Annotated in this window: 110 protein-coding genes and 2 pseudogenes (2 of these 112 running past the window's edge); 48 read left to right on the top strand and 64 right to left on the bottom strand. The window is 57.1% G+C overall.

Annotated features, from left to right (window positions below):
* From ACZ25R_RS05570 to ACZ25R_RS05605, 8 genes are all read left to right on the top strand, one after another.
* Window positions 1-130 carry the end of a hypothetical protein gene (locus ACZ25R_RS05570; protein WP_472460344.1) on the top strand. The gene continues 239 nt to the left of window position 1, outside the view, so the window shows 130 of its 369 coding nt (coding positions 240-369); the start codon falls outside the window, past its left edge; its stop codon occupies window positions 128-130.
* A 106-nt stretch (window positions 131-236) separates the two neighbouring features.
* Window positions 237-1115, top strand: a complete 879-nt coding sequence (locus ACZ25R_RS05575; RefSeq protein WP_472460345.1) for a hypothetical protein — start codon at window positions 237-239, stop codon at window positions 1113-1115.
* A gap of 152 nt (window positions 1116-1267) precedes the next feature.
* Window positions 1268-1654 (top strand): c-type cytochrome, encoded by a 387-nt coding sequence (locus tag ACZ25R_RS05580; protein ID WP_472460346.1) that lies wholly within the window; start codon window positions 1268-1270, stop codon window positions 1652-1654.
* 179 nt (window positions 1655-1833) lie between these two features.
* Window positions 1834-2652, top strand: coding sequence for a cytochrome c oxidase subunit II (locus tag ACZ25R_RS05585; protein WP_472460347.1), 819 nt, complete (start codon window positions 1834-1836; stop codon window positions 2650-2652).
* 50 nt (window positions 2653-2702) lie between these two features.
* A complete protein-coding gene (gene ctaD, locus ACZ25R_RS05590) occupies window positions 2703-4481 on the top strand; it encodes a cytochrome c oxidase subunit I (protein ID WP_464663683.1) in 1779 nt (592 codons plus the stop codon).
* Window positions 4478-5182 (top strand): cytochrome c oxidase subunit 3, encoded by a 705-nt coding sequence (locus ACZ25R_RS05595; protein ID WP_472460348.1) that lies wholly within the window; start codon window positions 4478-4480, stop codon window positions 5180-5182. The genes ctaD and ACZ25R_RS05595 overlap by 4 nt, the downstream gene beginning before the upstream one ends.
* A 12-nt stretch (window positions 5183-5194) precedes the next feature.
* Window positions 5195-5920 carry a heme-copper oxidase subunit III family protein gene (locus ACZ25R_RS05600; RefSeq protein ID WP_472460349.1) on the top strand — a complete coding sequence of 242 codons (726 nt, stop codon included), beginning with the start codon at window positions 5195-5197 and terminating at the stop codon, window positions 5918-5920.
* Window positions 5921-5925: 5 nt separating this feature from the next.
* Window positions 5926-6285: a cytochrome C oxidase subunit IV family protein gene (locus tag ACZ25R_RS05605; RefSeq protein ID WP_472460350.1), complete on the top strand. Its 360-nt coding sequence runs from the start codon at window positions 5926-5928 to the stop codon at window positions 6283-6285.
* Between the two features lie 48 nt (window positions 6286-6333).
* On the opposite strand, the gene ACZ25R_RS05610 is transcribed toward ACZ25R_RS05605, so the two are convergent.
* Together ACZ25R_RS05610 and ACZ25R_RS05615 are read right to left on the bottom strand one after the other, a co-directional pair.
* Entirely contained in the window at window positions 6334-7170 is an 837-nt protein-coding gene (locus tag ACZ25R_RS05610) for a DUF2189 domain-containing protein (protein ID WP_472460351.1), read from the bottom strand.
* Window positions 7171-7385: 215 nt separating this feature from the next.
* Entirely contained in the window at window positions 7386-8108 is a 723-nt protein-coding gene (locus ACZ25R_RS05615; RefSeq protein ID WP_472460524.1) for an alpha/beta fold hydrolase, read from the bottom strand.
* Window positions 8109-8293: 185 nt separating this feature from the next.
* Here ACZ25R_RS05615 and ACZ25R_RS05620 point away from each other — a divergent pair, with 185 nt between their 5' ends.
* The gene (locus ACZ25R_RS05620; protein WP_464663674.1) at window positions 8294-8737 is read left to right on the top strand and encodes a MarR family winged helix-turn-helix transcriptional regulator; all 444 of its coding nucleotides are present in this window, start codon (window positions 8294-8296) and stop codon (window positions 8735-8737) included.
* Window positions 8738-8844: 107 nt separating this feature from the next.
* Here ACZ25R_RS05620 and ACZ25R_RS05625 read toward each other — a convergent pair whose 3' ends face one another.
* Genes ACZ25R_RS05625 through ACZ25R_RS05655 form a run of 7 tightly spaced genes read right to left on the bottom strand, consistent with a single transcriptional unit; the run spans window position 8845 to window position 15445 of the window.
* Window positions 8845-9840: a Gfo/Idh/MocA family protein gene (locus ACZ25R_RS05625; protein WP_472460352.1), complete on the bottom strand. Its 996-nt coding sequence runs from the start codon at window positions 9838-9840 to the stop codon at window positions 8845-8847.
* Entirely contained in the window at window positions 9837-10718 is an 882-nt protein-coding gene (locus ACZ25R_RS05630; RefSeq protein WP_319025566.1) for a sugar phosphate isomerase/epimerase family protein, read from the bottom strand. Before ACZ25R_RS05630 ends, ACZ25R_RS05625 begins: the two co-directional genes overlap by 4 nt.
* A gap of 26 nt (window positions 10719-10744) precedes the next feature.
* Window positions 10745-11578, bottom strand: coding sequence for a carbohydrate ABC transporter permease (locus tag ACZ25R_RS05635; RefSeq protein ID WP_472460353.1), 834 nt, complete (start codon window positions 11576-11578; stop codon window positions 10745-10747).
* Window positions 11575-12498, bottom strand: coding sequence for a carbohydrate ABC transporter permease (locus ACZ25R_RS05640; protein WP_472460354.1), 924 nt, complete (start codon window positions 12496-12498; stop codon window positions 11575-11577). Before ACZ25R_RS05640 ends, ACZ25R_RS05635 begins: the two co-directional genes overlap by 4 nt.
* A 43-nt stretch (window positions 12499-12541) precedes the next feature.
* Window positions 12542-13744 carry an ABC transporter substrate-binding protein gene (locus tag ACZ25R_RS05645; RefSeq protein ID WP_472460355.1) on the bottom strand — a complete coding sequence of 401 codons (1203 nt, stop codon included), beginning with the start codon at window positions 13742-13744 and terminating at the stop codon, window positions 12542-12544.
* A 25-nt stretch (window positions 13745-13769) separates the two neighbouring features.
* Window positions 13770-14756, bottom strand: a complete 987-nt coding sequence (locus ACZ25R_RS05650) for an alpha/beta hydrolase (protein WP_472460356.1) — start codon at window positions 14754-14756, stop codon at window positions 13770-13772.
* Window positions 14753-15445, bottom strand: coding sequence for a GntR family transcriptional regulator (locus tag ACZ25R_RS05655; RefSeq protein WP_472460357.1), 693 nt, complete (start codon window positions 15443-15445; stop codon window positions 14753-14755). Before ACZ25R_RS05655 ends, ACZ25R_RS05650 begins: the two co-directional genes overlap by 4 nt.
* A gap of 101 nt (window positions 15446-15546) precedes the next feature.
* Between ACZ25R_RS05655 and ACZ25R_RS05660 the strand changes: the two genes are divergently transcribed.
* The 3 genes from ACZ25R_RS05660 to ACZ25R_RS05670 all read left to right on the top strand — a co-directional run bounded on the left by ACZ25R_RS05660 (window position 15547) and on the right by ACZ25R_RS05670 (window position 20566).
* Entirely contained in the window at window positions 15547-16629 is a 1083-nt protein-coding gene (locus ACZ25R_RS05660; RefSeq protein WP_472460358.1) for an ABC transporter ATP-binding protein, read from the top strand.
* Between the two features lie 167 nt (window positions 16630-16796).
* Window positions 16797-18671, top strand: coding sequence for an ABC transporter ATP-binding protein (locus ACZ25R_RS05665; RefSeq protein WP_472460359.1), 1875 nt, complete (start codon window positions 16797-16799; stop codon window positions 18669-18671).
* On the top strand, window positions 18668-20566 hold the full coding sequence (locus ACZ25R_RS05670) for an ABC transporter ATP-binding protein (protein ID WP_472460360.1): 1899 nt from the start codon (window positions 18668-18670) through the stop codon (window positions 20564-20566). The genes ACZ25R_RS05665 and ACZ25R_RS05670 overlap by 4 nt, the downstream gene beginning before the upstream one ends.
* 33 nt (window positions 20567-20599) lie before the next feature.
* On the opposite strand, the gene ACZ25R_RS05675 is transcribed toward ACZ25R_RS05670, so the two are convergent.
* The 6 genes and pseudogenes from ACZ25R_RS05675 to ACZ25R_RS05700 all read right to left on the bottom strand — a co-directional run bounded on the left by ACZ25R_RS05675 (window position 20600) and on the right by ACZ25R_RS05700 (window position 26460).
* The gene (locus ACZ25R_RS05675) at window positions 20600-21703 is read right to left on the bottom strand and encodes a S53 family peptidase (protein WP_472460525.1); all 1104 of its coding nucleotides are present in this window, start codon (window positions 21701-21703) and stop codon (window positions 20600-20602) included.
* A 189-nt stretch (window positions 21704-21892) separates the two neighbouring features.
* A pseudogene (locus ACZ25R_RS05680) lies at window positions 21893-23440 on the bottom strand (S10 family peptidase); the annotation flags it as partial.
* A 217-nt stretch (window positions 23441-23657) separates the two neighbouring features.
* Complete coding sequence (locus ACZ25R_RS05685) at window positions 23658-24122, bottom strand: SRPBCC domain-containing protein (RefSeq protein WP_288193008.1); 465 nt, start codon at window positions 24120-24122, stop codon at window positions 23658-23660.
* Window positions 24119-24472, bottom strand: a complete 354-nt coding sequence (locus tag ACZ25R_RS05690; RefSeq protein ID WP_472460361.1) for an ArsR/SmtB family transcription factor — start codon at window positions 24470-24472, stop codon at window positions 24119-24121. The genes ACZ25R_RS05685 and ACZ25R_RS05690 overlap by 4 nt, the downstream gene beginning before the upstream one ends.
* Before the next feature lie 87 nt (window positions 24473-24559).
* A complete protein-coding gene (locus ACZ25R_RS05695) occupies window positions 24560-25477 on the bottom strand; it encodes a cation diffusion facilitator family transporter (RefSeq protein ID WP_472460362.1) in 918 nt (305 codons plus the stop codon).
* A 176-nt stretch (window positions 25478-25653) separates the two neighbouring features.
* Window positions 25654-26460 (bottom strand): helix-turn-helix transcriptional regulator, encoded by an 807-nt coding sequence (locus tag ACZ25R_RS05700; RefSeq protein WP_463012533.1) that lies wholly within the window; start codon window positions 26458-26460, stop codon window positions 25654-25656.
* A 184-nt stretch (window positions 26461-26644) separates the two neighbouring features.
* Here ACZ25R_RS05700 and ACZ25R_RS05705 point away from each other — a divergent pair, with 184 nt between their 5' ends.
* The 9 genes from ACZ25R_RS05705 (at window position 26645) to ACZ25R_RS05745 (ending at window position 37309) form a co-directional block, all read left to right on the top strand.
* Entirely contained in the window at window positions 26645-27733 is a 1089-nt protein-coding gene (locus ACZ25R_RS05705) for an ABC transporter ATP-binding protein (protein WP_288193012.1), read from the top strand.
* 26 nt (window positions 27734-27759) lie between these two features.
* Window positions 27760-28920 (top strand): polyamine ABC transporter substrate-binding protein, encoded by a 1161-nt coding sequence (locus tag ACZ25R_RS05710; RefSeq protein ID WP_472460363.1) that lies wholly within the window; start codon window positions 27760-27762, stop codon window positions 28918-28920.
* 76 nt (window positions 28921-28996) lie between these two features.
* Entirely contained in the window at window positions 28997-29863 is an 867-nt protein-coding gene (locus ACZ25R_RS05715) for an ABC transporter permease (RefSeq protein ID WP_472460364.1), read from the top strand.
* Window positions 29863-30675, top strand: coding sequence for an ABC transporter permease (locus ACZ25R_RS05720; protein WP_472460365.1), 813 nt, complete (start codon window positions 29863-29865; stop codon window positions 30673-30675). The genes ACZ25R_RS05715 and ACZ25R_RS05720 overlap by 1 nt, the downstream gene beginning before the upstream one ends.
* A 15-nt stretch (window positions 30676-30690) precedes the next feature.
* Window positions 30691-31452 (top strand): SDR family NAD(P)-dependent oxidoreductase, encoded by a 762-nt coding sequence (locus ACZ25R_RS05725; protein ID WP_472460366.1) that lies wholly within the window; start codon window positions 30691-30693, stop codon window positions 31450-31452.
* A 315-nt stretch (window positions 31453-31767) separates the two neighbouring features.
* Window positions 31768-35037 carry an adenylate/guanylate cyclase domain-containing protein gene (locus ACZ25R_RS05730; RefSeq protein WP_472460526.1) on the top strand — a complete coding sequence of 1090 codons (3270 nt, stop codon included), beginning with the start codon at window positions 31768-31770 and terminating at the stop codon, window positions 35035-35037.
* 23 nt (window positions 35038-35060) lie between these two features.
* The gene (locus tag ACZ25R_RS05735) at window positions 35061-35741 is read left to right on the top strand and encodes a peroxiredoxin-like family protein (RefSeq protein WP_472460367.1); all 681 of its coding nucleotides are present in this window, start codon (window positions 35061-35063) and stop codon (window positions 35739-35741) included.
* A gap of 102 nt (window positions 35742-35843) precedes the next feature.
* Window positions 35844-36479 carry a DUF1326 domain-containing protein gene (locus ACZ25R_RS05740; protein ID WP_472460368.1) on the top strand — a complete coding sequence of 212 codons (636 nt, stop codon included), beginning with the start codon at window positions 35844-35846 and terminating at the stop codon, window positions 36477-36479.
* Entirely contained in the window at window positions 36476-37309 is an 834-nt protein-coding gene (locus ACZ25R_RS05745) for a DUF2182 domain-containing protein (protein ID WP_472460369.1), read from the top strand. The genes ACZ25R_RS05740 and ACZ25R_RS05745 overlap by 4 nt, the downstream gene beginning before the upstream one ends.
* A 53-nt stretch (window positions 37310-37362) precedes the next feature.
* On the opposite strand, the gene ACZ25R_RS05750 is transcribed toward ACZ25R_RS05745, so the two are convergent.
* The gene (locus tag ACZ25R_RS05750; RefSeq protein ID WP_472460370.1) at window positions 37363-38226 is read right to left on the bottom strand and encodes a protein-L-isoaspartate O-methyltransferase family protein; all 864 of its coding nucleotides are present in this window, start codon (window positions 38224-38226) and stop codon (window positions 37363-37365) included.
* Between the two features lie 252 nt (window positions 38227-38478).
* Between ACZ25R_RS05750 and ACZ25R_RS05755 the strand changes: the two genes are divergently transcribed.
* The 6 genes from ACZ25R_RS05755 to ACZ25R_RS05780 all read left to right on the top strand — a co-directional run bounded on the left by ACZ25R_RS05755 (window position 38479) and on the right by ACZ25R_RS05780 (window position 45635).
* A complete protein-coding gene (locus ACZ25R_RS05755; protein ID WP_472460371.1) occupies window positions 38479-40110 on the top strand; it encodes an amidohydrolase in 1632 nt (543 codons plus the stop codon).
* 44 nt (window positions 40111-40154) lie between these two features.
* Window positions 40155-41756, top strand: coding sequence for an ABC transporter substrate-binding protein (locus ACZ25R_RS05760; protein ID WP_223614426.1), 1602 nt, complete (start codon window positions 40155-40157; stop codon window positions 41754-41756).
* A gap of 178 nt (window positions 41757-41934) precedes the next feature.
* Complete coding sequence (locus tag ACZ25R_RS05765; RefSeq protein WP_472460527.1) at window positions 41935-42870, top strand: ABC transporter permease; 936 nt, start codon at window positions 41935-41937, stop codon at window positions 42868-42870.
* A 5-nt stretch (window positions 42871-42875) separates the two neighbouring features.
* Complete coding sequence (locus ACZ25R_RS05770) at window positions 42876-43697, top strand: ABC transporter permease (protein WP_223614428.1); 822 nt, start codon at window positions 42876-42878, stop codon at window positions 43695-43697.
* Window positions 43694-44674 carry an ABC transporter ATP-binding protein gene (locus tag ACZ25R_RS05775; RefSeq protein WP_472460372.1) on the top strand — a complete coding sequence of 327 codons (981 nt, stop codon included), beginning with the start codon at window positions 43694-43696 and terminating at the stop codon, window positions 44672-44674. Before ACZ25R_RS05770 ends, ACZ25R_RS05775 begins: the two co-directional genes overlap by 4 nt.
* Complete coding sequence (locus ACZ25R_RS05780) at window positions 44667-45635, top strand: ATP-binding cassette domain-containing protein (protein WP_472460373.1); 969 nt, start codon at window positions 44667-44669, stop codon at window positions 45633-45635. Before ACZ25R_RS05775 ends, ACZ25R_RS05780 begins: the two co-directional genes overlap by 8 nt.
* On the opposite strand, the gene ACZ25R_RS05785 is transcribed toward ACZ25R_RS05780, so the two are convergent.
* From ACZ25R_RS05785 to ACZ25R_RS05795, 3 genes are read right to left on the bottom strand one after another with little or no spacing between them, the layout of a single operon-like run.
* A complete protein-coding gene (locus ACZ25R_RS05785) occupies window positions 45608-45823 on the bottom strand; it encodes a hypothetical protein (protein WP_472460374.1) in 216 nt (71 codons plus the stop codon). The genes ACZ25R_RS05780 and ACZ25R_RS05785 overlap by 28 nt on opposite strands.
* Complete coding sequence (gene ssuE / locus ACZ25R_RS05790; protein ID WP_472460375.1) at window positions 45792-46373, bottom strand: NADPH-dependent FMN reductase; 582 nt, start codon at window positions 46371-46373, stop codon at window positions 45792-45794. Before ssuE ends, ACZ25R_RS05785 begins: the two co-directional genes overlap by 32 nt.
* Entirely contained in the window at window positions 46370-47764 is a 1395-nt protein-coding gene (locus tag ACZ25R_RS05795; protein ID WP_472460376.1) for an LLM class flavin-dependent oxidoreductase, read from the bottom strand. Before ACZ25R_RS05795 ends, ssuE begins: the two co-directional genes overlap by 4 nt.
* A 156-nt stretch (window positions 47765-47920) precedes the next feature.
* Between ACZ25R_RS05795 and ACZ25R_RS05800 the strand changes: the two genes are divergently transcribed.
* Window positions 47921-48865 (top strand): LysR substrate-binding domain-containing protein, encoded by a 945-nt coding sequence (locus ACZ25R_RS05800; protein ID WP_472460377.1) that lies wholly within the window; start codon window positions 47921-47923, stop codon window positions 48863-48865.
* Window positions 48866-48891: 26 nt separating this feature from the next.
* Here ACZ25R_RS05800 and ACZ25R_RS05805 read toward each other — a convergent pair whose 3' ends face one another.
* The 15 genes from ACZ25R_RS05805 to ACZ25R_RS05875 all read right to left on the bottom strand — a co-directional run bounded on the left by ACZ25R_RS05805 (window position 48892) and on the right by ACZ25R_RS05875 (window position 63662).
* Window positions 48892-50370, bottom strand: a complete 1479-nt coding sequence (locus ACZ25R_RS05805) for an HAL/PAL/TAL family ammonia-lyase (protein ID WP_472460378.1) — start codon at window positions 50368-50370, stop codon at window positions 48892-48894.
* Window positions 50367-51368 carry an ornithine cyclodeaminase family protein gene (locus ACZ25R_RS05810; protein ID WP_472460379.1) on the bottom strand — a complete coding sequence of 334 codons (1002 nt, stop codon included), beginning with the start codon at window positions 51366-51368 and terminating at the stop codon, window positions 50367-50369. The genes ACZ25R_RS05805 and ACZ25R_RS05810 overlap by 4 nt, the downstream gene beginning before the upstream one ends.
* A gap of 14 nt (window positions 51369-51382) precedes the next feature.
* On the bottom strand, window positions 51383-52705 hold the full coding sequence (locus tag ACZ25R_RS05815) for an LLM class flavin-dependent oxidoreductase (RefSeq protein ID WP_472460380.1): 1323 nt from the start codon (window positions 52703-52705) through the stop codon (window positions 51383-51385).
* Window positions 52702-53679, bottom strand: coding sequence for an LLM class flavin-dependent oxidoreductase (locus ACZ25R_RS05820; protein WP_472460381.1), 978 nt, complete (start codon window positions 53677-53679; stop codon window positions 52702-52704). Before ACZ25R_RS05820 ends, ACZ25R_RS05815 begins: the two co-directional genes overlap by 4 nt.
* Window positions 53676-54416, bottom strand: coding sequence for a DUF427 domain-containing protein (locus ACZ25R_RS05825; protein ID WP_472460382.1), 741 nt, complete (start codon window positions 54414-54416; stop codon window positions 53676-53678). Before ACZ25R_RS05825 ends, ACZ25R_RS05820 begins: the two co-directional genes overlap by 4 nt.
* 54 nt (window positions 54417-54470) lie before the next feature.
* Window positions 54471-55403 carry an ABC transporter ATP-binding protein gene (locus ACZ25R_RS05830; RefSeq protein WP_472460383.1) on the bottom strand — a complete coding sequence of 311 codons (933 nt, stop codon included), beginning with the start codon at window positions 55401-55403 and terminating at the stop codon, window positions 54471-54473.
* Window positions 55400-56041 carry an ABC transporter permease gene (locus ACZ25R_RS05835; protein ID WP_223614445.1) on the bottom strand — a complete coding sequence of 214 codons (642 nt, stop codon included), beginning with the start codon at window positions 56039-56041 and terminating at the stop codon, window positions 55400-55402. The genes ACZ25R_RS05830 and ACZ25R_RS05835 overlap by 4 nt, the downstream gene beginning before the upstream one ends.
* Before the next feature lie 9 nt (window positions 56042-56050).
* Window positions 56051-56668 carry an ABC transporter permease gene (locus ACZ25R_RS05840; protein ID WP_472460384.1) on the bottom strand — a complete coding sequence of 206 codons (618 nt, stop codon included), beginning with the start codon at window positions 56666-56668 and terminating at the stop codon, window positions 56051-56053.
* 100 nt (window positions 56669-56768) lie between these two features.
* Entirely contained in the window at window positions 56769-57650 is an 882-nt protein-coding gene (locus ACZ25R_RS05845; RefSeq protein WP_472460385.1) for a glycine betaine ABC transporter substrate-binding protein, read from the bottom strand.
* A 308-nt stretch (window positions 57651-57958) separates the two neighbouring features.
* Window positions 57959-58735 (bottom strand): anti-sigma factor family protein, encoded by a 777-nt coding sequence (locus ACZ25R_RS05850; RefSeq protein ID WP_472460386.1) that lies wholly within the window; start codon window positions 58733-58735, stop codon window positions 57959-57961.
* On the bottom strand, window positions 58732-59262 hold the full coding sequence (locus ACZ25R_RS05855) for an RNA polymerase sigma factor (protein WP_472460387.1): 531 nt from the start codon (window positions 59260-59262) through the stop codon (window positions 58732-58734). The genes ACZ25R_RS05850 and ACZ25R_RS05855 overlap by 4 nt, the downstream gene beginning before the upstream one ends.
* A gap of 145 nt (window positions 59263-59407) precedes the next feature.
* Window positions 59408-60871, bottom strand: a complete 1464-nt coding sequence (locus ACZ25R_RS05860) for a YncE family protein (RefSeq protein ID WP_472460388.1) — start codon at window positions 60869-60871, stop codon at window positions 59408-59410.
* Between the two features lie 10 nt (window positions 60872-60881).
* Window positions 60882-61394: a DUF305 domain-containing protein gene (locus ACZ25R_RS05865; RefSeq protein ID WP_472460528.1), complete on the bottom strand. Its 513-nt coding sequence runs from the start codon at window positions 61392-61394 to the stop codon at window positions 60882-60884.
* A 381-nt stretch (window positions 61395-61775) separates the two neighbouring features.
* Window positions 61776-62597: a PfkB family carbohydrate kinase gene (locus ACZ25R_RS05870; RefSeq protein ID WP_472460389.1), complete on the bottom strand. Its 822-nt coding sequence runs from the start codon at window positions 62595-62597 to the stop codon at window positions 61776-61778.
* A 51-nt stretch (window positions 62598-62648) separates the two neighbouring features.
* Window positions 62649-63662, bottom strand: a complete 1014-nt coding sequence (locus tag ACZ25R_RS05875) for an SIS domain-containing protein (protein ID WP_472460390.1) — start codon at window positions 63660-63662, stop codon at window positions 62649-62651.
* Window positions 63663-63858: 196 nt separating this feature from the next.
* On the opposite strand from ACZ25R_RS05875, the gene ACZ25R_RS05880 reads away from it, so the two are divergent.
* Window positions 63859-64590 carry a GntR family transcriptional regulator gene (locus ACZ25R_RS05880; protein WP_464663598.1) on the top strand — a complete coding sequence of 244 codons (732 nt, stop codon included), beginning with the start codon at window positions 63859-63861 and terminating at the stop codon, window positions 64588-64590.
* A 45-nt stretch (window positions 64591-64635) separates the two neighbouring features.
* Here the strand turns inward: ACZ25R_RS05880 and ACZ25R_RS05885 are convergent, their stop codons facing one another.
* The 8 genes from ACZ25R_RS05885 to minC form a co-directional block, all read right to left on the bottom strand.
* Window positions 64636-65388 (bottom strand): amino acid ABC transporter ATP-binding protein, encoded by a 753-nt coding sequence (locus ACZ25R_RS05885; RefSeq protein WP_472460391.1) that lies wholly within the window; start codon window positions 65386-65388, stop codon window positions 64636-64638.
* Between the two features lie 22 nt (window positions 65389-65410).
* Complete coding sequence (locus ACZ25R_RS05890) at window positions 65411-66382, bottom strand: amino acid ABC transporter permease (RefSeq protein WP_472460392.1); 972 nt, start codon at window positions 66380-66382, stop codon at window positions 65411-65413.
* Window positions 66383-66396: 14 nt separating this feature from the next.
* A complete protein-coding gene (locus tag ACZ25R_RS05895; RefSeq protein ID WP_472460393.1) occupies window positions 66397-67680 on the bottom strand; it encodes an NAD(P)/FAD-dependent oxidoreductase in 1284 nt (427 codons plus the stop codon).
* 93 nt (window positions 67681-67773) lie between these two features.
* Window positions 67774-68601, bottom strand: coding sequence for a transporter substrate-binding domain-containing protein (locus tag ACZ25R_RS05900; protein WP_464663592.1), 828 nt, complete (start codon window positions 68599-68601; stop codon window positions 67774-67776).
* A gap of 357 nt (window positions 68602-68958) precedes the next feature.
* A complete protein-coding gene (locus ACZ25R_RS05905; RefSeq protein WP_346308133.1) occupies window positions 68959-69141 on the bottom strand; it encodes a hypothetical protein in 183 nt (60 codons plus the stop codon).
* 57 nt (window positions 69142-69198) lie between these two features.
* Window positions 69199-69462: a cell division topological specificity factor MinE gene (minE, locus tag ACZ25R_RS05910; protein WP_464663590.1), complete on the bottom strand. Its 264-nt coding sequence runs from the start codon at window positions 69460-69462 to the stop codon at window positions 69199-69201.
* On the bottom strand, window positions 69459-70274 hold the full coding sequence (gene minD / locus ACZ25R_RS05915; protein WP_223614465.1) for a septum site-determining protein MinD: 816 nt from the start codon (window positions 70272-70274) through the stop codon (window positions 69459-69461). Before minD ends, minE begins: the two co-directional genes overlap by 4 nt.
* Window positions 70275-70303: 29 nt before the next feature.
* Window positions 70304-71056, bottom strand: a complete 753-nt coding sequence (minC, locus tag ACZ25R_RS05920; protein WP_472460394.1) for a septum site-determining protein MinC — start codon at window positions 71054-71056, stop codon at window positions 70304-70306.
* A gap of 368 nt (window positions 71057-71424) precedes the next feature.
* Between minC and ACZ25R_RS05925 the strand changes: the two genes are divergently transcribed.
* From ACZ25R_RS05925 to ACZ25R_RS05935, 3 genes are read left to right on the top strand one after another with little or no spacing between them, the layout of a single operon-like run.
* Window positions 71425-74250, top strand: coding sequence for a xanthine dehydrogenase family protein molybdopterin-binding subunit (locus tag ACZ25R_RS05925; RefSeq protein WP_472460395.1), 2826 nt, complete (start codon window positions 71425-71427; stop codon window positions 74248-74250).
* Window positions 74247-74792 (top strand): (2Fe-2S)-binding protein, encoded by a 546-nt coding sequence (locus tag ACZ25R_RS05930; protein ID WP_463012558.1) that lies wholly within the window; start codon window positions 74247-74249, stop codon window positions 74790-74792. Before ACZ25R_RS05925 ends, ACZ25R_RS05930 begins: the two co-directional genes overlap by 4 nt.
* An 11-nt stretch (window positions 74793-74803) precedes the next feature.
* Window positions 74804-76096 carry a c-type cytochrome gene (locus tag ACZ25R_RS05935; protein ID WP_472460396.1) on the top strand — a complete coding sequence of 431 codons (1293 nt, stop codon included), beginning with the start codon at window positions 74804-74806 and terminating at the stop codon, window positions 76094-76096.
* Between the two features lie 190 nt (window positions 76097-76286).
* Here the strand turns inward: ACZ25R_RS05935 and ACZ25R_RS05940 are convergent, their stop codons facing one another.
* A complete protein-coding gene (locus tag ACZ25R_RS05940) occupies window positions 76287-76637 on the bottom strand; it encodes a YciI family protein (RefSeq protein ID WP_472460397.1) in 351 nt (116 codons plus the stop codon).
* 329 nt (window positions 76638-76966) lie between these two features.
* Between ACZ25R_RS05940 and ACZ25R_RS05945 the strand changes: the two genes are divergently transcribed.
* The 3 genes from ACZ25R_RS05945 (at window position 76967) to ACZ25R_RS05955 (ending at window position 80062) form a co-directional block, all read left to right on the top strand.
* Complete coding sequence (locus ACZ25R_RS05945; RefSeq protein ID WP_472460398.1) at window positions 76967-77941, top strand: DUF2971 domain-containing protein; 975 nt, start codon at window positions 76967-76969, stop codon at window positions 77939-77941.
* Between the two features lie 189 nt (window positions 77942-78130).
* Window positions 78131-79153, top strand: a complete 1023-nt coding sequence (locus ACZ25R_RS05950) for an LLM class flavin-dependent oxidoreductase (protein WP_472460399.1) — start codon at window positions 78131-78133, stop codon at window positions 79151-79153.
* 177 nt (window positions 79154-79330) lie between these two features.
* Window positions 79331-80062: a response regulator transcription factor gene (locus ACZ25R_RS05955; protein ID WP_464663577.1), complete on the top strand. Its 732-nt coding sequence runs from the start codon at window positions 79331-79333 to the stop codon at window positions 80060-80062.
* A gap of 140 nt (window positions 80063-80202) precedes the next feature.
* Here ACZ25R_RS05955 and ACZ25R_RS05960 read toward each other — a convergent pair whose 3' ends face one another.
* The 10 genes from ACZ25R_RS05960 to ACZ25R_RS06005 form a co-directional block, all read right to left on the bottom strand.
* The gene (locus ACZ25R_RS05960; RefSeq protein ID WP_472460400.1) at window positions 80203-81642 is read right to left on the bottom strand and encodes an HlyD family type I secretion periplasmic adaptor subunit; all 1440 of its coding nucleotides are present in this window, start codon (window positions 81640-81642) and stop codon (window positions 80203-80205) included.
* A gap of 11 nt (window positions 81643-81653) precedes the next feature.
* Entirely contained in the window at window positions 81654-83369 is a 1716-nt protein-coding gene (locus tag ACZ25R_RS05965) for a type I secretion system permease/ATPase (RefSeq protein WP_472460529.1), read from the bottom strand.
* Between the two features lie 97 nt (window positions 83370-83466).
* Window positions 83467-84045, bottom strand: coding sequence for a PE-PGRS family protein (locus tag ACZ25R_RS05970; protein WP_464663572.1), 579 nt, complete (start codon window positions 84043-84045; stop codon window positions 83467-83469).
* 327 nt (window positions 84046-84372) lie between these two features.
* Window positions 84373-85452, bottom strand: coding sequence for a hypothetical protein (locus ACZ25R_RS05975; RefSeq protein WP_472460530.1), 1080 nt, complete (start codon window positions 85450-85452; stop codon window positions 84373-84375).
* Window positions 85453-85739: 287 nt separating this feature from the next.
* Entirely contained in the window at window positions 85740-87050 is a 1311-nt protein-coding gene (locus ACZ25R_RS05980) for an MGH1-like glycoside hydrolase domain-containing protein (RefSeq protein ID WP_472460401.1), read from the bottom strand.
* Between the two features lie 22 nt (window positions 87051-87072).
* Complete coding sequence (locus ACZ25R_RS05985; RefSeq protein ID WP_464663567.1) at window positions 87073-88131, bottom strand: ABC transporter ATP-binding protein; 1059 nt, start codon at window positions 88129-88131, stop codon at window positions 87073-87075.
* A gap of 13 nt (window positions 88132-88144) precedes the next feature.
* A complete protein-coding gene (locus ACZ25R_RS05990; RefSeq protein WP_472460402.1) occupies window positions 88145-88978 on the bottom strand; it encodes a carbohydrate ABC transporter permease in 834 nt (277 codons plus the stop codon).
* A complete protein-coding gene (locus tag ACZ25R_RS05995) occupies window positions 88975-89826 on the bottom strand; it encodes a carbohydrate ABC transporter permease (RefSeq protein WP_472460403.1) in 852 nt (283 codons plus the stop codon). The genes ACZ25R_RS05990 and ACZ25R_RS05995 overlap by 4 nt, the downstream gene beginning before the upstream one ends.
* Before the next feature lie 36 nt (window positions 89827-89862).
* The gene (locus ACZ25R_RS06000) at window positions 89863-91140 is read right to left on the bottom strand and encodes an ABC transporter substrate-binding protein (protein ID WP_472460404.1); all 1278 of its coding nucleotides are present in this window, start codon (window positions 91138-91140) and stop codon (window positions 89863-89865) included.
* Between the two features lie 16 nt (window positions 91141-91156).
* Entirely contained in the window at window positions 91157-92191 is a 1035-nt protein-coding gene (locus tag ACZ25R_RS06005; protein WP_472460405.1) for a LacI family DNA-binding transcriptional regulator, read from the bottom strand.
* A gap of 340 nt (window positions 92192-92531) precedes the next feature.
* Between ACZ25R_RS06005 and ACZ25R_RS06010 the strand changes: the two genes are divergently transcribed.
* From ACZ25R_RS06010 to ACZ25R_RS06030, 5 genes are all read left to right on the top strand, one after another.
* The gene (locus ACZ25R_RS06010) at window positions 92532-93140 is read left to right on the top strand and encodes a CDP-alcohol phosphatidyltransferase family protein (protein ID WP_472460406.1); all 609 of its coding nucleotides are present in this window, start codon (window positions 92532-92534) and stop codon (window positions 93138-93140) included.
* A 28-nt stretch (window positions 93141-93168) separates the two neighbouring features.
* Window positions 93169-94947, top strand: a complete 1779-nt coding sequence (locus tag ACZ25R_RS06015; protein ID WP_472460407.1) for a bifunctional alpha/beta hydrolase/class I SAM-dependent methyltransferase — start codon at window positions 93169-93171, stop codon at window positions 94945-94947.
* Window positions 94944-96287 carry a phosphatase PAP2/dual specificity phosphatase family protein gene (locus tag ACZ25R_RS06020; RefSeq protein WP_472460408.1) on the top strand — a complete coding sequence of 448 codons (1344 nt, stop codon included), beginning with the start codon at window positions 94944-94946 and terminating at the stop codon, window positions 96285-96287. The genes ACZ25R_RS06015 and ACZ25R_RS06020 overlap by 4 nt, the downstream gene beginning before the upstream one ends.
* A gap of 159 nt (window positions 96288-96446) precedes the next feature.
* The gene (locus ACZ25R_RS06025; RefSeq protein WP_472460409.1) at window positions 96447-97103 is read left to right on the top strand and encodes a lysophospholipid acyltransferase family protein; all 657 of its coding nucleotides are present in this window, start codon (window positions 96447-96449) and stop codon (window positions 97101-97103) included.
* Window positions 97096-98037, top strand: a complete 942-nt coding sequence (locus tag ACZ25R_RS06030; protein ID WP_472460410.1) for a phosphatidate cytidylyltransferase — start codon at window positions 97096-97098, stop codon at window positions 98035-98037. The genes ACZ25R_RS06025 and ACZ25R_RS06030 overlap by 8 nt, the downstream gene beginning before the upstream one ends.
* An 87-nt stretch (window positions 98038-98124) precedes the next feature.
* On the opposite strand, the gene ACZ25R_RS06035 is transcribed toward ACZ25R_RS06030, so the two are convergent.
* The 4 genes from ACZ25R_RS06035 to ACZ25R_RS06050 form a co-directional block, all read right to left on the bottom strand.
* Window positions 98125-98982 (bottom strand): sigma-70 family RNA polymerase sigma factor, encoded by an 858-nt coding sequence (locus ACZ25R_RS06035; protein WP_472460411.1) that lies wholly within the window; start codon window positions 98980-98982, stop codon window positions 98125-98127.
* Between the two features lie 66 nt (window positions 98983-99048).
* Window positions 99049-99363, bottom strand: coding sequence for an EthD family reductase (locus ACZ25R_RS06040; protein WP_223614489.1), 315 nt, complete (start codon window positions 99361-99363; stop codon window positions 99049-99051).
* 52 nt (window positions 99364-99415) lie between these two features.
* Window positions 99416-99721 carry a putative quinol monooxygenase gene (locus ACZ25R_RS06045; protein WP_472460412.1) on the bottom strand — a complete coding sequence of 102 codons (306 nt, stop codon included), beginning with the start codon at window positions 99719-99721 and terminating at the stop codon, window positions 99416-99418.
* Between the two features lie 398 nt (window positions 99722-100119).
* The gene (locus ACZ25R_RS06050; protein ID WP_472460413.1) at window positions 100120-101808 is read right to left on the bottom strand and encodes an FAD-dependent oxidoreductase; all 1689 of its coding nucleotides are present in this window, start codon (window positions 101806-101808) and stop codon (window positions 100120-100122) included.
* Between the two features lie 68 nt (window positions 101809-101876).
* On the opposite strand from ACZ25R_RS06050, the gene ACZ25R_RS06055 reads away from it, so the two are divergent.
* On the top strand, window positions 101877-102389 hold the full coding sequence (locus ACZ25R_RS06055; RefSeq protein WP_472460414.1) for a LysR substrate-binding domain-containing protein: 513 nt from the start codon (window positions 101877-101879) through the stop codon (window positions 102387-102389).
* Window positions 102390-102447: 58 nt separating this feature from the next.
* Here the strand turns inward: ACZ25R_RS06055 and ACZ25R_RS06060 are convergent, their stop codons facing one another.
* Window positions 102448-103080 carry a LysE family translocator gene (locus tag ACZ25R_RS06060; protein WP_472460415.1) on the bottom strand — a complete coding sequence of 211 codons (633 nt, stop codon included), beginning with the start codon at window positions 103078-103080 and terminating at the stop codon, window positions 102448-102450.
* A gap of 227 nt (window positions 103081-103307) precedes the next feature.
* On the opposite strand from ACZ25R_RS06060, the gene ACZ25R_RS06065 reads away from it, so the two are divergent.
* Window positions 103308-104297, top strand: coding sequence for a cupin domain-containing protein (locus ACZ25R_RS06065; RefSeq protein ID WP_472460416.1), 990 nt, complete (start codon window positions 103308-103310; stop codon window positions 104295-104297).
* A gap of 59 nt (window positions 104298-104356) precedes the next feature.
* Window positions 104357-105565, top strand: coding sequence for an MFS transporter (locus ACZ25R_RS06070; RefSeq protein WP_472460417.1), 1209 nt, complete (start codon window positions 104357-104359; stop codon window positions 105563-105565).
* Window positions 105566-105713: 148 nt separating this feature from the next.
* On the opposite strand, the gene ACZ25R_RS06075 is transcribed toward ACZ25R_RS06070, so the two are convergent.
* From ACZ25R_RS06075 to ACZ25R_RS06100, 6 genes and pseudogenes are all read right to left on the bottom strand, one after another.
* On the bottom strand, window positions 105714-106529 hold the full coding sequence (locus tag ACZ25R_RS06075; protein WP_472460418.1) for an SDR family NAD(P)-dependent oxidoreductase: 816 nt from the start codon (window positions 106527-106529) through the stop codon (window positions 105714-105716).
* A complete protein-coding gene (locus ACZ25R_RS06080) occupies window positions 106516-106998 on the bottom strand; it encodes a MarR family winged helix-turn-helix transcriptional regulator (RefSeq protein ID WP_472460419.1) in 483 nt (160 codons plus the stop codon). Before ACZ25R_RS06080 ends, ACZ25R_RS06075 begins: the two co-directional genes overlap by 14 nt.
* Window positions 106999-107134: 136 nt before the next feature.
* Window positions 107135-107218, bottom strand: coding sequence for a hypothetical protein (locus tag ACZ25R_RS06085; protein WP_472460531.1), 84 nt, complete (start codon window positions 107216-107218; stop codon window positions 107135-107137).
* The gene (locus ACZ25R_RS06090) at window positions 107208-107408 is read right to left on the bottom strand and encodes a hypothetical protein (protein ID WP_472460420.1); all 201 of its coding nucleotides are present in this window, start codon (window positions 107406-107408) and stop codon (window positions 107208-107210) included. The genes ACZ25R_RS06085 and ACZ25R_RS06090 overlap by 11 nt, the downstream gene beginning before the upstream one ends.
* A gap of 40 nt (window positions 107409-107448) precedes the next feature.
* Window positions 107449-107610, bottom strand: a pseudogene (locus ACZ25R_RS06095) (amino acid ABC transporter substrate-binding protein); the annotation flags it as partial.
* A gap of 493 nt (window positions 107611-108103) precedes the next feature.
* Window positions 108104-109150 (bottom strand): LacI family DNA-binding transcriptional regulator, encoded by a 1047-nt coding sequence (locus tag ACZ25R_RS06100; RefSeq protein ID WP_472460421.1) that lies wholly within the window; start codon window positions 109148-109150, stop codon window positions 108104-108106.
* Between the two features lie 201 nt (window positions 109151-109351).
* On the opposite strand from ACZ25R_RS06100, the gene ACZ25R_RS06105 reads away from it, so the two are divergent.
* The 5 genes from ACZ25R_RS06105 to ACZ25R_RS06125 all read left to right on the top strand — a co-directional run.
* On the top strand, window positions 109352-110377 hold the full coding sequence (locus ACZ25R_RS06105; protein WP_472460422.1) for an ABC transporter permease: 1026 nt from the start codon (window positions 109352-109354) through the stop codon (window positions 110375-110377).
* A gap of 30 nt (window positions 110378-110407) precedes the next feature.
* Complete coding sequence (locus tag ACZ25R_RS06110; protein ID WP_464663524.1) at window positions 110408-111418, top strand: substrate-binding domain-containing protein; 1011 nt, start codon at window positions 110408-110410, stop codon at window positions 111416-111418.
* A 268-nt stretch (window positions 111419-111686) separates the two neighbouring features.
* Complete coding sequence (locus ACZ25R_RS06115) at window positions 111687-113252, top strand: sugar ABC transporter ATP-binding protein (protein ID WP_472460423.1); 1566 nt, start codon at window positions 111687-111689, stop codon at window positions 113250-113252.
* On the top strand, window positions 113249-114274 hold the full coding sequence (locus ACZ25R_RS06120; RefSeq protein ID WP_472460424.1) for an ABC transporter permease: 1026 nt from the start codon (window positions 113249-113251) through the stop codon (window positions 114272-114274). The genes ACZ25R_RS06115 and ACZ25R_RS06120 overlap by 4 nt, the downstream gene beginning before the upstream one ends.
* Window positions 114275-114297: 23 nt before the next feature.
* Window positions 114298-114693: the 5' portion of a dihydroxyacetone kinase subunit DhaK gene (locus ACZ25R_RS06125; protein ID WP_472460425.1), read on the top strand. The gene runs 606 nt beyond the window's last position; the window shows 396 of its 1002 coding nt (coding positions 1-396); it begins with the start codon at window positions 114298-114300; its stop codon lies off the right edge, out of view.

Raw genomic sequence — 114693 nt, forward strand, 5'->3', positions numbered from 1 at the left:
CATTGCAGCTTGCTGGCTCGCCTATCTTCCGCTTCGCCGGCATCATGGACTTATCCGAATTGTCACAACTGCCTTCTGTCTTTTGATCGCTATATCCGTCGTTCTCATCGTGTTCATTGATTGGGGTTAAAAATCAAGTTGCAAACGGACGGACCGTCCGTGTTATGGCTCGCGCTTCGGACGTGGCGCTGCTAAAACGCTCACGCTCATTGATTGACAACCGTAGGGGCACTGGAATGAATTCAATGCGTCGCGGTGTGCTCGCGTTTTTGGGTGGCCTCATGATGGGCAAGCCTTCTCTCAGCACGGCGTCCAGCAAGCTTCCGGCATTCGCAGCATCGCGTTCCAGCTACACGCCGCGCCATGTGCTTTGTTTTCTTGGCGGTGAGCATGGCCTTCCGGCCCTGGTCGAAAATGCCCGCGCCGCCATAGAGAAACTGGCGGATGGTTTTACCGCCGATGAAGATGGCTCCCGGAATGAACCTGATGACCGGATGGAGCGATCGTTCGACGTCTGCTGGGATCGCGTCGATCCCGAGGCCTATCAGGACACTGACGAAAAAGCCGTCGCCGGGCACGGGTCTGTCCTCTACGTGCTCGGCCCGTCGATGACGGCGGAAACAACCGTAACGACATCCGCAAAAGCCTTGCAGCTTGTGCAATACATGCTTGATCACGGGGCCATTGCCGTGAAGGGTGAAAGCGCAGGGGTTGCCCATGGCGTGCGGCGATGGAAGGAACTGGCTGAACAGGCCCGCAACGCATCGGCTTCCGGTGATGTCATGGCACTCGCAAGAACCTGCCGTCTGGCCTTTGCGCGCCGGCCCATCGGTGACGACGTCGATGGCATGGCCAGCGTCGGGTTCCATTTGGTTGGGTTGCCCGATGTCCTGGTAACCACCGTTCGTCCGGCAGAGCAACGGCCGTCAACCAACGCCGAGCAGCTCAAGATTGCGGCTCTGATCGACGATATCGCCGACGAAATGACCCGGGACGGCGTTGAAACCGCCGTAACGGATCGTCGTGCCGCTCTATCCAGCGACAGCCGTTACGAGGAAGACGAGTACAAATTCAATCCGTTCGGGGTTGTGCATATTCAAGTGAACAAGCTTTAGCGAAGCGATATTTGTGAGCCGCCATCGGCACGACCTGATCAACTTCGCCCGGTTGACGGGACATGAGCCTACATCTTTAACGGGAAATTCTTTGCCGGACTGATTGACTTATCACCTGTGCAGGATGACTATTTCAGCCAGGAGGGGGTTTCATGAAATATTGTGTCCTTCTTATCGGCTTTTCAGTCGCTGTCCTTTCCGCTGGCGGAGCGCACTCCCAGGAGGGGGACGCCACGGCGGGCGCAGCCGTTTTCAAAAAATGCGGCATCTGCCATGTGGCGGAAACAGATACGAACAAAGTGGGGCCTTCGTTGAATGGTCTGTTCGGCAGAACAGCCGGAACACATGCAGGCTTCAGTTATTCACCGTCGATGACGGATGCAGGCAAAGCTGGTCTTGTGTGGAATGAGACCTCGCTGCGAGACTATCTGCATGACCCCAAGGCCAAGGTAAAAGGCACGAAAATGGCCTTCCCCGGATTGAAGGACGATGGCGATATCTCCAATCTGATCGCCTATCTGAAACAGTTTTCCAAGTAATTCTTCCTCCCGTTGAGAATGAACGGGTATGAATATCTGGTGAACACTTGAGGAAACACAGCTTATGCACGCGTCTTTTCTGGCCTGATTGCCTGTCTTATCCGTTCATGAGATAATAGATTTGTCTTTCCCAAGATGCGACCCATGTCCACACCCAGTAAAGGCCGGGAGGGCGGAAAATGGCAGTCGTGGTAATTCTGATCGTCATAGCCGTCGGCTCGGTATTGTTTCACCTGCTGAGCCCATGGTGGTGGACGCCTATAGCGTCGAACTGGGACTATATCGACAACACCATTATCATAACGTTCTGGATCACCGGGGTCGTTTTCGTCGCCGTGGTTCTGTTCATCGCATTTTGCGTCTACCGTTTCCGGCACAATCCCGGTAAACGCGCCGCATACGAGCCGGAAAACAGGATACTGGAGTTCTGGCTGGCGACCGTGACTGCCATTGGTGTCGCTGCGATGCTGGCGCCGGGCCTGTTTGTCTGGAACCAATTCATTACGGTCCCGAACGATGCCACGGAAGTTGAAGTCGTTGGGCAGCAGTGGTTGTGGAGCTTTCGACTTCCGGGAAAAGATGGGCGGCTGGGAACTTCCGAGACCAGCGATGTCAGTTCGGATAACCCTTTGGGGATCAATAAAAGGGACCCCGCGAGCCTTGATGATATCATCATACAAGGCGGTGAATTGCATCTGCCCGTCGGCAAACCCGTCAAGATGTTGCTGCGCTCCCTCGATGTGGTGCACGATTTTTACGTCCCCGAGTTCCGGGCCAAGATGGATATGATCCCGGGATCAGTCAGCTATTACTGGTTTATCCCGACACGAACGGGAACTTTTGAGGTTCTTTGCGCCGAACTCTGCGGCGTTGGTCACCCGCAGATGCGCGGGACAGTCGTCGTTGACACCGAGGCAGACTATCAGACGTGGCTGCAGCAGCAGCAGACTTTTTCCCAGATGATGGCATCGGCAGGAGACGGGCAGACGGCAAAATGAGAATGGTCGCCCTGCGGGAGAAGGGGCATTAAAGGTCGGGAGTATAGGGAATGGTCAATATTCCAGCTGGTATCGATGACACGGTTCCGTTAGCGGAAGTCGCCGATGTCGAACTTTACCACCCGAAGAGCTGGTGGACGACCTATGTCTTCAGTCAGGACGCCAAGGTCATCGCCATCCAGTACTCCATAACCGCCATATCGATCGGTTTCGTGGCCCTGGTCCTGTCATGGCTCATGCGGATACAACTCGCCTTTCCCGGCGCGCTTTCCTTCATCGATGCGGAACACTACTACCAGTTCATCACGATGCACGGCATGATCATGGTGATCTATCTCTTGACCGCATTGTTTCTCGGCGGCTTCGGCAATTACCTCATCCCGCTGATGCTGGGTGCCCGGGACATGGTGTTCCCCTATGCAAACATGTTGAGCTACTGGCTTTACCTGCTCGCTGTGCTCGTGCTTGTGGCTGGCTTCTTTGTGCCCGGCGGGCCGACGGGCGCGGGATGGACGCTTTATCCGCCCCAATCCATTCTTTCCGGCACCCCCGGGGGAAAAGACTGGGGCATCATCCTGATGCTGACCTCGCTCATCCTCTTCATCATTGGCTTCACGATGGGCGGGCTGAATTATGTGGTCACAGTCTTGCAGGGGCGCGCAAGAGGCATGACCCTGATGCGCATGCCTCTGACAATCTGGGGCATATTCACCGCAACCGTGATGGCCTTGCTGGCGTTTCCGGCGCTCTTCGTTGCCTCGGTCATGATGTTGTTCGACCGGGTTCTTGGAACCAGCTTCTTCATGCCGGCCATCGTCGAAATGGGTGAGCATCTGAAAAATGGCGGCGGCAGCCCCATCCTCTTCCAGCACCTGTTCTGGTTTTTCGGTCACCCGGAAGTCTACATCGTCGCTCTGCCGGCCTTCGGCATCGTATCGGACCTCATCAGCACGCATGCGCGCAAGAATATATTCGGCTATCGCATGATGGTGTGGGCAATCGTGGGGATCGGTGCGCTCAGTTTCGTGGTTTGGGCACACCACATGTATGTCAGCGGGATGAACCCCAAATTCGGGTTCTTCTTCGCTACGACCACGCTGATTATTGCCGTGCCCACCGCTATCAAGGTCTATAACTGGGTGCTTACTTTATGGCGGGGTGACATCCATCTGACCTTGCCAATGCTGTTCGCTCTCGGGTTCATGGTCACATTCGTCAATGGCGGATTGACGGGACTTTTTCTTGGCAATGTCGTCGTCGATGTTCCGCTGGCCAAGACACTGTTTGTGGTTGCGCATTTTCACATGGTCATGGGCGTTGCCCCCATCATGGTGGTCTTCGGGGCGATCTATCATTGGTATCCCAAGGTCACCGGCCGAATGCTCGACGAGACACTGGGCAGAGTGCACTTTTTTGTCACCTTCCTTGGGGCCTACGCTATCTTCTTTCCCATGCATTATCTCGGACTGCTGGGCGTGCCACGCCGCTATTCCGAATTGGGCGATACGGCATTCATTCCGCCATCCGTGCAGGCCCTGAATGAATTCATCACGATCATGGCGCTGATCGTCGGGGCAGCACAGATCCTCTTCCTGTTCAACCTGGCCTGGAGTGTGCGAAGGGGCAAGGAGGCTGGCGGCAATCCCTGGCGGGCAACGACGCTCGAATGGCAGACGCCGCAGACACCACCGGCTCATGGCAATTGGGGCAAGGAACTGCCCGTGGTCTATCGCTGGGCCTATGATTACAGTGTTCCAGGCGCAGCCCAGGATTTCATTCCGCAGAACCAGCCCAATGGCGACCGAATTTCCAGGGAGCCCGCATCGTGAGCACCATTCTGGTTTTCCTGGCCGGGCTCGCCGTCATCATCACGTGGTGGATGGCGCAGCAGCGCCTGACGTCCAAACCTTGGCTTGAAGTCAATGCAACCAGTGATATTCCCGCGTGGACCAAGTCTGCCATCGCCACCGAGAAAATCGGTCTGGGCGTATTCCTGGCCGTTGTCGGTGCCTTGTTCACTCTGTTCATCAGCGCTTACTTCATGCGGATGGGACTGCAGGATTGGTGGGCTATCCCGCTTCCGCGGATACTTTGGCTCAACACGGGCATACTGGTGATAAGCAGCGTCGCACTGCAACGGGCAAAGGCTGAAGCCGCACGCAGCAACGACAGTGCCTTGAGGCTTGCCCTTGTGACGGCTCTTGCCGCCACCACCGGATTTCTGATCGGCCAGTTGTTCGCATGGAAGGAGCTCGTCACCGCCGGCTACGTCATAGCAGACAATCCCGCGAACAGTTTTTTCTACCTGATTACCGGAATGCATGGCCTGCATATTCTTGGCGGACTCTTCGTGCTCAGCCGCACGACGTCCCGGGTATGGCAGGGCGCTCCGCTCCCCAAGGTGCGGCTGAGCATCGAGCTATGCACCATGTACTGGCATTTCATGCTGGTGGTGTGGCTGGTTCTGTTTGCCCTGTTTGCCGGTTGGGCCAATGATTTCATCGCCATCTGCCGCCAAGTGCTCAACTAGGACGTTTGACCCATGTCTCAATCCTCCGCACAAGCAAAACCCGAGATCACCCTTCCCCGGCCTGCCGGCCTGCGCGGCTTCGCATCTGACTGGGCCTCCGATCAGCGCGCGTTTAAAAACGTCTCCTGGGGCAAGGCCATGATGTGGATCTTTCTGCTCAGCGACACGTTCATCTTCGGGTGTTTTCTGGTTGCCTATATGACGGCACGGGTGTCCACGGCCATTGCTTGGCCAAACCCCAGCACGGTCTTCGCGCTCAATATCGGCGGCAAGGAAATCCCGCTGATCCTGATCGCCATCATGACCTTTGTCCTCATCAGCAGTTCAGGGACAATGGCTATGGCCGTCAATTATGGTTATCGGCGTGATCGCCGCAAAGCTGCCATCCTTATGCTGATCACAGCATTGTTCGGTGCGATCTTCGTCGGCATGCAGGCTTTCGAATGGACCAAACTGATTACCGAGGGCGTCCGCCCATGGGGAAATCCGTGGGGCGCGGCGCAGTTCGGGTCGACGTTTTTCATGATCACCGGCTTTCACGGCACACACGTCAGCATCGGCGTCATTTTCCTTATCATAATCGCGCGCAAGGTCTGGCGGGGCGATTTTGATACGGAAAGACGCGGCTTTTTCACCAGCCGCAAAGGCAATTACGAGATCGTCGAAATCATGGGCCTGTACTGGCACTTCGTCGATCTCGTCTGGGTTTTTATCTTCGCATTTTTCTATTTGTGGTGAGGATCATGGAACAACCGGTGACACATTCGCAAACACAGGCGCTGACGCACACCGACCATCAGCAGCATCCCATCAAGCTTTATCTCGTCGTCTGGGGATTGCTGTTTTTTCTGAGCGTCTGTTCCTACATGGTCGACTATCTCGGGTTCCAGCACTACCTGCGCTGGGGCCTGATCCTGCTTTTCATGATTTTGAAAGCCGGATTGATCGTCGCCATCTTCATGCATATGGCATGGGAAAGACTGGCCCTCGTCTATGCCGTGATACTTCCACCGATACTGGTGCTTGTCTTTGTCGCCCTGATGACATCGGAAGCGCATTACACCTTGTTCACACGCATGACGTTCTTTGGCATTGCGCAATAGAACACGGTTTGCGTGGGTGCATCGCGCTTCACGATGCTGCGAGAAAACTTACCGGCGGACCGGACGCTTCTTCGCCTCTGCAAGGATGGGCTGGGGTTCCACCACCTTGCGGTAGAGGTGCCAGGTGGCATGGCCGAGCACCGGTATAATGATCGCCAGACCAACAAAGAGCGTCAAAAAGCCGACCACCAGCAATGCCGCAACGATCAATCCCCACAATGCCATCGTCACTGGATTGACAGCGACTGCCTTTATCGAGGTCACAACGGCTGCGAATGCGCCGACATCCCGGTCAAGCAGGAGCGGGAACGTCACGACGCTCGTGCACAGCACAACCACGGCAAAGACAAAACCGATCGCATTGCCAAGAAGGATCATTCGCTGGCCTTCCGGCGTGTTGAAAACCTGATCGAGAAATGCGCGCATGGAGACTGGTGCTTCGGAACCGAAAAGGCTGGTGTAGAGAGATTGCGCCGTCAGCAGCCAGGCAATGAAAATTGCAAACAGCATGACGCCGACGGCAATGATGGACGGAATGGCCGGCGAATGCCGGACCTCAAATGCGTGACGCCAGGACGTATCGAGATTGAGTTCGCGCCTGCGGCTGATCTCGTAGAGACCCAAAGCGGCAAGGGGACCGATCAGCGCAAAGCCGGACATCAGCGGAAAGACAAGCGGTAACGTGTTGGCGCCCGAGGACCATCGCATGAGGACCACACCGACAATCGGATAGATCAGGCAGAGAAAAACATAATGGGATGGTTTGTCCCAAAAATCATCCAACCCCTCGCGGAGAGCCGCAACGATATCGGATACGCCAATTCGGCGAACATGGGGGTAGACAGGGACCTCGTTTGCACCAGCAATCACATGAAATTGCGCCATGACCAGTTCTCCCAATTCAGTTATGGGCGGCAACGATATACCGATAAGCCTGGCATTGGCGGGGCTACCGGATCGAACCTGAACCCTCGTTCAATATACGCCCATCAACCTCGTTTTGCCAGAGTCCGATCTTTACCCGGTCCGGCCACGACAGATGAAAGACGCGGATAACCGGGGCGCCTGGGACGCCCCGGTTATCCGGCGAACGTGGATGCTTACTTGGCGGCGGCTGCCTGTTCGATGAGAGCAGCGACGGCTTCGGGCTTGGAAACATAGACGGCATGGCTGCCGGCCGTTTCGACAACGGTGGCATTCGCGCGCTTGGCCATCATGCGCTGGGCCGGCGGCGGGATCATGTGATCGTCCGAGGCAACCAGGTAGAAGCTCGGCTTGCTCTTCCAGGCCGGTTCGGTCACGGCACCGGCCAGGGCTTCGACACCCCAGGGAACCTGCGAGTCAGCCATGAATGCAGCCGTTCCCGCATCGACATCGGCAGCGAAGGCGGCGGCAAACTTGGCCTTGTCAAGGAACAGGTAGCCATCAACGGGCGGCAGGATCGGCGGCACGGGAGCGCCAGCAGGCGGATTGGCGATCAGGGACGAGACGGACTCGCCTTTGTCGGGTGCAAACGCTGCGATATAAACGACGGCCTTCACCTTTTCATCCGTACCGGCTTCGCTGACAACGACGCCGCCATAGGAATGGCCGACCAGGATTACGGGACCGTCCTGTTGCGCGATGACCCGCTTGGTCACGGCCACGTCATCGGCCAGCGAGGAGGTCGGGTTCTGCACGATGCTGACGGTGTAACCATCCTTTTTCAGGATGTTGTAGACGCCCTGCCAACCGGAGCCATCGACGAAGCCGCCGTGGACAAGGACGATGTTCTTGGCACCGGCGGGTGCGGCGTGAACGGGGTTCAAAGTGGTTGCGGCCATGGCGAGGGTGGCGGCTGCGGTCAGGATCTTGCTCATGTGCGTATCTCCTTTTGTTTGGTTCGCAATAATCATTATCGCGATAATTAATATATAATCGACAATCCAAACCTTGTAAAGCATTTTCTTTATCGCGATATCATTATTGTGATAAAGGTTATAAACACCTTCGAATCAAGGAGACCACAATGGACAACGCACCCACCCTGCCGCTTGACAGCCAGCTCTGCTTTTCAATCTATTCGGCGTCGATCGCCATCCACCGGGTCTACAAGCCGATGCTCGATGAGCTTGGGGTTACCTATACGCAGTATCTTGTCCTGAGCACCTTGTGGGAACAGGACGGACTGACCATCAGCGCCATTGGCGATCGGCTGGCGCTGGAGCCAAGTACGATCACGCCCGCCGTCAAGCGGCTGGAAAGCGCCGGCTTTCTCGCACGCCGCCGCAGCGTTATCGATGAGCGTCAGGTTGAGGTGCATCTCAGCCCCAAAGGTACCGACCTTCACGCCAGGACAGGTTGCCTCACGGAGACGCTGTTGCGCCGCTCCGGCTTCACCATACCGGAGATGATCGATCTCAACCGCAAGGTCCAGTTGTTGCGCGACGGAATGACAAAGGCATCGGTCTAATGGCCGCATTTGTTGAACGGGAGTGGCTGGATTGTCCGCGAGTTGATCAACCCGGTTGACGCCGGTAATGCCACAGACACTGCGGCACCACCGGGCATCCGCCGGTTCTACAAGGAAAGTTCACGCCGCAACGCTTCAAGCCATTCCATCGCAGTCACTCCGTCGTGAATCGTCGGAGCGGGTGTCGAAGCGCCGCCAAGCGCCGATACGGCGTCGGCGAGGAGTGAGTGATAGCCTTTCGGATCCTCGTTCGCCGCTGCGGTGAAATTTGGCTTCCATGTCAGCGTATCCAGGTCGTCGGCGAGCGTCGCATGGGGATCATCGACCTTGAACGGGGGATTGCGGTTCCAGCGCACTTCGATCACGTCATCCACCTCCAGCCGCTGATGATCACTCATCAGTTCGATGCGTTCGACCGGTGTGCCACGCGACTGGATCGTCCCCATCGCAATATTGCCGATGGCTCCGCATTCGAACTCGAAACCCACATGAAAGAGTACCCTGCCCGGCGTCTTTTCCACCTTCCGGGCGGAAATCATCCGTATCGGCGACACAAAGAACGATACAAGATCCATGTAGTGCACACAGTGGTGCAAGAAGAAGCCGGTATAGTCGACATTCCCGGTGAAATAGCCCGGGGCTGTCATGTAATACCCCGTAAGGCCGAGCACGGGCCCGAAACGTCCGGACTGGATGATGTTGTGGGCAATCTTGTTGCCGACTGAATAGCGCTTCATGAAGCCGACCAGCAGCGGCTTTCCGGAGCGTTCGGACGCTGCACGCAATTCACGCGCGCCCTGCGCCGTGCCTGAGGGCGGCTTTTCCATGAACACAGGCAATCCTCGCTCGAGAGCCATTTTGCCGAAGTGCAGGTGCTGCTCAGGGCCCACAGCCATGCCGACGGCATCGATGCCGGACGTGCGGATCAACTCCTCGGCATCGCTGGTCAGGCGGGACACGCCGAATTGCCGCCCTGCATCCGCCAGGCGTTTGCCATCAATATCGCACAGTGCAACGATCTCGACATCGTGACGAACAAGTTGCGGAAGAAGCATCTGGGTTGCGTGAATACCGCAACCGATCCAGCCGATTTTCAATGTCATCGCCGATATTCCGTTAGTGTGAGGTGGGATTTGATAAAGGCTGCACTCGCCGCCAGACGCTCGCTTTCATCCTCATGGGGCGGGCGCCACTGCGCGAAAGGAACGCCGAAACGGTCGTCATTGCGCCGGAACGGTTCCAACGATACCGGCCCGTTATAACCGATCTCGTGCAGCGCCCGACCGACGGAAACCCAGTCTGTCGATCCGGTCCCCGGAAACCCGCGATGGTTTTCGTTCGCCTGGAAATGCACGAGGTGTGCTCCGCCCAGCCGGATGGCTTCGGCAATCGAGGCTTCTTCCATATGCATATGGAAGGTATCGAGCATCAGCTTGATGGCTGGATGATCGACCGCTTCAAGAAGTTCGATGGCCTGCTGTGTCGTGCACAGCACATCGCTTTCAAACCGGTTGAGCGGTTCAATAGCAAGCAGGACACCTGCACTTGCAGCATGGTTGCCCGCTTCCACCAGACCTTTGACACAGCGCTCCTTGCGCGCCAGGCGCTCATCTTCCGGCACGGGCAGAGGAGCGCGTCCGGCAAAGACCAGCGGATTGCCTGTCAACGGCCCGCCGACCACGCGCGCACCGAGCGCGGCCGCGCAGTCTGCCGTGTAGCGCAGATAATCGATCCCGGCACGATGCGCTTTCTGATCGTCTGACGAGAGGTTGCGCTGAAGATTGACGCGCGCTGCAAGCACGACATCGAGCCCTGCATCGTCCAGCGCCCGCCTAGCCTCGGCAAGATCGATTTCGCCCGGTTCAGGTACGAGCAGTTCGACGAAGTCGAAGCCGAGGTCGCGCATCTTCTTGAACAGGGGAAAATGCGCGGCGGTAAACGGCCTTGCATATTGCATGGAGATCAATCCGATAGGATTCATCATAGGTCCTCTTTGATAAGCATGGGTCATCCCTTCACCGCACCTTGGGTAAGGCCACCGATGAGACGGCGTTGGACGAGAAGGAAAAGGAGGGTGGCAGGCAGCGCACCGACAACGCCACCTGCTGCAAGCAAACCCCACTCGATCTGGTACTCGCCGATCAGGGTCTGGATCGCTACGGTAACCGGCCGGACACTGCGGCCTCCCAGCGTCAAGGCATAGAGGTACTCGTTCCAGGCGGTGATGAAGATGTAGATACCGGTCGAAATGATGCCGGGCATCGCCAGGGGCAGAACGATGCGCCGCAGGGCCTGAAGCCGCGAACAGCCATCGATCATGGCCGCCTCGTCGAGGCTGCGCGGAATGGCACCGACATAGCTGGTCAGCATCCAGACGGCAAAGGGAATGGCAACCGTCGAATTGGCAAGGATCAGCCCGATATGGGTATCGAGAATACCGATCTTCCGCATAAGGACGAAGAGCGGCAGGATCAGGAGCACGATCGGGAACATGTTGACCAGCAGGAACTGCAGCATGATCAGCTTGCGTCCGGCAAACCGGAAGCGCGACAGTGCATAGGCTGCGGTAACCGAAACGACGAGCCCGAGGACAACGGTGCCGCCGGCGATGATCAGGCTGTCCAGCATGTTGTGAAGAAATGAAGTTTGCCGGAGAAGCCGGGCATAATTGTCGATGCTCCATCCCGATGGTGACAAGGATACACCGGACGCAGACAGCTGCGCGGTCGGCGTGAGCGAAGTCAGGATCATCCAGACAAATGGCCCTATGGCGAGAAGGATGATCAGGACAACGGGAATGTCGGTTGTGAGAATGCGCCGGAGTGTCGAGGGCTTGTTCATCTTTCCACCTCGCGCAGCGTGCGGACGATATAGACCGCAACGATCGCCCCGAGCAGAAGTGTGAAGGTCACGGCGATCGCTGTCCCGTAACCGAAGTCGAGATTTTGACGCGCCTTGATGAAGGCGTAGAGCGGCAGCGTGTGCGTTGCATAGCCCGGGCCGCCGCCGGTCATTACAAAAATCACGTCCATGGAATTGGCAACCCAGATGATGCGCAACAATCCTGCGGTTGCCAGCACGGGCGCAATTCCCGGCAGCGTTATATGGACGAACTGCCGCCAAGGGCTGGCGCCGTCGATAGAGGCGGCTTCATACTGACTTTGCGGAATGCCTTGCAGGCCAGCCAGGATCATCACTGCGAAAAACGGAAAACCCTGCCAGGTCAGCGTCGCGATTACCGCATAGAGCGCGAGGTGGGGATCGGCGAGCCAGGGCACCGTCGAATGAATGATGGAGAGATAGAGCAGGATATCGTTGAGCACCCCTGTGGTCGGGTCATAAATCCAGCGCCACATCAAAGCGATGACCACACTTGGCAATGCCCAGGGAATGATGACCAGCGCCCGCGCCAGGCCACGCCAGGGAAATTCCCGGTTGAGCAGAAGTGCCGTGACAAGACCAAGCCCCATCTGCAACGGAACCGTCAGACCGATCCAGATCGCCGTGTGGCCAAGCGACGTCCAGAACACCGGATCACGCAGAAGTTTGACATAGTTGCCAAAGCCAACGAAGCGATTGGCGTTCGGCTTCCACAGGATGACATCATAGAAGCTGGTGACAACCGCCTGGACCATCGGAAAAAACACGATGAACAATGTCACCAGCACAGCAGGCGCCAGCAAAGCATAGGGCATCAGCCTGCTGCGGAGCGGGCGCGCCTGCGTGAAATCGTCCGGTGCTGATGGTGCGAGCGTGGACATGGGCTGACTTTCTGGCGGTGCCAATGACGGGAACCTGCACGCGCTATTGCGCGAACAGATTCTCGAGTTGCTCCATCATCTGCTGCGAGGTGATCTGGCCGGTCAGCGCCTGCTGCATTGACGTCTGCCACGCGGTGTTGACGAACTCTGCCGTAGCGGTGCTTTGCGGCAAGACGTGTGCAAAGGGCAAGGACTGGACCGTGGCGTCAACAAACCGGCGTTCGTGCAGGGTCCAATGTTCAGCTCCGCTCTTGGTCACGGTCATCTGCCCGGTTGCCTTGTTGAAGGCCACGTTGTTTTCAGCTTCCGCCAGGAAGGAAATCCACTTCCACGCAGCGTCCTTTACCTGTGACGACGAAAAGATCGCCAGGGATTCGTCGCCATAGGAGGTCCACTGCTTGCCGCCGCATTTGGGGACGGGAACTGCGGATACCTTGTCGCCGAGCGCTTTGACCAGGTCATTCGACGAGCCGATATGGTGAATGGTCATGGCTGTCTTGCCGGCCTTGAATGCCGCGACAATTTCCTGGAAGCCGTCATTGGGGGCCGATGGCGGGATGACTTTGTCCTTTTGGAACAGATCAATCAACCACTGGTTGGCGGCAATAGCCGCTGGCGTGGTCAAACCACCCGGCTTGAGTTCCGCCCCTTGCGAAAAGACAAATGCTCCCCACTGATCCCAGCCGCCCTTGCCGCCACGCAGGCCAAAGCCATAGGTGTCAGGTGCCTTGGTCAGCTTTTGCGCTGCCGTGCGAAACTCCTCGCAGGTGGCGGGTGGATTGAGGTTCGCGTCCTTGAACAGATCGGCACGATAGTAGAGATAAAGCACGACATACTGGATCGGCAGATAGTATTGCTGCCCGTCCGGTCCCTTGTTCAACTCCAGCAGATTGTCCAGCAGGTCGGCTTTACCTGACCATGCATTGATACGGTCGCCGAGTGGCTCGAGTGCACCCATTTCCGCCAGTCTTGGCTGCGCGAAAAGCTTGACCATTCCGGCGTCCGGCGCGTTGCCGCCGACCAGCGACGTGTAGAGATTATCGTAATAACTGTTCCATGGAACGTTCTCAGCGTCGATCTTGATATCCGGGTTCTTGGCCTGGAATTTTGCCACAAGATCCGACATCGGATTTTCCGGATTGTCGAAATGATACCAGAATCGTACCGTTTCAGCCGCGTTGGCCGTGCTGATCGCCAAGCCGGTCAGGAATGCGCAGCTGATACCCAGCTTCTTGAGAATGCTCATTGTTTCCTCCACGTTTATTATGCATTTATCGATTGCCGCCGATCATTCCCCGGGCAGCTTCACCAGCCGCCTTAAGCACCTCCCGCGCTGCCGCCAGTTCGTTGGTGTTTTGCAGAAATCCATGCGTGACCCCCGGCACCACCAACAGGGGATCATCGCGGCCGACCGCCTTCAGCCGTTCGGCCAGACGAAGCGTATCGGACAGCAACGGGTCGACCCCGGCAGCCATGAGATAGAGCGGCGGCAGGGCGCGCAGCGCGTCATCATCGGCCTGAAGCGGAGCAGCCAATGGATTGCGCCGCGCCTGATGATCCGCGCAGTACCAGTCCCAGTAACGTTGCATTTTACCAAGCGTCAGCCCCGGACCATCGGCAAAGCGCCGATAGGACTCCGTATTGAAATCGGCATCAAACGTGCCGTAAAATAGCAGTGCGCCCGATGGCAGCGGCCGTCCCGCCTTCTGTTCGTGCATGATCGCTGCGAGCGCGAGATTTGCACCGGCTGAATCCCCCGAGATGATCAGCGGCCCCGCCGATACGCCTGCGGGAGATGTTGCAGTGAATGCAGCACGCAGGCAGGCGATAACGTCGTGCAAACCCGCTGGAAACGGATGTTCCGGAGCAAGACGGTAATCGGGAACGAGCACGGGCATCCTGGTCTCATTGGCTAGAACGCGGGCACACCGCTCATGCGTCTCGGGGCTGCAAAAGGCAAAGCCGCCGCCATGAACAAAGAGGACGGCACCGGCACCCGCCCCGTGCGGAACAAGAACGCGCAGGCGGCAGGCCGAGGAGCCAAGCTCTGCGTCAGCGGCAACAACGACTTCCGTTGCCCCGGCAAGCGGCGGCAGATCGACGTTGTTCCGCTCATTCGCGCGTTCGGATTGTGCCCTGCCCTCGGCGGGCGTCAGCAACGTAGGATCGGATTGCGGTCCCAACGCGCGTTCCGCGCGAAGCAGCACCTCACGCATATCCGCCGAAAGCTCATCGCTGAAACCGGGCGCGACGCTCATTGATCCGCGTCCGGCAATACGGTCGGCCCGAAGTCAACGATTGTCACGATATGGTGACGCAAGGTTTGCGTCGCAACCGAAATATCGCCCTGCTCGATGGCCTCTATTATGACGCGATGCCGCAACGCCGTGGCCATAAGATCGCGGGAACCGATACTTCTCGATATCTTGAACCGGTGATTGTGAACGAGGCAGCGATGAAGGATCGGATCGAGCGCTGGAAGATCGGCATCGCGAAAGATTCTGCGATGAAAATCCCGGTCAAATGCCGCCAGTTGCAGCTCGTCATCGACCTTCGCCGCGTCGACCATATCGTTTGCGATTTCGTTCAGGTCGGCGATCAGCGTGCGGCTCTTGTGGCGCAGAACCCGGATGATGCCGTTGCACTCGATCTGCTGCCTCACCCGGAACATCTCGACCGCTTCATCGACGGTGCAGGCTGACACCAGCGTACCGCGGTGCCCCTGACGCCACACGAGCCCCTCTTCCTGCAATTGCAACAGCGCCTCCCGAACCTTGCCCTGGCTGCACTGGAAGCGGGCTGCAAGGTCGAGTTCCGTCAGCGGCTCTCCGGCACGCAATTCACCAAGCATGATATCGCGCTTGAGCGAGTCGAACACGGCGGATGCCTTGGAGACGGCCGGATTGCGCGACGGACGGATTGGCCGCGAAGCGATGGGGTCGGACACTGCTGGCTCTCCTGTCAAGTTGCGGACTGCACGAATTATCATTATTGATATTGATATCGATAATGGAAGTCAATAACGTATTGGCGGAGGAGGAACAACACATGACAGCGATCAGTCTGAAGCAGATCAAAAAGCTCTATGGCACGGTTCCCGTGATCCACGGTGTCGACATTGACATTGCGAGCGGCGAATTTCTGGTTCTCGTTGGTCCATCCGGTTGTGGAAAATCCACCCTGCTGCGCATGATTGCCGGACTGGAGGAAATCAGTTCAGGCGAATTGAAGATTGGTGACACGACGGTCAACACACTGCCGCCATCGGATCGTGACATAGCCATGGTCTTTCAGGATTACGCGCTCTATCCGCATATGAGCGTTGAGGAGAACATGGCATTTGGACTGAAGATGCGCAGTGAACCCGCCACCGAAATTGACAAGCGCGTCGCAGGCGCCGCAGACATCCTCAAACTTCAGGATTATCTCGAACGGCGTCCAGCACAACTTTCGGGCGGACAGCGCCAGCGTGTCGCCATGGGGCGCGCTATCGTCCGCCGGCCAAAGGCCTTCCTGTTTGACGAGCCGCTATCGAACCTTGACGCAGCGCTGCGCGTCGAGATGCGGCTGGAGATCGCCAAGCTGCATCGCCGGATGCAGGCGACGACGGTCTATGTCACGCACGATCAGGTCGAAGCGATGACATTGGCGGATCGGATCGTGGTAATGAACGCCGGTCATATCGAGCAGATCGGCCAGCCGCTTGACCTTTATCGCAAACCGGCAAGCCTGTTCGTTGCACGCTTCATCGGCAGCCCGACGATGAATACCTTCCCTGCCCAGGTCATCGAATCCGGTGGTAACCGCCTGGTCGTGCAGTTGCCGGCAGGCAAGGCCTCGGTCGAAATCTTGAACAGATCATATGAAACAGCAAAAATGGTTACCTTCGGCATCCGGCCGGAAGATCTTGCGACCTGCGACGCCGCGGAAGCATGGTTCAGCGGCGAACTGGTGGTGGTCGAACGGCTTGGGAGCCAGACCTTCGGTTACCTCGATGCCGGAACGGAGAAATTGATCACCGTCGAATTTCCGAGAACCGCGGACATTCGCGTCGGCGAGCGGATCTCCATCAAGGGTGATGGTTCCCACATCCATCTGTTCGACATCGACAGAGGAAAGCGGATCAATTGACAGGCTAGCGAACCACACTTACTGCGCTTAACGGGGGATGAGGTTCGGGCCAACAATATGGCCCTTGAACCCTGCCTGGGAATCAGCAAAGAATCATAGCCGCACTGTATTGAACAGCCCCGTTTCTGCGGCCTGTATTCATATAATCAAATGGTTTGGAAAACACTGTGAGCAGCAACGCATTCAAGCGGGCGGCGAGTCATTCGGATTCGTTGGCGCACGCAAATGCAGCGGGGTGGGGTCAAGGCTTCTCCACCCTTGTCCGAATTACCCATATGACGCTTCGCCATCCCTGGCAGACGACATTTGCTATCGGAGCCACCGTGATTGCGGCCAGTCTCCAGCTGATGATCCCCAAGCTCCTGGGCCGTGCCATCGACGAGACCCAAACGGCCATGGCTGGAGGAACCGCTGGCACGATTGCGCAGGATGCCCTGCTCGTGACCGCTTTCGTCCTTTTGGCGGTCAGCATTCTGCGCGGCGTCTTCACCATGATTCAGAACTATTATAGCGAGGCCGTGGGCCATCATATGGGTTACGAGTTGCGTCTGGCCTGTTATGAGAAAATCCAGCGGCTCAGTTTCAGTTTTCATGACAGCGTTCACTCAGGCGATCTCATCACGGTCGGCATGCTCGATCTCGAGGGGGTGCGCATGTATTTCTCCACGGCGCTGATACGCACAGTTCTCCTGTCCATTCTGATCGGCATCGGCGCCTATATGCTCTTGTCGACGGATTTCACTTTGGGGCTTGTTGCGTTGAGTTTTGTGCCCTTCGTCGCATGGCGCTCGTCGGTTACACAGTTGCGCTTGCGGGCGACATGGCTCGATCTGCAAGAGCGATTGTCGGTGCTCACAAGGGTCATGGAGGAAAATCTCGGCGGCATTCGCGTGGTGCGCGCGTTTGCGGCAAAGGATCATGAGCTGGCAAAGTTTGACAAGGCTTCGCAAACAGCACTCGATCTTGCCCACGAACGTGTCGGTATCCGCGTCAGAAATACCAGTGCCATGACGCTTTCCTTCTTTGCCGCCATGGGCCTCGTGCTGTGGGTTGGTGGCAACAAGGTCGTTGCAGGTGAAATCACCGTGGGAACGCTGACCTCGTTCCTGACATTCATGACGATCCTGCAAATGCCCGTGCGCCAGCTTGGCTTGATGGTCAACTCCTATGCCCGTGCCTCCACATGCGGAACACGCATCTTTGCGCTTCTCGACCTTGATGTCGCGATCAAGGACCCCGTAAATGCCAGGGAGCTTGCCATATCGGATGGGCTGTTGCGTTTTGAAGATGTTGGCTTCTCCTATCCGCAGCTCAGCAACCGGCCGGTCTTGCAGCATCTGAGTTTCGAAGCCCGGCGCGGTGAAACCGTTGGCATTGTCGGCAAACCAGGCAGCGGAAAAAGCACGTTGGCGCATCTCATTCCACGTTTTTACGATGCAACCAGCGGCAGGATCACCATCGACGGACAGGATATTCGCAGCGTGACGCTGGAATCACTGCGCCGCGCGGTCGCGGTCATTCAGCAGGACGCATTTCTGTTCACGACGACAATCGAAAATAACATCGCCTATGGTGATCCATGGGCGGAAGAGCCGAGAATCGAACGGGCAAGCGAGTCCGCGCAGCTGCATAATTACGTCCTCGGCCTGCCCATGGGCTATGGCACAATCGTCGGTGAACGCGGCGTTTCATTGTCAGGCGGACAGCGGCAGCGCCTTTCCATCGCGCGCACCCTCATGCTCAAGCCGGCGGTCATGGTGTTCGACGATTCAACGGCTGCAATCGATGCCGGTACGGAACAGCGCATCCGCATCGCCATGCGCCGCTACGCCAAGGACCGGGTGACAATCGTTGTGGCGCACCGCCTGAGTTCATTGATGCATGCCGATCAGATTCTATTCATCGAGGACGGCCAGATCGTTGAACGCGGGACCCATGAAAGCCTGCTCGCGGCAGGCGGCCGCTACAAGGCACTTTACGATTTGCAGGTTCGCCCCGGTGACGGTCTCGCCGCAATGGAAAAAACGGAGATGGGATCGTGAGCGACGAGAATGAGACGGAGCGCAATGACGTTCGCGACGATGGACGCCGCCCGCCCCGCGCCGTTGTGGGATCGCACCGGATCGAAGAGGAAATGTTCGGCAAGGTTTTCGATGGCAACATCGTCAGACGGATCTGGGCGTTCGTGGCACCTTACAAGATGCAGATGCTCATTGCCGTTGGTGCAGTGCTGACATTTACAGCCACGCAATTGATGATCCCGCTTATCATCCGCTACGCAATCGACCACGGCATTGCGCCAGGCGGCAATCACGCCGCGCTTGCCTATGCGATCGTTGCATTTGCTCTGGCGATACTTGTCAATTTCGTTGCCAGCTATATCCAGGAAACCGTAGTCGGACGTGTCGCGGAAGACGTCCTGTTTGACATTCGCCGGGCGATGTTCTCGCATCTCCAGCGCGTTTCCCTTTCCTTCATGGACAAGACCGAGGTTGGACGGCTGATGTCGCGGCTGCAGGGCGACGTGAACTCGATGCAGGAGTTTCTTGAGACCTCCGTGCTGTCGGTTGGCGATATCACCCTGCTCTTCGGCATTGTCTTCGTCATGCTGTATCTGGATTTTCGCCTTGGGCTTTTGACCCTTGCCGTGCTTCCCATTTTGTTCGTCGTGCGCATTTTCTGGCTGCCCCGTGCCCGGATCGCCTTCATGGCCGCGCATGAAACCAATTCAGTCACCAACGGTGCTCTGGCTGAAACCATCCACGGCGTGCGCGCCGTTCAAAGCATGGGACGCCAGAGAGTCAATTTCATGCTCTACAATGACAAAGCCCATGCCAATCTGATGACGCATCTCAGAGCAGCAAAATATGCTCAGGTCATGGTGCCAATTGTCGATTCACTCACCGGCGTTGCCATGGCGCTCGTCATTGTCGTCGGCGGCGCGCGCGTGCTCAATCAGGCGCTTGACGTGGGTGTCATGGTCGCGTTCCTGTTTTACATCCAGCGCTTCTTCGATCCGATCCGCTCCCTGACCCTGCAATATTCGGTGATGCAGCGCGCAATGGCGTCGGGACAGCGGCTGACCGAAGTTCTGGATGTGCCGATCAGCATCACCGATGCACCGGATGCACGGGTTCTCACGCCGGACACCGATGGATCGGTCGAGTTCCGCAACGTCGTTTTCGGCTATAATCCGAAGCATCCGGTTCTGAAAAATGTCAGCTTCAAGGTCAACCCGGGCGAGACGGTGGCGCTCGTTGGCCCCACTGGTTCCGGCAAGTCGAGTGCAATGGCACTCATTCACCGCTTCTATGATGTCCAGCAGGGACAGGTTCTGGTGGGCGGCCATGACGTGCGGAATCTGACCCAGGATTCCCTCGGTCAGCAGATCGCAATGGTCCTGCAGGAGCCGTTTCTGTTCACCGGAACTGTTTTCGAAAACATCCGCTACCACAAGGACAGCGCATCACTCGGCGATGTCATCGAGGCGGCCAAGGCCGTCGGCGCGCACGAGTTCATCATGAATCTTGCCGAGGGATACCAGACTGAACTGGGCGAGCGTGGTGGAAATCTTTCGCTTGGCCAGCGTCAGCTGATCAGCTTTGCCCGCGCACTGGTGGCCGATGCCAAGATCCTCGTTCTTGACGAGGCCACGGCAAATATCGACAGCTACACCGAGATGCTCATCCAGAAGGCCCTCGTCAAGCTGCTGGAGAACCGCACCGGGCTTGTGATCGCCCACCGCCTCGCCACCATTCGCGAAGCTGATCGCATCATCGTCCTGCAAAATGGACAGATGATCGAGATGGGAGACCATGATGCCCTTATGGAGAATGGCAAACTCTATGCGCAGCTCTACAATCTCAACTATTCATCCTTCGATGATATTCCGGCCGTCGAGCCCGAATGGGGCCAGGCCAAGGATTCCGGCACGTAGCGAATTCACCACGGATGGCAGTGCCGGCAATAGCTATTTCGCGGGCGCCCGTTTGCGGACAGTTCGAGCCTGCGGAACGCGTTTGTCCGGTGACGGTTCCATGCGCGGCTTGCCGGTGAGCTCCCCCTCGACAAAGGTGAGATAAACGGAGCCGCTCCAACCGTCAGGAACGATCCTCGGCAGTGCCGACGGTTCCAGATGAAGCATCCCGGCAGCCGGGGCATCAAACAAGGCGGCGAGTTTCGAACCGATAGGCGAACCGATGCCCGTACATGGGTCGGGACCGATGCGTGCCCGGTAATAGCCATTGTCACCCACAGTGATATCGTTGAAGCACATATGGTTCAGCCAGAGTTTGGGCGTGACAAAACCAAGTTTACGGCCAAAAGCAGCAAACAGGCCTGCATAGAGAGGTGCCACCGCGCTGGTACCGCCGACGACCATCGTCTGCCCGTGCACGCAAATCTCATAACCGGTGCGCGGATCGGCATGCGCCGAGACATCAGGCACCATACGGCCCGGCCCGTGCGGCGCACCGGCCTCCCACGGTTGCGGCGCAAACAATGTCGAGAAGCCGCCGCCCGTCCCATTGCCGTCCGGATTGCCCGGATCTTCATTCCAGACCACTTCACCTGCAGCCGATTTGGAGGTTCCACCGCAGCCAATCACATTCGGGCAGGACGCAGGCATGTCGACATTGGCCGGAGTGCTGCCACCATCACTTGAATTATTGTCGCCAGCTGCCGCGAAAACCACCATGCCCGCTGTTGTCGCCGCCTGCGCGGCAGCTTGCATCTGGGCAACCAGGTCCTGGCTGGTGCCCTGTCCGGCCTTGACCCAAAGTGCCTCATCGGCACCCCAGGAAAGCGAGCAGATATCGCAGCCATCCGCTGCCGCCGCCCGCACCGCCGCGGCGATTCCACTGGGCTGAGGCGACGCCCAGTAAACCCGGATCGAGGCCGGCCGGCCGGTTGCCGCATAATAGGACGCGGCCGCGATCTGAATGTCGAGTGCAACCTCGACATCGGCATCCCCAGACCGGCCATTGTTCCTATTGGGATTGTTCCCGGCACCGGCAACCGGCACATCAACGATCTGAGGCACAGGCTGTCCCAGCGCTGCAAAATACGCGTCCATGTCGCTCGCAACCCAGCCGCCGCCAAGCTCAACAATGGCAATCACACCGCCGCCGAGAAGGTTTTGCGGCCAGTCATAGGCCTTGCAAAGATCAGGAACGCCCCAGCTTGCCAGTACCGCCTGGCCACGGCCGGTCTTCTGCGCCTCGACAGGATTTCGAAGTTTGAAATAAGGCCTGCAAATGGCAGACTGTTCGCTGCGTAGCGCCTGGGCAATGAACCGGGCCCTTGTGCTGTCGTAGAAAACACTAAGATCAGCTTTCAACGCGGTCCGGGATTCGCCATCAAGATAAATCATGTGTCCCGACGGATAGTTGCGAATAGTCAGATTGGCGCGCACCGACGGATTAGTGAGCGGCATAGCCGCCAATGTCAGCGCCGTCTGGAAGAATGGCGTGACGGAATCATAATAGCCGTTGGCTGAAAACACCTTGAGACTGGGATTGAGCGCCATCACCGCCGCCAGATCGCCGGCCGTATAGAGAACCGGGTTGCCATTGGCATCCTTGCCGCCTCTCTGCGCGCCCGTTGGATCGATGTGGCCGAAATCCCAATTTTGAAAAGCCTGATCGTTGAGATCGGCGAAGGGTGACAGAGCCGTGAATTTCAACTCATCGTTCAGATAGGTATTCCACATGGCGGTGTAGACGCCGCTCACGGCGGTCATCGTCGGGTCATTGCCGCCGGAATTAGGGTCAATCTGACCGGCAATTCCCGTATCGATGGCAGTCACCCTTCCATCATAGGCCCCAAGCGCCAGCCCCCGATCCTGCAGGAGGGTCGTCAGGAAGAGGAGATTGGCACCATTGTTCGCCTCGACGTTCAGGCTCCAGGACGTGAGGACGACGGGCGAAATGCCGAGATAATCACTCAGCGTCTGCAATGTCGCCGCGTCAAACTCGGGAAAATCCGTCAAAGCCTTTGCATAAGGGCCTTGCGCGAAGGCCTTCACCGTATCCATGAAGGCAGGCAGCGGCGGCCGCACCCCTACATTGACTTTATTATGATACCAGGCGTCTGCCGCCAATGTCGGCAACAGTCCAACCGGATTGCCGGTTTGCGTATAATCGAGGATCGACGACTGCAGCGTCAGGCCGTTGATATCGACACCGTCTTCATGCAGCATCCATGCCAATACACAGGTGCGGGGCGTGCCATAGGATTCACCAAAGAGGAATTTGGGTGAATTCCACCGATCAAAGGCGGTCAAATAGCGCTTGATGAATTGCGCGATCGAGCGCGCATCCTGATCGACACCCCAAAAATCCCGGTTCCGGTTCGGCGCGATTGCGCTTGAGTAGCCGGTGCCAACGGGATTGATAAACACCAGATCGCTGCGATCCAGCAGACTGTCCGGATTGTCCTCGATGGTATAGGGAGCGGGCGGCGTAAAATCGGGCATATTGGTCTTGATACGGCGCGGCGCAAACGACCCGAGCAGCAGGAACACCGACGAGGACCCCGGGCCGCCATTGTAGAAAAAAGTGACCGGGCGCGTCGATGGATCGACACCATCAGCGGCAAAACTGACGTAGAAGAACGCCGCTGCCGGCTGCGCACTGGATGGATTAACGGTAACCAGATGGCCGGCACGCGCTGTATAGGGAATTGTCTTGCCGCCAATCACTGCCACGTGGTGAGTAACCGCAGCATTCTCTGCCGCACTTGCAACGGAATCATCAGGCCCTGCGCCGTAAGGCGTGGTATCGAGAACGGGTTGGTCTGAGGGAGATTCTTCAACAGATGAAACCTCGGTCATGGATCACACTCCGATACTAGGTAACATTTTCTCTGCTGCTTTGATCCTAGACCTCAAGCTTTGCCCTGTAAATCAGATAGGCGCCGCTTGGAGGCGACGCCATCTTGATCCTGCCCCCCGCAGAGCGGATGGCACCGCGTGCCCTGGATTTGCGGGAGGGTGAGCGGCGCTTTTGCCACCGCCCTGTAGAAACAGCCTAGATCAATCCCTCCAGCCGGACATAACTCGCTTCCATGCCGTGCTCCATGCCGCTTGCCAGCATCATCGATCGCGTTTCAGCGTCAGGCAAAGTCATACGCATGGTCATCAGCGTACCGGATCCGTCCGGATCGAACCGCGTTTCCACATGGTTGTCTGGCGTCGTGTCTGGAAGATGCATCCGCTCGATATGTACAATGCGGCTATAAGGCTCCAATTCCAGATATTCGCCTGTCAGATAAAAGCCACTGCCGTCAGGGCCTTTCCATTCAAATCGGATCTTCCCGCCAGGGCGCGCCTCGTTAGTGCAGACGGGCATTGTCCATCCGTCCGGCCCAAGCATCCATCTTTGAATCAGCGTTGGCTCTATGTGTGCACGGTAAACGGCTTGAGGCGGCGCATTGAAATGCCTCGTCACCACAACATGCAGATCACCCTCGGTCTTGATCGTTAGTTTGCTCATTTCAATTCCTCTCCGTTCTCAACCATGTCCGCCAGGACTCCATCGAGCCTGTCGTAGTTCTGAGCCAGTGCATCCCTCAGCATCGCAAGCCATCGATCGACGGTTTCGATCCCGGCGCCCGATAACCGGCACGGCCGCTTCGTGCCTTGAATCCGCCGGACAATCAGCCCTGCATTTTCGAGCACCTTCAAATGCCGAGAAATTGCTGGCTGGGTCATCGCGAAGGGTTCCGCCAACTGCATCACCGTCTCCTCGCCATGCGCCAGGCGCGCGAGAATTGCCCGGCGTGTGGGGTCGGCCAGCGCCAAAAATGCAGCATCGAGATTTGTCTCGTCAGTTGAAATATTCATAACATACTTGTTATATAACATATTCGTTATAGTCAATAGGGAGTACACGTCTTGACACCGGATGGGGCATGATGTCCCAGCCTGCGGTCAGACCGCCCATTCCAGATCAGTGGTGAATGCAATTGTCAGCCACCGGTCTGTGCTTTCGTCGCCTATGGCTTCGCCGATCTCATCCCGGATACTATCCCATTCCTCAAGGCGCCTTGACGGCCACCCCATAGGGACAATGAAGTACAGCTCAATCTGCTTTCCGCGTCCGACCTTTGCCACATAGGCACGGTAGGAAACGAAGCCATATCGCTCAACAAAATGTTGCGCGACGGTATCGACATGCGATTTCAGCGCCGGGGGCGTGATCAGAAAGATATCGGCCAGTGCCTGCCTGATCGTGCCGATGGGAAGTGGAATGATAACGACGCAAACGAGGGCAAGGACTGCCGGATCAATATAGGGGGTGATCCAGTCGAGCCGCGTTCCCTCTATTGCATAGCCAACGGAAAATGCCACCAATAGTGCAGCGGTAATGCCCCCGGACATAATCCAGGCCTTGGCATCCAAAGCGACAAAGTCGGAACGCAGACGTTTATTCATTTTCATTTCAACGACTGCCATGACCGTGCAGGCAACGAGAGCAACGGCGGCATAGAAAATAGCGAAGCTGAACTCGAGATCGCGGCCGCCGCTCATCAGGCTGCCGATCGCATTGATCAATGCGTAAATCGCAACGCCAGATAGCATAATGCCGTTGAGGCCAAGTACCATGGGTTCAAGATGCCAAAAGCCCATTGTGAACCGTTCCCGGAGTTTTCCGGTTGGAACAGCGGATAATGCGATCAGCCGCGCAACCCCCAGAGCCAGCCCGCTCATCGCGGCATCGGCCAGCATGTAGACACCGTCAAATACGATGGAGAAAGACCCTGCCAGCAAGCCGAATATCACGCCAAAGCCCGCGACACAGATTGTAACAGCTATAGATATGCGAAGAATGCCCTGTTCGCTGTTCAACGGTGGCCTCCGGTCATGAGTGTCGGAATGATATCCCGGCGAACCGTATCACCATCACAAGATGACCGACAAGGATTCCGGGCAGGCAACACACTTGCGCATAAACATTCTGATATAAAATCCGTCCGCGCCCCGCGGGACACCGAGCATCGGCGAATGCCCGGCGCCCCCCAAATTTAATGCTCGCCCAACTTCTTCAAGTAGATGGAAAGAAGTTGGGTCTGGGACGATATGCCGAGCTTGCGGTAAACATTACGCCGGTGAACCTTTACAGTGCCCATGGTGATCGAAAGCCGCAATCCGATAGATTCTGACGAGTGCCCTTGCAGCACAAGTTCGATGATCGCCGCCTCGCGATCCGTCAGGTTGAGATCACGCCACACTGTGTCAGCGGCATTTAACTTGTCCTTGCGACGCCCTTTCCTTTGCTTTGCAACGGCGGCGTCAAAGAGAAGGCCGATATCCTGATAATAGTGTTTCACCAGTCGTGCGATCAGCGGCTCAGCCTTGCGCAATAGCGAAAGATCTTGCGTTGCAAAGGGACCTGTTTCTTCGCGCCGCATCAGCGAAAGCACAATTGTCAGGTCCTGCGCGATGGGAACGAAGAAGCCAATTTCCTCGGCAAGTCCTGTCTGAACGTAATAGGTGCGATAGTACTCGCTGGAAAAAAAGCGGTCTGGTGCAAGCTCGCGCATGCGCCAGACTCCGGACCTCGCCTCGCGGGCGTTGTGATAGAAGGGATCGAGGAGATAGGGGCCCATTTGATACAGATTGACGAAAATGACCTGCTCCGCCGGATCAAAGGTGCTGTAAAGATCAATGGGGCGTTCATTCCCGCGATAAGCAAACATCACCACGTGATCGAACTTGACGAGCGAGCGCATCATCTGGCGAAAAAGATCGCCAAACTCATGCGACAGCATTGTCGATCTGCCTACAAACCGGCGAAACACATCGAATAGCGTTTCAATATCGACGCTCATCGTGCCGGCCCCTCATCTTTTCATAACCGCAATTGCATATACACCTTACATTGGTATTGGCCTGATGAAATACCTCTTTTGGGGTATATACCGCACAGCCACGGATTGGCTACTTTGCTGGTCATGACGGTGGCAAAGGCAGCGCAGACTGACCAATGTAACTTAAAAGCCGCAGGGGACTAATGTGACATCTCATTCAGTGAACGACATCGAGTTTCGGTCGGTCAGCAAATCCTATGGCGCCGTGACCGCTGTCTCCGATATTAATCTCCAGGTCCCAAAGGGCGCATTCGTCGCTTTGCTCGGCCCTTCCGGTTGCGGCAAGACGACGTGCCTGCGTATGATTGGCGGTTTCGAACAGCCCACGACGGGCGACGTCCTGATCAACGGCAAACCCATGAACGGTGTCCCGGCCCACCAGCGGCCCGTGAACATGGTGTTTCAGCAATACGCGCTCTTTCCGCATTTCAATGTCGAACAGAATGTCTCCTACGGGCTAAGGCAGGCCCGCCCGAAGATCAGTGCGCCCGAGATATCCCGCCGTGTTGGCGAGGCGCTGGAAATGGTGCGGCTTGGCGGGTTCGGCAAGCGCCGTATCCATGAAATGTCCGGTGGACAGCAGCAGCGCGTGGCCTTGGCGCGCGCATTGGTCAATAAGCCGTCCGTGCTGCTTCTGGACGAACCGCTTGCGGCACTCGACAAGAAATTGCGCACGGCCATGCAGATCGAACTGCAAACATTGCAGCGCGAACTGGGCATCACCTTCGTTCTGGTAACCCATGACCAGGAAGAGGCCCTCTCCATGAGCGACCTTGTCTGTGTGATGAATGCGGGACGCATCGTACAGCTTGCAGCCCCGCAGGAAGTCTATGACAAACCGCGGGATCTCTTTGTTGCCGACTTTGTCGGCAAGACCAATCGAATAGCTGCAACAGTCGAAGCAGATGGTGCCACGCTGCGCCTTGCGGATGGGAGTGCCCTGTCGATAGGGGAAAGGAGCGCACTGCCTCCTGGCGCAGTGACCCTGGCGCTACGCCCAGAGGCCATCACCTTGCATCGACAGAACCAATCGATCTCGGGCCGGCTTTCAGGGGTTGTAACCCATCGCATCTTCCTTGGATCATCGGTTGAATACTCGGTTTCCGTCAACGGGCTTGGCAATTTCCTGATCACCGCCGATCGGCATGTTCTCTCGGAGAGCAGCCTGGTTGAGCCCAATGAAAGGGTTGTGCTGAGCTTCAACCCCGACGCTGCGCATATCTTTCCGGCCTGAACAATATCAAAAAAGGGAACATCTTCATGCCTAAAAACTATAGAGAGAATGCCCCAATAACAGCTGCACAGTTCATGGATGAGTTGATGCGCCTCAAACGCGGGTCCGTCTCCCGCCGGCACTTCCTGGGCGTTACCGGACTTGGTCTGGCCTCCGCAGTGCTGGCAGGCCAGACCGGCTTGCTCTCGTCTCCGGCCTTCGCCGAAGACCTTGGCAAGCAGATGTCGATCGCCACCTGGCCGAACTATCATGATCCTGCAACGTTTGAAGCTTTCACGGCGAAAACCGGCGTTGCAGTCGAAGTCAATGTTTTTGGTTCGAATGAGGAAATGCTGGCGAAACTGCAGGCCGGAGGCACCGGCTGGGACCTGTTTGTACCAACCAACTACACCATCTCCACCTATGTAAAGCTTGGCCTGATCGATCCTCTCGATATGTCGAAGCTGACCAATTACAGCCCTGCCACAGAAACGGCGCGCTTCACCGCCGAGGGGACTATCAGCGGCACGACCTATGCGGTGCCAAAAAACTGGGGCACGACCGGAATTGCCCTCAACTCAAAGAAAATCAAAACACCCGTAGCGAGCTGGAAGGATTTCTTCGAGGTCGCACAAAATGAGGCCGACACGCGCACTATCGTGCATGACTATCAGCTCACGACAATCGGCAGTGCTCTGGTTTCGCTCGGCTACTCCTTCAACTCCGTCAAACCTGACGAACTGGCCAAGGCAGAAGCACTTCTGGTGAAGGTCAAACCGCACCTCTATGCCATCAACAGCGATTATCAGCCGGCCATGCGCGCAGGAGACGCATGGATGACCATGTGCTGGACCAATGATGGTGCGCAGCTCAACCGCGATGTGCCGGAAATCAAGTTTGTCCTTGGCAAAGATGGCGGTGAGATCTGGTCGGACTTCTATGCCATCCCCAAAAGCGCCGCGAACAAACCGGCGGGTTACGCTCTGTTGAACTACCTCATGAATCCAGCCAACGCCGTCAAGGAGCATATCGCCAATGGCGCTCCGACAACTGACAGCCGCGTGCTTTCGCTTCTTCCGAAGGAAATTACCTCCAACACCATTGTCTATCCCCCGGATGGTCAACTGACCCCGCTGGAGTTCGGCGCGGCGGTCACGCTGACCGATCCCGCCCGAGCCGAGGTCATGGCGCGCTTCAAGTCAGCCTGACAACACACCTTGTCCTTCTCTCGGCACTCCGTAGTCGAGAGAAGGACGGGCACATCATCCATACAAGAGATATCCGATGGCATTGGCTACAAACACGAAACGAAGGATGGTCACCGCATCGCTTGTCGCACCGGCTGTAGCCTGGCTTTTCATTTTCCTCGTGCTGCCCTTCATTGCCATGCTGGTTTTTTCAGTCGGAGAGCGCGCACCTGAAGGCGGATATCAACCGGCCTTCACATTCGCACAATTTGCCAATCTGCCCTCGCGCGCTGCGGCTTTCTGGAATACGCTCTTTCTCGCGCCTGTCGGCGCCTTCATCTGCCTGATTGTCGCTTATCCGGTTGCCTACTATCTCGCAGTCAAGGCCAATCCCCGGTATCGGCTCCTGCTTGTTTCACTGGTCATTGTCCCATTCTGGACCAGCCTTTTGGTGCGCACCTATGCCTGGATGTATCTCCTCGGCTCCCGCGGCATTCCCAATCTTCTGAGCATGGTCGGTTTCGACGACGTGCGCATCCTCAACACCCATGGCGCCGTCCTTCTTGGTATCGTTTACGGCTATCTGCCGCTGATGATCATGCCCATCTATGTCAGTCTGGAAAAGCTTGATCGTCGCCTTCTCGAAGCGTCCGCTGATCTGGGTGCCAAACCGGTCTCCACTTTTTTCAGTATCACACTGCCACTCTCCCTGCCCGGGGTGATGACAGGATTGTCGCTCGTCACGATCCTGCTGCTCGGCGAGTATTTGATCCCGCAACTTCTTGGTGGCGGCAAGGTGTTTTTCATTGGCAATGCCCTCGTCGATCTCTTCCTGCAGTCGCGCAACTGGCCATTCGGATCGGCAATCGCCGTCACACTGGTGATTTCAGTGGTTTTCGTGCTGCTCATTGCCATGCGTATTGCCTGGAAGGTCGCGGGAACCAGACAAGTGGACCTCGTTTGATGCGTGCTTTTATTTCGGCAGTCTATGTGTTCCTCTACGCACCGATCGCGCTCGTGGTGCTGTTTTCCTTCAATGCCGGGCGCAACGCCAGTGAATTCACCGGCTTCTCAACGATGTGGTATGGCAAGGCTCTGGGCAACACGTTTCTCGTTGCCGCACTGCAGAACAGCCTCATCATCGCCCTGACAAGCGCGACGCTGGCCGCCATATTCGGCACAATGGCAGCCATCGGGATGGAGCGGTTGGGCACCCGCACGCGCGCCGTGCTTGATGGTCTGTTTGCAGCCGCCATCGTCGTGCCGGGCGTGGTGATCGGCATTGCAACACTGGTCGCATTGGTGGAAGTTTTCTCCTTTCTCAATCCGCTGCTCAACGCCATTTGGCCTGGTGCCAATCCGCCGCAGCTTGGCCTTGGCTACGGATCGATTGTCGCCGCGCACGGGCTCTTTTCGATGGCATTGGTGACCATGATCGTGAAGGCGCGCATCGCCAGTCTTGGCCGCGACATCATTGAGGCCTCAAGCGATCTCTACGCAACGCCGCTGACCACTTTTCGATTGGTGGTGCTGCCGCAAATCCTGCCGTCGGTGCTGGCGGGCTTTCTGCTCTCGTTCACATTTTCCTTCGACGATTTCATCATCGCCTTTTTCGTCGCCGGTTCCAAAACGACTTTGCCCATCTATGTCTTCGCGTCCATTCGCCGAGGTGTTACCCCGGAGATAAATGCCATTGCCACGCTGGTTCTGGTCGCCTCGCTGATGATGATCCTGATAGCCCGCATTCTGATGCGTGAGAAAAAAACAACAAACTGACACACAGGAAACCCCATGATCCTCAGAGATCGCGTTGCTATAGTCACCGGAGCCGGCTCCGGAATCGGTGAAGCCGGTGCCGCCATTCTGGCGCGCGAAGGCGCCCATGTGGTCGTCGTTGATATCAATGCAGCGAACGCGGAAATCGTCGTGGACCGCATTTGCAAGGCGGGCGGACACGCGGAAACTGCTGTTGTCGACGTGACCGATGATGAGGCGCTTGCGGCAAGTATATCTTCAGTGGCCGCCAGGCACGGGCGCATTGATATTTTGCACAACCATGCCGGAGCACAGATTGCCGGCAACCTCGAGCAGGTGCCGGTTGAAGGGTTCGACCGGTCCTGGAGCCTCAATGTTCGGGCGCATTTCATGGCCTCCCGTCTTGTCATGCCGGTGATGAAAGCCGCGGGCAGAGGCGTCATACTCAATACATCATCGTCGTCCGGCGTGCTCTATGATCGCGAGATGATTGCATACACGACCACCAAACACGCTGTCATCGCGATGACCCGCCAAATGGCCGGCGACTACGCGCGATTTGGAATCCGTGTGAACGCGCTTTGCCCCGGTTGGGTTGACACCCCCTTCAACGAACCTTTCATCGGCCAAATGGGCGGACGCAGTGCAATAGAAGCCTATGTTCAACAGCAGGTTCCATTGGGGCGCTGGGCAGATGTCGAGGAAATAGCCGAATCGATCCTGTTTCTGGTTTCAGATCGTTCGTCCTACATTACCGGGCAAGCGCTCGTGGTGGATGGTGGAGAAACGATCTCCTGAGCGCTGGCGGATAACGCGGACATGCAGCCCAGCTCGGACATCTCTTGAAAAGGGCCGGACCATTGGGTCCGGCCAAGTTGTGAAGGCCCAAGACCTTCTCCCTGGGGTGGGGGATGTCGGCACCCAAGAGGAGTGGTGCCGACATGTCTTCAGTAATGCCCTGCTAAAGCACTTGCAACCCGATTGTCTCCAGCATTCTCATATTATGGGCCGCTTGCCAGTCCCTCGCAGCAGGTTCATTATTTAATGGGGAATCCAGCCCGTGGGACGAAGCGCGGCAGGATCGTACATCCGGGTTCCTGCGAGGTCATATCGATGAACTGCACGGGTTGCGGTTTTGACGTTCAAAGCGGTTTTGCGTTTTGCCCAAAATGTGGCGCGAAACAAGCCAGCGCGTGCCCCAACTGCGAATATCTGTGTCCACCAGACTTCGTTTTCTGCCCAAAATGCGGAGCCCAGATCGCCGATCCGCCGACAATCAGCGGCCTGCAAAGGCCGCAAGAATCGTCCCGGCAAGCTCTCCGGCCCACGCTGGTAAAATCCGAAACCGGTGCGGATCGCCGTACCGTTACCGTGTTGTTTGCCGATCTCTGCGGTTTCACCACATTGAGCGAACAACTCGATCCGGAAGTCATGCAAACGCTCCAAAACGAACTTTTTGAAGAGCTGACGGCGGCGGTACAGGGCTTCGGGGGCTTTGTCGACAAATTCATCGGCGATGCGCTGCTCGCATTGTTCGGGGCACCGGTGGCGCATGAAGACGACCCCGAGCGAGCGCTCCACGCGGCGCTGGACATGGTCAGCCGGGCCACAATGGTGGGAAAACGCTGGCAAACACGCTCGCATTCGCCCCTGATTCTGCATGTTGGCATCAATACAGGCCCGGTCGTTGCCGGCGGCTTTGGTGCGGGCAACGCCAAATCCTATTCAGTGACGGGCGATACGGTGAACAGCGCACAACGGCTGCAGTCGATGGCGCAACCGGGCGAGATCCTCGTTGGGCCGCTGACCTATCGCCTCACGCGACATGCATTCTCTTATGATTCGCTTGGTGACCAGGCCCTGCGTGGCAAGGTTGGCAGCGTTCTCGTACATCGGCTGGTGGGAGCACTCGAGGAGCCCCGCACCGCACGGGGCCTCGAAACACTTGGCCTGAGTGCGCCACTGGTCGGGCGTGAAAAGGAACTTGCCCGTATGCTTGGCTGTCTTGATCTGGCAGCCGCAGGTCGAGCCCAACTGGTACGGCTGATCGGCGAGGCAGGCATTGGGAAATCACGCCTGACCGAGGAATTCCTGGCAAACACGCGTGATGATCCTCGTTTCACCAATGTCGTGGTCCGGCGAGCCATCTGCTCACCGCTCGGTGAGCCGTCATATGGCACGCTCGCTGCTGTGTTGCGCAGTGCCTATGAAATCAACGCCAATGAATCACCGGAGAAAACAAAGGATTTGCTCGCCGCCGGGCTGAGCGAACTTGGCCTTGCCGCCGGTGAAGTGAAGCAATTGATGCCACTCCTGCTTTACGTTATCGGTCTTGGCGAATCCGATGATGTGCTGCATCAGGTTGAACCGGAGCAATTGCGCCGGCAGATCTTCTATGCAATCCGCACTATTTTCGAGCAGCGCCTGGCGCGTTCACCCCTGCTGCTTGTCGTCGAAGACCTCCATTGGGCAGATACGGCATCACTCGAGGCATTGCGCTTTTTGATGGACCGTCTGGAGCGCAGCCGCTTCATGCTGCTGACAACCCATCGGCCTGCATTTGACACGGATATGCTGGATTCAAGCCGTATCAGCTTGACGGCGCTGCGCCTCCCACCTTTGCACGCCAATGACGGTCGAAAAATGCTCAGTGCATTCTTCGGTCACGGCTCCAGCGGATTGCCAGCCGATCTGTGCAACAGCATTGTCGATCGCGCCAACGGCAATCCTCTGTTCATCGAGGAAATTGTGCGTCATTTCATTGAGGTTGGAGCCGTGCAAAGGGACAACCGGCATTGGCGGGTGGCAAACAGGGAGGCGGCTGCCGACATTCCCGTCGGCATACAGGCAATGTTGCTCGCCCGAATGGACAGGTTGCCGCCGGAAGTGCGCAGGTTGGCCCAGGAGGCCGCAGTTATCGGGCCGCGTTTCGATGCAGAATTATTGAAGACCATTTCGGTGGCCCCGGCAAACGTCGAAGCGGGGCTCGATCTCCTTTGCGATGCTGAAATCATCGAAGAAATTCCCGGTGCAAACCCGGTATCGGCGCCAGGCTACCGCTTCATCCAGACGCTGCTTCACGATGTGATTTACCACAATCTCCTGTTGCAACGACGCATTGAGATGCATGAGCTCATCGGCGATACATTGGAACGATTGTATGGAGACGATCCAGAACGTCTCGAAGATCTGGCAATGTTGGGTCACCATTTCAGCCAAACCGCCGCCACGACGAAAGGTGCGCACTACCTGATGGCAGCGGGCGACCGGGCGCGCAAGACATACGCCAACGATGACGCGGTCCGTCTCTACAGGCAGGCACTGGATGCCCTGTCGAATACTGGTGACCATGGGCCGGAATCGCTGCTCTTGCGCGAACGCATTGCCGATCTCTGCGGACCCGCAGGTCAGCGCGATATCGCCGATGAACAATACCAGACCGTCCTTAACATTCATCGCGCCAAGGGTGACCTCGCCGCTACCGCAAGAATATTGCGCAAGCTTGGGCGATTGCTTTGGGACTCCGGCAAACGCGATCAAGCAGAGACACGCTATGCCGAGGCAGCAGCGCTGCTTGAAGGGATAGATCCGTTGATCGAGCATGCGCATCTCGCGCAGGAACGCGGCCGCCTTGCATTTCGCACTGGCGACCACACGGCCGCCGTGCGGTGGGCGGACGAAGCACTGCGTTTTGTTCAAACCATGGCACCTGAAGCCGGCGCCGAAAGTGACATCGAAACTGCTCGGGTTACGGCCGAAGCGCTGAACACCAAAGGGGTGGCGCTTGCACGGCTTGGCCGGAGCCAGGAAGCGGTGAGCGAGGTGGAGCGCAGTGTCAAGGTCGCTGAAGATGCAGGCCTTCTAAGTGCAGCCTGTCGCGGCTACACCAATCTGTCGGTGCTCTATACCATGGTCAATCCGGAACGCGCGATCCGGGTGTGCCGGCGCGGGCTCGGGGTGGCGCGCCGCATCGGCGATCTGGGCTTTCAGGCGCGTCTTCTTGCCAATCTTGCCGTGGCCTACTGCACCTTTACCGACCGGTGTATCAGCGAGGGCGTGCCCGCGGCCGAAAAGGCAATCGAGATCGATCGGGCGCTGGATCAGCGCGACCATCTCTCGGTTCCCCTCATCGTGCTCGGCCAAATTCATCAGTGCCACGATCAACCGGAACTGGCGCGTGAATGTTACAATGAGGCCCTCGACGTGGCACGCGAAATCGGTGAACCACAATTGCTGTTTCCGTGTTATGATGGGTTGGCGACGCTCAATCTCGACCTCGATGATTTGGCCGAGGCGGAGCGATATTTCGCCATGGCGCAAGAGGTCTGCGCACAGCATGGGCTCGACCCCGAAGCGCTTGTCGTATTGCCATTTCTCGATTAGTCGAGTGGAAGGGGATGACGCATATGTCGGAGCCTCATATCAAAGGACCGTTACAGCCGGGCGACCGGGCACCCAATGTTGTGCTTGACGCGATTACCCGCCAGGGCAAAGTCGCCATTGATGATTTTCGTGGCCGCAAACCGGTATTGGTGGGCCTGTTTCGTGGCTTGCATTGCCCCTTCTGCCGGCGCCAGATCACAGCCATGTCGCAGCTTGAAGGCGCCCTGCGCGAGAAAGGCATTGACAGTCTGACCGTGGTGAATACGCCAATCGACCGCGCCCGGCTCTATTTCAGATATCACCCATTGCCCAACCTGCTGGCCGCATCCGACCCGGAACGGATCTCGCACCGGGCATTCGGCCTGCCCAATGTTGAATTCACCGAGGCTGAAAGCGATTGGCCACGCAAGATCAGCACAGAGGCCGTCACGAATATGCGCATTGAGATGCCGGGCGAATTACCCGAACCGATGAATGCGATGGCAGCGGTCGAGTTTCTCGACAAATTGGATGGATACGAATTTTCCGAAGCCGACCGCCAGATGATCGCCACCGGTGAAGGTCAGCTCGTGGGAGAGTTTCTGCTCGATCGTGACGGTATCGTACGCTGGAGCTTTACCGAAGTACCCGAAGGTGGCCGTTATATGTTTGGGGTGCCGGCACCGCAGGAACTGATGTCCGCCGCTTCGCAGATCGCTGGGTAGAGCGACGCTGTTCTGCCTGCAAGGCAGGCCCAGCGCCGGATGAACTGTCAAATATCCGTTGGAGAACAAAGAACAAAATAAAACAATAATGAGGAGGAGAAAATGACGGACGTTAAATGGACTCTCGTGGGCCGTGAATTCGTACACTGCAACTGCGCCTATGGTTGCCCCTGTCAGTTCAACGCTTTGCCTACCCAGGGGGATTGCTGCGCGGTTGCAGCCCTTGCGATCGAAGAAGGTCATCACGGAACCACCAAACTGGACGGGTTGAAATGCGCCATGATCGTGGCCTGGCCCGGAGCGATCCATGAGGGCAAGGGCCAAGCCGTGCCGATCGTCGACGAGCGCGCTTCGGCGGAGCAACGGGAAGCGCTGTTACGCATCATGAGCGGATTGGATACCGATCCCGGCGCGACTTTCTTCCAGGTCTTTTCGACGACGTTCGAGAAAGTCCACGACCCGGTTTTTGCAAAAATAGATTTTGAAGTGGATGTGCATGGCCGTGCGGCGCACTTGAACGTTCCGGGATGGATCGAGGCTCGCGGCGAGCCGATCCTCAACCCCGTCACGGGCCAGACTCATCGCGCGCGCATCAATCTGCCAAACGGTTTTGAGTATGACACATGCGAAGTCGGGCGCGGATGGGCCGAGACGCAAGGTCCCCTGAAGCTGTCTATTCCCAACTCTCATGCGCAGTTCGCCAGACTGCACCTGACCCAGAGTGGTGTCGTGCATTGAATGCCACGGGCGCCACAGCGCTCGAAGCGGTACTTCGACGCGATCGATTGATCGTCGCCGCATCCCTTGCCGTGCTCACGATGATCGCCTGGGCCTATATTCTCTGGCTCGCGCGCAGCATGAACATGAACAATGATGGCATGGCAATGCAGGGCATGGACGCCGCTTCCATCGATGTGATGATGATGTCCGGGTTTCGGTCGTGGACCACGACCGAATTTGCCGTCACGATGTTGATGTGGGTGGTCATGATGATCGGCATGATGACCCCCTCCGCCGCACCGATGATTTTGCTCTATGCGCGGGTTGGCCGTCACGGCGAGGTGCAGGGCAAGCCATTGGCTGCAACGGGATTTTTCGTTGCCGGCTATTTTCTGGCCTGGACGGCTTTCGCCTGTGCGGCGACCCTTGGTCAATGGGCACTGGAGAGCACCTTGCTGCTCACCCCCCTGATGACAAGCGCGAGCGGAATTTTCAGCGGGGTTACGCTCATCGCAGTCGGGCTGTTTCAATGGACGCCCCTGAAGGATGTTTGCCTCCGACAGTGCCAGGCACCCGTCATGTTCATTCATCTGCACGGCGGGTTCCGGCGTGACCCGTTGGGCTCCATTGCCCTTGGATTTCGCCACGGCATCTATTGCATTGGATGCTGCTGGGCGTTGATGGTCTTGCTCTTCATCGGCGGGGTGATGAATGTCCTGTGGATTGCAGCCGTCGCAATCTTTGTCCTTGCCGAAAAGCTTGTGGCAAGGGGACGCTGGTTTTCCCGCTTATCCGGCGTCGGGTTGTGCCTGGCCGGGTTGTGGTTGCTGGGAGCAACGATCCTCTGACTTGTCCGGCGCAATGGAATATTGGAAAATGCATTCTTGCTCGAAACCGGCTCTCAATCGTAGGTAAGCGACCAGCCTGGAGCCCGCAGCCAGCAGCGTTCTGTTGGTATGTCGTCGGTGCGATAGAGGCGAGCGACCCGCTTATAGTCGCCGCTCTCAAAGGCTCTCGCGAGCGCTTTTTCTGATGCTGCATCGCGCATCCCCTCGCATGGGAAGATCGCCACCGGTGATATCCACCTGGCCCAAAACGTCTCTGCTTCGCGCGTTATCAGAAAGACGGCACCATGGAGTTGTATTTTGCTCCAATCGCTGCTGAAGCCCTTTTCGGTCGTGAGCGGAAGGATAAGCCTTCCGCCTTCCTTGAGGCGGTCGAGCCAGATATCTGCGGGTTTGGTAGCGCCCGCGTTGACATAGATCAGGTCTGCGGATTCGAAGTCAACTTTGCTTCCATCGCCCTGTATCACGCAAACGTTCGAATACCCGGCAAGGTTTGCGCGGGCCCTTTCAGCAAGTTCCGGGTCATACTCAATCGCGGTCACCTTGCCGGATGGACCAACGAGTTGCGCCATAATCGCCGAATAATAGCCAACGCCCGCGCCCACATGCACGATGTGTTCGCCTTCCCGCGACGCGCTCTGTGAAAGAAGGAAAGCATGCAGCGAGGGTTGCCCGTTGTTGATATGCCGTTCAGGCAGAATTCCAACAAGACTGTCGGTGTAGAGATAAACCGGGTCGGCGGTGGGCGTCGGAGTATAGGCTTCCTGCCAACGCAGGACGGGCCACGGTCCCGGCCCGAGGTAGTCCTCTCGCGGGACGGTCGCAAATGCGTCCTCTACGGGCTCGTCAGCGATCCCTGCAGCTGCTGCGATCTGCATCGCATAGGCGCGCCGTATTATCTTCAGCTCGTCAGGTGTCATGAGCATAATACCCCGTTGATTGGAAGAGTAATCCTAACGAGCAACATTCCCAAATCCAATGACGTTGCGTGAGTTAGACTTTGGCCTTGATACAACTGTTTCGGCAGATCGCCGCCCACGTCGTCGATCTGTTTACCAATCGACAGCCAGCATATCAATTCGATGAAAAATAATGTGGTTTCCGTAGCTTGCAATCCATTTGAGATGATGGAAGTCTTTAAAAAAACACAAGCATGACGGGAACCGTGCTTCATGACTCCACCAAAACTGGTCGCTGCAGACAGCATTTTGCACAATGGTAACATCTGGTGCGGATACGAAGAAGGCGTCGTTGAAGCGCTGGCCATATGGCAAGGCAAGATCCTTGCAACAGGCTCATCCGCTGAAATGCTGGAACTGCGAGGCGCGCATACGAAGCTCGTCGATCTCCGCGGAGCATTCGCAACGCCCGGCCTTAACGATGCGCATCTGCATTTGATTTCTACAGGCTTAACACTCCAATGGATCGATGCAACGCCGGCTAAGCTTCCAACACTTGACGCTCTGCTTGGCGCTATCGGAGCCAAAGCTGCCAGCCTTCCCAAGGGCGAATGGATTCTGGCGCGCGGTTATGACCAGACCAAGCTGGATACGGGCCGCCACCCCTTGAAATCGGAGCTGGATCAGGTGGCCCCCGACCATCCGGTCATGCTGACGCGGGCCTGTGGTCATGTTTCAATCTTCAATTCCGTAGCTTTCGCCAAGGCGGGTGTCGACGAAGCCTATGCCGCTCCGTCGGGAGGCATGATCGAACAGAAAAATGGTGTCTTGACCGGTATGGTCGCTGAAAATGCCCAGGACGTTCTGCGTGCCGCCATTCCTGATCCCGATGAAAACCAATTGATCGAAGCGATCGAAACAGCCGGGAACATGCTGCTCTCCTATGGCATCACGTCGGTCATGGATGCTGCGGTGGGGCACGTTGCCGGCTTTAACGAAATTCGCGCCTATCAGGTTGCTCGGCGTGACAATCGGCTACCAGTCCGCAGTTGGCTGGTTTTGCTTGGCGACCCCGGCAAATCGATTGTGCCCGACTGTTATCGCGCCGGGCTTGTCTCGGGGGTTGGCGATGACATGCTGACCATTGGCGCCGTCAAGATTTTCCTCGACGGTTCAGCGGGCGGGCGTACGGCCTGGATGTCCAAACCCTATCTCGGGGACGATAACAATACCGGCATTCAGATGCTGCCAGATGCTGAACTGCAGGATCTTGTCATGGATACCCATAACAAGGGCTATCAACTTGCCTGCCATGCCATCGGCGATCAGGCCATAGAACAACTGATTACGGCTTATGAAAAGGCGCTTGCTGCCACGCCTGATCCAAACCGTCGCCACCGGATCGAACATTGCGGATTTTCAACGTCCTCACAGCATGATCGCATGCAGAACGCAGGCATCTATCCCTGCCCCCAGCAGGTTTTCATCTATGATTTCGGTGATGCCTACATTTCGGTTCTGGGTGATGAACGCAGCCGCTCCAGCTATCCATTGAAGACGTGGGCCGATCTCGGTTTCAAGCCTGCCACAGGCAGCGACAGCCCGGTCTGTCATCCCGACCCGTTTCCGAATTTGTACACGATGCTGACGCGCAAAACCTGGAAAGGGACGGTGATGGATGCCGCGCAATCCGTTTCCATCGAAGATGCGCTGCGCGTTTATACCGAATATGGGGCTTTCTCCCAAAAACAGGAACACATCAAGGGTCGTTTGGTACCCGGGCAGGTTGCTGATATCGCGATCTTCTCACGCAATCTGTTGACCGCGACACCGGAAGAAATCCTGCACGAAACCCAGTGCAATATGACCTTGAGAGGCGGGGAAATCGTTTTCACGCGAGACTAGAACCTACCAATACCGTGCATAATCATAACAGGGGGAAACACTCAATGTACAAACGGTTCGTGCTCCAATCAACTCTGGCTGCCGTGCTGCTTGCCGGAGTGGCGATGTCAGCATCCGCGGAAGAACCACGCAAAGGCGGCACGATTAATTTCGTTGCTCCCTATGGTTCGAGCTTTGGCACGCTTGATAACCAGGCGAGCCCGGCAACACAGGATGAGTTTGTCACCAAGGCCATTCACCGACGACTTTATGCCTGGGATGGCAATGCCAACAAGCCGGTGCTGGATCTGGCAACCGATGTCAGTGCTTCGGCTGATCGTCTGACTTACACGTTCAAGCTGCGTCAGGACGCGTTTTTCCACAATGACAAGAAGATGACTGCCGATGATATCATCGACAGCTACAAGCGCATCATGACGCCCGGCAAGGCCTATACGGGTGCGCGGTACATCGGCGCAATCAAGGGTGCAAGTGACTATTCCGACGGCAAGGCAAAGGATATTGCCGGCTTGAAGAAGATCGACGATTTCACGCTGGAAATCACCTTCAATGAACCCGTCAATCCGGCGTTCCAGCTCATGCAGCCAAGCACGGTGATCTATCCGTCGGGTGAAGCCGACAAGGACAGTTTCAAGAGTCATCCGATCGGCCTTGGACCTTATAAGTTCGCCGAATATATTCCGGGCTCACGTCTGACCGTTGAAAAATGGGACAAGTTCTACGGAGCTGACAAGCCACATGCCGACAAGATCAACATCATGATCATGGGCGAAGCCTCGGCGCGCGACGTCGCTTTCCGCAACAAGGAGGTCGATGTCTCCGTGCTCGGACCGGCGCAGTATGTTGCCTATAAGAATGATCCGGAACTGTCGAAGAATATCTTGGAAGTGGCCGAGGTCTATACGCGTCTCGTCGGCTTCAACGTGGACTTCAAGCCGTTTCAGGATAAGCGGGTCCGCCAGGCAATCAACTATGCGATCGATTCCGATCTGATCATCAAGCGTCTGGGTAAGGATAAGGCCTATCGCGCTGTGAGCTGGTTGCCGCTTTCGTCACCCGCCTTCGATAAAGCCGCCAAACCCTATCCTTATGATCCCGAGAAAGCCAAGGCGCTTTTGAAGGAAGCCGGCTATCCCGATGGATTTGAGTTTGAACTGACAGCCACCCAGAACGAAAGCTGGGGTTTGACCATCGTCGAAGCGATTATTCCGATGCTCGACAAAGTCGGCATCAAAGTCAAAGCCAAGCCGGTTGAAGCGGCTGTTCTGTCCGAGGTGGTTCCAGCCGGTGATTTCCAGTCCTTCATGTGGTCCCTGGAAAGCGGTCCTGATCCAATGACAGCGATGCAGTGCTTCTATTCAAAGACCTCACAGTCAGCCTGCAATTATTACAAGTTCAACAACAAGGACTTTGACAAACTGTATGAGGCAGCATTGAGCGCGCCGACGGAAGAGCAGAAGAATGATCTTTTGCGTCAGGCGAATAATCTGCTGCAGGACGAGGCCCCCGGCTGGTTCTTCAACTACAACAAGGCGGTAATGGCCTATCAGCCCTGGCTGCATGGTTTGCAGCCAAACTCGGCGGAGCTGGCCATCCAGTCTTATGAACAACTCTGGGTAGACGACGGCGCCCCATCGGGCCGCTGAAGCAACGGTGACCTGCCCGCCGTCAACGACATGACGGCGGGTCAGCCTTTTCATCTCGCGTGAAGCGCTGCGCACGTACCCTCATCTCCCAACATCAAGCGGCGTGAGGGACGCATCGGGGCCACTATACCGGACAAGGCGGACGCGACCGCCATCCGAACGAAAGGACATGGATCCGTTGCTTCGATTTATCATTCGGCGAGTTCTGCAGATGATACCGACCATTCTGGCGGTATCTTTGCTGATCTTTGTGATTTTCAGCGTGATACCGGGCAGCTTCACATCAAGCCTGATCGCTGATGGCAAGGGTCGCAATGATCCGAAAGTCGTCGAACAGATGAACAAGGAATTCGGGCTGGACAAGCCCGTCTATCAGCGGTTCGGTAGCTACGTCGTCAATCTCGCGCAGCTCGATCTCGGACAGTCCTTCCGTACGCGCCAACCCGTCACGCACATGTTGCTGGAGCGGGCATGGCCAACCATAAAACTGGCCATCGCTGCAATGGCGATTGCCATCCTCATTGGCGTGCCGCTTGGGTTCGTCGCGGCGCTCAAACCCGGGAGCCTTCTGGACACGGCCACGATGATTGCAGCCGTTTCGGGCCTGTCGCTACCGCAGTTTTGGCTGGGGCTGCTGGCTATGTATGTCTTTGCACTCACACTGGGCTGGCTGCCGAGTTTCGGTTATGGCGATGGCGGAATACGCAATCTGATCCTGCCGGCCGTGACGCTCAGCGTGGCACCCCTGGCGCTGCTTGCCCGTACCACGCGGGCGGCGGTTCTCGACGTGATGAGCGCGGACTTCATTCGCACCGCCCGCTCGAAAGGCATGAATGCCTATCGTCTCGTCACATGGCACCTGATGCGCAATGCGCTGGTGTTGATCATCACCACGGTTGGACTGCAATTCGGCTCTTTGATGGGACAGGCCGTGGTGATCGAGAAGCTTTTCTCATGGCCTGGCCTTGGTTCCCTTCTCGTCGACAGTGTTTCCATGCGGGACATACCGGTGGTACAGGGTGCCATCCTCATGATTGTATTGTGGTTTTTGATCATCAATACGGTTGTCGATGTTCTTTACGCGGTCATTGACCCGCGCATCAGCCACGGGTGACGGATATGCGACTGCGTTTCAACCTTCTTTTCGGTGGCGCCATCTGCCTGATTATCCTGACGCTGGGCGTGTTTGCACCTTTGTTCGTGCATCACGATCCGATCCTTGATGCCAATTTGATGAATGCGGAATTGCCCCCGAATGCCGATTTCTGGTTCGGAACCGACTCGCAAGGCCGCGATGTGTTCAGCAGGGTGCTTTATGGGTCCCGTGTGTCGCTGACGGTCGGTATCGTCTCGCAGCTGATCAACAGCTGCATAGGCCTGCTGTTTGGCATATCAGCTGGCTATATCGGCGGAAGATGGGATGAATTCGTCAGCGGGCTTACCAATGTGATGCTGTCGATCCCCTCACTGATTTTTGCGTTGGCGATTATGGCCATTCTCGGTCCTGGCCTCGGCAGTTTGCTGATCGCACTTGGACTGACCAACTGGTCATGGACCTGCCGGATTGCACGCTCGTCAGCGTTGTCGCTGAAGAGCCAGGGCTATGTGCAAGCTGCCAAGACGCTTGGCTATAGTGATATCCGCATCATGATCACGCAGATCCTGCCCAATATGATCGGCCCCATCCTCGTGATCGGGACGCTTGGCATGGGTGATGCCATTCTTGCCGAAGCAGCGCTTTCCTATCTGGGACTCGGCATCAGACCACCCTTCCCCAGTTGGGGCAGCATGCTGACGGATGCACGCGAATTGATCGCCGTTGCACCCTGGGCAGCCATATTCCCGGGGATCGCTATATTTCTGACCGTGCTCGGCCTCAATCTGTTTGGAGATGGGCTGCGCGATTACCTCGATCCGCATATGAGGACACGCAAGGCATGAGCGCTTCCCCTTTGCTTGAGGTCAGGAATCTGCATATTGATATGCGTTCTGGACAAGAACGACTGAATGTCGTTGAAAACGTTTCTTTTTCGATCGGTGCCGGCGAGACGTTCGGACTTGTCGGCGAAAGCGGATGTGGCAAGAGTATAACCGCTTTGTCGTTGATAGGTCTTCTCAACAGGCCGCTTGCGGTTGGACAGGGTGAAATCCTGTTCAAGGGCCAGAACCTTCTGAAGATGAACGGCAGCGAGCTGCGCAAACTGCGCGGCAATCGAATCTCGATGATTTTTCAGGAACCGATGACAGCGCTCAATCCGCTGGCGACCGTCGGACGTCAGATTGCCGAAATGTTCGTCTTGCATCAGGGCTCGACCTGGCACGAGGCTGAACGCAAGGCGATCGCCGCACTGGCACAGGTTCAAGTGCCCGCTCCTGACAAGCGCATCAAGAACTATCCGCACCAGATGTCAGGCGGCATGCGCCAGCGCGTGATGATTGCAATCGCATTGGCCTGTCATCCCGACCTGCTGATTGCCGACGAACCCACGACCGCGCTCGATGTCACCGTTCAGGCGGAAATTCTCAAACTGATGCAGGAACTCTGCGATCAACGCGGTACATCAGTTCTGATGATCAGTCACGACCTGGGCGTTATCGCGAAAATGTGCCAGCGTGTTGGCATCATGTATGCGGGGCATCTCGTTGAGGAACGGGCAGTCGCCGATCTCTTCCGCCATCCGGCTCACCCTTACACGCACGGCCTGCTCGCTTCATTGCCGGTCTTGGGGCAGCGCAAGCTGAACGAGCGCAAACCTTTGCAGGAAATCGAAGGAATCGTGCCATCGATTGCCGCTTTTCCCACCGGTTGCCGTTTTGAACCACGCTGTACGCGCGCCTCAACAATCTGCCGCGACGCAGTACCGGGCCCATCCGTTCTCGGGGACGATAGCTTTGTGAGGTGTTACCACCATGGCTGATCAAACCCAACCTCTGTTGCATATTGAAAATCTGAGCGTGTGCTTCCCGGTATCGGCGGGATTGTTCCGTCGTTCGCATCAAGCTGTGCGGGCAATCAATAATCTCAGCCTCAGCCTTCACAAGAACCAATGCCTGTCCATTGTCGGTGAATCGGGCTGTGGCAAATCTACCCTGGCACTGACAATACTGGGTTTGCAGCACCCCACGCAGGGCAGCATTTCCTTTGATGGAAAGCCTATCACCGGCGCGGCCCAGCCGGGACGCATGCAACGCGCACGCATGGCTCAAATGGTGTTTCAAGATCCCTATGCGTCGCTCAATCCACGCCAGACAATTCACGCGGCCCTTGCTGGGCCGCTGAGGCTGCATGGGTTGCGCAACAAAGGTGAAGTCGAAGACCGTATTGCGACGACCCTGAAAATGGTGGGATTGAAACCGGAACAGGCGAAGCGCTATCCGCATGAATTTTCGGGCGGTCAACGTCAGCGCATCGGAATTGCCCGCGCATTGATCCTCGACCCGAAAGTCATTGTTCTGGATGAGCCGGTTTCCGCGCTCGACGTGTCCATCAGGGCGCAGATTATCAATCTGCTTTTGGACCTTAAAGAACGGCTGGACCTGTCTTACATCATGATCAGTCATGACCTGAGTGTTGTTGAACATATGAGTGACCGGGTCGCCGTGATGTATTTTGGCCAGATCGTTGAGGAAGGTCCGTGGCAAAGCATTTTCGCCAATCCGGTCCATCCCTATACGCGCCGCCTGCTCGCCGCCATTCCGGATCCGTTCATGATCATCCGCCACGAGGACATGACCCGCAAGGACATGCAGCCGCCGCCCCTGTCAGGCTTTTCCTATTACCCCGAGGAAATCGGCACACATGACGTCTATCAGTCACCGCCTCCCACGGAATTCCTCACTGTTGGGGACGATCACAAGGTTCGCTTCATAGCCAGATAACCGGACCAAAACGCTTGGCATGTCAGATCGGTCGAGCCGATGATCGGCACACCTTTCTGTTCGCGCGGCAACACATAGCCGCAAAGCGGCTGGCCGACACGCTGATAGTCAGTTTCGATATCTTCCCGCGACAGCGTGGTCTGAATTCTTCGCCAGTTACGCAACGGTACGGCCGCGCGGATGTCCAAGCATTGCAGCCCTTTCATCATCTGTCAGGGAATAGATGAAGTTATCGCAGGCGTGACGAAGTGCGGCCCAAAGCGGGTCGAGCAGCGATATCATTTCACCGGCTTTGGGAAAATCGCTCTCACACACGTAATGCGACTGGACGACATGGCGCGCGCCCATCGACTGAAACACCGGGCGCAGACCGTAATCAAGCGCCAGGACATGGGCGAGGCTGCCGCCAGTCCCAAGCGGCAGGATAACCTTTCCAGCCAGTGCAAACTGCGGGAGCACGTCCAGGCCCGCTTTCAGCAGACCCGAAAACGATGCCTTATAGATCGGCGTGGCGATGATCAGTCCATGCGCAGCGGCAACCTTTTCCAGGAAAGACGCCACCGACGGAGCCTGGACGTCGGCTGACAGCAAAGCGCCGGGATCGAGATGCCGCAGAACCACGTGTTCCGCCTCGATTTTCTGTCCGCGCAATTCGTCCAGAACCGCCTCCACGACCCTTGCGGTCTTGGACGTGGCGGAAAGGCTTGCGGATATCGCGAGAACTTTCCGGTTGCTCATGGTCGAACTCCGGTTTTTCCCGCCCGGACGCGATCTGGCTCGCCGGCGATTGCTTCGCGACGAGCAGCAAATGCATTCTGCGGCCGCGCCAGCCCCAGACGGTCGCGCAAGGTGCCGGGCTCGTACTCCGTTCTGAACAAGCCGCGCCTTTGCAATTCCGGCACCACGGTCTGCATGAAATTCAGCCAATCCTCCGGCAGCAGCGGAAACATCAGGTTGTACCCGTCAGCCGCTCCCGAGACGAACCAGGCCTCCAGCTGATCAGCGACTTGCGAAGGGGTCCCCGCAACGAGCGGAACCGAGCCGGTATTGGCGATCTTGCGGGCGAGCTGACGTATGGAAAGGCCCTTGTTCGCGTCGTCCTTGACAAGCGCGAGCCAGGTGCGCCAGCCATTGAACGTGCCCTCGTCGGGCAGATCCGGTATGGGCCCATCGAGCGGATAGAGGGACAAATCCACCCCTGCCCAACTGGAAAGAAGATCGACGGCAACTTCATCGAGCATCAATGTCTCAAGATAGTCCTGTTTTTCCTGCGCCTCGGATGCCGAGGCGCCGACGATTGGCAGGATACCCGGCAGGAGCTTCAGGCTTTCCGGCGAGCGGCCGTGTTTCGCCAGGCGGTTGTTGATGTCCGCGCGATAGCTCAGTCCTTCCGCCTCGCTGCGAATGACGGCAAAATGCACGTCCGCATGCGCCGCGGCCAGATTCCTGCCCGCATCGGACGATCCGGCCTGGACGATCACCGGATGGCCCTGCGGCGGTCGCGGCACGTTGAGCGGCCCCTTTACCTTGAAATGCTTTCCCCTATGGTCGAGATAATGGACGTATTCGCGATGGGCGAAGAGGCCGGTTGCCTTGTCGATGACAAGCGCGTCGTCTTCCCAGCTGTCCCACAAGGCTTTGGCCACGTCGAGGAACTCGGCGGCACGCTCATAGCGGACCGCATGTTCGATATTGGCATCGCGGCCAAAGTTGGCGGCCTCTTCTTCCAGCGCCGATGTCACGACGTTCCATGCGACCCGGCCCCTGCTGATATGATCCATCGAAGCAAACATGCGGGCGGTGTTGAACGGCTCGTTGTAGGAACTCGACGCTGTCACCATGAAGCCGATGTCCTTGGTGACAGCCGATAGAGCCGATACCAGCGATAAAGGTTCCAGTCTGGGATTGGCATAATGCGCCAGCCCGCTGCCATAGGTATCCCAAACGCCGAGATGGTCGGCGATGAAGATCGTATCGAGCTTGGCCCGCTCCGCTGCCTCAGCCAGTCGGCGGTAATAATCCAGATCGAGGAATTCGCGGCCGGGTGCACGCGGGTGCCGCCACGACAGGCGATGATCTCCTTGGGGATTGAAGAAGAAGGCAGCTAAAATCATCTGTCGGCGCGACATGGCGGGCCTTCCCTTGGCAGGTGTTTCGTTGATCGCGCTTGCCCCGGATTGGCTGTCTCCTGCGCTGCCGGTTAAAGTAAGCGAGGCTTTCCCTTCCCAAAAGAGATGATTTCTGCGAAAAAGATAAGCTCAACTTATCTTTTCCGGGATGGCAGGATGACAGGTATCCCCTCTTTACGCGGCTTGCAGGCGGTCGAAGCCGCCGCCCGCTGTGGAAGCTTTGTCGCTGCGTCCGAAGAACTGGCGATTTCGGCTGCGGCAGTCAGTCAGCTCATTCGCACGCTCGAGGATCAGGTCGGGCGCAAGCTGTTTCATCGCATCAACCGACGTGTCGTGCTGACCGAGGCCGGATTGGAGATTTTTCCGCGGCTTGCCAATGCCTTCAATGAACTCCGGAGTGTGTCGCGTGAGCTCGGCAGCGGCAACCCGCGATCCTCCCTGGTGGTGTCGGTGGCACCATCGGTTGCCATGGGCTGGCTTTCCTCACGTCTGCCCGGATTCGTCAATATCCATGGTCCGGTCGACGTCTCCCTCAGGGGTGAAGATGATCCGGTGCCATTCGACCGCGACCTCATCGACATGCGCTTGTCCTATGGCGCCTTTCATTACCCGGAACATGTCACCGAAGCGATCGGCACCGATGCGGTCTATCCGGTGTGCTCGCCGCGCTTCCTGGCTGGACATGGCCCGATGACCTCTCCGGAAAGTTTGCTGTCCGTCCCCTTGATCCACACCGATTGGGGTCCTGCTGGAGCTTCCTTTCCATCATGGCGGAACTGGTTCGCATCCGCCGGCGTGACGCCGGGCCGCCATATCCAGCATGGGATGACCGCCAACTCATCCATGGCGGCGCTTGACCTGGCACGCGGCGGACTGGGCATAACGCTGGCGCAGGGGTTGTTCTGTGCCCGCCAGGTAGAATCGGGCGAACTGGTCGTTGCCTGCAATCACGTGCTCGAACTAGCCAGCCCCTATTGCATCACCACCCCGCGCAGAAGCGCACAACGTTCCGTTGTTGCAGCCTTCAAATCATGGTTCATCGATGAGTGCCTGCGTTGTGTGAACGCGCCAGCGCTGTTGGCTTCCAAGGTTCAGCGGTAACTCGGCAGCCAGCAGCTGCAGCTCCATCACGCGCCGATATCCCGCAGACGCTCCGCAAGGCGGGACACATCATGTCCGAGCGGTCGGTCTTCGATGAGAGGCCCGGCAATGGATCGCACGATATCATGGGTCTGTTGCGTACCCCGGCCGCAGCGATGGCCTGCACGCAGATCGACTGCTTGCGCCCCGGCCAGCATCTCGCAGGCAACAAGATGCCGCCAGAGATCGAGCATATCGGCGCACTTGGCCACCGCCAGAAGTGTCTGGGTGGCGTGGTCTTCCACCCCTTCGGATACGGGCAGGAAATCCAGCAACACCGGATTCGCCTTGTGGCGGATGGTACCGACAAGCGCCGAAACCGTCTTCTGCAACGGGACAAAACCGGCAGATGCTCCACCCACAGGCGAGAGATAGCGCGGCAGGCCATTGCGGCTAGAGCCGGTCAGTTGAATGAACCGGGCCGCGCAGGCAAGCGCCGTCTGGGCAATGGCAAGTCCCAGGGTTTCAAACGCCAGCGCCAGGGACGGTGTGTGGAAATTGCCCGTCGAAAGCACCCTGTTCTCATCGACAAGCACCAGCGGATTGTCCGCTGCCGCATTCAGCTCGATCTCCACGGCTTCTCTGGCTGCATTCAGCGCATGCGCCAGCGCACCATGGATCGATGCGGCACAGCGCAGGCTGAGCGGATCCTGAATGGCCGCGCGCGCTTCATGCAGCGACGAGCCTTCGAGACGGGCAAGGAGCCTTTCCGCTTCCAGCACTTGCCCAGCGGCAGAGCGGGCCTGCTGGATGGCAGGGTGGAGGATCAGCGGATTGCCGCCAAGTCCCTCAAAACTGAGTGCAACGGCCTGCCGCTGCCATTCGAGCAAGTCCATAGCATCGCTCAAGGCCAGCGCGCCCTTCCCCACCGAGACTGCCGAAGCGTTGAGAAGCGACAGCCCGTCCTTCGGACCAAGTGTGGAGGGTCGCAGACCGGCCTTCGACAGGGCTTCGGCCGAGGCAAGCACCGCGCCTTCATATTCGGCCTGTCCCTCGCCGATCAGGGTCTGGGCAATGGCAGACAGCAGAACAAGATCACCCGCACCGATCGAACCGATGGATGGAACAAGCGGATGCACCTTATGATTGATCAGCGCCAGCAGATCGGCAAAGACTTCAGGCGAAAGGCCGGAGCCGCCAACCGCCAGCATGGACAGGCGCGCCGCCAGGACAGCACGGGTTTCGTCGCGCGGCAGCACTGGACCGACACCGGCACCCCGTCCGCGCACCAGCTGCTGCTGGAATTGGCCCGTTTCATCAACAACCGCTGTCTTGAGATTGGCGCCAAGCCCCGTGTTCAGGCCATAAATCTGCTGCCCGGAGGCCGCTGCCGCATCGAGCACGGCTCTTGCCCGGACCAACCGGGTCAATACATCGGACGTCGCACTGACGGTAACATCCTTGCGCGCAACGGCGGCAATATCGGCGATGGTGACGCCTGAACCCGTGAGAACGAGCGTGTTCATGCGAACCGCAGCCTCTGGCCGATATTGTTCGCCTTGGCTTTCTCAAGCATGGCATAGCCAAGCGCAATATCGCTGAGCGAGAGCCCCCTGTGCCAGAACAGGATGGTTTCACCGTCGTTCTCGCGTCCCGTCCGGTGACCGGCGACAATCTGGCCAAGCTCCGCATGCAATGTCTGTTCGGACAGCTTGCCCGCCTCGACATGGGCCCGCAGCGAACCGAATTTGCCGCCTTTGCACTGGCCCCAATCGTCCACCACCAGCTTGTCCATGATGTCGGTGAGCGACAGTTCCACCGCGCTCATCGTGCCATAGGGCACCACGAAGGCACCGGGCTTGATCCATTCGGTCTTGAGCATCGGTCGCGGTTCAGGCAGGCGCGATGCCTCGACCACGATATCGGCACCCTCCACGCAGGCCTGCCAGTTGTCGGTAACGGTTATCGGCTTGCCGAGATCATCCGAGAGTTTTTTCGCGAAGGCGTCGCGGCTTTCCGGGCGGCGCGAATGCACGCGGATTTCATCGAAATCATAGAGATGGTCGAGCAGCCGCACATTCCAGTATGCGGTGCCGCGCGCGCCGATATGGCCGAGCACCTTGGAATTCCTGCGCGCCAGATGTTTTGCACCAAGGGCGGTGATCGCACCGGTCCGCATATCGGTGATCACTGTGGCATCCAGAATAGCCTTCGGCGCGCCGGTGCGCGGATCGAACAGATTGAGCACGCCGAATTCGGAGGGATAGTTCAGCTTATAATTATCAACGAAGTCCCCGACGATCTTGACGCCTGCCAGATTGAGCGGCGCCACATAGCCGCGCAGCACGTTGAAATGGCCATGAAACGTTTCATCGGGTTCCAGATGCACCCGCGGCTCGATCACGGTCTGGCCGTTACCCTGCGCGGCGAGCGAGGTCTCGATTGCCGCCAGAATTTCCGCATCGGTCAGCGCAAGCGCCTCGATGTCGAGTGCATTCAGATAGTCGATATAGATCGGTTTCATGCTGTTCTCTCTGCTCATGACGAACGGGCCGGTGTCTTGACGCCCAGATTTTCCCGCAGCGTGCACCCTTCATATTCCGTGCGAAAGAGGCCCCGGCGCTGCAATTCCGGCACGACCAGTCTCACAAAATCGTCGAGCCCCGTGGGAAAGAGCGGCGGCATGACATTGAACCCGTCGGCTGCCTTGCCGCGAAACCGCTCTTCCAGCGCGTCGGCGATCTGGACGGGCGTGCCGATCAGCTGCCAATGGCCACGCGCACCGGCGAAATGCCGTGCCAGCTGCCGGATGGACAGATTTTCCCGCCGGCCGAGATCGATGATGAGCTGCTGCCGGCTCTGAATGCCGTCGGTTTGCGGCATATCCGGCAAAGGTCCGTCGAGCGGATAGGCCGACAGGTCTTTGAGGCTGAGATAGCTCGCCAACAGCGCCACACCGACCTGATCGGGGATCAATTCCTGCAGCGCATCGTATTTTGCCCGCGCTTCGCTTGCCGTCTCGCCGACGATGGGCGAAACCCCGGGCATGATCTTGAGATCGTCTGCCTGTCGGCCGAATTTCGCCAACCGGGCTTTCACGTCGGCATAGAAGGCCTGCGCCTCGCCCATGGTCTGGGCTGCGGAAAAGACCACGTCGGCAGTGCGGGCGGCAAGGTCCTTGCCGACATCAGACGCCCCGGCCTGCACCATCAGCGGCCTGCCCTGCGGCGATCTCCGGCTGTCCAGCACGCCCGTGACGGTGAAATGCGTGCCGCGATGATCGACCGGATGAAGTTTAGCCGGGTCGGCATAGATGCCCCGCTCCGCGTCGAGGACATAGGCGCCGTCATCCACGCTGTCCCAGACGGCGGTAGCAGCTTCGGCAAACTCCTCAGCCCGTTCATACCGCTGGGCATGCGGCCGCAAGCCGCTTGAGACGAAATTCTCCGCTTCAAGATCGCTGGCTGACGTTACCAGATTCCACCCGGCCCGGCCGCCGCTGAGCTGATCGAGCGCGGCGAATGTCCGGGCCAGACCATAGGGTTCGTTATAAGTGGTGGAAGCCGTGGCGACGAGACCGATATGGGAGGTGTTGACCGCCAGCGCCGCCAGCAGACTGAGCGGCTCGAAACTGGTCGAGCGCGCCGCCTGACTGGCAATCTCCGGGTTGCGCTCGCGAATGGCCGCAGCGTCTTCGATGAAGACCATGTCGAATTTTGCCCGTTCGGCCGTCTGCGCCAGCTGAATGAAATGGCCGATATCGGCCCGGGCATTGGCAAGGGCATCGGGATGGCGCCAGGCGGCGATATGATGCCCGCCCGCCATGAGAAAGGCACCGAGTTTCATCTGGTCCCCACTCATGATGCACGCTCCAGACGAGCAGGATGCGCAAGACCGAGATGGCCGCGCAATGTCACGGCATCATATGCAGGGCGGAACACACCGCGCCGCCGGAGTTCTGGAATGACCTCATCGACAAAGCTGGCAACCCCTTCGGGCGCACTAGTCGGCAGGACGACAAATCCGTCGAGACCGGCCGCAGCTGCCTGCTCCTGCATCTTATCGGCAATGTCGGAAGCGGTTCGAATGGACGGAACGATGTTCGCAAAAAGCCTTATATCCTCACGCTGGCGTCCAAGCGCCACGAGGCGTTCAAGCAGACCGGCGGCAAGCACTTTCCATGTATCCCGTGTTGTCTCTGGCAGGAAAACCACATCCGCCATCGCGGCAATATCGAGCGTGTCCGGGGTCAGGACATGGCTGATGACCGGCCTGCCCTGCGGTGACGGATTGACATTGAGCGGGCCGCGAACGGTGAAATGCGCGCCCTTGTGGTTGAGGACATGCATTTTGTCCGGTTCGAAAAACCGTCCCCGAGCCTTGTCATAGACAAAGGCGTCATCCTCCCAGCTATCCCAAAGCCCCGACACCACGGCAAGATATTCCCGATCACGATCGGGATCACCGGAGCCGATCACGTTCCAGCCGGTACGCCCTCCGCCGATCAGATCGAGGGACGCGAAACGCCGGGCGAGATTATACGGTTCATGCTGGTGTGTAGCGGCGGCGGCAATCAACCCGATCCTGCGCGTAGCCGTCGCCAGCGCCGACACCAGCATGGTTGGCTCGAACGGCATGGCGAGCGGCGAAAGATCATCATGAGGCCGCTGACCAAAGCTATCCGCCAGCAGGACGAAATCCAGCACGCCTGCTTCCGCCTGCTTCACCTGCGCCGCTATGTGACTGAAATCGAGCGCGTCCAGGTGGCCGCTTTTTGCGCGCCAGGCGGTCGGATGATGGCCGAACGGCGTCAGTGACAGGCCGATATGCATCATTCCGTATCCCCGGCGCTGACGCGGATTTCATCGACCTTTTCATTGTAGAACGAGATCAATCCCTTGATCCGTCCACTTTCGTGGAGCGGCTCCGGATAATACCAGACGATGTTCTCGTGACGCTTTCCATCGAGATCGAAATGATAGTAGGACGCCCTGCCCTTATAGGGGCAATAGGTGTGCAGCGCACTATCCGCCAGCGTGCCGGCAATCAGGTCTTCCACGGGAAAGTAATAGCGCGGGATCAGGCTGGTCTCGAACAGGAAAACCGCGCGGTTCGTGCGGGCAACCAGCGTGCCGTCGACAAAGACCTCCACACGGCGCTTGCTGTCGATCGTATCGACCCGCCAGTGAACATTGCGTGGATGGCCGAAGATTTCCTCATCTTCCTCAAACCAGCGCACGGCGCTCCAGGCCACCGTTGCATAATCCGCCAGTTCGGGCACGCCCTGCGGCACATGCTCGTAACTCCAGGCACTACCCTCAGCGCCCTTGAGCGACCAGTAGCGCCTTGCCCCGAGCACCGGCGATGCCCCGGTCTTTTCCGACGGCTGGAGAAGATCAGCGCGGAAGTCCGACTTCGGCAGGTAGTACACGGGGTGACCGCCATTTTCATAGATGACGATGGCCTGCGTGCTGTCGGCGATCACCTCTTCACCCAGCTTCAGGCGGATACGGCGATAGGTCGGTTCAATCAAAACCGCGGGCACTTCCCGGGAACGATAGCTGATGGACATAAGCACTCTCCAAAGGTGAGTTTCTATCGGCAGGCCTGATCAGACGGGATGCGATCAGACCGAAAAAATCGCATCGCGCGTCAACCGGCCGGTGACGGCCCCGGCCCCATCCACGACAGCAAGAACATCGCTGTTTGCAGCGACCATCAGCGCCAGCGCATCGCGCAGGTTGCTGGTGGCAGCGACGGGATGCGCTCCGTCCCGCGGCTTGTCCGCCGTCATGGCATCGCTGACAGTAAACAGGCTCAGGCGCTTGATCGCCCGGTCTATGCCGACGAAGTTTTCGACAAATGCGTCAGCGGGGTGGGAAAGGATTGCATCGGGCGTATCATACTGGACGATCCTGCCGCTCTTCATGATGGCGATGCGGTCGCCCAGACGGATGGCTTCGTCGAGATCATGGGTCACCAGCACCACAGTCTTGCGTACCCTCTGCAATATCTGGCGGAACTCATCCTGCAGGCGGGTTCGGGCAATCGGATCGATGGCACCGAACGGTTCATCCATCAGCAGCACGGGCGGGTCGGCCGCAAGCGCACGCGCCACGCCGATGCGCTGCCGCTGGCCGCCTGAAAGCTGCCGGGGATAGCGCTTGAGCATTTCGGCCGGATCAAGACCGACGAGATGCAGAAGCTCGTCGGTCCGGTTCCGGATCCGTGCCTCATCCCAGCCAAGCAGCTTGGGTACGGCGGCAATGTTCTGGGCGATGGTCATATGCGGAAACAGACCTACCTGCTGGATCACATAACCGATATGGCGACGCAGGATCACCGGATCAACCTTGGTAACGTCTTCGCCGTTGACAATGATCTTGCCTTCGGTCGGATCGATCAGCCGGTTGATCATGCGCATGGTCGTGGTCTTGCCGCAGCCCGACGGCCCGATCAGCGCAACTGTCGAACCCTCGGGCACGATCAGGCTGAGATCGTCCACCGAAGCAACGCTGCCTTCGCCATAGCGTTTGGTGACGTGGTCCATATTGATCATGCGGATGTTCTTTCTGCGAAGAAGATTTTTTCGGCCCGGCCGAGAATGAATTCCGTTGCCAGCGCCAGAATGGCGATGGGAACCGCGCCAACCAGAAGGCGCGACATGTCCATCATGCTGATGCCGACAGCGATGAAATCGCCAAGGCCGCCGCCGCCGATAAATGGAGCAAGCGTTGCACCGGCCAGCACCTGCACGGCGGCAGTGCGTGCGCCGGCGAACATGGCGGGCGCAGCCAGCGGAATGCGAATCTTGCGCAGCACCTGTCCACGGCTCATGCCCATGCCGATTGCGGCTTCCACTGCATCCGGATCGACGTCGCGCAGACCGATAAAGGCATTGAGCAGAATGGGCGGCAGCGCGAGCACGGTCAGCGCGACAATGGATGGCCACAGGCCGATACCGAGCAGCGGCATCATGATGGCGAGAATGGCAAGGCTCGGGATCGTGCGCAGCGCATTGATGGAATTGATGACCGCAAAGGCCAGTCCGCCGCGATTGATGATGAGAACGGCAAGCGGCAAGCCGATAGCCAGCGCAAACACCAGCGACACGCCGGACATGACCAGATGCTGGCCGAGCGCCCGCAGGAATTCAGGCTGGTTGTTGACGATCCAGTTGAAGGCGGTGATCAGCATGGCCGCCCCTCAACGCCAACGAACCAGGGCTTTTTCAGCCTGGCTCAGAATGAGGTCAAAGAACGTCGCCATCAGCGCCGTCAGGATACCGCCGACAAGGATTTTCTCCGTATAGCTCTGGTCGATGCCCATAAGGATGATTGTTCCGAGCCCGCCGCCGTCGATGAAGGCCGCGACGGTGGCAATGCCGATGACGGTCACCAGCGCGATGCGGATACCGGACACGATGAGCGGCAGGGCCAGGGGCAGTTCGATGCGCACCAGCCGCTGCCAGGCGCTGTAGCCCATGCCATCGGCCGCATCGAGCACATCGGCGGGGACGCCGCGCAGGCCGGTCACCACATTGCGCAGAAGAATGAGCAGGCAATAGGAGGACAGGCCGACCAGAGCCGGTTTGGTGCCAAGACCAAGCCAGGGGATGAGCAGCGCGAACAACGCAAGGCTAGGGATGACGAAGATGATGCCGGTGATCGTCAGGACGACGGCATAGAACCGCGGGCGCCGGGCGCAGATGATCCCAAGGATCAGCGCGATGACGAGCCCGATCAGAACGGATGAAACCGACAACACGAGATGCTGCCATGTTGCGGTCAGAATTTCCGGAATGTTTTTGGGAGCCCAGTTCAAATGCGTCGTTCCATAGCGGCCAGAATTGAAACAGCGGAGACAATCCTATCTCCGCAGTTTCTCGGGTGTGGAGTGGCGGTAGCCCGCTACGGGGCCGGTTTCAGATGCCCTTTTCCTTCAGAAAGGTTTCCGCCACTTCCTTCGGTTCCTTCTTGTCACGCTCGACGGCGGCATTCAGTTCGCGCATGTTCTCATTGTTCAAGAGTGGACTGACCTTGTTCAGGACTTCAGCGATCTTGGGGTTTTTGGCCAGGGTATCCTGGCGCACGACGGGCACGAGGTAATAGGGCGGAAACAGGTTCTTGTCGTCGGCCAGAACAACGAGCTTGTTGTCCGAGATCTGCCAGTCGGTGGCAAAGCCATAGGAAACGTCGATGTTCTTGCTGGTCAAAGCGCTGTAGCGGATACCGAGCTTGGCAAAAATACGAAAATCCTTGAAAACGATCCCGTAGGTCTGCTTGAGACCGGGCAAGCCGTCCTTGCGTTCACCAAATCCACCTTCCGCGCCGAAACTCAGATCCTTCGACACGGGACCAAGATCCGTCAGCGTCTTGAGCTTGTATTTGTCAGCAGTTTCCGGAAGCGTGATGATGGCATAGCCATTGTTGATATTGGTTGGCTGGAGCAGGGTCAGCTGCAGGTTCTTCTCGTAGTAATCCTTGACTTCCCCATAGATCTTTTCGGCCGAACCCGAGAGATCCCCCTTCACCACGGCGGCAAGGGCCGTACCCGTATACTCGGGGTAGAGATCGATTTCGCCGTTCAGCAGCGCCGAATGAGCAATCAATGTCGCGCCAAGATTGGTGCGCCGCTCCACCTTCACGCCAGCCTTCTCCAGAGCCTGCGCATAGATTTCGGCCACCACGAACTGTTCGGTAAAGTTCTTGCTGCCGATCTTCACAACCTGGGCAAAGCCCGGCGTTGCGGCAGCCAATGCCAATATTACCCCCAGCCCTATGGAGGCCACGTTTCTGAAAGTCATGATTTACCCTGCGAGCTGACGTAGGACTTTGAGTATCCTACTGGTTTCGTTGTTCATTTCGCATGCTAGCAATCCACGGCAGTAAGTTCGTAGAACAAATTCCCAATATTTCCCCGATAAGTAGAAATTATTTACTCGGCAATTGCAATCGCTTTGGCGCTGCAATGCAGGGCCTCTACGAGCCTCGCAAAACCACTCGGGTGAACTATCGACGGTTATGGCGTGGATTCGCACGGCCCGTGATGATGATGTGAAGCGCTGGAGCGGCCAGTCCCTGTCGCAACAGCATGCTTTTATTCACACTCCATCTACACATTTGTTTCGATTTGCCGGCGCATTTCATGGGCAATCGGATTGAGGGCCTGGGTGGAAAGAGGCCCGACCAAGCTGTAGCCGATACCCTCCTTGGACCAGCTGACCCTTTGCACGGAACCGGTCGATTGCGACGACATGGGCGCGTTTTTATCGGCTGTCATCGCCCGTGTCAGCATCACCAGCCGGGTGCCACGGTCATCGTCGTACATGAGCATGCCTGCAGGGCCGTGCGCCGTAGCGACAACCCGCCCCCCCATGAACCGGTAGCCGGAGCCCGTCAGGTCAGGCACGGATATAGTGTGGCCCAAACTGTCCGAAACCCATTTGACCAGGCTAACCTGATCGGATGCCTTGATTTCGACTGGCCGCCCTTTATCGCCAGCATACACCTGATAGCTGTATGTTGCCTCGTCAGCGAGCGCGATGATCCCACCGGCGGCCGGTTGACCCATATCGTGAAGCGACCAGCCGCCGGTTATGCCAACAGCAAGCAATACAACAGCGGCCGCCGCCGAGCGCCAAACCGGGAATCCGGGACGGCGCGCACCATCAAGCATGCGGACCAGATTGAGCTCCGGAGGTACCGGTTCTTCGCTGATTGGTGCGAGCACAGACCTCAGTTCATCCCGCTGCTTTCGATAACTTGCGATCCGCTCTGCTTCGTCGGGATGACGATCGAGATATTCGGCCACCTCATCTCGCCTGGCCGTGCTGAGAGCTTGGTCGACATAGGCATGCAGATCGTCTTCCGTAATCGGGCGCTTGTTCATTTTACCCTCCTCAAATGAGGACCATTTTCAATTTTGTTGCTCACATCGCCCTCGAGAATCTGCCGTAACCGTTCACGGCCGCGCGCCAGTCGCGACATAACCGTGCCGATGGGAACCTCGAGAATCTTCGCGGTCTCCGCATATGACAGATCCTCAACCGAAACGAGAAGAATGACGCTTCTCTGTTCTTCGGGCAAAGTCTTCAACGCACGCAAAACGTCCTGCTGGTGTAAGCCATCCTCCTGCACGGGCCGTCCGGAGAGAGCCGGGTCAGATACATCGTCAATGTCCAGATGCACCCCACGCCGCGCGGTTTTCCTCAAGCTGTTCATCGCCAGATTGTGCAGGATCGTAAACATCCATGTTTTGGCGTTGCCATCCTCACGCCGCTGATGCCAATGACTGACGGCCCGCTCCAGGCAATCCTGCAGCAGGTCATCGGCAGCCGATCGATCCCCCATCAAGCTGCGCGCATATCGCCGCAAGGCCGGAATGAGGGGCTCAATCAAAACGACCATATCTGTCATGACCGAACCCCTTCTGGTTCAAGACATTGTCTTGCGTCTTTGGCGGTAGCCGGTGTGCCAATAAGATTCTGGTGTCCCGTCCTGATCTGCAACCGCTGCCCGCATTCCGCTGTCCGGCGGCAAACCGAAGGCGGGCAGCGCGTTATCATTTGGTCTGCACCTGCACGGGCGTACCGATTTTGGCGGCCGTGCCGGACGCAACCACCAGATAACGGCTTGGGGCATCCTGTCCACTCTGCGCCAATTGACGAATGGGGCCAACCGCATTGACGATTGCCGAACCTGCGGGATTGGTCATGAACGCCGCCAGCGGCTCGAGCATGCCACCGCCATCCGCCTGAGAAGCCAAGGCCAGCACATAAGGCTGCTTTGGCTCCAGGCCCGTCACTGCGGCTTGCAGGACCTGTGTAAGCCCCTGATCGAAGAGGGTCACACTGGTCGGCTTTGCGTCCACAGACGCAGCGGGTGTCACCGAACCGAGGGTCAAGTGGGCCGCTTGGCCAGCAACACCGAGAGGTTGCAAGTTCTGCATCCCGTCCCCTTCCGGGACGGCATTGGGAACATAGGCCAAGGCCTGCGGTGCCTGTCCGATGGGAATGGTTGCAATCACCGTATTGGTCAGCGTGTCGATGGCCGCCAATGCATCGGCATTTTCCAGGCCAACGTAAATGCGTGTGCCATCGCCAGAGGGCCACAGGCCATGCGGGAGCTTACCGACCGGGATCGTTGCCACTTGCTCAAACGTGTCGGTGCGGAAAACCTTGATCTGGTTCAATCCACCAACAGTCACATAGGCAAACATGCCATTGGCATTGCGGACGATATTCACGTGATTGGTGATCGGCCCCGTATCCAGTGTTTTGAGGAGTTTGAAAGGGGGCTTGGCGTCAAACACCTGTGTCCTGCCCACGTCTTTCAGGGTGAACCAGACCTGCTTGCCATCGGGCGTTGCTGCAAGATCAGGGCAGAATGGACTTTCCTGCTTCACATGGCCGACGATCTTGTGATCGGCAATGGAGATGACAACGGTTTCCGGATTGAACGACGAACAGACATAGCCGTATTTGTTGTCAGGTGAGAAGATTTGCATGCCCGGTCCTGCGGGAACCTTGATCCGCGTCTTTTCTGCAAATGTATGTCCATCCAGAACAGCGATGTAATCTTCACCCCGAACCGTAACCCAGACTTCCTTGCCGTCGAGTGTGAAAAATGCCTCATGCGGGGCCCGCCCGAGGTAGGTGACGTGTTTGATCGCGTTGGTGGCCGTGTCGATAAACGTAACAGAATTGGTGCCGATCGAGACAACCGCAAGCGTTTTGTGATCGGGGGAGAAACCCATGCCGTGCACAAGTACCTGGCCGCGATAGAGCGGACTGAGATTGCCGGGTTGTGGATCTCCGAGCCGGATCACGCCCAACAGCTTGTTGTCGAAGGGATCGGTAACCGATACTGTATTGGAGAACTGTTCGGCAGCGTAGACGCGATCACGATGACTGACCGGAACGTCGGGTGCCGAGGCCAATCCGGGTACCTGCCCGGCCAAAGCAGGAACCAACCCTGCGACTGCAGTGCCAATCAGCAATGTTATTGTAAAAAGCTTCAATCTCATTTCAAACTCCCTATTTCATGTTCATGGATGGCGACATGGACATTGCTTGCGTTGACGGCGAGTGGGTATCCAGATCAGGTATGAACGAGGTTTGGGTCGGAGATGGTTTGGATGGAGGCAGGGGTTCGCCGATCGCCAGGCGCATCGCTGCAATTTCCTGTTGCTGCGTGACGATGATTTCCTGGGCGAGACGCTTTATGTTCTCGTTGTTGCCATAGCGCAGAACCGCCAGTGCCATATCAATCGCGCCCTGATGATGCGGCACCATCATCGCAACAAAGTCGCGATCAACATCACCGGTTGGCTTGACCTCCATGTCCGCCATCATTTTTGTCATGGCCGCATCATTCTGCGTCAGAAATGGCGTTTCGTTCTGCACTGCAGATTTCGTCGCGTCGCTCATGCATATCACGTCGTTAGAAGGATCGCGCGCCGCAGCAATGGCGGACCAAGCGACAGCAAGTGTTCCGGCGAGAAGAAGTGCTCGCTGACCATTGAGATATCGATGGGACATGTCTTTCATACTCCGATCGGATTGTGTGTTCTGATGGTGAGACACGCCAAACGCCGGGTTATTCCACGTCGTGATATTTTTTTGCATTGAGCATGTTCAAGCCAACTGCTGCGCCGAAGCCGGATGCTGAAATCTCTTTACCGCTGCCGTTTACAGCTCGAGGCTTGGTGGAAGGGTTGACGGTCCAATATGGGCGCCGCCCCGCAGTGTTATATTTGTCGCCAGAATGTCTGAGACGCCGGTCTGCGGCGGGGTCCAATATACGCAACAGCAAGGTGGCTGTCCGTTGAAGGTGCGATTGAAAACCGCCGTAGAGGTTACAGACGAGACCGCTTTTCCTGCGGCCTCCATTTTGGGAACATAGTCTCGCTTTCCAGATTCTTTCGCTCTTTACAGATCCGTCGCTATCAGTGGCTGCAGAAACCCACCCAAATGCGAGCAGGTGACGGCAGCACAATCACGTCCCGCAACCAGACAGCTGTCGAAATCTTTTTGATGCAGGAAAGCCACGAGAAAGCCGGCAATGAAGCTGTCGCCCGCGCCGGTCGTATCCACCACCTCTGTCTTCCTGCTGCCTACACGAATTTCACCGTCGCCAGCGTGAGCGATTGCACCGGCACTGCCGCATGTGACAACGGCGTTGAGAGCACCTGCGGCGAGATAGGCTGTCAGCAATTGTCTTGCACGTGCGACGTTCTCCCCCGCCGACCCGAAGGCGATTGTCAGCCCATGGGGTTCAAGGTGTGCTGGATCATTGTTCACGCCGAGATCCTGCGATACGCTGACACCCCGCTCCGTGAGGTGACGACGCAGCGTTCCCCCGTCGTCGAGCCAACCGATATGCACGTGATCCATTGTTTCGAGAACGGCCAGATCGCGAGCCGGTGGAGCATATCCAGAGCAGGTGCCAAAATCTTCATCGACGATTATCCGATCGCCTGATGAAGCTATCGAAATTTGCGTCGACGCCGTTTTGCCGGCTTTGCTCTGGATGTATTGAACGTTCACGCCATTTTCTGCCAGGAGCGCGACCGTGCGCTTCCCGGCAGCATCCTCACCAACGGCACCGAAGTAGAACGACTGGCATCCCAGCCGGACGAGTTGAACCGCAACATTGACTGCATTTCCACCAACGACCGAATATGCCGGAGGCGCCTGAAAGTAATCGATGCAATTATCGCCAACGGCGGCAATGCGCAGTGGTGTCTTCAACGTGCTTGAACCTTTCTTCAAATCGAAGGATGGCTTGGACCATGATCCACTCTAGTAAGCGACCCGCTTATAGTAACGGCGGGTGGTCAGCGGATGGTTCCGTATCACTTCCAAATGGGCGCTGATCCGCTCCAAAACAGCTGCCAGCATAACGGGAGAGACAAGCCCGCGCAGTTCAGCAGAAATACCGGGCAGATCAAATGCCGCCGTATCGATGACCGATACCTGATCGGTATAGTTTTGTGCGAAGCTCTCCACACGGTCGGCCAAGGGGCGGCAAGCATCTTCCCCCTTTAGCAGGAACAGGCTGACATTCTTTTCGACGAGTTCCAGCGTTCCGTGAAAGAAATCCGACGCATGCACCGGACGCGCGCGTATCCACTGCATCTCCTCCAGAATACACATGCCGTAGTAAAAGGCCGCCGGCCACACATTCCCGGCCCCGGTTATGATGTGATAATTGGAATTCGCCAACCGCATGGCCAGCCCATTTGCCTGATCTTCGAAGGAACGCTTCACGTCGAGAAGAAGCCCCGGCAACTGTGTGAGTTCACCAATCAGCTGGTCATAATTCGCAATCTCACCGCGGTGTTTCATAACCGACAGAGCAATAATCAGGGATTGCAGATAGAAAGATTCGCAGGACGTATCGTCTTCTGCGAAATTAACGAACACGTGATCGCCACCCTTTCCAAGAGGTGTCTGCTCATGTCCGACAAGGGTGATTACCGTTGCCCCCAGCGTTTTTATTTTCTCAAGCAGTGCCACGCTCTCTTTGGTCGTGCCGGATAGCGAGGGCATCACGACGATCGATTTCGCGGTGAGATTGCGCGAACCGGTCACCAGCAGCTCTGCCGTCGATTCGATAAAGGCGGGAAAACGCGACTGCCGCTGCAGCAATTGCACGGCGGGCTGCATGAGGATTGCCGCGCCGCCGGTGCCGAGGAAAAATATGTTTTCAGCTCCGCGAGCCAAACAGCTTCCTATGACCTGATCAAGGCGGTTTTCCAGCGCGAGCGCGCCGGTTTGGATGCGAAGATATCGCTGTTCATCAAAATTCAGCATGTTGGTCTTTCTGGCAGAGAAGTGTGGATTGTTCTCAATCGGAGATACATTCTTAGTTGTAAGACAACTGACATCATTGTCAATAATGCCCATATGAAAGAGAGCGATTTAAATGATAAGTTCAGCAAAAGCCTTCTTGACCGGATCATATTTGTCAGACAAGGAGGATCAAAACCACTTGCTGACGAGGTGATCCGTGGACGAGCCCCTTCGCGATATGCGAACATTGGTCATTCAACTTCGCGAAAGAATTGCAGACCTCATTCGCGAGCAGGCCCTCCGGCCCGGCGATAAACTCCCGACGGAAGCGCAACTGACGGCGCGTTTCAAAATCTCCCGGCCGGCATTGAGGGAAGCGTTGAAACTGCTGGAACAGGACGGATTGATCTACGTCGAACACGGGCGCGGCCGATTTGTCTCGGCAATTTCCGCCATCCAGATCGACCGTCCCATAACGGTCTTCGAAAGTGTGACGGAAATGACCGGACACTACGGCTACAACACCGTCAACAAGGTCTTGTCCATCTCCGAAGAAGCGCCGGATCCGGCCCTGGCAAAGCAACTGAACCTCGACGAAGGCGCGCGCGTGATCCGGCTCGAACGATTGCGGTTGGAGCATGACGATCCGATAATGTATTGCGTGGATTACGTGCCGCGCAGCATCATAACCGCCCGCCTTTATGACATCGACTGGAGCGGCTCACTATTGGCCTTGCTGGACCAGTACAAGCAAAGGCCCCGCATGTCGGCCGCGTCCGTTTCCGCCGTGATGCTACCGCAGGACGTCGTGGATCGGAATGATCTGCGCAATTTTGGTCCTGCGCTGCTGATCACTGAAACCTGTTTCAATGCAGCGGGAACACCGGTGGTCTATGCCCTGGACTACCACAAGGGCAGTCATTTTTCATTCAGTCTGGCGCGCAGGTAACAGTGCAATAGCGGCGTCTGCCGCTGGCGCATTCGCCTATACCGGTCAATGCAGTATTTGGCTCAAGAAATGCCGGCTGCGCTCGTTCTGCGGATTATCGAAAAAGTCATTCGGCTTGCCTTCCTCGACGATCTTGCCGCGATCCATGAAAATGACGCGATCGGCAACCTGTTTTGCAAAGCCCATCTCGTGGGTGACGCAAATCATGGTCATCCCCTCTTTGGCCAGAGACACCATCGTGTCGAGCACTTCCTTGACCATCTCCGGATCAAGCGCCGATGTCGGCTCGTCAAACAGCATGATCTTCGGATTCATGCAAAGAGCGCGGGCGATGGCGACGCGTTGCTGCTGGCCGCCGGAAAGCTGGATCGGATATTTGTTGGCCTGCTCGGGGATGCGCACACGCTCAAGATAATGCATGGCGATCTCGACGGCTTTTTTCTTTGGCGTTTTCCGCACCCACATGGGCGCCAAAATGCAGTTCTGCAATATGGTCAGGTGAGGAAACAGATTGAAATGCTGGAACACCATGCCGACTTCCCGCCGCACTTCATCGATCCGGTCTTCATCAGCGGTCAACTCAATCCCGCTCACGACGATCTTGCCTTCCTGGTGGGCCTCGAGCCGGTTGATACAGCGTATCAGGGTGGATTTACCTGAACCGGACGGTCCGCAGATCACCACCTTTTCCCTGGGAGCGATCACAAGGTTGATGTCGTCCAGTGCATGGAAGCTCCCAAACCACTTATGGACGCTGTTCAGTTCAATTTCGACTGATGAAGCGGCGGATTTTGTCATGGCATTTCCCTTGGAGCGAACATTAGCGTTTCAACGACCGGCCGAACCGCTCTTCAATGCGGGCCTGCACAATCTCGAGGCCGATGGACAGGAGCCAGTAGATCATTGATGCCGTGATGAGCATTTCGATGTGCCTGAATTCTTTCTGGCCCATCGTGCGCGCCAGATACATGATCTCCCAGACACCCACGACCGATACCAACGAGGAATCCTTGAGCATGGCGATGAATTGATTGCCGGTCGGCGGAATGATGACGCGCATGGCCTGCGGGAGGACAACCAGGAACATCGTATGATTGGGCCGCAGACCGAGCGCTGTTGCGCCCTCACTCTGGCCGCGCGGTATGCTTTCAATGCCGGCCCGGAAAATCTCGGTCATATAGGCGCCATAACAAAGCGATAGCGCCAGAATGCCGGCCGGGATCGCACCGATCACATAGCCCACCTGCGGCAAGCCCAGATAGATGATGTAAATCTGCATGAGCAGCGGCAGACCGCGGAACAGCGACGTGTAGAAACTTGCAAGTCCGTAGATGACACCGTTCTTGGAGAGCTTGGCGATTGCGCCAATCAAGGCAATGACCGTGGCAATAAAAATTGAGATCACCGATATATAAAGGGTCGTGACGACGCCTTGCGTTATGAGGAAGCCAATCTTCTTTGCAATGAATGTAAAACTGAGATCGAATGAATAGAAGAACAACAACAGTAGGCCGAACAGTTCCGCCCATACGGCGCCGATCTGGTACGTCCTGGGTAAAAGCCCCAGAAGTTTCCAGTTAACTGCAATCAGCAAGGCGAAGCAGATCGCCGCTAAAGCGCGTGTTATCTCCGGCGAGGCTGCAATTCCCGGCGCCAATGAAGGAAACAGGGTCGTAATCCAGTTTCCGCCCACGCCCATCCAGTAGAGCATGGCCGCAACAAACACGACAGCGATGACGGCTCCGATGCGTCGTGTTGTCTTTGGGTAGGAAAGAACGAGAGTTGCAATCATTTTGATTCCCATAGTCAGACGGACGATCGTTCTCGCCACCAATCCTGAGCCTGTAGTTTCCAGTAAGTGAGTTGCGCCACCGTCAGCCCGGCCAAGCCTCCAGCCCAGACAAGGCCGAACGGCTTGAACAGATTGTATCGGTCGGATTGTCCCAGGATGGCCTCGGCCACGAGCTTGCCGCCAATGGCGGTCGTGTTCAAACCATGTCCACCAAATGCGGTGCAATACCAGACGTTCGACTGCAGTTGCCCGATCTGCGGCATGAGGTGCCTGGCATAGGACATCAATCCAGACCAGGATGTTTCGATCTTAAGATCGGCAAGTTGAGGATATGTGCTTACCATTTCCCGCCGCAGCTCGGCGGCAAGCGCAGCCGGTGACGCTGCCCTTGTGGTAATCCGGCCGCCCCACAACAGGCGTTTGCCTCCCTCGACGACCCGGTAATAGTCCCCTGCCCTGCGGTTGTCACCCACGGCGTGCGTCGTATCGACCGCCTGCCGGATCAGTTCGGGAGCTTCTTCTGAAAGCATCACGTAGGTCGCGATCGGCAGAAAGCTTCGCTTCAGTTTTGGCAGAAAACCGGTGGTGTAGCCGCCCGTCGTCACGACGATGCAACGCGCCTTGACCTTTCCCGTGTCGGTGTGAACAATCTTTTCAGGTTGGGAAAAGTCGTTGGCAATCGCGGGGCTCGCTTCGAAGATCTTTCCGCCCAACCGCTCAATCTCCGCGGCAACGCCGCGCAAATAATTCAGCGGATGCATGTGAAAAGCCTGCGGATCGCGCAATGCTTGGAAATAGCGCTTGGACCGGAGTTTCGCCTGTACTTCATCACGGCTCAGATAGTCCACGCCATAGCCGAAATCCCGTTGAAGGACTGCAGCGCGAGCCTTCAGAGCCTCCCCATCGTCATATCGCAAGACAGACATGATCCCGTGGATAGGGTCTGCCGACGCAATGTTCAGATCGTTGATCGTGTCGCGTACAAAGCGCATGCCTTCAATGGACAGGGCATGAAGCTTGTGCGCGCTTTCAGGCCCAACCATGCGGGCGATGGCATCGCCGTCATTGGCAAACCCCGAACCGACGAAGCCGCCGTTTCGCCCGGACGCTCCCCAGCCGATACGTTCGGCCTCCAGCACAACGACCGTCTGGCCAGCCCGTGCCAACTGAAGAGCAGTGGTAATTCCGGCGAGACCACCGCCAATAACGCAGGTGTCGCACTCGACAGTGCCCGACAGAAGGGGAAATCGTCTGTCTTCGGCAATTGTCCGTCGATAGAACGTATCAATGTAACTCATTGCTTGCTCGCGGGGGAATGCGTTTGAAGGATCGAATACCAGAGGATAGAGCGCGGGTATTGCCACAATCGTCGGCGCCCGCGCTCTTCCTTGTCAGTTGGTGCTATAGTCCTTGCCGTACCATTTGGTGGTCAACGCCGTGAGCGTGCCATCCGATCGCATGGCCCCGATGATTTCACCGATCTTGGCGGTCCACTCAGGATCACCTTTTTCGGCGATCACGACAAGCGGTTCACGGAAGGCATAGCCGCCATCAAGAATTCGGACGGGATATCCGTTCTTGATTGCGTTCTGTGCTGTTTGCTCCGGGGCGATGACCGCATCCAGACGGACCCCGTCGCCAAGGCGAAGATCGTCAAATGGCAGCATTGAATCGGCAAAGGTACGAACTTCACCTGGTTCGACTTTATACTCGACCGGTGGCAGGCCCGGAGCATCGATCTCAAGCTGACGACGGATAAAATCTTCTGACGTCGTTGCCGTCTCGACACCGATGGTCTTGCCGTTCAAATCCGCGCTCGATTTGGCTTTGCTGTCCTTATGAACGACGTAGACATAGGGGCTGTAGTAATACACCGATGCGAAATCGATAACCTGCGCACGGGCTTTTGTCGGCGTTACGGAACCGACGCCCACGTCATACCGCCCTTGCCAGCGACCACCCGTCAGAGTAGCCCAGTCCGGGGTCTGGAAGGAGACTTCGACGCCAAGTCGCTTGCCGATCTCCTTGGACATGTCGATATCGAAACCGACCATTTCGTTGTTGTCATCGAGATAACTTTGCGGCGGCCAACTGCTGTTGGTTGCAACCACCATAGCCTTTTTCTGCATTACCCGCTCAAGCGTTGTTCCCGCTTGCGCTGCCGGTGCGAACGAAAGTGCCAATATCCCGGCCGCCAAACTCTTGAATATATAACCCATGCCATCCTCCTGAATGCGACGTCGGCCCCCTGCATTTCAATGCTTATGTAAGACGTCAGACAATGCAGTTCATAGCCAATGACCTATGGAGTCAAGACGGCGCCTGCCATTTTATGCGCAACGCCCGCAAAAGTTGTTGCAATTTGAATATGAGATCATGAGAAATGAAAATGTCATGTTGCGGCTTGAAATCCGCACTGTTCAGATGATGCGCGCAGCTTGCGGGAAAATGGCACAGGCCAGCGATCGGATCATCGCCCCAAACGGAGCGATGAGGCGCGGCTGAGGGACACAGGGGCCGGCCCATGCCCTGATTTGATCCCTCAACCTATCTGTACAGAACCTTCGAAGCTGCTATCAAGATGCAGCGTGCGCTTTGCCAGGCTTAGGATCGACCCCAACAGCCTGTTCGCAAAGAGCCACATGTTTGGCCAGCGCATCGATCGGCAGGAACGCACTGACCGTGCAAATATCGCGCTTTTGGAACTTTGGCATTCCCTGGAGCTCCTTCAGTCGTTCAAGAAGTGCAAACCGGTTCATACTCGTCTCCTTCATCCACTGGTCGGCGTTTGCCCCGACCCTCTTCTCACGTATCCATCAAGCAGCCCGAACTCCGGCTTTCAATGGAATCTCGATGTCGACCTCCAGCATCGAAACCTGATCATCACTGTTCATTGTCACGCGAACTTTTTCCCGATCGATTTGTATGTGCCGCGTGACGACTGCCAGGATTTCTTCCCTTAGCAGAATGACCAGGTCGGAATGCCCGTGCGATGCACGTTCATGGGCAAGCAGAATCTGCAGACGCTCGCGTGCCTTGGGTGCCGAAGCCTGCTTATTGAAGAAACGGAAAATGCTCATGCTGCCCTCCGCCGGAATATTTTGCCCAACAAACCGCGCTTTTCACTGGGAATGGTGACAGGGATCGTTTCGCCAGCGAGGCGCCGTGCGGCATCCATATAAGCCAAAGCCGGTGCGCTATCCTTGTCGGCCAGGGTTACCGGCGAACCGATGTTGGATGCGCGCAGGACGTCCTGGCTTTCGGGAATGATGCCAAGCAGCGGAATGGATAGAATTTCGAGAACGTCTTCCACCTTCAACATATCGCCGCGTTCCGCCCGGTTTGCATCATAGCGGGTTAAAAGGAGATGTTTTTCCATTCTCTCACCGCGTTCGGCCTTGAGCGTCTTTGAGTCGAGAAGACCAATAATCCGGTCTGAATCCCGAACCGAGGAGACTTCCGGGTTCGTGACGACGACTGCAATGTCGGCGTGGCGCATCGCCAGCGTCGCCCCGCGTTCAATGCCTGCCGGGCTGTCGCAAATGATCCAATCAAAGGATTTCTTCAAATCTTCGATGACCTTTTCCACACCCTCAGCCGTGAGATTGTCCTTGTCGCGGGTTTGAGATGCAGGCAGCAGGAAGAGCGTATCGAGCCGCTTGTCGCGAATGAGCGCCTGGGGCAATTTCGCGTCGCCCTGGATGACGTTGACCAGATCGAAGACGACACGGCGTTCCGCACCCATGACAAGATCGAGGTTCCGTAATCCCACATCGAAATCGATGACAACCGTCCTCTCATTGCGCTGAGCAAGTGCCGCGCCAAGTGCGGCGGTTGACGTTGTTTTACCAACGCCTCCTTTGCCCGAGGTAACTACCACCACTTTTCCCATATTTTTTCCTACCTTCCTCGAGCCCTGATTCAACCAAATGCCTCTGCCAGTATGGTGTCTCCCTCGAGCCACAACTGTACAGCTTTCCCGCGAAGCCGAGGTTCCAAATCCTCGGCTGTCTTGTAAAGGCCATCTATGGCCAACAGTTCTGCTTCAAGTTTGCGGCAAAAAATGCGCGCCGATGCGTTGCCGGCCGAGCCGGCCATAGCTCTGCCTCGCAGCGTGCCATAGACATGGATAGAGCCACCCGCGACAACTTCAGCGCCCGAGGCGACCGATCCGATGATGGTCACATCGCCCTCCGGAAAAATCACCGATTGCCCCGATCGCACAGGCTCCTTGATGATAATCGACGGCATCACGCGGACCTGAGCTCCACCGGAAGCGTTCGCCGACGTTAAAGGAGGCTTGGCGTTTCCGCTGCGTGGTTCGATTCCCGTCGTTGCTGCGGGAGCTTGGAAATCCGTCGCGGATTTCCCGCCCCGCATTGCCGGTGGCATACCGGGAGCAAGCAGTGACGGGCGGGCACCTTCTATGCCCATGATCGATACCCCGCGCTTGGCAAGCTCTTCGATTAGCAGCGTCAGCCCGGCGCGGTCGGTTTGCAGGTTCTCAACGTCGAGAACGATCGGTTTACCCAGGAAGAACCCCGCAGAACGTGATGCAAGGTCGTCCAGTTGGAGCAGCCAACGATCGATCGGCGCTTCGGGCGAAAGCACAAGGGCAAGAAACGACCGGCCTTTGAGGCGTATTGGTTGAGAATCTGTTAGCACTTTGTTCATCTAAGTTAATTTTTCGTTCCGGCGGTATAGGCGGCGAATGGTTAACAGATGGTTAATTTCCGCCGATTTCACACAGGTGAAAATCTGCAATCCGGTCCATGCACGGAGGAAGCAGGCGGGTCTCGCTCGACCGATTTTGCCGGATGAGTACCGCCCCGAAAGCTGTCCCAATATGTTCTGGAGTTTGCCTGCGGCACCACAATCCTATTTGGCGCTGATATACGGGAAAGCTGCAAGTCCATCGCAACACATGCGGCCTCCTTTCAGAAGCAACTGCATGTATTATTTGACTCCGAAATTGCGTCCGCTGTATCTATACGTCAAGCTGCGCGCTACACTGCCTGCAATTGTTTGGAGGAGGGGGAGACATGAAGCCCAATGTTTCGCGTAGAACCTTTATCAAAGGCAGCGTCGCGGCAGGCATCGCCATCAAGGTGTCTTTTCTCTCAGCGCCAGCGCAGGCTGCACTCATTCAAACGCCCCCCTCACCCGGGCCCGACTGGCTTAAGGCCGACGGTCGGCCGAGATTCCGGCTCGATGCCATCGCCAAGGTCACAGGCGAAAAGACCTTCGCCCGCGATTACCGTGCCCGCGATCTTGAAAACTGGCCGAAGGAGCAAGCGCACGCCTTCATGCTGCACGCGACCAAAGCGGATCGCATATTCGAAGGCATCGATTTAAGCCTTCTCGGCGACGACTTGAAACCCGACCGCCTCGTTCTTCACGAAGATCTCGTTGCCGACAACATCACCATCCCGAGCGAAGGCTTTTACGGTGACGTATTCTTCGTGCCGAAAGGACAAACGGCCCGGCTGCTCGGGCAGCCGGTCGCACTCCTCGTCTATCATGACTTCGCCCGCTACGACGCGGCCAAGCGGCTGATACGCTTTGACGATACGGTGGTTCGCTATGGCGGCAAGGCGCCTTACAGCCATCCGGCGCACTATGGCGCGGCGCGTTATGTGCGCATCGACGGCGGCACGCCTGATGCGGATGACCGATACTCATCGCTGAAGGATGCTGTAATCTATGGCGGTTTTGCCGGTGACGAACCGGCGTGGCCGGCAGCGGGCGATGGCAATGCCATGGCACGCGGCATGGCTGCCGCTGCACAGATCGAGAAGGAAATCAGCGACGCCGGCAACCACCTGCTGGTTTTCAAACACAAATACTTTTCGCAGTCGGTCGACGCGTCCGCCATGGAGGCGGACAACGGCAATGTCTGGTACGATGCATCAACCGGTATCCTTCACGTCATGATGGCGACGCAGTCGCCTTATGAAGTGGCCGAGGTCTCGGCAAGCCTCGTCTCCAAATCAAAATTCCATCTCAAGGAGGTCGACCTCAAGGTCGGTTACACCGTCGGCTACGGCACCAAGGATCATTCCATCTTTCCGTTTTTCTGCGTTCTGGCGGGCCTCTATGGCGATGGCCGGCCGGTACGGCTTGCCAATGATCGCTACGAACAGTTCCAGATGGGACTGAAGCGGCACGCGTTCTGGATGGACAACACGCTGGTCGTTGACCGTCAAACCGGCCAGTTCCGCGCCATGACCGGCCATTTCAAGAACGACGGCGGCGGGCGCCCCAACTTCTCGTTTTCAGTGGGCTTCGTCGGGGCAACGGCTGCGCAGTCGATATACTATCTGCCGAAAAGCGATTTTTCCGCCGCAGCCATTGCCTCGCGTGCTGTCGACGCGGGCTCGACGCGAGGCTATGGCACCCTCCAGTCGATGTCGGCGACCGAGATGATGGTCGATGAGGTCGCCGAAATCCTGAAAATGGATGCGATCGACCTCCGGTTGAAGAATGTTTTCAAGTCCGGAATGAAGAATACACAAGGAGCGATCCCCGCAGGCGCACTGCGCAACGAGGAAATCCTGTTCAAGGCCCGCGACCATCCGCTGTGGACAGAGCGCGCCGAGAAGAAGGCCGCGTTCGATGCCGCCAATCCCGGCAAGCGCTACGGCGTTGGTTACGGTCACGTGCAGAAGGACTACGGCACGGGCGCGGAGTCGGCACTCGCTGCGCTTGAGTTCGATGCCTCCGGCCGGATCAGGTTCGCGCATGTGGCACATGAGATCGGAACCGGCACGACCACGTCGCAGGCGATCATGGTTGGCGACATTCTCGGCCGCGTCCCCGACGAGACGGAGTTCGGCAAGGTGCGCTGGCCGCAGATGCCGCTCGAAACCTCCGAAGAGCCATACACCATGTCTCAGGAAGACGAAGACAAGCACAGCCAAAACCCGCGCTGGACGCCAAGTTTCACCTCGCCGATGAGCGCGACCAACAGCGTCTATTATCTCGGCCATGCCACGCGGGAGGCGGCGCATGCGCTTGTCGACCTTGCTATTTGGCCGGCAGCGAAGTCGCTGTGGTCGCGCGGCATCGGCGGCGGATCGATGACCCCCTACACCGTGCGGCGGGAGGACATCCGGCTTGAAAACGGCCAGGTGAACGCGGGCGGACTGGCGCCGCTCAGTTTCGAGGCGGTTGCGGCCGAAGCGCACCGGCTCGGTCTCGTCACCGGCGTGACGGTCCATACCTTCAACCGCTGGCAATGGACGGAAGCCGAATTCGACATCCCGAATGCAGGACGGGTGCGGCTTCCAATCGATGCGCTTGCGGTGAAATATGGCGATGGCGCCTCCGCCGAAACCAGAACGCTCATGACACTGGACGGCTGGCAGTTCGTCAACCGGGCAGCGGTTCACTATCCGCCCACCCAACGCAACAATGCCGGCGTCACCTATTACGCGCCGATGGCGACACTGGCCGAAATCAGCGTCGATACCGCGACAGGCGAAGTGACGCTGCTTGCGCACCACTCGATCATGGAATGCGGAACCCAGGTCGTCCCGGAACTGGTCTCCGGGCAAATCCAGGGCGGCATCGCCATGGGTATCGGCCATGCGCTGAAGGAGTATCTGCCGCTGTACGAGGATGGTCCCGGCGACGGCACCTGGAACTGGAACCGCTACGAGCTGCCTCGTTCCAAAGACGTGGCAGTCTGGACCCAAACTGTGGAAATCCTCGCGCCACTTTCGGAGACCGACCCGCCCAAGGGTATTGCCGAGGTCGTGATGATTGCGGTGGTGCCGGCGCTTGCCAACGCGGTGTCACACGCCATCGGCAAGCGTTTTTACGATTTGCCGATTACACCGGAAAAGATACGGGGAGCGCTGGCATGACCCTGGCCACAAAGAAGCTGTCGCTAACCGTCAACGACAAGGCGATCGATCCCGTCGACGTGCCCGAGGGCATGATGATGCAGGATTTTCTCTACGAGTATCTCAATCTCACGGGTTCGCGCATGGGCTGCGGGCAAGGCATCTGCCATGCCTGCACGGTGATCGTGGAAAGGGATGACGGTACACTCGATGAGGTGCGCACCTGTATTACGGGTGCGCATTGGTTCAAGGACAAAAAGGTGCGCACGGTGGAGGGGCATGCCAGGCGCGATGCCTCTGGCGCCATTGTCGAACTCTCGCCAATTCAGCAGGCATTCATCGAGAATTTTTCGTTCCAATGCGGTTACTGCACGCCGGGTTTTGTCACCGGTGCAACCGTTTTCATCGACCAGTTGAAACGAAAGCCGATTGCCAGGGCCGATCTGGAGCAGGCCATCACTGAAGCGCTTGATAATCATATCTGCCGCTGTACCGGTTACGTCCGCTATCACCAGGCCGTGCGCGACCTGGTGCTGAAGACACCCGGCCTCTTGAAAACCTGAGGGAGTAGTCCATGACGTTGCGTAGGCTACTCTGGATCATGGCGATACTGATCGTGTGCGGCGGTCTGGTTGCGGGCAGCGTTTTTGCCGGTCTGTTCGAGAAAAGCGCCGTGGCCAAGGACATCGAGCAGCCCCTGACTGCGGACCAGATGAAAGCATTGGCGCAACGCGGCGCCTATATTGCGGTTGCCGCGGATTGCTATGCCTGCCACACGGCAAAGGGCGGGGCTGCCTGGGCTGGCGGGCTGCCGATGCAAACGCCGTTCGGCACGATCTATTCCAGTAATATTTCGTCCGACAAGGAGAATGGTATCGGCAATTGGACCAGGTATGAGTTTCAACGTGCTGTTCGCGATGGCATCGGCAAGGACGGGAAACATCTCTATCCGGCAATGCCCTATGCCTCCTATCGGCAGATGACTCCGGAAGATGTCGATGCGGTCTACAGCTATCTGATGACGCGCGAACCCATGCCGGTGAAAAACAAAAACAACGACCTGGCGTTTCCCTTCAATATTCGCCGCACGCTGACCTTCTGGAATCTTGTCAACCTGCCCGGCGCGGTGCCGGCAAATGATCCGGCACGATCCGCATTGTGGAACAGGGGCCGTTACCTGGCCGATGCCCTCGCCCATTGCGGTGAGTGCCACACACCGCGCAACCTGATGCAAGGCATGCAGCAGACGTGGTATCTGCAGGGAACGATCATTGAAGGCGTCTCTGCGCCCGACATCACGAAGGATGGGCTGACACGCATGGGATTTGACGTCCCCTTGCTGGCGAGCTTTATGAAGACCGGTATTTTCGCCGGGGGTGCGATGACCAACCAAATGTTCGAGGTTGTCCATTTCTCGACACAGTACATGACCGACGACGATATGAAGGCACTCTCGGCCTACCTGTTCAACCTCGATGCCGTGCCGGACCAATCCACGCCGCCGCCAGCGCCCAAGCCGATCAATGTGGCTCCCGAGCTCACAGCGTCGGCACGGGGAACTTATCTCAACCTTTGCTCGGGCTGCCATGGGGCCCAGGGCGAAGGTATTCCGCATGTCGCGGTTCCGTTGGCCACCAACACGTCGCTGCGCATCAATGACGCGCGCAATTTCGTCCGCACAGTCCTGCATGGTATTCCCGCACAACGTTTCCCGGGTCTCGAACGCATGCAGCCGATGCCAGCGTTCAAGGACCAGCTGACGGACCAGCAGGTAGCGGATCTTGCCAACTGGGCACGGGCAACATGGGGCGGCCAGGAAACGAACGTCAAGCCGGCTGATATTGCCTCGATCCGTCACAGCAACTAAGGGCAAACCTGTTGCCAACGGTCGCAAACGACGTGTGGCCCCTGACGGCTTTCCTTTGAGTAAGCCAGTTCGCGCAGCATTCTCCCCAGGCTGGTGATCAGCCGGGGTTGCACGACCCGCCACATGGCGAGAGCACCCGATGAACGTCGGCGGCCGTCATGGCCACCGACCGGATGAGCGGTTTTTTGCCTCAAGGGCCGGCGAATGCACGAACCTCGCACGTGCCTTCCCATCCCGGCATGAAGTCCTTGTGCAACTGCATGAACTCGACCGCCGACGCTACGGCCTCGTCCTTGTTGCCAAACTCCATGATTGCATAGCCGCCGATGACCTCCTTTGCTTCGACAAAAGGGCCGTCAATGACGCTGAGCTGCCCGTTTGCTATGCGCACCTGCGCACCCATGGTGACTGGTGTGAGTCCGCCCATGTCGAGCATGCGGCCAGCCTTGATCTCCCGGTCGGCGAGCTTGTTCATCGCCTCCATGAGTTCCGGCGTGGGAGGTTGGGAGTGGGCGGATGTGACGATTGACATGAATCGCATTTGACAATTCCTCCTTCGGCGAGCTGCGGGCACCATTGCCGCTGAACTGGCTCACTTATCAAGACAACGATCCAGCTCTTGCCAAATCGACATCCGCATTGAAAAAAATCGCACTTGTCTCAAGGTTGAGGGAATACACAATGCAAGGTCGGGCTTTTGACATGGCGTTATGGCCGCCAATACTCCTGTTTCGCGATGCTCGACCATACACGATTTAGAGCCCAGCCTGGCTTTGAAATACCTTCTCCCGTAAAGGAATGCGCGCTAAACACGTACAGATGAGTTGCAGGCGAGTTGGCGGTTTCGCGCCGAATCCAGGGGAAATATTTATGGAAAATTGGGATCCGGCCGTTATCAAAATGCTCAGCATCTTCATGCCGAGCACTTTTGAAAGCCGTGCAGCAATCAAACCGGAATCTCGGTTCGTCCATTACACCACGTCGAAAAATCTGCTCCAAATTCTTGACAGTGAAGAGATCGAGTTCAGAAACACCCGGGATATGAACGATCAGCAAGACATCGAGACCGGCTTGGAAAGACTGCAGCACTGGATCGACCATTCAGGCAGTGCTGCGCTCGCTGACGCGCTTGATCGATGTGCGCCGGGCGTCTGGAACGAAGGCGTAAAGAAATTTCAGGACTGGCTGCCGGGTTTGAGAAACGAGTCCTATGTCTTGTCTGTAGCCGAACACGATCCTAACGAGAACAACACCGGACGCCTGTCGTTGTGGCGAGCCTTTGAAGGGGATGCAACCGGTGTTGCGGTCGTTGTCGACACTTCGCCGTTCATGCAGGTAGCACAGGCGCTGAAAGCCTATTCGAGCCCGGTTGCGTACTGGACAAGACAGCAGTTCGTTGGAGAGTTTGAAACCGTCACTGCGTCCATATTGGACAATCAGCAATTCATATCCCAGACCAACAGGCCCGTGCTGCGCGAAGTTATATTTTTGATGCTGCTTTTTGCGGCCGTATGTTCCAAACACCCAGGCCTTCGCGATGAGCGGGAATGGCGAGTCTTGACCAACCCGCTTCTGTGGCCTTCGCCCATGCTTATCAAACACAACCCTGGTGTCGAGGGCAGCAACAGAACGATCTATAAACTGCCACTCAAAAATCGGCCAACGGAGAACATCACTGGATTGGAGTTTCCTCAGCTGATCTCGCGGGTCATTATTGGCCCCACAATGAATGCCGACGCCATCCGGGAAGAGATCGTGTCAAAATTGGCGGAGAGAAACGTCCCGCAACCCGCGACGAAAGTGATCCTGTCCAAATTGCCTGTTCGCGCGAAAGCGATGGGGTAACACAGCGCAACATCAAGCTTGCTTGCCGCGTGGTCTGCCATCCATTGTCGGGCAAAAACTGTACCTTCGCACGCGCCTCTTGTGCCACTCTTCGAACACTGTGTTCAACGCACTTACAACCATTGGTATCCGGCCCCATATTGAGCGCTCGGCGAGCGGCGGGGTTTGCTCCTTTTCAGGGATGATATCATGAAGAAGATCGGTTTTCTTTCGTTCGGCCATTGGGCGCCTTCACTCCAAACACAAACCCGTTCAGCCGGAGACGCTCTTCTTCAGTCGCTCGACTTATCTGTGGCCGCTGAGGAGCTTGGCATGGATGGCGCCTATTTCCGTGTGCATCACTTTGCCCGGCAATTGGCCTCCCCCTTCCCGCTATTGGCGGCAATTGGAGCGAAAACCAAAAATATCGAAATCGGTACCGCTGTCATCGATATGCGCTACGAGAACCCGTTCTATATGGCCGAAGATGCCGGTGCGGCGGACCTGATCTCAAACGGCCGGCTGCAGCTTGGGCTGAGCCGGGGCTCCCCGGAACAGGTCATCGACGGCTGGCGTTATTTCGGTTATCAGCCAAACGATGGCGCCACCGATGCTGACATGGGGCGTCAACACGCCGAGGTTTTTCTGAGCCTGCTCGGGGGTGAGGGGTTTGCTGAACCAAATCCGCGACCAATGTTTCCGAATCCGCCCGGTATGCTGCGCCTCGAACCGCATTCCGAAGGCCTGCGAAAGCGTGTCTGGTGGGGCGCCGGTTCGAATTCGACGGCGGTCTGGGCGGCCAAGCTAGGAATGAATCTTCAAAGCTCCACCCTTAAGAATGACGAGTCCGGTGAGCCGTTCCATATTCAGCAAGCAGCGCAAATACGTGCTTATCGCAACGCCTGGAAGGAAGCGGGCCACAATTGGACACCGCGTGTTTCCGTCAGCCGAAGCATCTTTGCATTGATGAATGACCGCGATCGCGCCTATTTCGGAAATGGCAGCAAGGAAGGAGACTCGCTTGGTTACATTGATGAAAACACCAGAGCCATTTTCGGCCGCAGCTATGCAGCCGAGCCCGAAGCGCTTGTGAAACAGCTTGCGCAGGATGAGGCCATCGTGGAGGCGGATACTTTGCTGTTAACGGTGCCAAACCAGCTGGGCGTCGATTACAATGTACATGTGCTCGAGGCAATCCTGACGCACGTTGCGCCCGCGCTCGGATGGAGGTGACGGTATTCAGCGAAGTTCTCCGAATACTGGGAGTTGGACGGAAAGCGTATATAGACCAATTGATGTATATCGATGTAGAGTGGTAGCTAATCCCCCTATAGTCATGACATGAAGGAAGAACGGGAATAGTATGCGCTGCTAAAATGGATTGGAATACATCCAAATAGGGAGCAACACGTGTCCATCGGTCAAGATACAAAACGCCGCAAGGCACACAATACGCCGACGGTAATCGTTATAGAACAACATACACTCGTGCGCACAACGATCATCCGGCTCCTCCAGGATGAACTTGCGGGCTGGGACTTCATCGACATGGTCTCTGTCAAGACTCTCGATAGTGCTCTCGGGATGGATGTGCATCTCATTGCACTGGACATGGCTGGAAGAACTCTCGACAGCGCAAGTCTCTGCTACGATCTTGACGTAATTAGAGACATGTTTCCTGAGGCTTCGATCGCCCTTCTCTCCAACATGGATGATACATTGGTCGCCTCTCAAGCGCTTGAGATGGGCATTCGCGGCTACTTCACAACCTCAGTTCCGATCGACGTCGCCCTTGCGGGCATGCGGCTCATCCTTGCCGGCGGTGTTTTCTATCCGCACCCGTTTGTCGCACACGCGAACGCGTCGGCGATGCGCAACAAGTCCCCGGACAAGCCGCGCAGAATAATCGAGAACAACGCACACTATATGTCGATTGCGGATTTTACCCCGCGCGAAGCGGATGTTCTTGCCGAACTGCAATGCGGACATCCCAACAAAGTCATTGCGTGCAAACTAAATCTTTCGGATCATACGGTGAAAATGCATTTGCAGCACATCATGCGAAAATTACAGGTGCAGAACAGAACCGAAGTGGTCGCACGGCTCGGTCAAAGGGTAACGTCAGACATTCCAGCGCAGTAGCTCCCGGACTATTTTGAGTGACGTCTTCTCCAGAATCCTCGAGCACTCAATAGTCCAGAACATGCCCGACGACGCCCCTTGCAAGAAAGGCCACCAATCCCTTCGCGCAACACACTCCGGATCGCTCCGCTTGCTGTCGGTCAATCTTCGCGAAACGCGCGGGTGAAACTGTCAAGAAGCGGCCTGACCGCGTAAAACGCCACACTGCTCTCCCCGGTTTCGATCAATGCCTGCGCAGGCATGCCCGGAATCAGAGCAACATCGCGCATCTTCGCCAGCCGTTCGTCGGTCACGCGAATTGTCGCCGCGTAGTAAGCTTGGCCACTTTGCTTATCGACGAGACGATCGGCGGAGACGTATTCGACCACACCTTTCAGCAATGGTACGCGACGTTGATTGTAGGGAAGCAGATGAATCTGCGCTTCGAGTCCAGAATGCACGCGGTTGATATCTTCTGGCCGCACATGCGCGGACACAACAAGACTGCCGTTGCGCGGCACGAGATCGACGAGCGGCTCGCCAGCGCCAATAATACCGCCTGCGGTATGGATGCGCAGGTCAATGACCACCCCATCCTCGGGCGCTCTGATTGCAGTCCGCGTGAGTTGATCGTCGATTGCCCGCAATCTTTCGCTCAGTTGCAATATCTGACTTTCCGTGTCGCGAATGCCTTGAGCGACTTCGTTTAGCCGGTCACTTTCGATTTTCACAAGATAGGCCTGGCTTTCACTGATGACCTGGTATGCGCGTGATATCTGGGCGACAACTTCGCCGAGCTGGCCATCGAGATCCGCTATTTCCCGTCCCAGAACAAGAAGCCTGGTCTTTCGTTCAAGCCCCTTGGCCGCCAACGGGGAGACGGCATCAAGCTCTTGCCGCGCGATTTCCACCCTCTGCGTCAGCGCCGCTTTTTGCGCCATCAGACCAGAAATTTCCTCCTGCACCTGATCCATTTTCTTCTGCGTGATGGCGATCTCGGATTTCATCACCAGACGGCGCGTCTCAAAGATGTGATCTTGACCGTCGAGAATGCCGTTGATTGCCGGATTGGTCACTCTGAGGATTTCGAGATCCGCACCGTACATAACGCGGTCACTGCCCTTCTGTTCTGCACTGAGGCGCGCGTGACTTGCCTTGGCATCCCAGAGCTGTCCCTGGAGACTGTCGCGCTCCGAGCGTGATTTCGTGTCGTCAAGCTGGAAAAGGACCTGGCCAGCTTTCACAACGTCGCCGTTCTTGACGAGGATTTGCCGCACGATACCGCCTTCCAGATGTTGGATAACCTTGCGGCTCGTTTCAGGCTCGACAACACCTGCAGCGATGGCCGCGCTTTTGAGTGGCGCAAAGATCGACCAGGTGCCAAGGCCAATAATGAAGACACCAATCAGCAGGTTGCCTAACAAGGCGACATTTCGAAGCCTTGGCATCGGGGAAGCAGGTGCCAGCGCCCCGCTGGTTGGTCCCGCGATTGGCACATAGACGAAGTGCTTCTTGTTTTGATCCGACTTTACGATGGCATGGCGCAATGTGTTAAGCACACCTGAAAACTTGAGCGGTATATCGAACTGAACGAGGGCCATTTCGCTGCCTCCTATGTCCCCGTTCGCGCTGGCGGTTGAAGGTACGTGTCGTAAATTTCGTCACTGTCTCCGAAGGCATCAATGGTGCCGTTTCGCATGATCGCAATTTTGTTGGTGACTGGAAGAACACCCAACCGGTGCGTGATAACGACGACCGTCATCCGCTTGGCTCGCATGCGTTGGATCGCATTGAACAGGACACGCTCGCCATCATAGTCCAGGCTTGAGTTTGGATCGTCAAGCACAACGAGGGCTGGATTGCCGTAAGCCGCCCTCGCCAGTCCGAGCTGCTGTCGTTGTGCGCGCAGGAGCAAGCTGCCGCCCTCGCCGATGTCGGTCTCGTAGCCCTGCGGCAAGCGCATGATGGCTTCATGCAGGCCGACAAGCTTGGCCGCTTCGATTGCCTTGGCGGAATCCGCGCCATCGAGCCGGCCGATTACTTCCTTGATTGCCCCGCCGAACAATTCAATGTCCTGCGGCAGGTATCCGATATGGCGTGTACCGCCGCAAAGACGCAGCGCTGATATATCCACGCCGCCAAGCAAAGCGCTTCCGCTCGTTGGCTGCAGGACGCCGGCCATGATCCGCCCAAGCGTGGATTTGCCGGATCCCGATGAGCCGATGAGCGCCACGCAATCGCCGGGTGCGAGGCGTAATGAAACATCATTCAATATGTGCCGGTCGGCATACGGCACGGCGAAGCTCACGTTCTGGAGCACGAGGCTGCTGGATTCAGGCACCGGCACCATGCGCGAGCCGGCATCCGATGCGACGGCAACCAACATCCTGTTGAGACGGTTGAAAGCGTTACGCGCATAAGCAAAGGAACGCCAAGCGCCGATCGCACCTTCGATCGGCGTAAGCCCACGGCCCAGCAACAGGCTGGCAACGAAAATAATGCCAGGGCTGCTGCTCTCCGCCAGCACCAGCCACGTGGCGGCGCCCATCACCAGAATTTGCGTCAGCGTGCGGATGGATTTGGAGAATCCAAGAATGATCTCGGTCCGGTGCATTGCGTTGTCCTGCGCTATTCTCGCAAACTCCGCATCGCGGTAGACAACCTGCGCGGCGCCGTCCTGCATGCCCATTGCCCGGACCACCTGGATGTATTTTAGCGCCATTCCGAACCGGGAGTAGCTCCGCGCCAGCGCCGCACTTGCGTGGGTCAGCGGTTCATGCGTGGCAAGCTCGGTTAGAAGAGCAAGAAACAGGAGCGCAAGTGCGCTTAAGAGGCCAATTGCTCCAAGCAGCGGGTGAACGAGAAAAAGCAGAAGTAGGAAGACCGGCGCCCAGGGGATGTCAAAAAGCAGCGCGCTCGCCGGGGAATCGAGAAATTGGCGCAGCGAAGCAAGATCCCGATAGCAATCGGCGGCAACATTCGTATTGACCCTGGCTGCACATTCGAATGCGGCGGTAAGGACAACTGGCCGCAGTCGATGATCGAGCCAACTGCCGATACGGGTAAGCGCAGCACGGCGCACGATATCGAGTACCGATCCAACAACAACCGCGACAGCGATGACAAGGGTCAACATTAGCAGCGTGTCGGTGCTTCGGCTCGACAGGACGCGATCATAAATCTGGAGGAGATAGATCGACGGTGCGAGTAGAAAGATATTGTAACCGCAACTGTAAATGAAAACCAAACCAAAGGCTCCTGCGCAGGCGCGAAGGGCCACGACCAGATGCGTCGGTTGGCGCTCGGATTGTATGATATTCGTTGTCATTATCAGATCTCGGTTTTCGCGGTACTGACAAGGCAAACACCTGGCCGTCGATGAGGATCGTCGGTTTGGACCCGACGATCCTCACGGGCCGGAAGCGTCAGATCAAATGGCTCAGATCAAGATCGACGTGACTATGGTCGAAATGATCGAGAGTATTTGATACGGACTGAGTCGTCGTTGTGGGATCGGTGTGAACCACTGCAGCCGAGATATCGCCACCGCGTGCAATATTGCCATTACCGCCATTGCCGCCGACGCCGGCGAGAATAGTGGCATGCTGATCTGCGAAGAATTGAGTGTTCTGGGTAGCAGTCGTTGCTGCAGAAACTGCTGCTATGTCACCACCACTGCCGTTCGTCTCGCTCCCGTTCGAGGTGGAAGCGCCACCAGCGCCGCCAGCGCCATTGTTCGTGATGGAGGAAAGGGTTCCGTTCTCAGCTTCCGCTGAGCCACCGTGGCCACCAGGCCCCGCACCCCAATCTGCAGTTTGCCAAACGTGATCGCCATTGTGCAGATCCGTATCTGCGCCATATACCGTCTGTGAATTGGCGACATATGCACTGGGATTGTAATTGATATCTCCGTAGCTGTAGCCGTCGCCGCCGTTACCGGCACTTGCGTCGCCTGCGTTGGAATGATTGAGCTGGATCGTGTCAGATAATTGTGGAACAGGCATAACTTTACTCCCTTTACAGTCTGTGTTTCTCCCACGTCCTGGTGCCCAGCGATGTCATCGCCAAGCAAGATAATCGCCCGAGAACAGTGCTCGCCATTTACATTGCGAGCTAGCTAGATATTCGGAGACGTTCTTTTGGGGAGGGTACGGCTGCACAAGGGGGCGAATCGCCAAAACATCCAACCGGCTATAGCCGCGCGCTGTTGCGCGACCCGTTAAGGCAATGCCGGCCCTACTGACATTTCATTACATTCGAGAGGGAAATGGGTGGAAGTTGGCTTGCGAGGGGGCACGCAGATCCGCAGCCATATCCGGTGGATCACGTGCTCACACATGAATGAACGAGAGAATGTCGTCTACCAGCGCTGAATGGGCATGCGAGATGTCGCCGCCATGACCACCGATGCCTGCCATTTGCAACGCATGCTGATCGTAAAGAACGTGATCAAGTTGTTGCGCATCGGCGGTGCCGCCGGCGGGTACAGCGATGTTGATCGGGTGGAAATATCCTATGTTCACATCCACCATACTCCCGTTCGAAAAGCCCGACCCGCCACTTCCCGATGAATGGTTGCCGGTGAAAATCGTATCGGAACTCAGATTGAAACCGCCGCCATTGCCTCCAATGCCCGCGATCTGAACGGCGCCCTGATCGAAGATTGCATTGTTGGTCTGATGGGCCTCAGCCGAGCCGCCTGCCGCACCGACCGCAATATTGATCGGCGAGAAAATGGCTACGTTCAGATCGATCATGCTACCGATGAAATAGCCGTTGCCGCCATGCCCCGCATACAGATCGCCGCTATAGGTGAGCGCAGTTCCAGACCCGCCCGGGGAATCATGGATTGTTGCATTGTGATCGCCGCCCGAGCCGCCGATCCCGCCAATCTGGGTGGTACCCTGCAGCATGGCCGAATTGTTCGATTGATCAGCAATCGCGTGTGAACCCGGCCCGCCGGCTACGGCAACATTGACCGGGACAAAGCTTCCGACATCCGAACTTACCATACCGCCGTAGAAAATCCCGTTGCCGCCACTGCCGGCATGATGGAGAGTGTCCCCACCGCCGCCGCTGAGTGCAGCGTTGCCGCTGCCCCCGTTCCCGCCCATGCCAGCCATTTCGGTGGAGTGCTGATACATCAAGGAATTGTTGCCCTGCTGTGCATCAACCACGGCGTGCGGACCAGCGATTGCGGCATTTGAAGGCGCGAAGATTGCCATAGGAGTGCTGCTTATGACGCCAATCGCGATGCCATCGCCGCCGCTGCCAGCCGAACTGCTCGGCATAACCTCCAGGGGAAGCCACGTTGGGACGAGCGCCAAGTGCCCCGAGGCGGAACCCGGAATCGCATTCTGGCTGGTGCTCGTGTTGAACACCCCTTCCGCTATGGGACGATTATCCGCCATCATCGTTACTCCACCCCAGTTGCAACCACCCGCCTCGCGAAGCTCTGCGGAACGCATGGTTCGACCAACCTCTATTGTGCAGTCAGATGAACAAAAAGAAGAGCCTGCAATTCATCTACAGCCATCCGGGCGTAGGGATAGCTATTTGGCCGTAGTCTTTTTCGGGCAAATTCACGTTGCATCTGCCTGTGAGAATTGTCCCGACAATCAGGATTTCGGCGGTTCTTAACGCAAGGAGACAGCCAAGTTGGCGCGTTTCGCTGCACGGTGCTTCGCCAAGCGCATTACTACGATGAGCTTGTAAGTTCCGGTCGCGCGCGCCTCATTGAGCTATCTACCTTCATCTCGATATAGGCTGCCGCCGTCCAGGAGAAACCCAATCCGCCACAACCTTCACCGGTCAAAGGGTCGAAATACTCGGCAAAGCCATTTGCTTCGATGGCTCTTACCGTGGAAAGACGCAATTTCTCGGCCATTGTATCTTTGCCGTTGCGTTGCAGACCATCAATCAGCAGCCAGTTGATGACCGCCCAGACCGGACCGCGCCAATAGCGCTTTGCCTCAAAACCGGAATAAGATGGTTGTGTCGATGGGAACAACACTTTCAGTCCATCAGACCAAGCGTTCATTTCAGCGATTACTGCTTCCAGCATGGTCTGTTCCAGATCAAGCGCCAGAAGCGGACAGAAACAGGCCTGCGTCGGCGCTTCAATATCAGTGCCTGAAATCAGATCACGCGAAACGAAGCGCCGCAGTTCCGGCCGCCATTGCGCCAGCAGCGCCTTGCGGGATCGAGCATTGACTGTCTCGAGCTCCTCCGCGTCGGCCTCCTGGCCAAATTCGCGGGCGAGTTCGAGCAGCGCTTCGCCGGATGCCAAAAGAATGGCCGTCGTCTGGATTTCTGCGACTTTGAAGGGAGCGGCTGCCCATTGCTCCGCGGGATTCCACCCGCACGTGGCGTAGGTATCGACCAGATGAATAAAGCGGCGATAATCCTCGTCATGCGGCCGCATGGCAGCATCCACATGGCCGGTATCCTTGCGAATGACTTCGGTCTTCGTCGTTGTGGGAACGCGGGCCAGCGCAATATCCCAGGCTGGTGAATTGTCGCTGCCACTTTCCCATGGGTGCAGCAGCGCGACCAGTCCCGTGCTCTCCGGATCGCGGGCTTCATACCACCAGCGGTGCCAGCGCAGCGCCGCATCATAGAGGAACCGGCTGTGTTCCCCAGCGCCCGTTTGTCCCTGACGTTTTGCAGCATCATGGACCTTTTTCAGCGCCATTCCGAAGACAGGAGGCTGGGTAATACCTGAAGTGGCAATGGCGTGGCGTGTGCGCCAGACATTCGGACCCGGAAAATATGTGTCACTTGGCGCGTGGAAAACGATATGCGGGATCATTCCATCGGCCCATTGGCCCTCGATCAACCGCTCAAGTTCACGATAGGCGCGCGGAACATCATAGGTCGCAAAACCCATTGCGACGAATGCGGAATCCCAGTTCCACTGGAATGGATAGAGCCGATCGGTCGGCACTGTGTAACCGCCGCGATCATTGGCGGCCAGAATTTGGCGCGCGTCTTCAAGATAATCAGTCATGGCTTCCCGTTCGAAGGTAGAGTTATGCAATGGGGTGATTGAGGGAAAGACCGGTTTCAGGCGAAAGCCATGTCAAACGGTCTGCATCGAGCTTGAGGCCAATCGCGTCACCGGCCCTGACTGTTTCGCTCGGCGGCAGGATCACGCGTACGGGCTGTTCCGCGACGGTACCCGTCAAGAGCAGATGCGAGCCCATTGGTTCAGCCACGCGCACGTCGAGGCGCAAACCTTCAGCAAGCGGAGCGATCGAAACATTTTCGCCGCGAAGACCAAGCACAATGTCGCTGCCTGAATGAGCCGGCACTGCATGGCTGGTATTGCCGAGCTTTACAGTGCCATTCGTGACTGGCAGCCGGATAAAATTCATCGGTGGGCTGCCCATGAAACCGCCGACGAAGCGGCTCGCCGGGTGGCTGTAAATATCGACAGGCGCGCCGACCTGCTCGATGCGGCCATTATACATGACGGCGATACGATCGGAGAGGCCCATGGCCTCGGTCTGGTCGTGGGTCACATAGATGGTCGTCGTTCCCGACGCCTGCAGAACGGCTTTCAATTCCGTGCGCATTTCAAGACGAAGCAGAGCATCGAGGTTTGAAAGCGGCTCGTCCATCAGCAGCACTTTCGGCTCGACTGCCAGCGCGCGGGCAACAGCTACGCGCTGGCGCTGGCCGCCGGAAAGCTTGTTCGGATAGCGATCAAGGTAGGGTTCGATATGCAGGAGTGCTGCAGCCTTGCCGACCTGTCTTTTCACCCGCTGTTCATCGGCTCTTTGCATGCGCAGACCGAAGGCTACATTCTCGAACACTGTCATATGGGGGAAGACCGCATAGTTCTGGAAAACCATGGCCAGACCACGATCCTTTGGTGCCAGCCCAGTGATGGGAGTGCCGCCAATCAAAAGTTTGCCGGATGTTTCGGTTTCGAGCCCGGCAATGATCCTCAGCAATGTTGTTTTGCCGCAACCCGACGGTCCCAACAGAGAAACAAACTCGCCGTCGCGTATTTCGAGCGATATTTCCTTCAACGCCTCGAATGTACCAAAGGTCTTTTTAATGCGATCAATGACGATATTGGCCACGATGGTCGCTCCCTTATTTGCTGGAAATACCCCATATTGCGAACAGGTAGCGCCGGACCGCGAATATGAAGATGACGGAGGGAAGGATAAGCAGCAGGCCACCGGCAAAGCGGTAGTGCAGCGGGCTTTCAGCGAGAACAGTCAGAAGATAGGCCGTCAGTGTACGATGCCGGACTGTCAAAACGGAGGCGGCAAAGACCTCGTTCCAGGAAATGACGAAGGCGAAGACCGCCGTTGCGGCAAGTCCCGGCAGCGCCAGCGGTGCAACAATACGGAAAAAGGCCTGGGGACGCGAACAACCGAACACCCATGCAGCCTCTTCGAGTTCTCGTGGTACACCCATGAAAATGCCCTGCGTGACGAGAGCGGCAAAGGGCAGAGCCAAAACCGTGTGCACCAGCCCGACACCGATGATGGTGTCGTAAAGGCCGATCCGAATGAAGGACACGGTCAAGGGCAGGGCTAGGATGGCGAGTGGAAAAGCCCGGGTCAGAAGCACGAGCAGACGAAAGCTGTCCTTGCCCTTGAAATTGTAGCGAGCGAGCGCATAACCGGCAGGCGCTCCGATCAGAACGGACAGGACAACGGTGACCGCCGCCGCGCCAAGCGAGTTCACGAAAGCGCCGGCCACGCCTTCGGTTTTCAAAAAGAGTAGAAACGGCTCGAAAGAAACACCGGCCGGGAAAACGGTTTTCGGCCATTGATAGACCCCGCCTCGCCCGCCAAACGCGCCGAGTGCTACCAGGTAGATCGGGACGAGAACCCAGGCACAAAGCACCGCGATGCCGCTCCAAAGAAGAACAGACCGGGCCGAACCAAAGCTTGACGGTTGGGAGCTGGTGCTCATGGCAGGCGCTCCGGATCAACCTTGACGGCTTTGAGATACACAAACGTGGCAGCCAGCGAGATGATCATGATCAGCACCGCATAGGCTGCGGCTACGCCATAATTCTGGTTCTGGTTTTGCCAGGTATAGGCTTCGCCAACAAGCACAGGCATGTTGCTTCCGCCCAATGCATAGACCACCGCGAAAACCTCGAAGGCGAGAACTGTCCTGAGGATCAGTGCGGATTGAAGAGCAGGTTTGATCAACGGCAATGTGATGCGGAAAAACCGCGTCCAGCGGCCCGCGCCGAAGACTTCCGCCGCTTCGCCAAATTCCTTTGGTACCTGATTGAGACCTGCCACAATGATGACCATGACAATAGCGGTGCCACGCCAGATTTCAGCGACAGCAATAGCAAAAAACAAGGCTATTGGCGTCTGATAGGACAGCCAGTTGGCCGGCCTCTCCATGAGACCAAGAGTGAACAGCATGCTGTTCAGATAGCCACTGTTCTGCAGGATCGCCAACCAGACGAGGCCCGCCGCGAGATCGGAGATGCCAAGTGGAATTGTCCATATCCAGAGAATGGTTTCGCGGCCGGCGCCAACTTTGGCGACCATGGAACCCATTGCCAGGGCAATCATGATCTGGATCGGTAAAACCGCAAGTGTCAGCAGGAACGTATTGCGGATGGCCGAGCGAAAGTTCAAATCCCCCGCCATGGTTTGCAGATTGGCGAGGGAGGGCATGCCGCCTTCGGAAATCGCGAGCCAGATTGTCTGGACGAGCGGCAAAAGAAAGAGCAGCGCGAGAAAGATCACGCAGGGCGCGATCAGCATATAGGGAATCCAGGACTTGTCGTTCTGCATGATCAACGTCTCGGGGAGTGTGCGCGTCCAATGATATTATTCGACAGGACAGGAACCTTGGCTTGGTGCATCCGGTGCCCAGCAAGGGGCGCCCGTATCACCGATCAGTTTGCTCAGGCTCGCGGCTTGCTGGCTCAAGACATCGGTTACCGGTTCCCCGCGAATGACGATCCGCTGGAATGCATCCATATAGACTTTGTTGAACTCGCCGCCGCGATCCCCAAGACCCACCGGCAACAGTGAAATGACAGCATCCGGTGCCTGCTGCGTTGCCTGCACGCCAGCGGCCAGCATGGCAATGCCCGGTTCAATATCCACCGGAAGTTTTGCGTCGACCGTTGGAAAGAAGCCAACATTCCTTGCCGTGAGAATTTGCGTTTCCGGTTTGACCAAATGTTCGATGACGCCTTTGGCTCCGGTTTCATCAGGTGCCCCTTGCGGGATTGCCAAGCCAGCCACGACAGGCATGTAGCCGCGCCCCTTCGGGCCAGCCGGAGCAGGGAAGATCACATACTGGTCCGGCTGTGATGCGACGGCTTCTTTCAGCCGGGCGATGTGATCCCAGGCAACCCATACTTCATCGGCAAGCAAGGGCTCCTGCATAAAATTGTAGTTGGTGGAATTTGGGTTGACGACAGCCCAGAGCTTTTTGAAGCTTTCCCATCCCTTGGCCGCATCCGCGGATTTGAATGGGCGAACAACACCGCCCGTAAAGGACGGATAGAAATATCCTTGGAAATAGCGCGCCATCAGACCTTTGGGTCCAGCGGGAAAGCCGATACGCGGTTGCCCGGTCTCGGATTGCATCTTCTGACCCCATTCAATGAGCTGATCATAGGTCAGTTTGTTGATGTCAGCCCCCGCAGGCAAATACTGGAGTGCCTGTTTGTTGGCCGCCATCACATAGGTGGCCTGCATCCATGGGATATATTGCTGTTTGTCTTTACCGAGTTTTCCAAGATCAAGAAGTGCCTTTGGCATGCCCTTGTCGGCAAGTTGCTTAGCCAGATCGTCAAGCGGCACAAAGCCGCCCTTCGATGCAATGGGGGACAACTCGCCGTGAAGTGCGCCGACAAGACTGATTGTATGTTTTCCCGCCTGGCGCTCGGCTTCCATGCGCACGGCAAATTGTGGCGGTTCTTCAACGACATACTCCACGGGGGCGGCCAGACCCTTCAGGATCACATTGCGCACGGCTGTTGCCTCTTCAATGGGACGCAGCTGGGTTGATAGGAAAACTGTTTCGGCCTTGGCGACGGTAGTAGTCAAAAAGCCAGAGGCCGCGAGCAGCCCGATGAGCAGGGATCGTTTCATTGCTTCTCCTCCATTATTATTCGTGAATGCCTGCGTCATTGTCGGCCAGCCGTTGCGACCGGCAATGACTGACACGCGGTATGAATTCGACGGGGTGTATTTCCTGGAGGGATTCCGGCGCCTCGCCATCGATGGCACGCAACAGCAGAGAAGCGATGCGAACGCCAATGTCTTCGCCGGTCACGCGCATGGTCGAAAGTGGCGGATCCGTAAAAGCACTCATAGGCAAGTCGTCATGTCCAGTAATACAAACGGTGTTGCCGCCCGCAACTTCACGCAATGCCCGCAATGCGCCGACCGCCATTTCATCGGTTGCGCAAAGAATGGCTGTGGGTTTGACGGGACCGCTCATCAGCGCCTTCGCAGCGGCATATCCGCCATGCTCAGTGGGTTCGCCTTCAGCCATGAGTTCCGATGCAAGCCCGGCCCGGCGAAGGGCATCCTCCCACCCCAAACGCCGGTGATGGGCGAAGGAAAATTCCTGTGGCCCCGCCACATGCCCGATATGCGTATGGCCATCGGCAATAAAACGCAGTGTGGCATCCCGAAAGCCCGAGAAGCCGTCACCGTCAAGAAACGCATGCGGTTTCGCCGATTCCGTCCGGCCGTGCGTAACAAACGGGACACCCCGTGACTGAAGCAATTCCACGCGCTCGTCATGGCGCCTGGTACGTACAAGCAGCATGGCATCGACCCGCTGTCCGTCGACGAAGCGCCGACACATTTCGAGTTCACTCTGCCCGCGCGGGACGGGTGCAATGACAAGGTTGAGGCCTGAAATGGCCAGATGCTCCGCACATGCGGAAAGGATATCGAGGAAATGCGGTGGTCCGATATGACCGGGGGCAGTTGGAAGCGTGACTGCGACAAGTTCAGCGCGTTGCCGCCGCAGACGCCGCGCTGAAGCATTCGGCTGATATCCCGTTTTGGCCACAGCTTCGAGCACGCGCGCCTTTGTCTTGGCCGAGACGTCAGAATAACCGTCAAGCGCCCGCGATACCGTGGTGATGGATAGGCCGAGCGATTGCGCAAGTTGTTTCAGATTGGACATGCCCCCTCCCAGAAGTGTGCGGTATAGTTTTCCAAAACGTTTTGGATGTCAATTATCAATGCAAAAAATGAAGAACGGGCCTGATTTTGGGTCGTAGGGCTGAGAGGAACAATGTGCTGAAACCCGCGCTAGCGGCCTCGATGTGACAGAGAGGAAATCGGCAACATCATCGCGACAGAAAAGGCGCCCGCTCTCGACGTTAAATCAGCGGCTTTTATGATAGACTCGGAAGTGATTTCATTTCCGAAACAAATATCTCATGCGGGAAAACCAGTCCGAAGTGGATTTTCTGCTACAAGCTGTTGAGTGGTGAAATTAAGCACAACCATGGGGGGATTTCATGCCGACGCTTTATTCCATCAAACCAGCTTTTCAGAACCTGCTCCGCCCCTTGGCCACTGGACTCGTTTCCACTGGCGCCACCGCAAATCAGGTGACCATAGCCGCAACAATCATCTCGGTTGTAGCGGGTGCGTTGATTGCGCTTTTCCCCCAGAATGCGTTGCTTTTCTGGCTGTTGCCGTTGGTGCTTTTTGTCCGCATGGCACTCAATGCCATTGATGGAATGATGGCTCGTGAATTCGAACAGGCATCGAAACTCGGCGCGTATCTGAACGAGCTTGGCGATATCGTTTCGGATGTGGCCTTGATCCTTCCATTCGCATTTGTTGCACCGTTTGCCACTGCAGGGGTGGTTGCCTTTGCCGTCACAGCGATGATTGCCGAATATGCCGGCGTGCTCGGTGTCATGACCGGCGGCGGGCGTGGTTATGACGGGCCGTTCGGAAAGAGCGACCGCGCATTGGCCCTCGGCATCATTGCCGCGCTTATCGGTAGTGGCATCATCCTGCCCTCATGGTTCGGCTGGGTTTTCCCCCTCATGGCCGTGCTATCCGTTGTCACCGCCGTGAATCGTGTTCGTGCGGGCCTACGCCGCGCCAATTCCTGAAAATCAATTCTGCTTCCGGAGCAAGCTTATGTCGACAGATCCATCCTCCAATCCTGCGGCATTAGATGCAGTAGAGGAAAGTACCTTTCTCACCGACGACGGGACCGAACTTTTCTATCGGAAATGGCCGGCCAGGTCGGGAAAGCCGAGGGGTGCAATTATTCTTCTGCATCGTGGTCACGAACATGGTGGACGCGTTGCACATCTGGTTGAGGAACTTGGCCTTGGTGATTTCACATTCTATGCCTGGGATGCCCGCGGCCATGGCCGTTCACCGGGCGAACGCGGCTATTCCCCCTCTTTTGCAGCGTCGGTGCACGATCTCGACAGTTTCGTAAAGCACATATGTAAAACCGGCGGTTTTGCCATTGAGGACATTGCGGTTATCGCCCAGTCGGTGGGTGCCGTGCTCGCGGCAACGTGGGTCCATGACTATGCGCCGCGTATCCGGGCGCTTGTGCTGGCTTCTCCGGCTTTCAGTGTGAAACTCTATGTTCCATTCGCACGTGAAGGCATCTGGCTCTGGCAGAAACTGAAAGGACGATTCTTCGTCAATTCCTACGTCAAGGCCAAGTTTCTGACCCATGATCCCGCGCGCATCGCGTCGTTCGACAATGACCCGTTGGTCACGCGGGCCATCGCATCGAATATACTGCTCGATCTTTATACGAACGCTGAGCGGGTGGTTGCGGATGCCCGCGCGATCATCGTACCGACGCAGTTGCTTATCTCCGGCAGTGACTGGGTGGTCCGGCACGGGCCACAGCATCGCTTCTATGAAAATCTGGCCCATCCCCTCAAAGAACGCCACGTGCTCAAGGGATTTTACCATGACACTCTCGGCGAGAAGGAGCGTGCAATTGCCGTGGCACATGCACGCCGGTTCATTCTTGCATGCTTCGACAGAGAACCGGAGCCGCTGGATGTAACGAACGCCCATCAAACGGGCTTTACCCGCGATGAACAGGACAGGCTGTCATCCCCGCACGACCTGCTTTCCTTGAAAGGTCTCTATTGGGCGATCTACCGCTCGTCCATCCGCTTCAGTGCATTGTTCTCGAAGGGACTGAAAACAGGAGTCGAGACCGGTTTCGACTCCGGCTCAACCCTCGACTATGTCTATGAGAACGAACCGAGAGGAATGGGACCGGGCGGCAGGCTCATCGACAAGCAATTCCTGAATGCGATCGGCTGGCGGGGCATTCGTCAGCGCAAGCTGCATCTGCAAGAGCTTATCGGCTTCGCCCTGACAAGACTGCAGGATGCCGGCCGCACGACACATATTCTCGATATCGCCGCCGGTCATGGCCGTTATGTCCTCGATGCGATTGGCAAATCCGCAGTCAAGCCGGCAAGTGTCCGGCTGCAGGACTATGCGCCGATCAATGTCGATGCCGGACGCAAATCCATCGCCGAGAGAGGCATCCAGGATATAGCGAGCTTTCATCAGGCGGATGCTTTCGATGCCGAACAACTGGCTGCAATCCAACCCGCGCCCGATCTTGCGATTGTATCCGGCCTTTACGAACTCTTTCCCGACAACGCGCTTATCAAGCGCTCGCTTGGCGGGCTTGCAACGTCGATGCAATCCGGCAGCCTGCTGATCTACACCAACCAGCCGTGGCATCCGCAACTGGAAATGATTGCACGTGCGCTCACCTCGCACCGTGGCGGCGAAGCATGGGTCATGCGCCGCCGGACGCAGGCTGAAATGGATCAGCTGGTTGCGGCAGCGGGTTTCAGGAAGATCGACCAGCTTGTCGATGAATGGGGCATATTCACTGTTTCCATCGCTGAGCGCACATGACCGAAAACACCGTCGCACCGATTGGACAATGGCGCTTGAACCGGGCCGTCGCGAAACGTGCACTGATCTGGCTCATCTGCCTCGCACCATTGTTCTACGCGACCTATGGGACAGCCAATTGGCTTGCCTCGCAGCGGGAGAACGTTCCAAATATTACCTTTACCTGGGAACAAGCCATTCCCTTCATTGCCTGGACCATTTTCCCCTATTGGTCGATCAACCTGTTCTACGGACTTTCCTTGTTCTTTAACGATACAACCGCTGAGGTCGATCGCCTGGCGAAACGCTACCTGACCGCACAGATCATCGCGGTTACCTGCTTCATCGCGTTTCCCCTGACCGTCATCTTCCACAAGCCGCCGACCAGCGGCGCATCAGGCTTCCTGTTCGATATGCTGGGTGGCTTCGACAAGCCCTTCAACCAGGCGCCCTCCCTGCATATCGCTCTCCTGGTGATTATCTGGACGCATTGGCGCGTTCGTCTGTCGGGTATTGTTCTTTGGATCTGGCATCTCTGGTGTGCATTGATCGGCATTTCCGTTCTCACGACCTATCAGCATCATTTTATCGACATCCCCACCGGTCTGCTTTTGGGTCTTTTTGCTCTTTGGCTCTTCCCGGCACACATGCCCTCACCCGTGGCCGCATTCCGCTTGACCGATGATGCCAAGGCACGGCGCATTGGCACGTTTTACGCGATGGCCGGTTTGATCTTCTTGCTTGCGACAATCATCGAAATGCCGACATCGGCGGCATTCCTGTTTTTCCTGTGGCCGGCGCTGGGCCTCCTGCTCGTATCAATCGGCTATTTCGGTGCGGGCCCCGCCGTCTTTCAGAAGTGCGCTGACGGCACGCTTTCCCTGGCCAGCACATGGCTGCTGGCCCCTTGCCGCCTTGGTGCCATTGTCAACAGCCGCATCTGGACACGCCAGCTCCCGCCGTCTGTTGCGATCGGCAAGAACGTGCATTTGGGGCGGCTGCCGCGGGTATCTGAACTGTCGAAATTCATGACCGTGATTGACCTGACCGCCGAACTGGCAAAGCCTTCCGGCGTGGAGATTGCATGGCTGTCATTCCCGGTGCTTGATCTCGTTTCGCCTCAACACGACGAATTGCGCAACGCGGCCGACGCTATCGAACGTGCCCGGCGCAAGGGACCCGTTCTCGTTTGCTGTGCACTTGGATTCCAGCGCAGTGCGGCAGCAATTGCCGTTTGGCTTTTGCAGTATGGCGATGTCAAAACCGCAGCCGAAGCAATCAGGGTAATCAAAGCCGGAGGCAGGCGCATTCATCTGGCAGAAGACATGGTATCTTTTGCGCAAGAGGTGAAACAACCGTGAATGAACAGGCCTCTGCACTCGCCGACCGATTGCACGCCAAGGTAACGGCCATCGCGTCATGGCTGTAACAAACTGCCTCTTGTTGAAACTGCATCTTGCTTTTGCATTTTTTCTTGTTCTATTCGCTGTAATTACAACCTATGGGTTGTGGGGGCGCATATGAACGCAAGAGAAACGTTAAGGCGAATTTCCGCCATGGTGCTGGCCGGATTGGCTCGCGGCATTACGGGCGTGCGCCCGATCTGGCAGGGATGCGCGCCTTCGGACGGGCAGCGCATTTTCTTTGCGAACCATTGCAGTCATGGCGATTTTATTCTGCTTTCCTCCAGCCTGCCGCCACGCGAGCGACAGCGCACACGTGCCGTTGCAGGCGCCGATTATTGGAAGCGCAATAAATTGCGGAACATTCTCGCCAAGGACTTGCTGAACACCGTGCTGGTTGACCGCAATTGGGTCGAGCGTTCGGAGGATCCAATGGTCGTCATGCTCGATGCATTGCAGGAAGGAAGCTCACTCATTGTCTTTCCCGAAGGCACCCGCAATATGACCGAGGAACCGTTGCTGCGCTTCCGCTCCGGTCTCTACAATCTTGCTGTGGCCCGGCCGGATGTGGAGCTTATTCCCTGCTGGATCGAGAATATGTCACGCGTCCTGCCGAAGGGCACCTTCCTGCCAGTTCCCCTCCTGTGCCGCGTTGTCTTTGGCTCGCCAATCGCACTTGAACCAAATGAAGACCGGAAAGAGTTTCTTCAAAGGGCGCGCCAATCTCTGCTCGATCTTTCGCCGGAACATCAGAAAGCGCTCAATCATGGCTGAAACGGTCTGGCTCTTTCTCGGCCTGCTCGGCGTGCTCACGCTCGCCAGCGCCATTGCAACAATGCTGACCTGGAAAAGCCGGCGCACGGCGGAGGTCTTGCCATCAACGCTCGTGAACCTCAATTCACGCATAAAGGCGTGGTGGATCATGATCGGCGGCATTTCCGTCGCTTTTCTCTTCGGTAAAAACGGCGTCATTTTCCTGTTCGCTTTTGTCTCCTTTGCTTCGCTGCGCGAATATGTGACCCTTACCCATACGCGGCGCGGCGATCATCGTATTCTCATCGGCATGTTCCTCGTCATCATTCCTATCCAATATTACCTTCTCTGGATTGAATGGTATGGGCTCTATTCCATCTTTGTGCCGGTCTACTGCTTCCTTGCCATGCCGGCCTTGACGGCAATTTCGGGCGATACGGAGCGCTTTCTCGAGCGCGTCAGCGAACAGCAATGGGGCATCATGCTGTCGGTCTATTGCATCAGCCATGTCCCTGCCCTGCTCACGCTTTCCATCCCCGGCTTTCAGAGCAAGGGATTGCTTTTGATCGCATTCCTGATCGCGACCGTTCAGGGAAGTGATGTGCTGCAATATGTGTTCGGCAAGCTTTTCGGCAAACACAAGGTTGCACCGAAAATCTCCCCCTCCAAAACCTGGGAAGGTCTGATCGGCGGCATTGTCAGCGCATCATTGCTCGGCGCAGCGCTGACGTGGTTGACACCCTTCAGCGTCCTGCAAGCCGGGCTCATGGCGGGACTTGCCTGCATCATGGGATTTTTCGGCGGGCTGGTTGCTTCGGCAATCAAGCGCGACCGCGGCGTCAAGGATTGGGGCCACATGATCGAGGGGCACGGCGGCATGCTCGACCGGGCGGACAGCTTGATTTTCGCCGCACCGGTCTTCTTTCACATCGTTCGCTATTTCTGGGCAGCCTGAAGTAAACCCGCTGGCACGAGATCGTGCAGCAAATGGCCGGATCGCTGATAGCTTCGCCGGTGGGGGTTGGAACTCGACCATAACCATTTAGCCCAACTGCACCCAATTTATGCCTTCGAGCACATAGGGCGCGAACAGGAAGTCGCGGATCTCGATAATCCGGCTATCCGACCAGCCGATCAGGACAAAATGCGCAGGTCTGTCCATCGGGCCAGTTTTGTCGAAGACGAGCATGGCCGGCTGCCCTTCAACCGCACCGAAGACGAACCGCCATTTCGTCTCTTCCGCATAGCGCGTGAAATAAAGGCCAATCTTGTCACGCCCTTTCCATTCGAGCCGGTTCACCAGATCGAGCTTGACGTCATCGGCGAGCATGGCACGGATTGCATCGAAATCACCGCTTCGAAACAGATGGACGTAAGCCGTGATCTTCCGCCGGTCCGGATCGGACATCAGCGGTAGCCGGGTGTCTTCGGGCGCCTGCGCGAGTTGCCGCAGCGCTACGCGCCCGCGCTGCAGCGCCGATTTGGCCGCGGCCGGTGTGCTGCCGGCGATCGCAGCGATCTCTTCGACCGAGTGGCCAAGGACGTCCTTGAGAATCACGGCGCAGCGCTGAAGTTCGGGCAGTCGCAGAAACGTTTGAAAGCCGACCGCGACGATATCAGCCTCGGGCATCGTCGCATCTTCCAGATCTTCTGTGAGCGAAACAACGTTGCTCCGGGAGCGTTGGCGCAGGAAATCCAAACTCGTATTGTGGGCGATACGGAACAGCCAGGCTTCGAGATTTTCGACAATAGTACCTTCCCCACGCGCCCTCAGGGCTTTGATCAGAGTATCTTGCAGCACATCCTCACCATCCACACTCGAACCGGTCATGCGCGCGCAGTAGCGGTGAAGCCGTGGCCGCAGCGCTTTCAGTCGATCCTCGAATTCGTCCGTATTCATGTGTCGAGACCTATAGTGCTTCCACTCTGTTCCGCCAGGGATTGGATACCAATATCACGGCTGGGTTCAAACCTCTCTGTTGTCAAAGAGGAACATTTGAACGCCCGAGTCATCCGGCGCAAAAATCCGGCGATCCTCCCCGGCTGCCCGTCCCTCCGCGCTTGCAAACGCCCTTTCGATCGCTGCAAGGTCGTCGAAATACAAGGTTCCAATCCGATGGATATCAGGGGTTCCCAGCGGTGTCGCGATGGGACCGTCGCTGACCTCGTATTTCCGGAGACCCGGAATCTTCTTGGCGAGAGGCACGTGGATATCGAAGTAATGTCGATCAAATGCCTCTACGTCCTTCGGTGTCCGGTAAATCACGACCATCCGGGCCATTGCGGTTCTCCTTTGTAAATTGTGTGGCACAAACTTACTTGTGTGTTCACCCTCACCGGACTTCGCTCAACACCGCCGAGCCCATGACCGAGTCCAAGCTCGCCAACTCGATGATCTTCGGGAAATAGGCTTGCATGTGCGGATCGCTGCGCATCGCCTCGACGGCTGCCGGGTTCTCCCACTCGGAGTAAATAACGACGCCGGCGCCGTCCTTTGCCGCGATCAGCCGGGTTGTTTTCCATCCGGGGAGCATGCGGACCACCGTATCGATGTTCTGCTTCAAGAGCGCTATCAGCGCCTCCTGCTTCCCGGGTTTGACCTTCAGCAGATTGATCAAAATGACGGATTCTTCGGACATGGCATATCTCCTTCTGTTTCAGATATACCAAGGACGACCCAAAGGATTAAAACGGATCGCGGCGCAGAAGATTTTTCGATTATCTGTCGAAGGAGCGTGCCCTGCCGAGTTTTGTAACGCCAGTTGCAATGACCCGACAAAGCCAGGCATCGTTGACACAGAGCATCCAGATACCACGCGCAACCATCATTTCTTTCAGGTCACGCAGCCTCATAGAACGCTTCACTCACTATCCGCGATGTGACCGCCTCGGTACCCACGATCACGAGCAGCGGATCGCCGTTATGCGCGCGCACGGCCCGTCGGCAGTTCCACGGCGCGGTTGACGCCGAGACGGCGCCAATCATTTGCTGCGAACCCAACAGTTCAAAGCCAATATGCTTATCGCGAATTTCTGCCTATCGATTTTTGGCGTCTGGAACCTGCTTGAGATATTGGTGAATGGCTTGAACCACGACTGATCCTTCCCCTACCCCTGACGCCACCCGTTTTACCGATCCCGCCCGAACATCGCCAACGGCGAATACGCCAGGAGCCGAGGTTTCAAAGGGAGAGCCGCTGGTCAAAACCCCGGCCATGAGTCCAGTCTCAATAAACCCGGACTTGTCCAGCTTAACACAGCCATTGAGCCATTCCGTGTTTGGGGCAGCTCCAATCATCATAAAGATATTCGAGATATTTTTGGTTTCGCTCTGTCCAGTCATACGATTGGTCCAGGTCACCGTGTTCAGGTATCTGTCACCGTCGATAGCGGTGATTTCAGTATGCGCGTGCAGTGAGATGCGCTGTGATTTTTCGATGCGTTGAATCAGATAGTCCGACATTGTCTCCTTCAGACCCGGCCCCCGGACCAGAATGTGCAGGTGTTTGACCCATTGCGACAGAAACATCGCCGCCTGACCGGCCGAATTGCCGCCGCCGACAACAATGACCTCCTGTTCCCGGCACAACTGCGCTTCCATTGCCGTGGCCGCGTAGTGAATGCCCTGTCCTTCAAACCGCTCGTAGTTCAACAGGTCCGGCTTGCGGTAACGGGCTCCGGTGGCTACGACCATTGCCCGCGCGGAGACGGTTTGTCCGTCATCGAGCAGGACGCGGTAAGGCGACCTGTCGCAATCGACGGAGACAGCCATGCGGGAAATCGCCAGGCGCGCCCCGAACTTCTGGGCCTGAACCTGTGCACGGCCCGCTAGAGCCTGCCCGGATATACCAGTCGGGAATCCGAGATAATTCTCGATCTTCGAGCTTGTTCCTGCTTGCCCGCCTGGGGCCACCCCTTCGATCACGATCGTTTTCAATCCTTCCGATGCGGCGTAGACTGCCGAGGCGAGGCCGGCCGGTCCAGCACCGACAACCATGACGTCGTAGACTTCGGCCGGATCAATGATTTCTGTCAGCCCCAGCACATCCGCCAGTTGGCCCGTTGTCGGATTCTGCAGGACCGCTTTCCCTGGCGGAACGATAACAGGCAGCGACAAGGCACAGATTTTCAACGCAGTGACCATTTCCTTCGCTTCGGGATCGACGTCGGAATCGACCAATCGGTGGGGATAACCGTTACGCGTTAGAAAGCGCTGCAATCTCAACGTGTCAGCAGCGTGGCTCGGCCCTATCAACACAACGCCTGCCTGACCGTGTTTGATAAAGCCGACGCGGCGCAGAATAAGTGCGCGGGTAATGATTTCACCGATATCCGGCTCCGCCGACATCATCCGCAGGAACGAATCCCGCTCAACGCGGATAAGATGCGAATCCTCAGCTGCCCTCGCCGTCACCAAATTCTCCCGACTATTGAAGAGGTCGAGTTCTCCGGTGAATTCCCGCTTTCCCTGCAGAGCCAGGACCCGGCTTGAGCCATCGCCGCCGAGATCAAGTATCTCAATGGAGCCAGACTTTATCAGGAAGAAATCCGTCTGGCGTTCGCCGCGACTGAACAGAACCGTGCCCTTGGTGACTGAGGTCTCGGATCCGAACGCGGAAACGCGGTCCATCATGCCCTTATCGAGCTGCGGAAAAGTTTGTGTCCTGCGGGCGTAGGGGTCGCTCGCATCGGCCGAGACGTTATCGCTCAATTCCACCTGGTTCATTCCGGCGCACTCTCACTTGTGGTCCGATTCTGACATTTGCATTACCTTGATACAAGCCATACAGGCAAATGTCAGATCAGGTGAACCTCGACAGTGTCGCCAAGCAGACATCCTTACCTCTCTTCGAAGAAGCGCTCTACATCGTTGGCCCGTCCGGGCAGTTCACGCCCGATGCGGAAGTGACAGTGGAACATGCCCTCGGCCTGCCGCTGATCCTGCCCACACGTCGCCACGGGATCCGCATACTTCTTGAACGTCAGGCTCTGATGTCCGGACGGAAACTTAACATCGTGCGCGAAATCGAAGGTGTGGCGAGCACGAAGGCGGCAATTCGCGCGGGTCTCGGACTGACGATCCTCGGGCGCGGTGCGGTCTATCCCGAGCAAGAAAACGGAACTCTGTCCGCCATCGCTCTCACACGCCCTGGTCTCACCCACCGCCTCGTTCTCGACATGCCGGCCGACCATCCGCCGACGCGGGCCGTCATCGAGGTGCAAAAAATTCTGCTTGCGGTTGTCGGAAAGCTCGGTGCTGATGGTCATTGGAGTTGCCTCTCACCGACGCTGTCCGCAACCCGGTAGGTATACTGCCGTAGACATCTGAAGCAATATTGGATCTGTGCGTTCAATTCCTTCAGATCTATTTTTGCGCTTCTGTTGCCATTCGAATAGCCAGGCCAGCCAAAACAGTTCCCATAAGATAGCGCTGTACCGTCATCCAAAATGGACGATTGGCAAGAAATGCTGCGATCGAACCAGCAGTAACGGCGATCATGGCATTGACAGTCAAGCTTATGGCAATTTGCGTAAAACCGAAGCTGATTGACTGCAAGAACACGCTTCCAAGCTCCGGCTTTACGAACTGCGGCAAGAGAGACAGATACAGAACCGCCGCCTTGGGATTAAGGAGATTGGTTACAAAACCCATGACAAACAGTTTCTGTGATGTGTCCTTTGGCAGTTCTCGGACAACGAATGCCGAGCGTCCACCCGGTTTGAGGGCGTTCCAAGCAAGCCAACCGAGATAAATTGCTCCGCCAAATTTCAAAACCTCGTAGGCAAACGGCACCGCAAATACGAGTGCCGTAATGCCAAGGGCAGCGGAAAGCATGTAAAAAACAAATCCCAGCGCTACACCCCCAAGGGAAATCAATCCCGCTTTCGGGCCCTGGCAGATTGAACGGGATATGAGGTAAATCATATTGGGGCCAGGGGTACAAACCATACCAAAGGCAATTAATCCGAATGCAAGCAGACTCGTTACTTCAGGCATCTGTCACCTTTTGAGACTGTACGCTGCTACCCATGTTTTGAGAGTGCTCACTACCGCTGCAGCCGCATACGCTGCAAGCATTCAATTGTCTGCATGACAAGTTTACGCGCTGGAAATAGGGCAAGGGCTATGGGTAAACCTTGCCCTGTGAATAGTGACTGGAAAGGCGGTTGTTTAGAACAACCACCCCACTTGTCTGCCGGACGTTCAGCATATATATTAGACAAATGTCTGATAATTCGTCCCGACCATCTTCACCGCCACATATCCCGATGGATGCGCTAAGCGAAGTCCTGCAGGACTTTCGCTTGAGTGGCGTCAATTATGGCCGCTGCGAGCTCCGGCATCCATGGAGCATCGCCTTTCCGCAACAACAGCTGCTTCGTTTTCACTTTGTCAGCCAGGGTCCGTGCTGGATCCATACCGACGTACAGGGCTGGCAGGAGTTGCGCGATGGCGACCTGGTGCTGCTGCCGCAAGGCATCGCCCATCGGCTGGCCAGCGCGCCGGACGTCGTGGGCGACTCGCTCAAGGGTTGCCACGTGACCAAGCTGGGAAGCAACGTCAGCGAAGTGGTGCGGGAGGGAACGGGGGCAACCAGCACCCTTTTCTGCGGCTCCATGGCCCTGGGTGCCTGTGCGCTCAACCCCTTGATCACTTTGATGCCGCCGATCATCAAGGGCTGCGACGTAGCCGGCAACGACCCGATCGTCGGCCCCTTGCTTGCGGCAATGACGGTCGAGGCCGCACAGCCGCAAATGGGCAGCGCCACCATCCTGTCGCGGATGGCGGACCTGCTGACCGCCCGGCTCATCCGCTGCTGGGTCAATTGCACCGGAGCCCCGACCACCGGCTGGCTCGCCGCCATCCGCGACCCCCATATCGGCCGCGTCCTGGCGGCCATGCACCGGGACCCCGGCCATAACTGGACCCTCGAAAGCCTCGCCGCCCTGGCAGGGCAATCGCGCTCGATTTTCGCCGAGCGTTTCAGCGCTGTTTTGGGGGAAGGCGCGGCACGCTATCTCGCCCGTCTTCGTATGCAACTTGCCCGCGAATTGTTGGGGCAAAACGGCATGTCGGTTGCCGAGGTCGCGACTCGTTTGGGCTATGAGTCCGAGGCGTCCTTCGCACGCGCGTTCAAGCGTATCACCAGCGTCTCGCCGGGTGTTGTGCGCCGCACCATTTCCGGACGAACGGACATGCATTTCGGATTTTAGGATACATATCATCCGAAAGGACTCGTTTATGAAGATCTCCAAACCTTGGAGATACTTCAATGACAGACACAACATTACAGCTTGAAGGCACCGCAATAGATCTTGATGCCGCTCCGCCGGTCGCGTGGAGCCCGGCCACCTGGTTCGCGGTTCTTTCAATGGCGGCCGCCAGCTTTGCGCTGGTGTCAGCCGAATTTCTGCCGGCAGGCCTGTTGACGCCGATGGCGCGCGATCTCGGTATCAGCGAGGGAACGGCCGGACAGGTCGTCACTGCCACCGCTTCCGTCGGCGCCGTCACGGCCATGTTGAGCAATGTTCTCATCGGCCGATTGAACCGCAAGACGGTGCTGGTTGGTCTCAGCGCCTTGGCAATCGGTTCCAATATTCTTGCGGCGGTCGCGACCGATTTCTGGCTATTATTGCTGGGCCGGGCCGGGCTGGGCATCGCCCTCAGCGCTTTCTGGGCACTTTCCGTTGCCGTCGTAGCGCGGCTGGTTGGCGCCAACGCCACGGGCCGGGGCATGGCTATCGTCACTCTCGGCGTCTCGCTCGCCACCATTGCCGCACCGTCGATGGGTGCATTGATCAGCGACTGGGTGGGCTGGCGCAGCGCCATGGCCATGACAGCGGGGCTGGCCGCGGTTGCTATGGTGTTGCAATTTCTCAGCCTGCCGACCCTGCCTGCCACCACGAGCAACAGTCTCGCCGACGTCTTTCGGCTGACACGGCGGCGTGGCATTCAACTCGGCATGCTGGCTATCCTTTTGCTCATGACCGGGCATTTTGCCGGCTCGGTCTATGTGCGCCCCTTCCTCGAACAGGTCACGCACCTTGGGACCGGGCCGATTGCCCTGGCGCTGCTCGGGTTTGGTATCGCCGCCGTGATCGGCAACGTTGTTGGTGGCCGCATGGCCGACGCCAATATCCACACGGCTCTCATGGCTACCGCCGCCTTGATGGGGCTTGCAGCGCTCGCTTTGGTACTGTGGGGCGTGCACATTGGCGTTGCCTTCGGTTTCGTCACCTTGTGGGGGCTCGCCTTCGGCATGGCGCCCGTGGTGCTGCCGACCAACCTGTCCCGTGCCGCGCCTGACGCTCTGGAAGCAGCAGGCAGCCTGATGGTCACCTCTTTCCAGGTCGCTATCACGATTGGCGCGGTGGTCGGCGGCTATGTGGTGGACACCTATGGCGCTACGGGGCCCCTGACCCTGACCGCCATCCTTGCAGTGTCGACAGTCATTCTGGCACTGCTACAGCCCCGCAGCTAATCTTTGTTGCTGAGCGCGGTTGATAGAGCAACCAGAAGTCATAACAAGGTTGCAATGGTTGCAGGTGCGGCACTCACGCCGTATCTGCAACGCGCGGCCCACGCCCTTGGCGTTCTTTCGGACAGCATCGTGGACCTGTGGTGCCGGTTTAACCCGCGAGAAAACCGCCATCCGTGCAGAGGATATGGCCGACAACATAATCAGCCTCACTTGACAGCAGCCAGCACACCGCTGCTGCAACTTCCTCGGGATGGCCCATGCGCCGCAGGGGTAGGCTGGCCGCGACCTGACGCATGTCTGCAATGCCCGACGCCAGCATCATATCTGTCACCACGCGCCCCGGAGCAACGCCATTGATCCGCACGCCCTGCGGTGCATATTCCATGGCCGCCGAACGCGTCATGGAAATGGCGGCCGCTTTCGACGCAGAATATAGCGACAATCCAGGATTGGGATTACGTAGTCCGCTCACGCTTGTGTTGTTGACAATCGTCCCGCCACCAGAGGCCAGGAGCGCGGGTATTTGGTGGCGCATACAATGAAACACTGCTCGCACATTGGTGTCAAACACCTGACTATAGACAGCATCCGTCTGGTCAGCCAAGGAAGCTCGCTTCTCCTGAAACCCGGCATTGTTGAAAACCGCGTCCAGCCTCCCGAAGCGTTGCAGAAGTGTTCCGACCAGTTGCTCAACCTCCGCTTCACAGGCAACATCAGCCGTAACAAAGAGTGCCTCAGCGCCGATGGTCTCAAGTTCGGCGGCGACGTTTTGCCCGATAGCCTGCCTGCGACCCGCTATGACGACTGCCGATGCACCCTCGCGAGCCATTCGAAGCGCAGTAGCGCGGCCGATGCCGGTTGCACCTCCCGTGACCAGACATACTTTGCCTGCCAGCTTGCCGCCCGGCCGCCATTGTGGAACGGGTCCTGCCAGAATTACCGGATCGACATCATTCAACGCCATGCTCCATGTCTCCAGTTTTATTTTCTGTTCGGCTGGCCTGCAGGGCGCAGGCATAGGAATCCAAGCTCTCCGGCAAGTTACGACCTGCCTCGACGCCCATCCTCGTCAGCGCCTCCATCACCTGATGCCGTGCAAACGCATCGACCCGCTGCAGCGTCGATACACCTTGCGGGGTAAGCGACAAGGGCTTTACACGCGCATCGTCATTGCTGATTTCCTCTGCCAATTCACCGGCTTTGACCAGCTTGCGCACCATTCTGCTCACCGAGGATTTTTCCAGGATGAGGACAGCACTGAGATCGGAAGCCGTCATGGACCCGCGTGTGCCGATTTCAACCAACGCATGCACCGCAGAAGGCGGCAGATCAGTTGCCGCCAGTGTTGGCCGCAGGAAGCCAAGCTCCCGTACAAGACGGCGAGAGGCATCGCGAATCCGGGCAATATGAGATTCATCGTTGTAAGCAGTCATACCGCATCACCCTAAATAGTTGTTCCATACAACTATATGGGAATTCTTTATCGCTGGAAAGGGACCACATAATAGAAGCTTAGGATGAGCGCCTAAAAAGAGCCGCTGCTCCGCCAGTTTCAGCAAAGGTGTCATGCTAGAAGTTGACATAGGCCAGATTGACGAAAGGCTCAAAGGCAACGCGATTGGTATCAATTCGATAACCGAGCTCACCGAACACCTGTGCTGTGTGTGCATTGTATTTGGCAGATGTATCGTCTGAGAAACCAGGGAAACGACCGACCGGCGGATATTGATATCGTGCCACGTATAGGTCGCACCGCCCAAAAACCAAGATTACCCCATTGCGAACCGCCATATACGCCGAGGTGATAATTGTCGCTGTCACCTGAAGAATTTTGATCATCCACTTTAAGGGAGGTGTGACTATACCCAGCAAGCAGACCAAGGCGCCTTCAGGAATTCATTACTGTCGTCGATGGTTACAGGCGTGAATTTGTGTCCGGATTTGCGGAAGAAATCGGCAATGTTCAACTCGCCCGTCGTTCCGCTCTGCGCACCGATCGTGGCGCCATCCAGATCGCTCCCCTTGGTTATACCAAAAGACTTGCGCGTGAATGACTATCTTTGCGGCAACTGCTCAAGGAGCGGCGATTTTCGGCTTTATTTCTCAAAAGGTTTGCGCGGCGGTTGTTGTCAACGACAGTAAACTCACCGCTTGCTCTTTCATGCACGTTGGTCCTGGGTTTGGCAGGCCAAGTCGTCTTTAGTGTCGCCGCCGGCCCGTTGAAGTGTCCGGTCTCGCCATGCGACGCCCGGATGCGCGATATGGCCGCGCTGGACCTGACTTAACCTGCACCGGCTTCATGCAATGGCAGAGGGGAAAGCTGTGGATGAATATATTCGCTGGCAACCGACCCTTCCTTGAACGTGGAAACAATAGCTTCCGTTTCAAGAACAGTTCAGCCTATGAACCGGAAAAAGCGAAGGAGAAGAACAGAAACTTCACCACGGCATCAGATCCGAAACATACATAAAGGGCGGGTCAAATCTCGGTGGAAATAACGGATCAGTTCCTGGTGGAAATCAACAAGACGATATTTTGTTAAATCTTTGAAGCGACAAAATCGGAATCGCTGGCTCTGACAACGAGATTGGCTCCAACCAATATCTTCACTGCTGGCTGCACCTCAGAGCTATTGATCAGATCGTCAAGTATCGTCACGGCAAGATTGCCGATCTTACGCTTGGACACATCAACCGTCGTTAGCATTGGCTCCATAGTCGCACTTTGGGGCAGATTATCAAAGCCGATGATCGAAACATCTTCCGGAATCCGGATGCCTTTACCCTTCAACGCTTTGATGAAGCCATAGGCGATGATATCGTTGGTACAGAAATAGCATTCAGCCAGATCCAGACCCGAATGCAGCATGGCGCATGTATCACGATGAGCGCCTTCATAGGTTGATTCGACTGAGAGGATATCGCGTTCCTGGACGCTCAGTTCCAGACGCTTCATATTTTTGAGAAATGCATCGCGACGGAGGCTAAAATTCGTCGTCTCGGTGTGGCTGGCAACGAACCCAATGCGCGAAAAGCCAAGTTGCTTGAAGCGCGACAAGACCTTGAAGACAGCATCTTCATTGTTCATGTCGACGAAATTGGCCTCTATGACCTCATAAAACGTATCGATGAATACAGTGGGCAGTCCTAATCCTTGAATCATGTGGATATCTGCCGCTGTCAACTCGGTTCCCAACGCAATCACCCCACGGATCGGGGCGCCGGCCAGGGATTCAGCAACCACGCTGATAGGCTGCCCCTCAAAGCTGACGACCTCAAGCGTATAGTTGCGGCGGGTCGCTTCAGACGACATGCCGTCGATGTAATCCGAAACAAACACGCTATGATCACGATTGACCGTTTCGCCATGCTTGGCAATCTTCAAAAAGCGGATCGTCTCGCCTGCGCCTGTGCCGGTTTTGGCAGTGCGCGGCACATAGTTGAGCCTCGAAACCGACTCAAGAACACGCGCTCGCGTCTCGCCTGAAATCTCACCTTTGCCATTCAAAACTAGCGAAACGGTAGCGGGGGAAACGCCCGCATTCTCAGCAATATCCCTGACTGTAAAGGACTTTTTCTTCTTCATATTCTCCGCGCGACTATTCGGCATTAGGGGAAAAATGACGTGTCGTTTAGTAAACATAAACGCCGTGATTTAAAACGATTAGGGGAAATCCGTGCGTTAGGCAATCGAAATCCGACGATAACAGGCTTGACAGCCCACCACCTTCTGTTCAATGATTTAGTGAATAATGTATTTGTTTACTAAACATGGTAGGAGGAAACCATGCAGAAAACAAGCAACCAGCTTGCTATGCTTGTTGTCATCAATCTCGGATTGCTCGCCCTCGGCGCGTATATTTCGGGAGGATCGTTCCTTTCCCTGTTCAATCTCCAGTCCATGGCTGGTCAGGTTCCCGAAATCGGGCTTCTGGCCATCGGTGTGATGCTGGCGATGTGCGCCGGCAATGGCGGTATTGATCTGTCTGGCATTGCGCTGGCCAACCTTGCTGGCGTGCTTTCCGCAGTCATCGCCTCAATGTTTATCTCCAGTGCGGAGAACCAGCTTGGCTTCAGCCTCACATTTATGGGGCTGGCGCTGGCAATTGGTCTTGCCGGCGGGCTTATCAATGGAATCCTGATTGCGCGGTTCAATATCACGCCTATCCTCTGCACCCTTGGCACCCAGATGGCATTCATGGGGCTGGCTGTCGTGGTTTCAGGTGGTCGTGCGGTCATGGTGGGCAGCCCGGATCTGCTATCGCGTATCGGCAACGACATGTTCCACGCTGTTCCGATCAGCTTCCTGATTTTCATAGCGGTCGCATTGCTGATCGCAGCCGTAGTGCGCTTTACGCCTTACGGCTACTGGTTGATGCTGATGGGGACGAACCCGAAGGCCGCAGTTTTTGCAGGCTTTCCACGCAGCGGCGTTCTGATTGCTACCTATGCAACCAGCGGCCTGCTGGCGGGTTTTGCAGGCATCATCATTGCGGCGCGCAACGTCAACGTAAAGTTCGACTATGGCAGCTCGTACCTTCTGGTCGCAATTCTCATCGCCGTCATGGCGGGTGTGAAGCCCGAAGGTGGTTATGGGCGTGTCATCTGCGTGGTGCTGAGCGCCATTGCATTGCAGCTCATGTCCAGCCTGCTCAATTTCGGTGGCCTTTCCAATTTTGTACGCGACTTCGCGTGGGGCCTGCTGCTGCTCGCTTTCCTCGCCGTCGCCAAATACGACATCGCAGGATTTTTCACCCTCGGCAATCGCCATAAGGAAACCATCGGTGCCCAACCCTCAGGCACCAGAACATAAACACTGGGGGCTGTAAGTGTGGAGGAAATCATGAAAGCAATAACGAAGAAACTACTCGCCGGTACGCTCATTGGCGCAGCAACGATCGCGGGCAGTGCTGGCACACTGGTCGCGCAGGAAAAGCCTGTTATCGCAACGGTCGTCAAGATCAGCGGTATTCCATGGTTTGATCGCATGAATACGGGTGTCGAAGCCTATCAGAAAGCAAATCCTGACGTGGTTGCAACGCAGAGCGGCCCTGCCACGGCCGACGCAGCGCAGCAGCTCCAGATCGTGCAGGACCTCGTCGCCAAGGGCGTCAACGCGCTTGCGGTCGTTCCCATGGACCCGGCTGTTCTCGAAGGTACGTTCAAGCGCGCCATCGAACGCGGCATCGTTGTTGTGACTCATGAAGCCGACAACCAGATCAACACGATGGCCGACGTTGAAGCCTTCGACAATGCTGATTACGGCACAGCGCTGAACGAACGTCTTGCAGAGTGCATGGGCAAGGCTGGCAAGTGGACAACGTTCGTTGGTTCGCTTGGCAGCCGCACACATATGCAGTGGGTTGGCTCGGCTGAAAAAAATGCCAAGAAATACGCTGACATGCAGCTCGTCGATCCAAACAACGAATCCTTCGACGATGCCAATGGCACCTATGAAAAGGCCAAGGAAATCCTGCGCAAGCATCCTGACCTCAAGGGCTTCCAGACTTCTGCTGGTAACGACGTACTCGGCGTCGGCCGAGCAATCGATGAAGCCGGTCTGAGTGGCAAGGTTTGTCTGGTCGGCACCGGCCTGCCAAATCCGTCGGCCGATCTTCTGGAATCCGGTGCCATCACGGCCATCGGCTTCTGGGATCCGCAGAAAGCTGGCATGGCGATGAATGCAGTCGCAAAGCTTCTGCTTAAAAAGCAGGACGTCAAGGACGGCACCGATCTTGGCGTTGAAGGCTATAACAGCGTCAGCGTGAAGAAGGGTGCAGGCGAAGGCCTTCTTGTGGTCGGTAATGGCATGGTTGTCGCAGACAAGAGTACCTACAAGAAGCATCTCTTCTAGTCGCTCTCACGCAGGCTGCCGGCCTATGCTGCGAGGACATCGTTCAGCCTCGCAGCATAGCGTCAAAAGCCGGGATGCTTTCTGAAAGCGGAAAGCATTCAAGTACCTGAACCGGGCTGATTTGTCATTTCAAACCCATGATTTAGAGCGCATCCCGAAAAGGGTGAAACGTTTCCGGAAAACATGCGCGGCAAATAAAAAGCCAACCGGTCCGAAGCTGGCGCCAATCGCAATGTTGCGTGTTGGTACGGCAACAAAGGAATTCAACGTGTCAACTACGACGAACAATAGGGCGAGCAAAGACCTGTCCGCGGAACGTTTTCTCGAACTGCGCAACATCCATAAGCGGTTTGGTGGCGTCCACGCGTTGCGTGGCATTGATCTGACGATTGATCTTGGCGAGGCCTATCATCTCTTGGGTGAAAATGGCTGCGGCAAGAGTACCGTCATCAAGATCATGTCTGGCGCCCACGCGCCCAGCGAAGGCGAGATTATTCTCGGCGGCAAAACCTATACATCGCTGAACCCGATCCAGTCTCTGGCCGCTGGTATCGAGACTGTCTACCAGGACTTGTCGCTTATTCCCAATCTGACCGTCGCTGAAAACGTAGCGCTGAATGAGCAGCTCGTTGAAGGCAATGGCAAATTGTTTCGCAGTGTCAAGCTTTCGCAACTCCGTCAGACAGCAGAACGGGCGCTGAGCACGGTTGGTCTGCCAACCGACAAAGCTTTCCTGAACACCATCGTATCCGAACTCCCGCTTGCAGTGCGCCAGCTCGTTGCCATTTCGCGCGCCATCGCGACACGCGCCAAGCTTGTCATCATGGATGAGCCGACGACATCGCTGACACGCCGCGAAGTGGACAATCTCATTGCAGTCGTCGAACATCTGCGCACTGAGCGCGTTGCTGTGCTTTTCGTGACGCACAAGCTCGATGAATGCTACCGCATCGGCGGTAACGCAGTCGTATTCCGCGATGGCCAGTGCGTGGCACAGGGACCAATCGAGAATTACACCAAGAAACAACTCTCCGAACTGATGATCGGCAGAGCAATTGATGCCGAACGCTATCGCACGGCCAAGCCCGGCGAAGCAGAACTGCTGAAACTTGAAGACCTAACGGCACGGGGCTTCAAAGACGTCGGATTTACACTGCGCGAGGGTGAAATCCTCGGCATCACGGGGCTTGCCGACTCCGGGCGCAATGAACTCGCCATGGCAATCACCGGCATCTCTCCGGCAGATTCCGGCTCGATCAGCCTTGAGAGCCGTAAGATTGCAGTCAAAAGCCCGGCGGACGCTATCGAGCTGGGCATCGGCTATGTTCCGGAAGACCGACTTGCGGAAGGCCTGTTTCTCGACAAGTCGATTTTTGAGAACGAAATCGCATTGATCTTCAGAAGACTCAGCAACAGCCTGGGCATTGTCGATCAGAAGCAAGGGCGAACCATCGCAACTTCGCTGATGAAGGAAATGCGGCTCAACACAACAAATCTCGACCTGCCGGTGGGCGCACTTTCGGGTGGAAACCAGCAACGCGTTCTGATCGGCCGGTGGCTGAGCATCGGGCCGAAACTGCTAGTACTGCATGGCCCGACCGTCGGTGTCGATGTGGGATCCAAGGATACAATTTATCGCGCAATTCAAGCCTTGGCGGAAGCCGGTATGGGGCTGATCATTGTCAGCGATGATCTGCCCGAGCTCCTGCAGAATACCGACCGCATCCTCGTCATGAACTCGGAAAGCGTTGTTGCCGAGTTCGATGCGTCACAGGCAACCGAAGACCAGCTCTATCAAGCCATGATGTCGCCGCAGAAGGAATATGCCCAATGAGTGCGCCGCAATATCATCAAGATCTGGGCCGCGCCCACGCCTTCGAGCCGGGTGAGTTCATTCGCAGACGCCCGGAATCGATCACATTCTTTCTGCTCGTCGCGATCTGCACGCTTGTTTCCATCGCCAACCCAGCCTTCCTACAGGCTTCGACGCTGATCGATATTGGTCGCGCCAGTGTTGTGATGGGCCTCTTTGCACTGGGTGTTTTCATCATTCTTGCAGCTGGCGGCATTGATGTTTCGTTCACCGCGATTGCGGCCTGCACGGTCTATTCACTGACTCTGTTGGTGCAGGCCTACATGCCGGAACTGCCGATTATCGTCATCATTTTGATGGCGATTGCGGGTGGCGTTTTCCTTGGCGTTCTCAATGGTTTGCTGGTGCACCACCTCAACGTGCCATCCCTGATCGTCACCATCGGCACCCAGTATCTTTTCCGCGGCTTCCTGCTGGCTTTTGTCGGCACAGTCTGGATCATGTCTCTGCCACCGACAATGGGCGCTTTCGGTCGCCTGCCACTGTTCCAGTTTAAATCTGCAACGGGCGCGACCATCACCATGCCATTCTATTTCCTAGTGCTGCCTGCTGCTGCCATTCTGACATGGTGGATTTTAAATCGCACACTGATGGGACGCGCCATTTTCGCGATGGGTGGCAATAGCCAGATCGCCAGCCGTCTTGGCTATAACCTGCGCACTATCCGTATCTTCCTATTTGGCTATGCAGGTGGTCTGGCCGGACTTGCAGGTATCATCCACGTTTGCGCCAACCGCCAGTCCAGCCCGTTCGACTTTGTCGGAACCGAAATCAGTGTCATTGCAGCCGTGGTTCTCGGCGGCGCGCGTATCACAGGCGGCACCGGCACCGTGTTCGGCACTATCCTCGGCGTGCTGCTCATTGTCGTCATCAACAGTGTTCTGGTGCTCATCGGCATTCCCAGTACGTGGCAGCGTCTCGTCGTTGGCTGCTTCATCCTGCTGGCCGCTGCCTTCTTTGTCACCCGCCAACGCAAGAAATAACCCGATACTCTCAAGAGGAAATCATGAAGAAATTCCTGAACGATCCCGTCAATTTCGTGGATGAGATGCTTGAAGGCATCTATCGAGCGCATCCCCAACTCACCTATGTCGATAATGACAAGCGCTGCATGGTCACGGCCAACACGAAATCCGGCAAGGTTGGCATTGCAACCGGCGGCGGTTCCGGCCATCTGCCGCTGTTTCTTGGCTATATCGGCGAAGGCATGATCGACGGCGCAGCTGTCGGCGGCGTCTTCCAGTCGCCAAGCTCGGAGCAGATGTACCAAGTGACAAAAGCCATCGATCAGGGCGCCGGCGTCCTTTACATCTACGGCAATTACAGCGGCGACCTTATCAATTTCGATATGGCTGCGGAACTCGCCGACCTCGATGGTATCGCGGTCAAGCAGGTGGTCGGC

The sequence above is a fragment of the Phyllobacterium sp. RCAM01083 genome, from assembly GCF_055685835.1.

Excerpts from the sequence above, each read along its gene's own strand:
- ACZ25R_RS05635 (WP_472460353.1), bottom strand. The coding sequence starts at position 11,578 with ATGAACAAGCCCTCGACACTCCGGCGCATTCTCACAACCGACATTCCC.
- ctaD (WP_464663683.1), top strand. The coding sequence starts at position 2,703 with ATGGTCAATATTCCAGCTGGTATCGATGACACGGTTCCGTTAGCGGAA.
- ACZ25R_RS05865 (WP_472460528.1), bottom strand. The coding sequence starts at position 61,394 with ATGAAAGACATGTCCCATCGATATCTCAATGGTCAGCGAGCACTTCTT.
- ACZ25R_RS05930 (WP_463012558.1), top strand. The coding sequence starts at position 74,247 with ATGACCCTGGCCACAAAGAAGCTGTCGCTAACCGTCAACGACAAGGCG.
- ACZ25R_RS05905 (WP_346308133.1), bottom strand. The coding sequence starts at position 69,141 with ATGAACCGGTTTGCACTTCTTGAACGACTGAAGGAGCTCCAGGGAATG.
- ACZ25R_RS05685 (WP_288193008.1), bottom strand. The coding sequence starts at position 24,122 with ATGAGCAAACTAACGATCAAGACCGAGGGTGATCTGCATGTTGTGGTG.
- ACZ25R_RS05770 (WP_223614428.1), top strand. The coding sequence starts at position 42,876 with ATGCGACTGCGTTTCAACCTTCTTTTCGGTGGCGCCATCTGCCTGATT.
- ACZ25R_RS05580 (WP_472460346.1), top strand. The coding sequence starts at position 1,268 with ATGAAATATTGTGTCCTTCTTATCGGCTTTTCAGTCGCTGTCCTTTCC.
- ACZ25R_RS05605 (WP_472460350.1), top strand. The coding sequence starts at position 5,926 with ATGGAACAACCGGTGACACATTCGCAAACACAGGCGCTGACGCACACC.
- ACZ25R_RS06040 (WP_223614489.1), bottom strand. The coding sequence starts at position 99,363 with ATGGCCCGGATGGTCGTGATTTACCGGACACCGAAGGACGTAGAGGCA.
- ACZ25R_RS05850 (WP_472460386.1), bottom strand. The coding sequence starts at position 58,735 with ATGAACAAGCGCCCGATTACGGAAGACGATCTGCATGCCTATGTCGAC.
- ACZ25R_RS05810 (WP_472460379.1), bottom strand. The coding sequence starts at position 51,368 with ATGAAACCGATCTATATCGACTATCTGAATGCACTCGACATCGAGGCG.
- ACZ25R_RS05585 (WP_472460347.1), top strand. The coding sequence starts at position 1,834 with ATGGCAGTCGTGGTAATTCTGATCGTCATAGCCGTCGGCTCGGTATTG.
- ACZ25R_RS05830 (WP_472460383.1), bottom strand. The coding sequence starts at position 55,403 with ATGATCAATATGGACCACGTCACCAAACGCTATGGCGAAGGCAGCGTT.
- ACZ25R_RS05825 (WP_472460382.1), bottom strand. The coding sequence starts at position 54,416 with ATGTCCATCAGCTATCGTTCCCGGGAAGTGCCCGCGGTTTTGATTGAA.
- ACZ25R_RS05735 (WP_472460367.1), top strand. The coding sequence starts at position 35,061 with ATGTCGGAGCCTCATATCAAAGGACCGTTACAGCCGGGCGACCGGGCA.
- ACZ25R_RS06055 (WP_472460414.1), top strand. The coding sequence starts at position 101,877 with ATGTCAGATCAGGTGAACCTCGACAGTGTCGCCAAGCAGACATCCTTA.
- ACZ25R_RS05800 (WP_472460377.1), top strand. The coding sequence starts at position 47,921 with ATGACAGGTATCCCCTCTTTACGCGGCTTGCAGGCGGTCGAAGCCGCC.
- ACZ25R_RS06105 (WP_472460422.1), top strand. The coding sequence starts at position 109,352 with ATGCAGAAAACAAGCAACCAGCTTGCTATGCTTGTTGTCATCAATCTC.
- ACZ25R_RS05965 (WP_472460529.1), bottom strand. The coding sequence starts at position 83,369 with ATGACAACGAATATCATACAATCCGAGCGCCAACCGACGCATCTGGTC.
- ACZ25R_RS06030 (WP_472460410.1), top strand. The coding sequence starts at position 97,096 with ATGGCTGAAACGGTCTGGCTCTTTCTCGGCCTGCTCGGCGTGCTCACG.
- ACZ25R_RS05960 (WP_472460400.1), bottom strand. The coding sequence starts at position 81,642 with ATGGCCCTCGTTCAGTTCGATATACCGCTCAAGTTTTCAGGTGTGCTT.
- ACZ25R_RS06035 (WP_472460411.1), bottom strand. The coding sequence starts at position 98,982 with ATGAATACGGACGAATTCGAGGATCGACTGAAAGCGCTGCGGCCACGG.
- ACZ25R_RS05885 (WP_472460391.1), bottom strand. The coding sequence starts at position 65,388 with ATGACAAAATCCGCCGCTTCATCAGTCGAAATTGAACTGAACAGCGTC.
- ACZ25R_RS06070 (WP_472460417.1), top strand. The coding sequence starts at position 104,357 with ATGACAGACACAACATTACAGCTTGAAGGCACCGCAATAGATCTTGAT.
- ACZ25R_RS05755 (WP_472460371.1), top strand. The coding sequence starts at position 38,479 with ATGACTCCACCAAAACTGGTCGCTGCAGACAGCATTTTGCACAATGGT.
- ACZ25R_RS06010 (WP_472460406.1), top strand. The coding sequence starts at position 92,532 with ATGCCGACGCTTTATTCCATCAAACCAGCTTTTCAGAACCTGCTCCGC.
- ACZ25R_RS05630 (WP_319025566.1), bottom strand. The coding sequence starts at position 10,718 with ATGAATCCTATCGGATTGATCTCCATGCAATATGCAAGGCCGTTTACC.
- ACZ25R_RS05945 (WP_472460398.1), top strand. The coding sequence starts at position 76,967 with ATGGAAAATTGGGATCCGGCCGTTATCAAAATGCTCAGCATCTTCATG.
- ACZ25R_RS05700 (WP_463012533.1), bottom strand. The coding sequence starts at position 26,460 with ATGAGCGTCGATATTGAAACGCTATTCGATGTGTTTCGCCGGTTTGTA.
- ACZ25R_RS06060 (WP_472460415.1), bottom strand. The coding sequence starts at position 103,080 with ATGCCTGAAGTAACGAGTCTGCTTGCATTCGGATTAATTGCCTTTGGT.
- ACZ25R_RS05750 (WP_472460370.1), bottom strand. The coding sequence starts at position 38,226 with ATGACACCTGACGAGCTGAAGATAATACGGCGCGCCTATGCGATGCAG.
- ACZ25R_RS05860 (WP_472460388.1), bottom strand. The coding sequence starts at position 60,871 with ATGAGATTGAAGCTTTTTACAATAACATTGCTGATTGGCACTGCAGTC.
- ACZ25R_RS05995 (WP_472460403.1), bottom strand. The coding sequence starts at position 89,826 with ATGCAGAACGACAAGTCCTGGATTCCCTATATGCTGATCGCGCCCTGC.
- ACZ25R_RS05625 (WP_472460352.1), bottom strand. The coding sequence starts at position 9,840 with ATGACATTGAAAATCGGCTGGATCGGTTGCGGTATTCACGCAACCCAG.
- ACZ25R_RS05660 (WP_472460358.1), top strand. The coding sequence starts at position 15,547 with ATGACAGCGATCAGTCTGAAGCAGATCAAAAAGCTCTATGGCACGGTT.
- minE (WP_464663590.1), bottom strand. The coding sequence starts at position 69,462 with ATGAGCATTTTCCGTTTCTTCAATAAGCAGGCTTCGGCACCCAAGGCA.
- ACZ25R_RS05645 (WP_472460355.1), bottom strand. The coding sequence starts at position 13,744 with ATGAGCATTCTCAAGAAGCTGGGTATCAGCTGCGCATTCCTGACCGGC.
- ACZ25R_RS06050 (WP_472460413.1), bottom strand. The coding sequence starts at position 101,808 with ATGAACCAGGTGGAATTGAGCGATAACGTCTCGGCCGATGCGAGCGAC.
- ACZ25R_RS05970 (WP_464663572.1), bottom strand. The coding sequence starts at position 84,045 with ATGCCTGTTCCACAATTATCTGACACGATCCAGCTCAATCATTCCAAC.
- ACZ25R_RS05740 (WP_472460368.1), top strand. The coding sequence starts at position 35,844 with ATGACGGACGTTAAATGGACTCTCGTGGGCCGTGAATTCGTACACTGC.
- ACZ25R_RS05805 (WP_472460378.1), bottom strand. The coding sequence starts at position 50,370 with ATGAACACGCTCGTTCTCACGGGTTCAGGCGTCACCATCGCCGATATT.
- ACZ25R_RS05845 (WP_472460385.1), bottom strand. The coding sequence starts at position 57,650 with ATGACTTTCAGAAACGTGGCCTCCATAGGGCTGGGGGTAATATTGGCA.
- ACZ25R_RS05975 (WP_472460530.1), bottom strand. The coding sequence starts at position 85,452 with ATGGCGGATAATCGTCCCATAGCGGAAGGGGTGTTCAACACGAGCACC.
- ACZ25R_RS05980 (WP_472460401.1), bottom strand. The coding sequence starts at position 87,050 with ATGACTGATTATCTTGAAGACGCGCGCCAAATTCTGGCCGCCAATGAT.
- ACZ25R_RS05925 (WP_472460395.1), top strand. The coding sequence starts at position 71,425 with ATGAAGCCCAATGTTTCGCGTAGAACCTTTATCAAAGGCAGCGTCGCG.
- ACZ25R_RS05690 (WP_472460361.1), bottom strand. The coding sequence starts at position 24,472 with ATGAATATTTCAACTGACGAGACAAATCTCGATGCTGCATTTTTGGCG.
- ACZ25R_RS05720 (WP_472460365.1), top strand. The coding sequence starts at position 29,863 with ATGCGTGCTTTTATTTCGGCAGTCTATGTGTTCCTCTACGCACCGATC.
- ACZ25R_RS05795 (WP_472460376.1), bottom strand. The coding sequence starts at position 47,764 with ATGTCGCGCCGACAGATGATTTTAGCTGCCTTCTTCTTCAATCCCCAA.
- ACZ25R_RS05950 (WP_472460399.1), top strand. The coding sequence starts at position 78,131 with ATGAAGAAGATCGGTTTTCTTTCGTTCGGCCATTGGGCGCCTTCACTC.
- ACZ25R_RS05935 (WP_472460396.1), top strand. The coding sequence starts at position 74,804 with ATGACGTTGCGTAGGCTACTCTGGATCATGGCGATACTGATCGTGTGC.
- ACZ25R_RS05615 (WP_472460524.1), bottom strand. The coding sequence starts at position 8,108 with ATGGCCGCAACCACTTTGAACCCCGTTCACGCCGCACCCGCCGGTGCC.
- ACZ25R_RS05890 (WP_472460392.1), bottom strand. The coding sequence starts at position 66,382 with ATGATTGCAACTCTCGTTCTTTCCTACCCAAAGACAACACGACGCATC.
- ACZ25R_RS05715 (WP_472460364.1), top strand. The coding sequence starts at position 28,997 with ATGGCATTGGCTACAAACACGAAACGAAGGATGGTCACCGCATCGCTT.
- ssuE (WP_472460375.1), bottom strand. The coding sequence starts at position 46,373 with ATGAGCAACCGGAAAGTTCTCGCGATATCCGCAAGCCTTTCCGCCACG.
- ACZ25R_RS05815 (WP_472460380.1), bottom strand. The coding sequence starts at position 52,705 with ATGAGTGGGGACCAGATGAAACTCGGTGCCTTTCTCATGGCGGGCGGG.
- ACZ25R_RS05710 (WP_472460363.1), top strand. The coding sequence starts at position 27,760 with ATGCCTAAAAACTATAGAGAGAATGCCCCAATAACAGCTGCACAGTTC.
- ACZ25R_RS05675 (WP_472460525.1), bottom strand. The coding sequence starts at position 21,703 with ATGGACGCGTATTTTGCAGCGCTGGGACAGCCTGTGCCTCAGATCGTT.
- ACZ25R_RS05780 (WP_472460373.1), top strand. The coding sequence starts at position 44,667 with ATGGCTGATCAAACCCAACCTCTGTTGCATATTGAAAATCTGAGCGTG.
- ACZ25R_RS05610 (WP_472460351.1), bottom strand. The coding sequence starts at position 7,170 with ATGGCGCAATTTCATGTGATTGCTGGTGCAAACGAGGTCCCTGTCTAC.
- ACZ25R_RS06025 (WP_472460409.1), top strand. The coding sequence starts at position 96,447 with ATGAACGCAAGAGAAACGTTAAGGCGAATTTCCGCCATGGTGCTGGCC.
- ACZ25R_RS06120 (WP_472460424.1), top strand. The coding sequence starts at position 113,249 with ATGAGTGCGCCGCAATATCATCAAGATCTGGGCCGCGCCCACGCCTTC.
- minC (WP_472460394.1), bottom strand. The coding sequence starts at position 71,056 with ATGAACAAAGTGCTAACAGATTCTCAACCAATACGCCTCAAAGGCCGG.
- ACZ25R_RS06015 (WP_472460407.1), top strand. The coding sequence starts at position 93,169 with ATGTCGACAGATCCATCCTCCAATCCTGCGGCATTAGATGCAGTAGAG.
- ACZ25R_RS05900 (WP_464663592.1), bottom strand. The coding sequence starts at position 68,601 with ATGGGTTATATATTCAAGAGTTTGGCGGCCGGGATATTGGCACTTTCG.
- ACZ25R_RS06045 (WP_472460412.1), bottom strand. The coding sequence starts at position 99,721 with ATGTCCGAAGAATCCGTCATTTTGATCAATCTGCTGAAGGTCAAACCC.
- ACZ25R_RS06000 (WP_472460404.1), bottom strand. The coding sequence starts at position 91,140 with ATGAAACGATCCCTGCTCATCGGGCTGCTCGCGGCCTCTGGCTTTTTG.
- ACZ25R_RS05620 (WP_464663674.1), top strand. The coding sequence starts at position 8,294 with ATGGACAACGCACCCACCCTGCCGCTTGACAGCCAGCTCTGCTTTTCA.
- ACZ25R_RS05875 (WP_472460390.1), bottom strand. The coding sequence starts at position 63,662 with ATGCTGAATTTTGATGAACAGCGATATCTTCGCATCCAAACCGGCGCG.
- ACZ25R_RS06075 (WP_472460418.1), bottom strand. The coding sequence starts at position 106,529 with ATGGCGTTGAATGATGTCGATCCGGTAATTCTGGCAGGACCCGTTCCA.
- ACZ25R_RS05730 (WP_472460526.1), top strand. The coding sequence starts at position 31,768 with ATGAACTGCACGGGTTGCGGTTTTGACGTTCAAAGCGGTTTTGCGTTT.
- ACZ25R_RS05600 (WP_472460349.1), top strand. The coding sequence starts at position 5,195 with ATGTCTCAATCCTCCGCACAAGCAAAACCCGAGATCACCCTTCCCCGG.
- ACZ25R_RS06005 (WP_472460405.1), bottom strand. The coding sequence starts at position 92,191 with ATGTCCAATCTGAAACAACTTGCGCAATCGCTCGGCCTATCCATCACC.
- ACZ25R_RS06020 (WP_472460408.1), top strand. The coding sequence starts at position 94,944 with ATGACCGAAAACACCGTCGCACCGATTGGACAATGGCGCTTGAACCGG.
- ACZ25R_RS05855 (WP_472460387.1), bottom strand. The coding sequence starts at position 59,262 with ATGACAGATATGGTCGTTTTGATTGAGCCCCTCATTCCGGCCTTGCGG.
- ACZ25R_RS06110 (WP_464663524.1), top strand. The coding sequence starts at position 110,408 with ATGAAAGCAATAACGAAGAAACTACTCGCCGGTACGCTCATTGGCGCA.
- ACZ25R_RS05820 (WP_472460381.1), bottom strand. The coding sequence starts at position 53,679 with ATGATGCATATCGGCCTGTCACTGACGCCGTTCGGCCATCATCCGACC.
- ACZ25R_RS05835 (WP_223614445.1), bottom strand. The coding sequence starts at position 56,041 with ATGCTGATCACCGCCTTCAACTGGATCGTCAACAACCAGCCTGAATTC.
- ACZ25R_RS06100 (WP_472460421.1), bottom strand. The coding sequence starts at position 109,150 with ATGAAGAAGAAAAAGTCCTTTACAGTCAGGGATATTGCTGAGAATGCG.
- ACZ25R_RS05640 (WP_472460354.1), bottom strand. The coding sequence starts at position 12,498 with ATGTCCACGCTCGCACCATCAGCACCGGACGATTTCACGCAGGCGCGC.
- minD (WP_223614465.1), bottom strand. The coding sequence starts at position 70,274 with ATGGGAAAAGTGGTGGTAGTTACCTCGGGCAAAGGAGGCGTTGGTAAA.
- ACZ25R_RS06080 (WP_472460419.1), bottom strand. The coding sequence starts at position 106,998 with ATGACTGCTTACAACGATGAATCTCATATTGCCCGGATTCGCGATGCC.
- ACZ25R_RS05940 (WP_472460397.1), bottom strand. The coding sequence starts at position 76,637 with ATGCGATTCATGTCAATCGTCACATCCGCCCACTCCCAACCTCCCACG.
- ACZ25R_RS05650 (WP_472460356.1), bottom strand. The coding sequence starts at position 14,756 with ATGAGCGTCGCGCCCGGTTTCAGCGATGAGCTTTCGGCGGATATGCGT.
- ACZ25R_RS05575 (WP_472460345.1), top strand. The coding sequence starts at position 237 with ATGAATTCAATGCGTCGCGGTGTGCTCGCGTTTTTGGGTGGCCTCATG.
- ACZ25R_RS05775 (WP_472460372.1), top strand. The coding sequence starts at position 43,694 with ATGAGCGCTTCCCCTTTGCTTGAGGTCAGGAATCTGCATATTGATATG.
- ACZ25R_RS05895 (WP_472460393.1), bottom strand. The coding sequence starts at position 67,680 with ATGAGTTACATTGATACGTTCTATCGACGGACAATTGCCGAAGACAGA.
- ACZ25R_RS05760 (WP_223614426.1), top strand. The coding sequence starts at position 40,155 with ATGTACAAACGGTTCGTGCTCCAATCAACTCTGGCTGCCGTGCTGCTT.
- ACZ25R_RS05725 (WP_472460366.1), top strand. The coding sequence starts at position 30,691 with ATGATCCTCAGAGATCGCGTTGCTATAGTCACCGGAGCCGGCTCCGGA.
- ACZ25R_RS05990 (WP_472460402.1), bottom strand. The coding sequence starts at position 88,978 with ATGAGCACCAGCTCCCAACCGTCAAGCTTTGGTTCGGCCCGGTCTGTT.
- ACZ25R_RS06065 (WP_472460416.1), top strand. The coding sequence starts at position 103,308 with ATGTCTGATAATTCGTCCCGACCATCTTCACCGCCACATATCCCGATG.